Raw genomic sequence first — 115,343 nt, forward strand, 5'->3', positions numbered from 1 at the left:
CGCTGCCGGTACGGGCCACTTCGGCTTGCCGTGGGAAACCGTTCGGTTTACCCTGCTGGAAACCGAACGGTTTCCAGCTGTGTCATCCCAGGAGCAGGCGCAATGCCCGAGCAGACGTCGAGTCCGACGATCCACATTCCCGGCACCACCAGCCACACCCTCGCCGCCCGAGGACAGCACGAGGGGACGTTGCGCTACCTCAAGGCGGGCACCGGCGCTCCCGTGGTCCTGCTGCACACCGTGCGCACGCAGGCCGAGCACTTCCGCTACCTCATCCCCTCGATCGGGGACCAGCACACTGTCTACGCGCTCGACCTCCCGGGGATGGGGTACTCCGAGATCGTGCCCGGTGCGTCCTACGAAGAGCCGGCGATGCGTGCGGGCGTCGAACGGCTCTTCGCCGAACTCGACCTCGACGACGTGACGCTGCTGGGCGAGTCCATGGGCGCGGTGCTCGCCCTGACCACCGCGGCCGACCTGCCCGACCGGGTCCGGCGCGTCATCGCGGTCAACGCCTACGACTTCGCCGGCGGCATCGCCCGATCCGGCCTCCTCGCCCGGGTGGTCGTCGCCGGCGTCCTCGCGCCGGGCGTGGGCCCGGTGATCGCCGGGGTGGAACCGAAGGCCGCGATGCGCAGGATGCTGCGGGGCGGGCTCGGCGACAAGGGCGCTCTGCGGGAGGACTACCTGGACGAACTCCTCCAGGTGGGCAAGCGTCCCGGCTACGCCACCGTGGCCCGGGGCGTCTACCAGAACCTGCCCAGCCTCATCGCGGCCCGCTCGCGCTACCCCGAAATCAAGGCGCCGATCCACCTCGTCTACGGCGAGAAGGACTGGTCCCGGCCCTCGGACCGGCAGGCCAACAAGGACCTGCTGCCCGACGCCGCCTTCACCCAGGTGCCGGGAGCGGGCCACTTCATCGCCCTGGAACGGCCCGAGGTACTGGCCGCGTTGCTGAACGCGGGGGAGTGACCACTGCCGAGCTGCCCGGCGCCGGGGTATCCGGTGCCGGGCAGCTCGGCAGCGCAGCTCTCAGTGCCTTCGCGGGTCACATGCCGTGCGCTGGTGGGTGCTGGTCATGCTCGATGCGACCGTCGTGAACATCGCGCTGCCCGAGGCGCAGCAAGACCTCGGCTTCAGCGACGGCAGCCGCAGTGGGTCATCACGGGTTACGCCCTGGCGTTCGGCAGCCTGCTGCTGCTCGGCGGCCGACTCGGTGACCTGTTGGACCGACGTAGGTCGACGTCCTGCGCGAACAGACCCGGCTGCTCACGAAGCGGTAGTCAGCGCCCGGACGTGCCGGCGGCGAGGACTCCCGCGATCGTCGTGTGAATCTGTCCCCAGCGACGCCGTGGCGCGATCCGTCGTCGCTGCACCCGGGCGCCGCTCCTGCATGTGCATTGCAGGCGGCCTGCAGGCTGGACCGCTTAGAAAGGCGGACACCGATTCCGGTCGGAAAGGCGGCCGAATCCTCACCGATGGAGACACCATGTCGAACAACGACGATCTCGTGGCGCGTCTGGTGCACGATGCGGTGCGCGGCAACCCATCCAGTTGGCAGGAAATTGTGCGGCGCTACACCCCGCTGGTGCGGTCGGCATGCCGCCGTTACGGCATGGCCGCCGCGGATACCGACGACGTGGCCGGCGTGGTCTGGCTGCGGCTGGTGACCCACCTGGCCGACCTGCGCACGCCCGCCGCACTGCCCGGTTGGCTGTCCGTCATCACCCAACGGGAATGCCACGCCCTGCTGCGCCACCGCACTCGGCAGACCTGCCACGCCGAATGGGACGTCGCCGGTCGAACCCGCGGAATGATCAGGTCCGGCGAAAGCTTGTCGACGGCACGGAAGTCGTTCGCTTCGGGGCGATGAAGCGCGCCGTACCGCACGTCCCGGACGGGCCTTCGCACGCCGGCCAGCAGTAGTTGCCGCCCTTGGTGATCAGGCCGGTCTCGTCCATGATCGAATTGCCGAACTCCTGCTCCCACAACCGGCCCTGCTCCTCGACAGCGAGGACCTCGCTGATGGGTTGGCATGACGTGAGGTGCGGCATCGGCGTTTGCTTGAACCGGATGACTTCGCCTTGGTAGGTCGACGCGGACTTCAGGCCGGACAGATCGCCTTGTCGAGTGCAGACGAACGCACTTCTGCCGCGGCGCGACGTGGAGTCGATCACCGGCGGCTGGACGACGCCCGGCCGGAGCACCGCGCATCGGTACCGAATGCATCCGGTCGACGGATCGCCGGGCCGGGAGGCTGCTGCCGGTTCACGGTCCCGTTCATCTCCCCGGTTGCCGATCTTGGTATCGTCCCGCGTTCGTTGAGGTCAGGAGCGGGGGGTCACCGTGAACAAGGCCGATCGGCGACGCCGCAGACGCAGGCCGAACCTCCGCCGGCGACCCGTGTCCGCTGCACAACCCTCCGAGACGCCGAGTCCGCCTCCCCCGAGGAGACGCGCGCCTGTCCTGAAGGCGGGTTTCGCGCTTGCCGCGGCGGTGCTGGGCATGGGGATCGTGCTCCACGTGCTCGGGTGGACCGCGCTGAGCAGTGAGGCGGGTGGCAACTGCGGCCGGTTCAAGGGACCCTGCCCGCAGGGGCTGACCGGGGTGCTGTTGCTCGCCTTCGGGTGCACCTTCGCGGGGCTGGGCGGACTGGCATTCGTGCACAGCGCCCTCGAGAAGCGGGGGGCTCTGCCACGGCGCCGCCGCTGGAGCGCGATCATCGCCGTCGTCGGGGTGCTGGCCGGCGTCTGGCCGGGTGCGCTGGTCTACGACGGACTGCGCGGACAGTTCCTGGAGGTGCGGTGGTCCGCCCCGCTCGACCGGCCTGCCGACGTGATGGGTGCGGGCAGCTGGGTCGACGGCGACCTCGTGGTGCGGGCCCGTACCGACCGGCTGATCGGCTACACCACCACGGGGACCGCCTGGACGACGGAGGTCCCGGGCCGCCAGGCGCTGTGCACGATGAGCCGGGACGTCGAGGACGGCGTCGGCCTGGTCGCGTGGGCGGCCGACGGCCGGCCGTGCGCGACCGTCGTGGCGATGGACCTGCGCACGGGCAAGTCCCTGTGGCAGCTGGCCCGGACGGCGAGCGACCGCCCGTACGGCCCCGCAATGGCCGGCGACGAGCTGGCGGTCGCCTCGGGGCTCGCGGTCTTCACCGAACCCACCGGGCTGAGGGGCGTGGGGCTGCGAGAGCACGACGAACGATGGCGCCTCGACGTTGAACCGGGGTGCACACCTGCCGGGGTGGCGGCGAGTGCCGACCAGGTGGCCATGCTGGTTTCCTGCGAGAACGCGGGCCTGCACGTGGTCGTTGTGGACCCGGCGAGCGGGCGGGAACGCTGGCGGGCGGAGGTGCCGGTCGAACCGCCGATGGCCTCGGTGGCGCTGCTGGCGGCGCGCCCGGTCGTGGTGCGCGCGGTCGAGGAGGGCAGCCGGACCGAGGACGTCGTCATCTCCTTCAGCGACGAGGGACAGGTGCAGGCCCGCATCCCCCGCTCCGGTCCGGACTACGACATGCCGCCGGTCGAGCAGACCTACTGGCGGGCGCGACCGGTCCGCCCGCTGGTCGTCCGGGACGGCCTGTTGATCGCCCCCGTCAGCGCCCCTGGTGAGGACCGGCGCACTGCCGTGGCCGCGTTCTCGCTGAAGACCGGGACACAGGTGTGGCGCACCGCCATCGACGGTGACGTGGTCACGGTCGAGTCGACGACCGGCGGACTGGTGGTGGCGACCGACAGGCTCTACCTCAACGAGCTGTCACCGACCGACGGCGCCGTAACGGCGACGCTCCCGGTCCGCGGTGAGTGGTGGGTCCACGACGTCGATTTGCGCAAGGTGAGCGACAGGTACGCCGTCATCGCGTCCGACGGCACCAAGGAACCACCCGTCGTAATGGTCGGCTAGTGCCTCGGCAAGGAAGGTTGGTTGTACTCGTGTCGCGTGGAGTTCCGGGCTGGTGACCGCGAGGCTTGCCGGTGTCGGAGCCCGAAGAAGCGCAGCGACGTCGCCGACTGTGTCGAGCACTCTCGCCGGTGACGGTTCGGGTGCCGCCAACGTGGGGGGACGGGGGAGGTAGCTGGCCGGACCACAGGTGATCCGCCGTCGCCCGGTTGCTGGAGTCCGCCCCACGCGATGAGCCGGAACCGCTCTCGGTGAGCCGCGGCCTGAAAAGGTGCGGTTCCCGGGCCCGTCCTGGTCGGTTCGAAGGTCCGGCTGATCGCCACCCCGGCCGGCGTCACGGAGATCGAGGGCGGGTGCAGGTCACCGCCGCGGTGGTCGAGCGAGAAGGCTGCCCAGCAGTCACGCCGAATGCGAGTCGGCTTACAGCTGTTCCATCAACGAGTGCAGGTCCGATATACGCGTCCTACGCGCCCTAGCCGGGGAAGGCCGTTGGTGAGGTAGGACGCGTGTGATCGCTCACCGACCACATGGTCGAGGCCCCCTCAAGAGGCCAGGTCAGCGATGCGTTGCGCCCGATGACAGCCGATCATCACGGCGTCAGCTGAGGTTGGATGAGTGATCCCGGCAAGACGTGCCGTTGGCAGACGTCGGAGCGGGGCCGGTGATCGGTTGAACACCGGCCGCACCCTTCTGGAGCTTGGCACGCTATGACGGTGATGGGTCTGTCGGTGTGGCGGCCTCGACGAGACTGCTTCGCGTCTGACCAGCCAGTTCATCGAATAGCTGTTGCATCTCCTTATCGATGGCCGTGGGAGCGTTTTCCTCGAGCGCCTGCTTGGCCGACGTCAACAGAGCGCTTCGGATCTGTGGTTCCCGCATGCCGTCGAAGCGGGCTTCCGCCTCGTCCTGATTTGAAAACTCCGGAGCCATGTCTCCGGCCAAGCCGTGGCCGTCCCGCTCTTCGAGGATCGCCGCCCAGGCCAAGTCGAGGTGACGATGGGCGCGTCCTTGCAAGCTTTCCAGTAGGAGCGCGAGCTGCTTGTGAACGGTCGTGAAGCCGACGAGTGCTTCGCGTGCTCGTGTGATCAGTGCGTCGCGACGCACTTCGGTCTTGGTCATCAACCCGTGCACTCTCTTCTCGTTGTCCGCGGCGGGGTTGTGGTGGGCGATTTCCGCGACTATCGCCGTAATTGAGAACATGAGGAGAATGAGAACGAAGTAGACGGGGTTGATGGATACGCTGCCGGCCGTTTCGGCCTGGACGGCCCTGATGAGTGCCCATGCACCTACCGTGGAGAGAACAAGGAGAGTGAACGAAATTGCAATTCCCCATATTGGCCATGGCGTAGCTTTTTGGTCCCGGGTCTCAGTGACTTGACGCCAGGATAACAATCCCTTCCGGCGCCATCGTATCCGAAATTTCGACCGCTCCTCGATTGCTCTTTTTCGTGCAACCATGACGGCGAGTTGGTGGCCACTGATGAGCAAAGCCGCGGTGATAGTAAACCCTGGCAAGAACGAGATGGCCCACGGTACGGTCCATGCTTCATTGGAGACATCGGCCAGTTGCCGCCAAGTCGTGGAAAAGAACATCGTATCGTACAACCCATTGGCAACAAGAGTGATCCACAGCAAGTAAGGCAGCCAACGTGGCCGGAGAAGCCGCGTTTCGGCGCCGTCGCTGTCATGTGATTCCCGTAGCGCATCCAGCTCCCGTCGGCTCGTCGCGCATTCCCCGCCGGCCGCGAAGAACTTCAGGTCGGCTACGGCCTGCTCGGCTTGCCTTCGGGCGCACTCCAAGTTCTCGAGTTCGCCGGAGATCGCCGGTCGGGCCTCGTCGATCTCTGCGGTCGCGTCCACCACCGCGCGGGTCAGTCGCGCTCCTTCGAGATTGCTGAGCTCTTGGCGGTCGTAAGGTGCCCGGTCGGCAGTTCGCTCGATCGGTGGTGCGCCGCACGGCACCGATGGCGGGCATCCCTTGGCCGGAAAAAATGGCAGAGAGGCCGGCGCGATCACCCGACTCGAGCCGTTTTCCGTCATGCTTTGCCTTCCTCGGTCACTTCGTGGCGACGATGTCGACGCGTCGGTTGCATTGCCGTTCGGTGTCGTTCTGTGGCTTCGGGTGGCAGTTCGGTGCGGTTCCGGCACTGCCGTGTGCGGCTGTACCGGTGACTCCGTGTGCATTGAGCCAGTTCTTGACGGCGTTCGCCCGCCGGGTGGCAAGATCGAGGTTCAGCTGCTCATCGGCCTGCGCCTCGGTGTAACCATTGACGTCCACATGAGTGTCCTTGCGACCGGCGATCTGCTGGGCGATGCCGACCAGGCTGGCTTCAGCATCCCGTTTGATTCGGTCCGAGTTGGGCGAGAATAACGCGTCGGCGCTCAAAGTGAACGCCACGCCGCCATTCGCAGTTTTGTATCCCTCGTCGTCCGGCGGATACTTGACCACCGGGTCGGCAGACTTTTGTTCCGTGCCGCGTCGCCGATCCGTCCCGGATTTGATGGGTGCAGTCGACACGGAGCACGCTTCTTTTGTTTTGAGGACTTCGCAGAGCTTCGACCACAGGTCCTGTAGCCAACTGAGCTGAACATATGTTGGCTGGGAAAGATCGCTTGCCGATCGACCGATGCCGATCATTTCCAACGTGATTCCGTTGAGGTTCGGCCGGAGCCGCAGTGACGGCCGGCAGTTCTCGACGACCCGTTCGATGCTTGCCTGGTCGCCGATGGTGACGTGGGTCAGGTCGGCGCAGCCCGTTGTCGGGACACCGTCCGTTGCGATGACTATCGTCTTCGGCCCGGTGGACTTGGCGAGTTTTTCACGGGCCATGTCCACAGCGGCGAGGATGTCCGATCCGGAGCTTTTCGGTTCTTGTGCCAGCGCCGCTTTCAGGGCGTTTGCCAGACAAGTTCTCGCGGTTTGGGCGTCCTCGGTCTGGTGCCCCTCATTGTTCCGAGTGGATTTGGTGACGTAGTTCTCGGTGGGGAAGTCGACCGTGGACGGAGAGCCGTCGAAAGTACCCACCGTGACGAAATCGTTCCGCGCGACCGCGGCCGCGATCGCGTCTTTCAGGGCATCCGCGTAGTCGGGCGCGGTGCCCCCTTTGCCGTCTGCCCGGACCGAGTTCGAGGCGTCGATCAACACGACCGTCTGGCCGTCCGATGGGGTCGCCGTCACGGTGTTGTCCCCACAGGCAGCCTGTTTGGCGCTTACACACGCCGACAAGGTCGACGCCGCGACGGCAGCCGCGATCACCAACGCGATGATGCGCATCATGATTGGCTCCCGTTCACGTCGCCGTTGTTCGCCAGTGCGGTGAGTCCGGATTCCTTTTGGAAAGAGCGTAGTGCGTTGTCGTACGAAATCGCGAACTCGTACAGGCCGAGGTGAGCGTGTGCATCCCGAGCCGTTCGCAGGAGTCCGATGAGGTCCAGGCTGCGTTCCGTCCGCTCCTGGGACAAATCTCGTTGCACCTCGGCAAAGGGCGCGTCTACCAATCGTGATGCTTGGACGACGGCGGGCGTCGCCTCGAACTGTTCGATCAATTGGCACCATTCCGTGAGCAGTGTGCGGATCTGCTCGATCCTCCGCAGTTCCAAGCGTTCCCGCAGTTCCATTTCGACGTAGCGTTCCCACAGCGGCAGTTGCTTGTCCCGCACACGCTGATCCGCGTGGACGTACACGGTCGCCGTGCAGGACACCTGACCGTCCTCGTAACACCAAGTCCGCAAGTTCTTGTTGATCGCCGCCTCGGCCTCTTCCGGTCGGCTGGGGCTGATCGTGCGGCCGATCGGCCAGATGGCGTTGAACAAGCTCCTGGTCGCACTGTCCGTATAGGTGTTCACCCGGTCGGCGAGCGTGTCCTGGCTCAGCCCCCGCGCGGTCCACACGAATTCGTGGTCCACCATGAAGCTGAATACATCGCCGAGAGCGGGCACTTCCAGAGGCTTTTCGGACGTCCTGCGTTCGGAGAGTTCACGATCCGGAGTGGTGCTGACCGCAGTGTTCGGGCCGACCGCATCTGATTTCGACGGTCGTTTCCAGCTGAACCAGTTGCGTATGTGCCGCAAGAAGCCGGGACGTTCTTCGGACTCGTTCGTGCCCATCGTCATCCTTTCTTGATCTCGGCCGACAGCCGGTCCCAGATCGTCAAGTTCTGATAGTTTTCGCGCCAGACATTCCGGCACACCCAAAGCGCGCGGTTTCGCATGGGCGGTTCACTGAGGATCCTGCTCGCGAACGCCAAGGTCACGTCTTCGAGCTCGCCTCGGCCGTCGGCCCGGACCAGCCACTCGGCTATGGTCCGCCAGGCCGTGCGCGCGGTGACCGGGTCGGAGAGGGCAGTCCGCCAAATGTTCCGCAGGGGATCTTCGGATTGGTCCCCGTAGTGGTTCTGGTGCAGCAACGCGGGCCAAGTCTCGTCCTCCACGGCGTCGAACCGGGCCAGCAGCAGCATCGACCGGGCGGCCTGCACCTTGATCGCGCGCTGGTTGCTCTCCGCCCAGCTGCCGAGCTCGGCGAGAACGGCGTCCCGGGTCTCCGGCTGGTATATCTCCGCGATGGCGGCGGGGACCGCGAGGCTGCTTGTCTGCACAACGTTCTCCGCGATGAACCGGAGGTGCAGCAGCGCATCGGTGTGGAGCAACCGCCCCAAAGTCGTACCGTAGGCACGAGCGGCGGCGTCCCGCATCCGAGGGCTCTCACTGTAGGCCCAGTCCCGGACCTGACGCCGGACCCGGTCGGTCAGCTCGGGATCGTCCTTCGCGAACTCCATAGCGAGAGCCGCCGACTGCCGGTGGGCGAGCTTCGGTGACAACGCCCAGCCTCGGACCAGATTGCGGTAGACGTAGGTGAAGTCGTAGGTCAGCAGCCGGCCGGCGGTGTAGGCCGCGCGGATCCGGATCCGGTCTTGCGGACTTCCGCCCAAAAAGAGCAGCCAGGGCAGTAATCGGTCCCGCACTTGGTCGTAGTCGCTCCAGACCACTGACAGCACAGCCTCCGCCAACGCGGGATTGCCTCCAGCCGCACGGGACCTTCTGCCCTCCGAGCCGGTTTCGCCGGCCGGGGAAAGGACGGTGGTGCCGCCGAGCAGCGACTCCAACCCACCGTCGAACAGGGAACTCGTGGGCGCAGGCCGCCCCGGCGGTGACAGAGCGACGTAGAGACTGGACGCGACCTCGGATACGACGGTCAGCTGATTGCCGTGGAAGAGAACGTAGGCGATGCGGAAGGCGAGTTTGCGCAGGTGTGCGCGGACCTCAATGGCTTTGGCCGGTGCCTCCTTGGTGACACGCAGCAGGTCATCCGCATGTTTTCGCAGCCGGCTCGCAAGCTTGTCCAAGGCCTCCTCGGGTTTGGCGCCCTTGGCACGACCTTCGGCGAGCTGGACGGCGAGGTGCCTCACCTCGCCCGGTAAGGGCGAGGTGCCGAGGTATTCGGCTAGGGCAGGCGACTCGAGGCACTTTTTCGAGTAGGTGTCGTCGATCAGCTGTGTCAGGTGGCGTTCGAGGACGTCCCTGGCATCGGGCGTACTGTGCCCGACCGCGTAGTCGCCGAGGCCGCTGTCCACCATCCGCGCCGGCGGGCCGATGACGACCAGGTAGGCCTCGTGCGTCTTCAGCCGGCCGCCCACGGCCGCCAGTGCCTGTTTTGTGACCGACTCGGCCGAGGACAGCTCGAGGACGTGGCCGCAGCCGTCTTCGACGACACTTGGGGTATCGACGATCTCCGGCAACGAGGTACCCCCACCAGGCGCGATGGACAGCACCTTCCCCGCGCCGACCCGATTCGCCAGGGCCACGCACGCGGAGGTGAACCGCCCGGTGTCCTTACCTCCCATCACATAGGCGATCCGATGCTCGTCAAGAATGTCGAGAAGGCGTTCGAACTCCTCGGGCGGTGAATGCGTCGCCTGCTTCTGCTTCACGTACGGCTCCGGGAGCGAGCCGCTCGCCGCCTGGTTACCCCTCTCCAGCCCGTAGTAAGTGGTTTGATTGGTGATCTCGCGGGCGGTTTGGGTGAACTTCCCGACCGCGGTTCCGTGGTGACTCTGCGCGCGTACTCGTTCCTCGTCGTGGGTCGAGTGGTAGGCACGTCGCTCGTGCTCGCGGATGGTCCGCGCGGCCAAGGTGTCGGCGTCGGTTTCCGCCTGGCTTTCCTCCGTGTCTTCCACCGGCGCGGCTTTCGCGGTGCTCGGTGGAGCCGGCTCGTCGTGCTCTGGTTCGGGTTCTGTCGCACCCGGTTCGGGACCCGGCTCGGGATCGGGCACCGGATCCGGTTCAGGGTCGGTCGTCTCATCCACTGGTCGTCCGCATCGGTCAGAAGTCGTTGGTGATGGTCTCGCCGGTCTGCTCCAAGTGAGCGATTGCCGTGCCGTGCTCCGAGCGCGCCGAGTAGGTCGAACGGGGCTCGGCGTGGTGCGGGATCGGCGGGTTGCCGGGAACGCCTGCTTCGTGGGCCGCGGCTCCGCGGCGGATCCAGCCCCTCACCGCGTTTCCCTTGACCTCGAAGTCGGTCGGGTAGAACGTCCGGGCGTCGAGGTCCTGGGCCTCTTCACCGACCACCTCGTGGTAGAAGCGGTCGGACACGATCAGGGCCAAGTCGTCCTGGGGGGAGCGGCGGAGTTCATTGCGGAGATCTTCCGAGTCGATGAGCCGCGCGGTGGTGTGAACGGGAACGCCGGCGATGTTCTGGTCGCCGACGACCAGGTCCCCGTGGTCGACGGCGGCGCGCAGCCGCAGCCGGCCGTCGTCGTTGAAGTGCCGGTTCGCCTGCCGCAGTGCCACCTTCATCAGCCGGATCAGGTCGGCCGCGATCCAGGGCTTGGGCACCGCGGCAGGCAGGGCCAAGGTCGCGCTGTCGCCATCGATCCTGCGGAACCACGACGCTGCGGCGTACTCGTCGGGAACGTCGGCGAGCACCTTGTCCAACGTGGACTGGAGAGTCTCGTCCAGATGGGCGGATCTTGCTATCCGCCCTCGGCTCGATTCGGCGATGTCCAGCCTGAGGACGGTTCCGGGAAGCGGCTGTGAAGTCATGGCACCTCGTTGGTCTTCTTGAGAACGGATTGAGCCGTTCAGGGGAGTAGCGATCACTCTGAGCGATGACGATCGGTGCCACCACATCCCATGATGGGATTCTGCACGTTTTTTTCCTGCGGCTGCGTGAACCTGTCCAGGCACGGCATGCAGGGCACGATCAACGTCCGGTACTCGGTATTGATGATCTTGCTGTTCCGCAGTTCGCGGAACGCGCGTTGTACGGATACCTCTGCCGCGTTGATCAGCTGTGCCCACTCGTTCTGGCTCAAGGGTATCTTCGTGGGTTCGCCGACGTTCGCAAACAAGGGAGAAATCATCCTGATCATGCGCGCCAGTCGTGCGGTCACCTGGCTGGCGGTGAGCATGAGGCGCCTCTGGTCGGCATTGCGCAATCTCTTGCTGATCAGCGACGCAACTGCTATTGCCATTCTTGGACGCTTCTCGACGAATTCCAGAAAGGTGCTCGCGGCGATCTTGCGCGAGTGGACCGGGTTGAGAGAGATCACTGTCGCTGACCGTGCAACCCCTTCCATGCAAGCCATCTCTCCAATCAACTCGCCTGGGCCGACTACCGAGAGGAGAAGATCATTTCCGTGCCCGTCGCTGATCACCACCTTCGCCTGGCCGGCCAGGATGAACAGGACAAAGTCTGCCTCTTGGCCTTCCCGAATAAGCTGCGAGCCCGCCGGGTGACGAATTTCACGGCCGAGTTCGAGGAGTTCGGTCAATGCGACGGGCAGCAGCTTCTCGGCGAAACTTCCGGCGGGCCAGTTCCTTGTTTTGGGTTCGCGTGCGGTAGGTACGTTCTCCACTGAGACCCTCGTCGATAGAATTTGGATCGGGATACGTGGTGCACGATCTTCGTGTCGATGCGGAAGGCAGGATCACGGCGCAGAGAAGTGAATCGGCTCGAATGGTGGCGCGTGGCGTCTTTCTTCTGGCGAGAGGTCGACTACAGTGTCGCCTTATCCGGGACCGTTGTTACGCTCCCTTGTCGGCCGTTCTTCCTTCGTGGCTTACGCCGCGAAAGCTCGCTCTCGACCGAAGCGGCTGGGGTATTTCTTCGCGATGAGTTCAAGATCTTTGAGATCTTTTTCCCTGGCGAGATGGCTCTTCCAGTGGAAAGTATTCGCGAGCGACATGAAGCGGACGCCGCTGACGATCTCCGCGCGGTCGAACACGTCATGGTCGTCGAACAGCCAGGGGAACCACCCGTCGAAGATCTCGATCTCCAGCTCGGCCGGTCGCACCGCGTTCACCTGCCTGCCGCCCTGATAAGGGGCGAGCTCGGCGGCGCCCCAGTTTTGCGCCAGGGTCCATGCTTCCCCGCGGGCGACGACGTCCAAGTCGTTGATCCGCTTTCGGCACCCGTGTAGCAGCAGCGGGGCGCTCCCCGCGACGAGCAGGTCGCGCGCGGGGAGTCCCGAGTTGAGAAGGCGCCGGATCAGCGGATGGTGTTCGACGATGTCGCGCCGCGCCGGAGCTTTCTCATGACCGTTCATCGCTGCCTTCAGGGCCTGAGCACCGCCATGATCGTCGCAACAGCTCCGGCGAACGCCGCCAGGGCCGTCAGGCCGGTGGCGAGCTTGACCGGGGTTGCCTTGGCCATCTCGGCGAGTGTGAACCAGGCGAGCGCTACGACCGCCAGCGCGACCAATGCGGTCGTGACGACGAGAATTACTTGATGATCCATAGAGGCACCTTTCGCTCCGCCGAGCCTGTACTCGACCGGCCTGCGGGGCTCGTGCGCCTTGGTAGGGAGGCTGAACCACGCTGGTCGAGCTGGCATCAAGGGTAAGGCTTGAGAGCTTCGGCGCCAAGGACTGAACGTCAAAAATCTTGCCAGATGGCGTACTTGTACAAGGTTCTAGCGCGTACTGCCTGGTAGACGGACTGGCCGAGACTTACTACTTTTCTAAAGTCTAGTCGCGGTGTTCGACCTACTCTCCGGTATTGGAAGCCTTGTCTCTTCGCCGAGCCTGGCTGCCCCTGCGTGGCGGACTTTCGGGGGTGGTAGCCCGTCGGTCCGCCACGCCAGCTGCGGGGATCACTTGATCTGCAATGTCGGCCAACCTTGCCCGGTCCAGGATGTGCAACTGCCGGTACCCGGTTTTGATCACCCCGTCGTGGCGGAGTTGCTGGAGCGCCTTGTGGACTGCGGCATCGGATGAACCCACCAATGCGGCCAGTTCAGCCTGCGCGAGCGGTATACTGATCGTAATCATACTCTCACTCACGGTGCCATAAGAGTCGCCGAGTTCCCGGATGACCTGCGCCAGGCGTGCCGCCACCGGGTAGCCGCCTGTCGCGACTCGAACCCGGGTCGCGGACCGCAGCTTTTCCGAGATAACGCGCATCATCTCCAGGCTGACGATCGGGTGCCTGCCGAGGAAGCCGACAAACGTGTCACCAGTGATGACGACAGCGTGCACCTCCGTGGCGGCCGTCACTGTGGCGTTACGTGGCGCATCACCGATCGGCGCCAGTTCTCCGACGATGTCCCCCGCGACGCGTATCGAAAGCAGCGTCACGTGTCCTTCCGGCGTCGCTGCCGTCACCTTGGCCATGCCTTTGGTCAGAACCATTACGTAGGTCGACAAATCGCCTTCGTGAATGAGGTGCGCGCCGGGTCGGTAAACTCGCTTGGCGCCTTGGTCGAGGAGGTCGGATCGCACACTCGTGGCAAGGCGTGCCAAGAAGCTGCCCGTCGGCCAGGCGTGCTCCTGGACCTGAGTCTCGTCGGAGGGCGTTGGATGATCGTGCACGATGTCGTCCACGTGGTCCTGGGTCGTTCATTGATTGGGCCTTGATCCTCTCACGCCTGCCGGACCGGCTGGTAGCCCTGGCGTCGCCAGAGTGGCGGCCATGGACGCGACCAGATGGCTCATCGTTCTCCAGCACGCCAAGTCGGTCTGGTCGTACGACCCGCGGGGCCCCGAATGCCCCTCGCGCCTCGGGCATTCGGGACGCAAGCTCGGGCGGTGACTAGTCGAGAACGGGCGCGTCCCCGGGTTGGCAGTCCGCTCACTGCTCGGCGTACTGGGAGACTTGGCAGCCGGTCGGTCCGGAGCGAAAATCAAGTTCTGCGACGGCACCGTGAGGTGCCGTCGCCCCGCTCTTGAGTCCGAACTCATTCAGCGGCGCCCGGCTCAGCCGAACCCTGCTCGCCACCGGCGAGCAGGGTTCGGCTGAGCAGCGAAGGTCACCGACTCGTCGCCCGCCACCACGGCCGCGGACGGACCAGCTTCCTCCCCAGGGCCCGCATCGGCCGAGTCACGCTCTGGTCCAGGCTGTGCCGCCAAACCGGTTGCAGAGCGCCTGCGCGCCCCGGGCCGACGCGGCGCGGCTGATGCTGGCGACGCCGGCCATCATCTGGGCCTTCCTCAACTTGAAGCACACCGAGATGGCCACCGACGGGCCGCAGGGTGCCCACATCGGCTGACCCCGGACGCCACGACGACCCGGTCCGATCCATCGAGCCGGTCGTCGGACTGACCGCAGGTGAGCGACGGCGCGGGTCTCAGGTGAGTTCCAGCAGGCCCCGGCGGACGGCTTCGGAGACGGCGGCCGCGCGGTTGTCGGCTCCGAGCTTGCGGTAGATGCGGACGAGGTGGGTTTTGACGGTGGCTTCGCTGAGGAACAGGGCTTCGGCGATGGCCCGGTTGCTGCGGCCGCTCGCCAGCAATCGGATGACTTCGATCTCTCGTGTGGTCAGGTCCGGGTCGGGGCTCACGACCTGGCCGACCAGGCCGTCGACGATCTCCGGGGCGAGGCCCAGGCCGCCGGTCGCGGCGCTGCGAACGGCCCGGAACAGTTCCTCGGGCGGCCCCGCCTTCAGCACGTAGCCCCGGGCGCCTGCCCCCAAGGCGCGGACGGCGTCGGCGCGGCCGGCATAGCTGGTCAGCATCACCACGGGCACCCTCGGTGCCGCGATGGCCAGCCGGCGGATGGCCTCGACCCCGTCGATACCTTGGTTCGCCCCTGCGAACCGCAGGTCCATCAGGACGACGTCCGGCACCAGCTGCCCGGCGAGCCGCACGGCGTCTTCGCCGCTGCTCGCCTCGCCGGCCACTTCGAAGTCTTCCTCGCCCTCCAGCAAGGCGCGTAGCCCGGCCCTGACCACGGCGTGGTCGTCCGCGATCAGCAGGCGCAGCCGCGCCGTGGTCATCGAACGCCTGCCGGGATCGCCGGACCGACCTGCGCGGGCACCATGGCCGTCACCCGGGTGCCCCGGCCCGGGGTGCTGTCGACGTCGAGGGCACCGCCGTGCCGGTCGAGCCGGGTCCGGGCGGCAGGGAGGCCGAGTCCGCGGCCGGTCCGGGAAGTCCGCTCGGCCGGGTCGAAGCCGGCGCCGTCGTCGCTGATCTCCAGTTCGACGAGGTCCGGGTGCCGGCGGAGGGTGACCTGCACGTTCACCGCGTGCGCGTGTTCGCGTACGTTCGCAAGCACGCTCTGGGCCACGCGGAACAGGGTGGCGGCGGTCTGTTCGTCCAGGGGGCAGTCCGCCGTGCCGACCACCTGGAACCGCACCTGGGCGGCCGTGCCGTCCTGGTGGGCGCGAGCGCACAGCAGCCGCAGCGCTCCGTCCAACCCGGACTCGCCGAGAGCCGACGGGGCGAGGTCGCGGATGACCCGGCGCGTTTCGGCGAGCTCGTCCTGGAGCCGGTCCACGACCTCCCGGACCCGGGCGCGTGCCGCGTCTTCCCGATCCGGCCAGTTCCGCTCGGTCGCCTGCAGCATCAGCACGCTGCCGGAGAGCTCCTGCACGAGGGAGTCGTGCAGGTCACGGGCGATGCGGGCGCGTTCCTCCAGCATGCCGGCGCGGCGCTGCTCTTCGGCCAGCACGTCGCGCGTGCTACGCAGGTCGTCCACCAGACGCTGCCGCTCGGCGGCGTTTCGCTGCTGAGCCCGGTGGAGCGCCAGGGTGGTCCACAGGGCCACCACCGGGACCACTGCCGCCTCCAGCGCGAACGGGCCGGCGGCCGCGACCTGCCTCCCGACGAGCACGACGGTGATCACGGCGACCGTGATCGGGCCCGCCCGGTGATCGAGCACGTGCAGGCCGGCATACGCCACGGGGACGGCGCACCAGACGTACGCGTCGGTCAGCGGTGCGGGCGCGAGCACGATGATCAGGGCCCAGAGGACCACCAGCGCCGCGACCCAGGCCAGGCCCCAAGGCGTGCTCAGGCCGCCCCGCCACGTCTGTCCCACGACGTAGACGACCGCGAGCAGCCCGCTGAGCGTGACGATTGCCCAGCACAGCGCCCCGTAAGCGGTGTCGAGCCGAATCAGGGCCACCCCGACGAGCGCGAAGAACGCCAGGTGCGCTCCACTCGTCAGCGCGAACCGGCGGTGGCGCGGCGGAACTCCGGTGAGGCCGAATCCGAGCACGACGGGTCTCCCGGCGGCAGGTGGTCCAGACGGATGATCATCACCATCCTAACCGCCGCGCCGGGACCGGCGAGGTGAAGTTCATCTCGCCCTGCAGGTCACGGCCTCGCGGCCGGCTACGCCCCCGGGTGCAGGCCGAGCCAGCCGGGGGTCGGAGCGCCCTGGACCTCGCCGAAGTACAGCGCGAACGTCTGCCGCCGGCGCTCCAGCTCGGCCCGGTCCGCCATGAACCGGGGGAAGGCGTCCACGTGCGCGTTCGGGTACTCCCAGATCGGCTTCAGCCCTGCGGGCGGCGTGACGTCGGTGCGCACGGACCAGCCGTTGAACGAGGACTTCTGGTTGTCGAGCGACAGCGCGAAGTTCAGGTACAGCTTGGCCGCGGCCGGGTGTTTCGCCTGGTTCAGGATCGCGGCCCGCTGTCCCCAGGCCATGAACGGGTGGCCGTCGGCGATGACCCACTTCACCGGCGACGAGGACGCGACCGCCGAGCCGGAGCCGCCGACGCCGATCGCCTTCAGTCCGCTGTTGACCGCCTCACCCGGCGAGTTGGTGCCGCGGGCGAACCGCACGTCCTGGGCGGCCAGCTTCGCCACCCAGTCCCATCCGTACGTCTGCGCGTACAGGGAGTAGAGGAAGAGCACCGCGTCGTCGTCGTTGGGGTAGGAGGAGGCGATCTTGCCCTTCCAGGCCGGGTCGACCAGGTCGAGCGGGGTCTTCGGACCGTTCGATCCGAGCGCCGTGGTGCTGTAGGAGTAGCTGAACGCGATCACCGTGACCGAGACCCACGCGGCCTGTGGGTCCCGGAAGCCGTTGTACAGCTTCGAGAAGCCGGCGGGCTTGTAGTGCATGAGGCGTCCCAACGCCTTCCAGCGGTCGAAGTCCTGCAGCGTCTGCAGCTGGACGACGTCGGGGACGAGCGTGCCCGTGGCCAGCTGGTTGTCGACGCGGACGTCGTGGTACTTGCTGTAGTCCACGATGTAGTCGAAGTCGATGGCCGGGAAGCGGTTCTTGAAGGCCGCCCGGACGCCGTTGCCCTGGGCCGCGGTGTCGCCGCCGGCGTAGACGACCAGCTTGCCGCCCTCGGCGATGGCGTCCTGGTACAGCTCGTCGAGGGACTTGGTCTCCTCACCCGCGCTCCCGGCTGGGGAGGCCGAGGCAGGAGCCGAGGTGGCCGCGAGCACGCCGAGGCCGAGTGCGGCGCCGGCTCCGGTGGTGAGGACACGTCGTCGGCTGAGTGAGTTCGACACGATGAGACCTTTCTGCTGGCAGGGGAAGATCGCGCACCCGACACCACGGGCACTGTCCACTTTGGCGCTCCTGCCCCACCCGCCGCGTCACCCGGAAGCTGCGGTCGGGCGCGGCGACGGTCGAATTCACGTTCAACCGAACGGTTGAACGGCTCGTCTCGACGAGGGTCGCCGTGCCTTTCCCGGCCAGGTCACGACGATCTTGCGGTTGCTCGTGGGTTGACGAACGTGATCTCTGTGCCCACCGGGACTGTCAGGTTCTGCGGCGACATCGCCGTCTGCGCCACCGTGTTCTCCATCGCGCCGGGTCGCCCTTCGGGATGCCGGCGCAGGCAGGCCGCTGCCGACGGCGAACACCGCAAGGTACTGCTCGCCGCCGATCTCGTAGCTGATGCCGTTGCCGTTCAGGTCCGACGTGCCGGGTACTCGTGAACGCCTCCGCGCGCGTGGCGGTGAGGCGACGATGACACCGGGCTCGCCCACATCGCGCACGGACCTCGACGCGCTGTTGCTCCAGCCGGGCCGTCTCTCATCGCTCATGCTATGCCCGATTTGTCCGGTCGGGAGGGCGAAAACGTCCACTTCGCTCAAGAGCCGGCTTTGCCGGTGACGAGTCCTGGGAAGCGAATCGCGGCGCTTCCGCAGCCGTCTTTACTATGTGGCGGTGCACCGGGGGCAGATGGCGTTGGCCGAGATGCTGGCAGGGCTGCGGAGCAGCCGCGGTCTCTCGCAGGAGCAGTTGGCGGAGCTGAGCGGGATCAGCGTCCGGGCGATCGGGGAGATCGAGCGGGGCGCCACCCGGCGTCCGCAGCGCGAAACACTGCGTGCGCTCATCGGGGCGCTGGGCCTGACGCCGGAGGAGCAGGAGGCGTTCGCCCGGACCGCCCGGACGGCGCCGCCGCCGGACACCCGCCGCAGGCGGACGGCGGCCCGCCCGGCGTTGCCCGCACCGGTCACCTCGATCGTCGGCCGGGCCGACGATCTCGCCGCGGTGCTCCGGCTGGTCCAGGATCCGCCGGTGCGGCTGGTCACGATCACCGGCACGGGCGGGGTCGGCAAGACCCGCCTCGCTCTCGAGGCCGGCTGGCGGGCGGCGAGCCGGTTCGAATCCGTGCACGGCCTCGACCTGAGCGCCCTGCGGGACGCCGACGACGTCCCGCAGGCGCTGGCCGAGTCCCTGCGGACGCCCGACCCGGCCACGCTGATCGGCGACGGGCGATGGTTGCTGGTGCTCGACAGTTTCGAGCACGTGGCCGCGGCGGCCACCACCGTGGCCACGCTGCTGGCCGGGTGCCCGGGGCTGACCGTCCTGGTGACCAGCCGGTCGCCGTTGCGACTGCGGGGGGAACACCTCTGGCCATTGGGCCCATTGTCCACTCCGGACAGTGACGACCCGGCGGGCCTGGCCGGCAACGCGGCCGTCCAGCTGCTGGTCGAACGCACCGCCGCGGTCCGGCCCGGGTTCGCGCTCACCGGGGACAACGCCGTCGCGGTCGCGGCGCTGTGCCGCCGTCTCGACGGCCTGCCGCTCGCCCTGGAGCTGGCCGCCGCGCGGCTGCGCATCCAGGCACCGGCCCAGGTGCTCGCCCAGGTCCGCGACCTGCACGGCGACACGGTGGACCTGGCCGACCGGCATGTCAGCCTGCGCCGCACGGTCGAATGGAGCACGCGCGGGCTCACCGATCCCGACCGGCGGTTGTTCGGCCTGCTGGGCGCGTTCTCCGGCGGCGCTGACCCGGTCGACGTCGAGGCCGTGCTGGGCGCACCGCCGCATTCGCTGGCGACGCTGGCCGCGCACAGCCTGGTCACCGTCACCGAACGGGCCGGCTATCCGCGGATCGGCATGCTGGACACCATCCGAGAGGTCGTCGAGGACCAGCTCACCGGAGCGGGCGATCGCGACGCGCACGCCGGGCACTTCCTGCGCCTGGTCCGCGATGGCGATCCCCGGCTGGGCGATGAGCAGGACAACGTACGGGCCGCGATCCAGCAAGCCGTCGACGCCGCGCCGACCCTGTTGTGCGTGGAAACCGTGCGCGCACTGACCAAGCACTACGTGGCCCGGGGGCGGTTCGCCGAGGGACGGCGGATGCTCACGGGGGTGGCCGGTGCCGCGCTCACCGAGCAGGCCCGGGCGTGGGCGTGGCACGGCGCCGCGGTCACCGCCAACGAGAGCGGCGACCCGGAGGTGGCGCTGGCTCTGGCCGCATCCGCCGCCGAGGCGTTCGGCGCCGACCCGGACGGCCGGGCCGCGACGCTGACCCTGATCGGCAACGCCCACAAGTTCGCCGGCCGGTACGACGACGCCGCGGCCGCGTACACCGGCGTGCTGGACCAGGCGAGGACCATGGGCGACGCGCGCCGCGAGACGATCGCGCTGAACAACCTGGGTGCGCTGGCGCACGACCGCGGCGCGTTCGCCGAAGCGATCGGATATCACGCCGCTGCGCTGCGCCGTAAGCGCGAGCTGGGCGACCGGCGCGGCGTCGCGGTGGCTCAGCTCAACCTCGGCGCCGTGCGGAACGACACCGGCGACCACGCCGGCGCGGCCACCCTGCTGACCGAGGCCGCCGCCACGTTCGCCGCTCTCGGCGAACCGGGCTCGGAGGCCTTCGCGCTGGCCCTGCTGGCCCAATCCCAGGCAGGCCTGGCCCGCTGGGACGACGCCACCACCACTGCCCGGCGGGCGCTGGAACTGGCCCGGCGGGCCGAACACGCCCAGGCGACCGGGCTCGCGCTGCTCGCCCTCGGCGAGACGGCCGCCGCCGACGGCGACGCGGGTGGCGCCGCCCGGCTGTTCCGCGAGGCGCTGACGTTCCCCATCGGCCTGCCGGATCAGGCCCGCGTCCGCGCGCACCCGGCGATGGCCGCGGACCGCTGATCGGCGGGAAACAGTCCGGTTCTGCCGACTTTTCCGCCGGTTCCGCCTGGAGCCGGACGTGGGGTGATCCCTAGGGTTCGCGCATGCTTCAGCTACCTCGCGTGATCCGCACCGCCGTGCTCGTTCCGCTCGCGACCGCCGCACTCGTGCTGGCCGGTGCCGTGCCCGCGCATGCCGACCACACCATCTACCCGCCGGTGAGCGGCGACGTGCTGGCCTGGTGGACCAATGATGCCAGCTGGATCGGCGGCCTCAAGTGCCTGCAGGTCGACAAGGGACGTCTCGACGACTTCGCCCCGGTCGACCAGTTTTCGTGCCAGTACGGCAACAACCAGCGATGGCGGATGGGACAGGCCACCGACGATCCCGCCGTGTTCTGGCTCCAGAACGTGCGCACCGGCAAGTGCCTGGACGACTACGCCTACGGAATGAACCAGGGAAACCCCATCATCCAGTACACCTGCCTCGTCGGCACGAACCAGCAGTGGCGGATGCTCTGGGACAACTACTACGGCGTCGCGGAGTTCCAGAACGTGAACAGCGGCCTGTGCCTTTCGGTGGACGGCATCAACACCGACAACTACCGCCGGTTGGTGCAGAACCCCTGCTACGGCTTCGTCAACGAACGGTTCCAGCCGGTCCAGCCGACTCGGTGAACCTCGGTTTTCTTTTTGAGCAGAGAAAGGCAATGATGAGAAGTCACAGAACCGGCCGCGGCACAGTCGGACTCGCCCTCTGCGCGGCGACCATCGCGGCGCTGGTACCGGGTGGCACGGGTGGCACTGCGGACGCCGCCACCGTGGCCTCCACCACGTTGATCAGCGTCGCCGTCGACGGCAAGCCGGGCGCCGGGGCGAGCGGGGAGCCGTCGGTGTCCGCCGACGGACGGTATGTGGCCTTCAGGTCCTCGGCCCGGAACCTCGTCGGCGGCGACACCAACGGAGTCGACGACGTGTTCGTGCGGGACCGGGTGGCCGGGGTGACCACCCGCGTCAGCGTCGACCGCAACGGTGCCGAGGGGAACGGCGCCAGCTGGGCACCGTCCATTTCGGCCGACGGCCGTTACGTCGCGTTCGTGTCGGACTCGAGGAACCTGGTTCCGGGCGACACCAACGTGTTCCGGGACGTGTTCGTCCACGACCGGTTGATCGGGTGGACGAGCCGGGTCAGCGGCGGGTTGCTGGGCGCGCCCGGCAACGATGACAGTCTCCATCCGGCGATCTCGGCCGACGGGCGGTTCATCGCGTACGACTCGTTCGCCGGCAATCTCGTCGCCGGCGACACGAACCGCGTCCGGGACGTCTTCGAGTACGACCAGCAGTCGGACCGTACCGTCCGCGTCAGCGTCGATTCGAGCGGCATGGAGGTCAGGGGCGCGAGCCAGCTGCCGTCGATCGCGGCCGACGGCCGCTACGTCACGTTCGAATCCGACGCCACGACCCTGACCAGCTCCGACACGAACCAGGCGACCGACGTGTTCGTGCACGACAAGCTGACCGGGCTGACCGATCGGGTGAGCGTCAACGCCCACGGTGACCAAGGGCAAGGCGCCAGCAACTTCTCCACGATGTCGGTCGACGGGCGTTACGTCGCCTACCAGTCGGCTGCGGAGAACCTGCTGCCGAATCCGGGGGACACCAACGGCAAGGTCGACAACTTCCTGGTCGACCGGCAGACGTCGACGGTCACCCGGCTGAACGTCCTTTACACGGGCGGCCAGGACAGCGACGGCACCACCCAGGGCGTCCGGCCGTCCATCGCGGCCGACGGCCGGTACACGGCGTTCGACTCCTTCGCGTGGAGACTCGTGCCGTTCGACCGCAACAGCGTGGGGGACGTGTTCGTCCGTGACCGCGACACCGCGACCACGACCCGGGCCAGCGTCGCCGGGAACGGCGCGGAGGGCAACGGAAACTCCGCGACACCGTCGATCTCGGCCGACGGCAAGCACGTCGCGTTCCAGTCCGTCGCCACCAACTTCGCGACCGGCACCGACATGTGGACCCCCAACGTGTACCTGCGCGACCTCGGCTGATCCTCCGCCTGCCGGGGGAGGACTCGTGAGGGGCGATGCCGGTTCTCAACGGCGTTGCCCCTCACGAGAGCCGGGGATCAGGACGTCGTCGGCGGTGAGCCCGGACTTCACCTCTTCCGGCCACACGTCTCCGGGCACCGGTCCATCATCGTGCCGCCGATATGGACGGCCAATCGGATTTCCGCTACTCGACGAAGAACTCGATGAGAGCGCGGGCGATCTCGCCGGGGGCGTTCTCGGTGGGAATGTGTGTCGCTCTCGGCCTGCACCTCGTCCGTTCCGACCACGGCGCGGCCTACGCCGCCCAGATCGCCCGGAACATGGTGCTGCCGCCACACCGGGAGAGCAGCCGGCTCCAGTACGCCACCCAGCCGCCGAGCTGACCGGACCGCGGGCGCTCGACATGACCGACGTAGCCCAGGAGTTCTCCGAGGCACTCGACCGCACGGTGACCTATGTGGACGTCCCCATGGCCAAGCTGCACCGCGCGAACCGTTACGACAGGGCGACCGCCGACGTCGAACGCATCACCGGGAAGCGGCCCCTGACCGTCGAGGAGTTCGTCGCCGCCCGCAAGGACTTCTACCTCGGCTGACTGACACAGAAATCTCAGGCGGAGGCGGCATCACCGAAGTCGCGGCCGGGCACGTCGACCGGCGGCCCCGACCGCAACTGCATGGGCGACACGTCTCGAATCCCGCTGCGGCCAGGTGGGTGAGCCGGCGCGTCCGGAGAACGCGGCGAACCGCCCTACCGTCTGCGCGGCACGAGTCCGGCCTCGAAGGCGATGATCGCCAGGTGGACGCGGTCCCGAGCCTCGAGCTTGGCGAACAGGCGCGCGACATGAGTCTTCGCCGTCGCCGCGCTGATCACCAACCGCTCGGCTATCTCAGGATTCGACAGGCCCTGTCCGACCAGTGCCAGCACCTCGCGCTCCCGGCCGGTGATCTCCGCGATGAGACCTGTGTCCGCGGCGGGCTCGGTGTCCGGTTCGGGGGCCGCGGGGCCGGAGGTTCCGGCGAAGTCCGCGATCAGCCGTCGGGTCACGCTGGGCGCGATCAACGCGTCGCCGGCCGCCACCACGCGGATCGCGTCCAGGATCGCGTTCAGGGCCATGCTCTTGAGCAGGAATCCGCTGGCCCCGGCGCGCAGCGCGCCGTAGACGTACTCGTCGTCGTCGAAGGTCGTCAGCACCAGCACCTTGGGCGGGTCCGGCTCGGCGGTCGCCTGCCGGGTCGCCTCGATCCCGTCCATGCCCGGCATCCGGATGTCCATCACCACCACGTCCGGCCGCAGCTCACGCACCAGACGCATCGCCTCGCGGCCGTCGCCGGCCTCGCCGACGACCTCCAGATCGTCGGTGTCGCCGATCAGGATCGCGAGCCCGACCAGCATCAGCGGCTGGTCGTCGACCAGCAGCACCCGCACGCTCATGCCGGGAGCCTCGCCGCTACCCGGAATCCGCCCTCCGGACGCCGGCCGGCGCTGAACTGGCCGGACAGCAACTTCGCCCGCTCGCGCATGCCGAGCAGGCCGAAGCCGCTCCCGCCGGGCGCCGTCGAGTGCCTGGGACGGCCCGGCCCGCCGAGACCGTCGTCCACCACCTCGATCGTCACTCCCTCCGGCTCGTACCCGACCGCGACCCGGCACGTCCGCGCCCCGGAATGCCGCACCACGTTCGTCAGCGACTCCTGGATGATCCGGAACGCCGACAGTTCGATCTCCGGCGGCAGTGGACGCCGCTCGCCCTGCCAGGTCACGTGGACCCGCACCCCGGCGTCGGCCGTGTGTTCGGCGAGTTGCGGGACGTCGGCCAGGCTGCCGGCCGGCGCCAGCGGAGCGGCCTGCGGCATGGCGTCGTCCGGCTCCGCGCGGCGGAGCGCCCCGAGCATGCGCTGCAGCTCGAGCAGCGTCTGGCGGCTGGTGGTCTCGATGCCGGTCAGCGCCTGCCGCGCCTGCTGGGGCTTGGTGTCCACGACCCGCGCCGCCGCGCCCGACAGCACCGTGATGATCCCGATGCTGTGCGCGACGCTGTCGTGCAGTTCGCGGGCGATCCGCAGCCGCTCGGTGATGACGGTGCGGGCCGCGGTCTGCTCGTGCAGGGCTTCGAGGTATTCACGGCGTTTGCGATACACCCCGCCGAAGACCCACGCGACCGCGAACCACAACGCGTACTGCCCGGCCCACTGGGCCGTGTCGCCGATGTTCTCCCCGGGGTAGACGTGGGTGTTGTTGACGAAAACGGCCGCGACGGCCGCGACGGAGCCGACGGCGGCAGCCTTCGGCCGCCGGACGGCAAGGTGCCCGCCCAAGACGACGAGCACGACGAACACGGCCTCGGACCGCATGCCGAAGAGGTAGCCGAGGATCGATTCGCCCAGGATCGCCGCGAAGACCGCGGCCGGCAGACGGCGCATCAGCAGAACCGGAAGGGCGAGCACGACGCACAGAACCATCATCTGGAAGGGCCCGAGGCCGGGAAACCGGAACAGGCCGTCGTGGTCCGGAACCCGAGCGATCGACCAGCAAAGCGTCACCGCGTAGAAGCAGGCGGTGGCCAACACCACGGCTTGTGACATCAGCCATGTCACGCGCTTCGATGTCGAGAGACGCTGGAGAAGCTCTTCCATGCGGAGATCGTATTCAGTGGCGTCGGCTCCGCGCGTCGCCCCGGGGATGTACGCGCCGGTACACCCCCGGGCCGACGGCCGGGGGAACGGTGACATCCACCGGCCGACGCGACGGAGGGCATTCTGTTCGTAGGTTCGTGACCATGACGAACGCACCGATGACCGATCTTCGCGGCACGACGAAGAAATGCGACGGCGGCCCGCCCGCGCCGGCCGGTGTGACCTGGCTCTGCGACCCGCTCAAGCAGGTCTGGGCGCCGGTGGATGCCACCGCAACGAACCCGTCGCTCGAGCGCCCCGCACCTCACGTCCTGGCCGTGGCCTGTCCGGCATCGTGCGCCGCCACATCGGCGAGTTCTCCCCGGGCATGAAGCAGCGCCCGGAATGTCGGACCACCAACCCGATCGAAGCGCTCAGCAGCGCTGACCACGCGCGCTGGTCGGCGGTGCCGGACAGACCCGGTACCCGAAGCCCGCGACGTCTCGGCAGGGCCTTTGCCGTCGCAGGCCTGATCATGATCCCGTGGGTTCTCTACCTGTCGATGTCTTTGCCGAAGGAGGCGATGGACAGTCACTGGGCCCTGGGCTGGGTCGGTCTGGACAGTTGCGAGGCACTGGCCTTGTTCGCCACCGGTCGATTCCTGAGGCGGGCGGATAACCGCTGCACGCTGACCGCCACAGCGGCCGCTGCGCTTCTCCTGACAGACGCCTGGTTCGACGTTACCGCGGCGACACCCGGGGGCGAGCTGGCTATCGCGATCGCGATGGCAGTATGCGTGGAAATTCCCGTCGCCATCGTGTGCGCCGTCTTGGCCTTGCGGCTGATCCGCCACCCATTCCCGCAGTCCGAAACCGCTGAACAGGAATCACTGTGAACGCGGGAGCCTTGTTCCTGACCAAGACAGATTTGGACTCGATGCTCGCGTCCAGTTCGGCGATAGCCGGCCTCGGCAGCCGAGGTGGCTAGTTCGTGTGCACGGCGTCCTTGCCGTACAGGGGTTTGGTGAAACTGGAGATGTAGGTGTGTGCGTCGGCGGCGCCGAGGTTGTAGGTCAGGTACACGCCGTAGCCTTGGCTCACGGTTCGCTGGGCGAGGCTGGCGGCGGTGCTGGTGGATGTCGCTGCGATCTGGACTGCCGCAGGGGAGAGCCCGGATTTGGGGAGGGCGATGTTCGGTACGCCCAGGTGCCGTAGTAGGGGTTCCAGGCGTAGTTGAACTTCGAAGTGATGTCGGTGCCGCCGTAGGACGGCCTTGAGGCTGCCGGGCCGATGTTGTACAGCGAGATCAGCTTGGTGGGCATCGCCGCGCGCAGGGCCGTGACGAGGTGGACGAAGGAGCCGGCGTTGGGCTGGCCGGTGCCGTTGTTGCCGTATTCGGAGTATTCGTCGTCGAAGTCGATGCCGTCGAGCCCGTACTTGGTCACGGTGTCGGACAGCTGTTTGGCGAAGGCCGCGGCCGCTTGCTGGGAGGGGAAGTTGGCGAACCCGGCGCCCTGGTGGTTGCCGAGGATCGACAACATGACCTTGATGCCTTTGGCCTGCAGCGGGCGGACTTGGGTGCTCACGTTGTCGAGGACGTTCTGCACGTTCGGGTTGAAGTACAAGTACGCCGACTTCGTCGCGGTGTCGTAGTTGATGTTGGCGGCGAAGATGACGCCGATGTCGAACACGTTGCCGCCGCCCTGAGCGAGCGCGTACTTGCCCACGTTCAGCATGCTGTTGTTGTTCACCTCGACGTAGGCCACGGTGATCGGCCCGGTCTTGCGCGGCGCGGCGGACGTACTCGCCGCACTCGTGCCTGTCACCATGGCGGCCAAGAGGGCGGCGCCTGCCAGCGACGCGCTGATCCGACCAAGTTTGACCACGGTAGATCAACTCCCGTTGAGTGGTTTGAACCATTGTCCATGTAGGTGCTTTTCCGGCACGTTGTCAAGAGAGGTGATCGAGCAACGCGCTCGGTACCTCGATCGGCCTACGCGGTTCGTCGGACTCGGCGCCTCGACGTCGAGGGCCACCGCGGCACGCAACGCTTCGTCCGCGGCCGGCCGGCAGGCGAGCGCTCGCAGGCCGGCGCGCAACTCCGTCCGTTCGAAGGTGCACGTCCGGGTGGTCCGCGCATTAGGATCCGCCTCCATGATCGAGGACGACGCGCCGGCCGATCCGGTCGCCTTGCGCCGTCCGGCCTACCTGAAGGACCTGGCCGGCGGCGTGGATCGGTTCTTCGAGCCTCGCCGCACAAGCTGTCCGTGGTGTGGCTCCGATGCCCTTCGTGGCCGGTTGTGCACGACGGACTTGCTGCTGCACAAGCCGGGCCGGTTCGGGCTCGACGAATGCCGGGACTGCGGGCACGTCTTCCAGAACCCCCGGCTGAACCCGGCCGGGCTCGAGTTCTACTACCGGGACTGCTACGACGGGCTCGGCGAAAAGAACATGTCCGGGATGTTCGAAAGCAACCGGGCGGGTTATCGCTCCCGGGCCGAGCTGGTCCGGGACGTCGGCGCATCGGGTGAGTGGCTCGACGTCGGCATGGGACACGGGCATTTCTGCAAGGAAGCCGCCGCGGTGCTGCCCGGTGTCAAGTTCGACGGTCTCGATCTCGGCGACGGGGTGGAGCTGGCGCGTCGGCAGGGCTGGATCCGTACCGGCTATCGGGGCTTTTTCGTGGACTTGGCCGAGGAGCTCGCCGGGCGCTACGACGTGGTCAGCATGTACCACTACCTGGAACACACCGCGGAACCGAAGCGAGAGCTGGCGGCCGCGATGGCGGTGTTGCGGCCCGGCGGGCTGCTGGCGATCGAGCTGCCCGATCCGGAATGTCGCTGGGCGAAGCTGCTCGGCCGGTGGTGGATGCCCTGGCTGCAACCCCAGCATCTGAACCTGATGCCGATCGGCAACCTCCGCGCGGAGCTTGCGGACCGCGGATTCACGGTGGTCGCCGAGCAGCGTGCCGAGCCACATGACGCCATCGACGTGCTGGCCGCCTCGATCATGGCGGTCAACGCCCTGACCATCGCCGGGGAGGATCTTCCGTGGCGGGACGCGCCGCCGGCGCGGTGGCGGCGGATCCTGCGCAAGGCCACGTTCATCGTGTGCGTGCCGTTCTTCATCCTGGCCTCGGCGGCGGACCGGATCAGCGCACCGTTCGGCCGGCGGCGCGGGTGGTCCAACGCGTATCGGGTGGTGGCCCGCCGGGACGCCGCATAGCCGGTCGCGTACCTCGACCGCGGTGCCGGCCGACGGCGGGACAGCAACGCCGCTCCGGGGTCGTCCGTGGTCTGCGTGTCTCCAGGGGCACCATCGACACCCCCGATGGTCGGCGAAATGATCGCCAAGGGTGAGCTCGACCGCGCCGAAGCCGAGGCCGGGGGCCCGACTCCCGTACCGCCTGTTCGACTCGCGCGCGCGGAGCGGCCGCTGGAGCCTTGTCGACCCCGAAGGCGGACATCAGGACCACGTGCTCCGCCTGCGGGGCGGCCGCGATGAGGCGCGCGATCAGCAAGGCCGCGTCATCGAGGACGTCAAGCCCCTTGAGGAACAGGGCATCGGCGCCGGCGACCGAATCCGCCCACGTCGGCTCGTCGGCCCAGTCGAACAGCACCGGGTCGACGTTCGCTGTGGGCACCCCCGGATGCCGGCTCGCCGGACGCACCCGCAAGACCGGCCTCGGCGAGCGCGGCTGTCACGCGGTTGCCCGCCTTACCGGTCGCGGGAGTACGCGACCACCCCCGGTAGCTACCGAGCCAACGCCACCGGATGATCTTCCCACCTGATCCGCAGTTTCACGGCACACGGCCGGGCCCGGCCGGGAGCGAAACATACCGATCGAAGCCGCACGGCCTCGCGGGCGGCGTCATGGGTGCGTTCCCCGGCCGGCCTTGCCCGGTCGCCGATGGTGATCGTGTCTCAAACGCGAGACTCGGCCGTTGAGACGCGCCGCGGAGTCGACGCGATTTGCTCTTCCGCTCGGCCGGCACGTCCCTGCTCGGATGATCACTGGTGGATGTGCGAGAGTGCTCGGCCATGGACCATCTTGAACAGCTTCGGAGTACGGCGATCGAGCGTGGCATCCCGGCCGACGCGGTCGACCGGATCGGCCGCTTTCTCCGTGTGGCGATCTGGGTGTGCAATGCCAACCGGTACGGCATCGAATCGGCTGAGCGGCACGGTGGCGTGGTCGGACAGAACGGCGGGCTGCCACGCCTGCCGGCCGGCACGGAATGGCCGTACGCCGACATCAGCGGCCTGGGCCGGTTACCGCTGCCGTTCATCGCCTCGCTCGACTGCGCGAAGCTGCCGCGGGCCGACGGGCTCGAGCTCCCGGCGGACGGGTCGCTGCTGTTCTTCTTGGCGCACGAGCACGCTCTGCACGCGGCCGACGAGCAGGAGTTCGCACGCGTCGTCCACATTCCGGCCGGCACCGCCACCGTGCAGGTGGAACAGCCGCCGCCCCACGACGACGACTGGTTCGAATCGGGTTTCCTCCGGCCGCAGTCCGACCTTGCCGCTCTGGTCCAGCCGGAGATGCCGGGCTGGTTCGACGACCCGGAGAATCTCGAGTTCGAGTCGGACGTCGTCCAGCTGCAGGTTGGCGACACCGCTTACCTCGAAGACCTCCGTACCTTGTTCAAGGAGCTCTGGCCGCCGGTGACGACGGGCGCCGACCTCTACCTCGGCGGCTATTCAATGGAGCTGGGCATCGGCGAAAACGCCGAGTACGGCATGGCGGAGGAGTCGATCGCGCACGACGTGCCGAACCGCGACCGGCTCGTGGAGGAGGAGACCATCCGGCTGATGAGCGAGTGGATACCGCTGGCCCAGTTCCAGTTGGAGGACCAGGTACACGTCGGCCGCTTCCTGATCCGCCACGAAGACCTGGCCGCCCGACGCTTCGACCGGACCCGGTCGCTGACCATGTTCACGGAGTGAACGATGTCCACGCAGTGAGCCGACGGCGGAAGGGCGACGCGCCTCCCCCGTCCGCTTTGCGTGGTGGGCAGCCGAGGCCGCCATGGAGTTTCCGGCCACGACCTGCCCTGGGCCGGCTGAATCACACTGGCGGGTCGGTCTGCGTGGCTTCGAGCACAGCCGCCAGTAGGGGAGGTCGAGTCGTGACCGGTCGTCGCGGCCACGGTGGCGCGAGCTGTGGCCCGCTGCGACACACCCGGCGCCGCCCCTGGCTACTTGAGGTAGCCGGCGAGGCCGATCTTCTGATCGCGCAGTGCCTTGGCCACGACCCGCGCGATCTGGTCCGCGCCCGCGGCCTCGAAGTGCGTGTGGTCGTTGCAGAAGAACGCGCCCACGGCGCCTTTGGTGTAGTCGCCGTTGTTGGGACACAGCTTGAGGGTGTTGTAGAGGGTGTAGCTCAGCTTGTGCAGGTCGATCACGGGCGCTCCGGTGGCGGTGCCGGCTGCCGTTGTCGGGGAAAGGAATCCCCGGTTGCCGACCGCCGTGCTTCCGCTGCAGGTGATGGCCGCGACCGGGGTCAGCAGCACCGGGTGGGCGCCTCGGCTCTTCGCCGCGTTCGTCATTGTGGTGAGCAGGCTCTGGTAGCGGGCGGTGCCGACGTGTCGTGGGCAGTTCGGATCGCTGTCGTTGATGCCGAACTGGATGAACAGGTAGTCGCCCGAGTGCATCCCGTTCGCGGGATCGAGCATGTCCAGCCAGCGTTGGGCGTAGGTGTTCGGGTTCACCACGCATTCACCGGCGGAGTTCTTGGCGCCGGTCACGTTCGATTCGTAGAGCCACGTTTGGATGCTGCGACCCGACACGGCTTTGTTGACCACGGTCACCTGGTCGTTGAACAGCGCGTCGAACCTGCTGCCCCAGCCGACCGGGCAGGAGGACTTCGGATCCGCCATGGTCGAGTCGCCGGCGAGCCACACCTTGACCATGGCAGCTGCTGTGGCGTTCGACCCCGCCGGGCGGGCCACGCAACTCGGTGCGGCGGTGTCGTGGAGCGAAGCGACTGCCGGAACAGTGCCCGTCGACACCAGCGCCGCGATCACCGTCACGAGCGTGAGAATGAGCTTTCGCAAAGCGGTCTCCGTTCTCCATTCGTTCCCGGGAAGGTCTCGCCAGGGGTTACCGGAAGCCGTCCATGATGGCGGTGGGCTTGCGGGTGGCGGAGTCCCAGGCGACGTTGGCGTAGCCGGTGAAGGGCGAGTAGCCCTCCGGCTCCCAGTAGAAGAGGCCCCGGCCACCCGTGCTCTTGAGGGCGTCGAGGTAGGCCACCAGCGAAGCTTTGGTGGCGGACACCTTGCTCACCGGGCCGCCGAACTCGCTTTGCAGGAACGGTTTCCCGTACTGGTCGGAGATCTTCTTCATGTTCGCCACGATGCCGGAGGCCAGACTGGCGCTGCCGTAGGAGGAGAAGACGGACATGTCCCACTTGCCGCCGTTGCCGGAATATCGGCTGAAGAACGTCTGCATCGAGTCGTACTTCTGGGGCTGGGCGAGGTGGATGCACACCGTGGTGCTCGGTGACACCTGCTTGACCTGGTTGTAGGCGGCGTTGAGCAGGCCCGTCATCTGGGCGCCGTTGGAGACGCTGCCGACCGGGTGGCAGATGCCGCTGTTGATCTCGTTGCCGATCTGCACCCAGGTGGGCAGGACGTCGTTGCTCTTCATGACGTTCATGGTCTGGTTGACGTAGGAGTTCATGGCGCTCAGCAGCTGGCTGTAGCTCAGGTTCTTCCACGCCGCGGGCGGGTTCTGCACGCCGACGGAGTTCCAGGTGTCGCCGAACATGTAGTCCAGCATGATGGCCATGCCGGCCGCCTTGACGCGTTTGGCCAGCGCGGCGACCTCGGTGATGCTGCAGTGGCCGTCGGTGGCGCTGCCGGAGGGGTTGACGAAGGTGCGCAGCCGGATGGCGTTGATGCCGTAGCCCTTGAGGATGGTCAGCAGGTCCTGGCTCTGTCCGCTGGAATTCTTCCAGGTGTAGCCGTGGGCTTCCATTTGTGGTGCCCAGCTGATGTCGGCGCCTTTGAAGAAGGCGGCCGCGGCGGGCTGCGCCGGGAACACGGCGGCCATCGCCTGCGTCGCGGCACTCGCGCCCAACGCGAGCGCGCCCACACCCGCGGCGGCGCCGAGCAGCACGCTGCGGCGTCCCAGCGGAGGCGATCCGATTTCCGGCCCTGCGTTCATGGGGAACTCTGTTCCGTGCGTGGTCATCCGATCTCCCTTGATCGACGACTAAGCCGCAAGACTGACGCTCCGCTGGTTCGAAGCTCGACCATGATAGCGCTTTCTCGGGGAAGGGCGACAACACTTCGACGAATTCGAAGTCGGCGCGGTGAACGTTCACGGAAACCGGCCGTGAAAGTCTTGCGACGTTCTCCGTTGTGCGCTTCTATTTCCAGGAACCATGCGCCGCCGAGCCGCCATGGGGAAGGGACACTCCCGTGATCGCCAAGCCGCCGGGGCAACCGGATGACGACGCGTTCGTGCCATCCCGCCGGTCGTTCCTGCGGGGGCTGGCCGCCGTGGGGGCGCTGCCGCTGACCCCGGCCTTGCTCGCCGCCGAGCCGGCCGCCGCCGCGGGTGACGGCTTTCCCCTCGTTGCGGGCGGCGTCGCCGCTGACGTGTTCGTGGACGCGGGCGACGACGTGGCCGTCCGCCGCGTGGCCGGTGACCTGCAGGCGGACATCGAGCGGGTCAGCGGGGTGCTGCCCATCCTGACGAACCGCACCGCCGGGCTGTCCCGTGCGGCGGTGCTGATCGGCACGATCGGCCACAGCCCGGTCATCGACAAGCTCGTCGCGTCCGGCCGCCTCGACGTGTCCGAGGTCGCCGGGCGCTGGGAGGCCTCGGTGACCCAGGTCGTCGAGGCGCCGATCGCCGGGGTCGACCGCGCGCTGGTCATCGCCGGCAGCGACCGGCGCGGCACCGTCTACGGCGTCTACGACCTGTCCGAGCGCATCGGCGTCTCCCCGTGGTACTGGTGGGCCGACGTGCCGGTGCCGCACCGGGACACGGTGACCCTGCCGCCGGCCACGGAGAAGCGGCGCGAGCCGGCGATCCGGTACCGCGGCATCTTCCTCAACGACGAGGACAACCTGTCGCAGTGGGCGTACCGGACGGCGGAGCCCGGCAAGCACATCGGGCCGGTGACCTACACCCGGGTCTTCGAGCTGATGCTGCGGCTCAAGGCGAACTACCTGTGGCCGGCCATGCACCCCGAGTCGGACCACTTCAACAAGTACCCCGACAACGCACGCCTGGCCGACGAGTACGGCGTCGTCGTCGGTTCCAGCCACCCGGAGGCGTTGCTGCGCAACAACGTGCACGAGTGGCAGCCGTGGGCGGAGGCGCACCGCAACCCGGACGGCAGCCTCCCGGAGTACGACTACACGGTCAACCCGCAGACGATCCTCGACTACTGGCGGGCCCGCGCGAAAGCCAACGCCCGGTACGAAAGCGTCTGGACCATCGGCATGCGCGGCATCCACGATTCGGGCCTGGTCACCAAGAACGCCAAGACCACGGCCGAGCGGGTCGCGGTGATGAACGACATCATCACCCAGCAGCGCCGGATCCTGGCGGAAGAGGTCGGCCCGGCGGCCGGCGGCGTGCCGCAGATCTTCATCCCGTACAAGGAGGTGCTCGACCTCTACAACGCCGGGGTGCAGGTCCCCGGCGACGTGACGCTGATCTGGCCGGACGACAACCACGGGAACATGCGGCAGCTGCCCACGGCGGCCGAGCGGCAGCGTTCCGGCGGCAACGGCCTGTACTACCACCTCTCCTACTGGGGAGCGCCGAAGAGCTACCTGTGGCTGGACACCACGGCGCCCGCCAAGATCTGGCAGGAGCTGCGCCGGGCGTACGACAACGGGGTCCGCCACACCTGGATCGTCAACGTGGGCGACCTGAAGTCGCAGGAGACCGGGCTGTCGTTCGCGATGGCGCTCGCCTGGGACATCGACCGGTGGCGCGCGGAGGACGGGCAACCCCGGCTGGCCGAATGGGCCGGTCGGCAGTTCGGCGCCGCGTACGCCCGGGAGATCGCCGAGATCCGGCAGGGCTACTACGAACTGGCCGCGGCGCTGCGCCCCGAGTTCATCCAGAGCGGGGTCTTCTCCCTTGTCCACCACGGCGACGAGGCGGATCGGCGGATGGCGGCGTACCAGAACCTGATCAGCCGAGCCGAAGCCGTGGGCCGGCAGCTGCCGGCGGCCTACCAGGACGCCTTCTTCGAGCTGCTGCAGTACCCGCTGACCGGCGCGTACCTGATGAACCTGAAGTTCGTGTGCGCCGACCGCAACGCACTCGCCGTCAAGCAGGGCCGCGGCGCCGGGGTGAACGTCTTCGCCGACCTCGCCGAGCGGGCCCAGGCCGACGAGGAGGCGCTGACCCGCCGCTACAACACCGCGATCGCCGGGGGCAAGTGGAAGGAGATCATCAACCCCTACCCGGCCAACGTCCCCAAGGCACCGCGGGTGCCCGCCGTGACGAGGCGTACGCCGACGAGTGCCGTGGGGCTCGGCGTGGCCGCCGAGGGCAACGAAGCCGGCGTCGCCCGGCCCTTGACGTTCTCTTCGTACACCCGGAACCGGCGGTTCATCGACGTCTTCAACACCGGTTTCGCCCCGCTGACCTGGCAGGCGTCCCCCAGCCACTCCTGGGTGCAGGTCAGCACCACGACCGGGACCACCCCGGACCAGGCGCGGATCTGGGTCAGCGTCGACTGGGCCGCGGCCCAGTCGGGCGTCAGCAGCCCCCAGGTGCGCATCACCGGCGCCGGCGCGACCGTGACCGTGCCGCTGCAGGTCGTCAACGACGGCGAGCAGGGCCGGGCCACGGCAATCGGTTTCGTCGAGGCACACGGCTACGTGTCGATCGAGGCCGAGCACTACGACCGGCTGGCGCCACGGTCCGGGGCGACCTGGCAGACCATTCCCGGCCTCGGCCGGTCCGGCGCTGCAGTTATCGGTGCGCCGTTCGACGCGGCGCGCCTCGACGGCGACAGCCGCACCGTGGCGCCCGAACTCCAGTACAACGTCCGCTTCGCCACGGCCGGCACCTTCCCGCTCACGGTGTACCGGCTGCCCTCGCTGGACGAACGCGGCACCCGCCGGCTCGCCATCGGCCTCGATGCCGGCACCCCGATCCTGCTCAAGGGCACGGGGGTCACGTCCGCCACCGCCGCGTGGTCGCGCAACGTGGTCGAGGGCATCGAGAAGCTGACCACGAGCATCACCGTGGACCGGCCGGGCGAGCACGTCCTCAAGCTGTGGATGGTCGACCCGGCGAACGCCGTCGACCAGATCGTCATCGACACCGGCGGGCTGCCGACGAGCTACCTCGCCCCACCGGAGAGCTTCCACCCCGCCTTCAACCCGAACCCCGGGCGGCGATGGTGAGCGTGACCGTATCCGCCCCGTTCCCGTGCGCCTCGCGTCCGCTCGCTTCGAGACTCCACGGACCTGGAGCGTTCTCGGTGCTTGCCAGGACAGGCGGCCACCCAGCAGGTCAACGCCCTCTTCGCACGGTAGGCGACGCGGCGCTGACCCGTGCCGCGCTGGAACCGGCTCCGACGAGTCAGGCGGCCTTCGCCTGGATGACGTCCTTGTCCTTCAGCACGACGGGATCGGGGATGGCGTCGGGCAGTTCGTCCTCGAGCAGTCGCAGGCGCCGGTACCGCCACGCGCCCGCCGCCAAGGCCAGCGACGCGATGCCCGCCCCCATCGCCAGCCAGCCCATGCCGCGCCCGGGCATCCCCGTGGCGGCGGCGAGCGGCTCGAACACCCCATCGGTCAGCGGCCCGGCGAGCGCGAACCCGGCGGGCACCATCAGCCAGCTGACCATCAGGTTGGCGGCGAACACCCGGCCCTGCAGCTCCAGGCCCACCTTCGCCTGCACGATCGACCCCCAGTGCGCGTTGAGCACCGCGGACGCGAGGCCGATGCCGAAGAGACCCACGGCCGGGAACACCGGGTTCGGCGCCAGGCCCAGCACGACCATGAACGCGCCGATCACCGCGAAGGACCCGAGGATGCCGGTGGTGCGCCGCCGGAACCCGCCCCACAGGCTGGTCAGCACGCTTCCGCCGAGCAGGCCCAGGCCACCGGCGGACATCACCAGGCCCAGGGTCGACACGGCGCCCATCGACAGGGTCAGCGGCGTGGCGATCACCTCGACCATCGCCAGGGTGAAGTTGAGCGCGCTCGTGGCGAGGATGATCGCGAGCAGCCCCGGCCGCCGCACGAGGTAGCGCCACCCCCCGGTCAGCTCCCGGGTGAACGGCTCTTCGAGCCGGTTGAACATCCGGTCCGGGAACCGCACGAGCAGCAGCGTCAGCAACGCGAACCCGAACGTCACCACGTCGATCACCACGACGCCGGTCAGGCCGACCAGCACCGCGAGCCCGCCACCGAGCAGCGGCGAGAGCACCGTGCCCGCCGCGCTGCCGAGCTGCGCCAGCCCGTTCGCCCGGCCGTAGTAGCGCTTGGGCACCAGCTGCGTCACCGCGGCGCGGTACGCGGGTTGCTGGAACGCGACCGCGATCGCACCCAGTGCCACCAACGGGTACACCTGCCACAGGTGCAGCGATCCGGTCCACAGCAACATGATCAGGCCGATCGAGCTGACCGCGGACAACACATCCGCGCCGATCATGATCTTGCGCCGGTCCCACCGGTCGGCGATCGCGCCGGTGACCGGGGCGAGCGCCACTGCGGGCAGTAGCGTCATCACGCTGATCAACCCGAAGAGCGACACCGACCCGGTGCGCTGGTACACGAACACGCCGAGGGTGAACGTCGTGAGCCCCGACCCGATCAGCGACACCAGCTGCCCGAGCGCGACCAGCAGGAACGCGCGCATGTCCGCGGGCGGTGGCGGTGTCACCGGCGCACCTTCCCCGGCGACGATCAACGACGCGAGCTGGTCGGCCTGGTGCTTGTGGAAGTAGTGCCCGGCCCGCGGGATCACGTGCAGGGAGACCGAATCGGAGAAGTGCGTCCACTCGGCCACCCGCTCCTGGTACAGCTCGGTGACCCGGTCGCCGTCGCCGACCACGCACACGACCGGCGCGGCCAGCTTGCGGAACCCGTCGCCGTGGAAGGCGTCGGTGTAGAAGTCCTCGCCCTGCTGGGTGTCGTCGAGGAAGATCCGCATCAGGAAGTCCTGCTCGGCGGCGTCCGTCACCTCGTTGAACAACCCGGTGGCGCGCAGGAACTCCAGCGCGCGGCGCTTGGACGTGGTGCGCCGCAACGGCATCATCGCGCGCAGCGCCCGGGAGAAGCGGCCGGGCATCCGCGGCGCGGGGAAGTGCCCGCCGATCACGACCCGCAGCAGGTCGGCCCCGTCGTCCTCGAGCTTGCGGGCGAGCGCGACGGTCTGCGCCCCGCCCATGCAGTGTCCATACAGGACGACGGGACCGGCCAGCGCCTCGACCTCGGCGGCGCACCGTTCGACGAGCTCGTCGAAGCCCAGCGCGGGCTCGCCGGGGTTGCTGACGTCGTGGCCCGGCGGCTGGATGGCGTAGAGCGCGATGTGGTCCGGGACCGCGGCGGCCAGCTCCCGGTAGGTGAGGGCACCGCCCGCGGCCAGCGGCACGCAGACCAGGTTCACCGTGGTGGGCCGCGCCGGGGTGAGCCGCAGCAGCAGCTTCTGCTCGGTGGTGGTGCCGGTGCCGGGCCCGGCGACGTGCTCGGCGAACTGCCGGATGGTCGGGTGGGTGAAGAGGTCCATCACGGTCGCGGGCACGCCGAGGTCCCGCACCGCGCGCACCGCCTTGAACGAGTCGCCGCCCATGGCGAAGAAGTCGTCGTCGATGCCGATGCCCGGCAACCCGAGCAGCTCGCACCAGCGCGTGGCGAGGTCCGCCTCGAACGCGGTGCGCGGTGCCGCCTGAGTCTCGGCCACCGTGCGCTGCGGCGCGGGCAGCGCGTTGCGGTCGACCTTCCCGTTGGGCGTCAACGGGAACGCCTCGAGCACGACGAACGCCGACGGCAGCATGTAGTCGGGGAGCACGGTGCGCAGGTGCGCGCGCCAGTCGGTGGTGCTGGGCGCCGCGGCGCCGTCGTGCAGCGTCACGTAGCCCACGATCGCCTTGTCGCCGCCGTCCTCACGGACCACGGCGACGGCGTCGCGGACCGCGTCGTGCCCGCCGAGCACGGTCTCGATCTCACCGAGCTCGATGCGGTGGCCGCGGACCTTCACCTGGGTGTCGTTGCGGCCGAGGAACTCGATGGTGCCGTCCGCGCGGTGGCGGGCGAGGTCGCCGGTCTTGTACAGGCGCGCGTCCGGGTCGTCGGCGAACGGGTCGGGCACGAACCGCTCGGCCGTGATCTCGGGGCGGCCCAGGTAGTCGCGGGCGAGACAGGCGCCGCCGAGGTGCAGTTCGCCGGGCACGCCGACCGGCACGGGCTGCCCGCCCGGGTCGAGCAGGTGCGCGGTGACGCCCGGCAACGGCTTGCCGATGGTGATCGGCGCGCCGGGCACCACCTCGGCGGCGGTGGCCCAGATGGTCGCCTCGGTCGGTCCGTACATGTTGTGCAGCACCCGGACCCGCTCGGTCAGCTGCCCGGCGAGGGCGACCGGCAGCGCTTCACCACCGCACAACGCGGTCAGGCCGGGCCGGCCGGTCCAGCCGTCGGTCACCAGCAGTTGCCACGTGGCCGGGGTCGCCTGCATGACCGTGGCGTTCTCCCGCTCCAGCAACGCGGCGAGGTCGGCCGGGTCGTGCGCGACGTCCCGGCTCGCGAGCACCACGCGCCCGCCGCTGATCAGTGGCAGGAAGAGCTCCAGCACCGAGATGTCGAAGGCATAGGTGGTGACCGCGACCAGCGTGTCGGCCGGGCCGGTGCCGAGCCGCTCGCGCATGCCCCGCAGGAAGTTGACCACCGAGCCGTGCTCGACCCGCACGCCCTTGGGCCGTCCGGTGGATCCGGACGTGTACAGGACGTAGGCCAGGTTGTGCGGCGAGGCCGGGGTTACGGCCGCGGCCGCGGGCCGGTGCCCGGCCGGCTCGTCGGCGAGCAGCACGGTCAGGTCCTGCCCGGCGTAGCGGTCGGCGAGGGCGCGCTCGGTGAGCAGCACCGCGGCGCCGGAGTCGTCGAGGATGAACTGCTGCCGCTGCCGCGGGTAGGCCGCGTCGAGCGGCACGTACGCACCGCCCGCCCGCAACACCGCGAGGAGCGCCACCGGCAGCAGCTCGGAGCGTTCCACGGCGACGGCGACCAGGGTGTCCGGCCCGACGCCCTGGTCACGCAACCGGGCCGCGAGGGCGTCGGCGCGGGTGAGAAGTTCTCGGTAGGTCAGGGAAGTGTCGCCGAACGTGACCGCGAGAGCGTCCGGGGTGCGGGCTGCCTGCGCCGCGACGAGGTCGTGGATGCCGCCGGCCGGCGGTGCCACGGGAGTGCCGACGCCGGACCAGCCGGCGAGCTGGGCCTGCTCGGCCGCCGTGAGCAGCGGCGCGGCGCCGATGGCGGTGCCGGGGTCGGCGGTGACCGCGTGCAACAGCTGTTCGAAGTGCCCGAGGGTTCGCTCGGCGACGGCCGCGTCGAACAGGTCGGTGTTGTACTCCAGTTCGCAGACCAGTTCGCCGTCGCGCTGGTGCACGGTGAGCCCGAGGTCGACCTGCGCGCCGCCGGGGTGCACGGGGTGCTCGGTCACGGTGAGCCCGCTGAGCGCCAGGTCGGCGCCCCTGGTGTTGAGCAGGTTGAACATCACCTGGAACAGCGGGTTGCGGCTGGGGTCCTTCGGCAGCTTCAGCGCCTCGACCACCTGCTGGAACGGCGCGCCCTGGTGGGCGAACGCACCCAGCGCGGTGCTCCGAACCCGGGTCAGCAGGTCGGCGAACGACAGCTCGCGGTCCAGTGAGGTGCGCAGCACCACCGTGTTGAGCAGGCAGCCGACCACCCGTTCCTGTTCGGCCTTGGTGCGCCCCGCGACCGGCGAGCCGACGCAGATGTCCTGCTGGCCGCTGTAGCGGTGCAGCAACGCCTGCAACGCGGCGAGCAACACCATGTAGAGCGTCGCGTCGTGCTCACGGGCCACGGCGTTGACGCGTCCGGTCAGGTCGGCGCCGAGCACGCGGCGGGCCAGCCGGCCGTCGAAGGTCTGCACGGGCGGGCGCGGCCCGGTGGTCGGCAGGTCGATGGTGCCGGGCGCCCCGGCGAGGTTTTCCCGCCAGTACTCTAGGTCGGCCTCGGCCGCCACGTCGGTGACCACATCGGCGTACTGCACCGCGGGGCCGGTCAGCGGCGACGGTTCTCCCGCGCGCAGCGCGCTGTAGCACGCGCCGAGCTCGTCGAACAGCACGCCGAACGACCAGCTGTCGGCGACGATGTGGTGCACGCAGATGCTCAACACGTGGTGCTCGGCGGCGAGCCGGAACAGCGAGAACCGGAAGAGCGGGCCTTCGGCCGGATCGAACGGCGTGCGTGCCGCGGCCTGGAGGAGGTCGTCGAGGTCGGCCGGGTGTGCCTCGGTCACCGGTAGCGCCACCGGGACCTCGGCCCGGATCACCTGCAGCGGCCGGCCTTCGGGCGCGTGGAAGACCGTGCGCAATGACTCGTGCCGGGCGACGACCTCGGCGAACGCGGTGCGCAGGGCGTCCACGTCCAGCGGTCCGTGCAGGTCCGCCGCGGTCGCGATGACGTACGCGGCCGGGTGGTCGTGGGCGTGGTCGAGGAACCACATGCGCCGCTGCACGGCCGTGGCGGGCAGCTCCGACGGCCGCACGGGCGCGGATTCCGCGGCGGGGCCGGCCGCCGTCCCGGTCGCCGCGTCGGTCAGGCCGCGCAGGGTGGGCGTGGCGAACACGGCGTCGAGCGGGACCGTGAGCCCGAACCGGCTGCTCAGCCGGGCGACGAGCTGGGTCGCGAGCAGGGAATCGCCGCCGAGGCCGAAGAAGTCGTCGCTCGCGTCGATGTCGTCGACGCCCAGCAGCTCGGCCCAGACCGCCGCGATGCGCGCCTGGTCGTCGGTGAGCGTCTCCTCGGCCGCCGGCTTGCTGTCCACTGTGGAGTGTGAGCGGCCTGCCTCGATCCAGTAGCGCTGCCGCTGGAACGGGTAGCCGGGCAGGGACACCATCGGGTGCCGATCGCTGCCGGTGAACCGGGCGAGGTCCACCCGCCCGCCGTGCGCCCACACCTGGCCGACGCCGGAAAGCAGCGTCGGCAGGTCGTCGGTCGCGTCGGCGGCCCGCCGCATCAAGGGCACGGCCGTGCCCTCGCTGCGCCGCACCAGCGTCGTCAGCGTGCGCCCCGGCCCGGCCTCGGCCACCACCAGCCCGGCGCGCGCGAGCTCGGCCGCGGAGTCGGCGAACCGCACCGGTTCGCGCAGGTGCCTTGCCCAGTAGTGCGGGTCGGTGGCCTGCTTCGCGGTCACCCAGGTGCCGGTGACGTTGGACAGGTAGCGCAGGCCCGGTTCGGCGAGCGGGACCGCCGCGACCGCCTCGGTGAACTCGGCGAGCACCGGGTCGAGCATCCCCGAGTGGAACGCGTGCGAGGTGCGCAGCACGCGGCAGGCGACGTCCCGCGCGCGCAGGTCCGCCTCGATCTCCCGCACGGCCGCCGGCGGGCCGGAGAGCACGCAGGACCGCGGCCCGTTGACCGCGGCGATCGACACGCCGGGCCGGAGCAGCTCGATGGTGTCCTTTTCCGCGAGTTCGACCGCGAGCATCGCGCCGGGCGGGAGCGACTGCACGAGCCGGCCGCGCGTCGCGACCAGGCCGAGCGCGTCCGGCAGCGTGAACACCCCGGCCAGGCACGCGGCCACGTACTCGCCGATGCTGTGCCCGGCCATGGCGATCGGGGTGAGGCCGCGGTCCATCAGCGTGCGGGCCAGCGCGTACTCGGTGACGAACAACGCCGGCTGGGTCAGCGCGGTCCGGTCGAGCGCGCCGCCGTCCCCACCCTCCGCGCTGTCCGCGCCGTGCAGCACGTCCCGCAGGTCGAGCCCGAGGTGCGGGCGCAGCGCGGCCGCGCACTCGTCCACCACGTCCCGGAACACCGGTTCGTCGCGGTACAGCCCGGCGCCCATCCCGGCGTACTGGCTGCCCTGACCGGGGAACACGAACGCGACCGGCTGGTCGGTGCCCTCGACCGGCGGTGCGGGTTTGCGCAGCGCGGCAACGAGTTCGGCGTGGTCGGCGCCGGTCACGACCCGCCGGTGGGTGAGCCGGGCGCGGCCGCGGTGCAGGGTCGCCTCGACCCCGGCGAGGTCACCCGGGTGCCGCTCCAGGTGGGTCGCCAGCGACTCCGCCAGGTCGGTCAGCGCGCGTGGCGTCGCGGCGGACAAGGCCAGCAGCGCGGGCCCGGTCCGGTCCGCGTCCGGCTGCCGTGGCGGCGCTTCTTCCAGGACCACGTGGGCGTTGGTGCCGCCCATGCCGAACGAGCTGACGCCCGCGCGGCGCGGGCTGCCGTCCGTCGTCCAGTCCACTGTGGAGGTATTGAGCCGGAACGGGCTCTTCGCCAGGCGGATCCGGGGGCTGGGCTCGTCCAGGTTGGGGCCGGCAGGCAGCATCCCGTGCTCCAACGCGAGCACGGCCTTGATCAACCCGGCGACACCGGCCGCCGCGTCGGCGTGGCCGAAGGTGCCCTTGACCGAGCCGAGTACGCAGAACCCGGTGTCCTCGGTGCCGGTGCGGAACGCCTTGGTCAGCGCGGACACCTCGATCGGGTCGCCGAGCGGGGTGCCGGTGCCGTGCGCCTCCACGTAACCGATCGACCGGGGCGGCACGCGAGCGTCGGCCAGCGCCCGGGTGATCACGTCGACCTGCCCGTCCACGCCCGGCGCGGTGAACCCGACCTTGGCGGCGCCGTCGTTGTTGATCGCCGAACCCCGGATCACGGCGCGCACCGGGTCGCCGTCGCGCAGCGCGTCGGCCAGCCGCTTGAGCACCACGACGCCGACCCCGCTGGCCGCGATCGTGCCCCGGGCGTTCTTGTCGAACGGACGGCAGTGCCCGTCCGGCGACAACGTGCCGCCCTCGACGTACGGGTAGCCGCGCCGCTGCGCGGGCTCGATCGCGGCCCCACCGGCCAGCGCCACGTCGCATTCGCCGAGCACCAGGCTCTGCTTCGCCATGTGCACCGCCACCAGCGAGGTGGAGCACGCCGTGTTCACGGAGACGGCGGGCCCGCGCAGGTCCAGCTTGTACGCGACCCGCCCGGCCAGGTAGTCCTTGTCGGTCGACAACGCCACCTGGTAGTCGCCGACGGCGCGCAGCAGTTCGGGCGCGGACGAGAGGTTCTCCGTCAGGTAGACGCTGGAGCGTGCCCCGGCGAACACCCCGGTCCGGCGGCCCGCGGAACCGGGCGCCTGCCCGGCGTCTTCCATGGCGTGCCAACAGCATTCGAGGAACAGCCGGTGCTGGGGGTCGAGCACCTCGGCCTCGCGACGGGACATGCCGAAGAACTCCGCGTCGAACTCGGCGATCCCGTCGAGCACGACGCCCGACCGGACGTAGCCGGGGTCGGCGATGCTCGCCGGGTCGGCGCCGTCGTCGAGCAGTTCGTCGTCGGTGAACGACCGGACCACGTCGGTGCCGGAGGTGACCGTGGCCCAGAACTGCTCGGGGCCGTCCGCCGCCGGGTAGCGGCAGGCGATGCCGATGACGGCGATGTCGCGATCGCTTCGCTGCATGGCTTCCTTCGTCGAGTCAGTCTTCGTCTGTCAGCGGGCCGTGGCGGCGGCCATGGCACGCAGCCGGGGCCGGTCTGCCTTGCCGTTGGCGTTGAGCGGGATGCTCGGCAGTGGCGTCAGCCGGCGCGGCACCATGTACACGGGCAGCGCGCGGCGTAGTTCCCGCCGCACCCGCGCCGCGGGCAGGTCACCGGTGTAGAAGGCGGCGAGCTCGGTCCGCCCGCCGTGCGCGGTGGCGACCACCACGGCGGTGCCGATCCCGTCCGTGCGCCGCAACGCGGCCTCCACCTCACCGAGCTCGACCCGGTAGCCGTTGACCTGCACCTGCTGGTCGAGCCGCCCGACGTGCACCCACTGCCCGCCCTCGCGGCGCACCACGTCGCCGGTGCGGTAGTGCCGCCCCTCGGTGAACCGGCCTGCGTCGTCGGCCGGGTCGAGGTAGCCGTCGAAGCGCTGCGGGCCACGCACGCACAGCTCGCCCTCGGCCGCGGGGCGGCCGTCGGCGTCGAGCACGACGGCGTCCAGGTGCGGGTACGGCTGTCCGATGGGGACGGTGTCGTTGCCGGTGCCCGGCCAGTCCGCCGGGTCGGCGGGCAGCTGGTAGTCCGCGCACGCGATCGTGAGCTCGGTCGGGCCGTACGCGTTGACGATCGCCGACCGGGGCGCGACCGCGTGCCACGCCTGCGCCTGGCGGAGGGTGAACTGCTCACCGCAGAAGATGCTGTAGCGCAGCGCCGCCGAACCGGGCACGTCCGTGGTCAGCGTGCCCAGTTCGGCGGCGACGGTGATCGCGGCGGGCACGGAGAACCAGTGGGTGAGCTCGCGCTCGGCGAGGTAGCGCACGGGCTGGGTCAGCTCCGTGCGGCCCGGGCACACCAGGGTCGCGCCGCCCGCCCAGCTGACGAACAGGTCGAACACCGCGAGGTCGAAGGTCAGGTCGAAGGTGTGCGACAGCCGGCAGCCGGGTTCGACCGCGAACCGGGACACGTTGTGCGCCAGGAACGCGTCGACGTTGCGGTGGCGCACCGGCACCCCCTTCGGCCTGCCGGTGGAGCCGGAGGTGAAGAGGATGTAGGCGACCGCGTCCGGGTCGGGGCGCGCGTCCGGCGGCCGGGCCGGCGGAAGGTCCGCAAGAGACGGTTCGACGAGGGCGTTCGGCACCGGCCCGGCCAGCTCACCCGCCTGCGCGGCGCCACCCGCGTCGGCGAGCAGCAGGTCCGGCCGCGCCGCACGGCAAACGGCCCGGTTGCGTTCGACGGGATGCCCGGCGTTCAGCGGCACCACCGTCGCGCCGAGCCGGGTCGCCGCCAGGTATCCGGCGAACGCGAGCAGGCTGCGGGAGGCGAGCAGGCCGACCCGGCGGGGGAGTTCGCCGCACTCGGCGGCGATGCGGGCGGCCAGCCGCGCGGACAGGTCGTCGAGTGCGCGGTAGGTCACGGCAGCGCCGTCCACCTCGACCGCGACCGCGTCGGGCACGCGCGCCACCGACGCCGCGAACCACTGGTACAACGTCCGCGCGGCGGGCTGGATCGGGTCAGGCATGCGGCTGGGCACCCTGCTCGACCTCGGCCAGCAGCCCGGCCTGCGCCCGCACCGTGCTGTGCTGGAACAACTCCACGGGGTCCAGCGGGGTGCCCGCGGTGTCGCCGAGCACGTCGCCGAGCAGCACCAGCAGCATGGAGTTGCCGCCCGCCTCGAAGAAGTTGGTCTCCAGCGGCACGGCGTCCTCGTCGGTGTCGAGAACCTCGGCCCACGCCTGGCGCACCAGCGCCACCAGTTCGGGCCGGGGAACAGGGTCCGGGTGGCTCATGGTGTCTCCTCGGCCAGTGGCGATCGGGGGTCGTCGGCCAGCGCGGTGGCGCAGGCCAGCAGGGTGTCGGCCACCGCGCCGGCGGTGGCCGCGTCGAACAGACTCCTCAGGTAGGTCAGGTCGAACTCGAGCCCGTCACCGCTGTCGACGGCGGCGAACTCCATCTCGTACTTGGCTTTCAGCGCGGGCAGCGGCCACAGCCGCGCAGTAACGCCGAGGTCCGGCGGGCGGGGCGGGGTGCCGGTGGCGTCCACGTACACCGGGGTGACCGGTGGCCTGCTGAGGTCGCGTGCCGGGTGCAGGGCCGCCGCGACCTCGTCGAACGGCACGTCGGCACCCCGGTAACCGATGGCACCCGCGGCCGCCGCCCGCTCCAGCGCGTCCCGCCAGGTGCGCGCGCCGGTCAGGTCCACCCGGATCGGCACGGTGTTGACGAACATCCCGACGACGTCCGTGGCGGCGCCCGGCCGCTGCGACCACGGGAACACGAACACGAAGTCGCGTTGCGCGGTGTGCCGGGCGAGCGTGCCGGCGACCAGCGCGGCCGTGGCGAGGAACAGGCTGCACCCGGCGTCGGCGGCGGCCTTGCGCAGCAGCGCGGTGCGGGCCGGGCCGAGGCGGCGCCGGACCGAGTCCGCCTCGATCGACTGCCGGGCGCCGCGCGGCCGGTCGTGCGGCAGCGCGATGTCGGTGGGCGCCCCGGCGAGCGCGGTGATCAGCTCCGCCGCGTCGGCCGGTGGTGCGGGTGGCGCGGGCGCATCCGCGGCGGGCAGGGTGTCACCGCGGTAGGCGGCGCCGATCTGGTCGAACACGACCTGGCGAGACGCGCCGTCGAGCACGAGGTGGTGCGCGCAGAACACGAGCACGCACTGGTCGTCGTCCACGAGGATTTCAGCCCGTGCGGGCGCCTCGTCGGCCAGCGCGAACGGCGTCCAGCACGCGATCGTGACGTGGTCGGCGAGCTTGTCGCGGGGCCAACCGGTGATGTCGGTGACGGTGGCGCGGGCCGCGGAGCCCTCGGCGCGGACCACGCGCTTGGCCGCCCGGTCGAGGCGGAACCGCGACCGCAGCGCCGGGTGGTGGGCGAGGACCCGGTCGACCGCGGCGGCGAGCCTGCCGGGGTCGACGCCCGGGCCGAACTCGACGATCGACGGCACCAGGTAGGCCGCGCGCAGGTGCCGCATCCGGTCCTGCAACCACATCCGTTCCTGCGCCGAGGTGAGCGGCCGGCCGGCGGCGACGGTTGTCTCGCGCGCAGCGGGCGCCGGTTCCCGCGTGAGCAGCCGGGCGAGCCCGGTCACGGTGGGGTCGGCGAGGAACTCGCGGGGCGCCACCCGGGCGTCGCCGAGCATGGTGATCGCGAGCAGAGAGTTGCCGCCCAGCGCGAAGAAGTTGTCGTCGTCGCCGATCCGCTCCACGGCTAGGCCGTCCACTGTGGACAAGGCGGTGCGGAACAGGTTCGCGGCCGTGCGCCGCACGTCGGCGGGCGGTGGCGCACCGCGGCCCGCGAGCACCGGCTCGGCCGGAGGTCGCGGTGCGGCGAGCGGTCCGTTCGGCACCCGGACGTCCGCCAACGGCCGGTCGGGGTCGGCGAGCACCGCGTCGAGCACCGCGAGGTAGTCGGCGACGAAGCGGAGGCCGAGCTGCTCCGGGTACCGGTCGGTGGCGAACTCGAGCGTGCCGCGGGCGCCCGTGGCCGTCATCTCGACGATCAGCAGCAGGTCGGCCTTCGCGGTGCCGGTCGGCAGCAGCTCGGTCGTCCACAGCGGCTCGTCGATGCCAGGCGCGGGGAAGTTCTGGTAGGCGAACGCGATGTCGGCGAGGCCGCGCCGGCCCGTGTCGCGCGCCCCGACCTCGGCCACCAGCTGATCGAACGGCAGCCGCTGGTGGCGAAGCGACGCGAACGCCTCCGCCCGGTTCGCGGCGACGAGGTCACGGAACGTGCCGCCGTCCGGGCAGCGCAAGATCATCGGCACGGTGTTGACGAAGAAGCCCGCCATGCGCTCCAGCGCCGGGTGCGGCCGGTTGACCGTCATCGTCCCGATGACGAACTCGGTGCGATCGGCCCAGTGCCGCAGGGTTTCCAGGTACGCGGCCAGGAACACCACGAACGGGGTGCCCCGGGTCTGCTTCGCCACCCGTTCGGCGGCGGACACCAGCTCCGCGTCGAGGTCGAAGCCGGCCTGACTGCCCGGCCGCGCGCCTTCCGGTGCCGCGGCGACCGGCCGGGCGCCGCCGAGGCGGGCCGGTCCGGGTGCCGCGACCAGCGCGTCGGCTCGGCGCCGGAGTTCCTCGCGGACAACGGGATCGGCGGAGACCTGCCGGTCCCATTGCGCGTAGTCGACGTACCGCAGTTCGTCCACCGGCGCCGCGGCGCGCCCGGTGCGGTACAGCTGCGCCAGGTCCTCGAAGAGCGGCACGAGCGACCAGCCGTCCACCGCGATGTGGTGGATCAGCAGCAGGACCCTGCCGGTCGCGCGCCACACGACGCACCGCGCGGGTGGCGTCCGGGCGAGGTCGAACCCGATCCGGCAGCGGCGCAACGCGTCCTGGCGGACCTCGTCCGGCGACAGCGGGTCGTCGACGACCTCCACCGGCATCGGGTGCTGCCCCGCGACGACCTGCACCACCCGGTCGCCGCGGCGCTCGTAGGTGGTGCGCAGCACGTCGTGCCGCGCGACCAGCCCGTCGAGCGCCACGCGCAACGCCGCCACGTCGACCGGTTCGGTCCACCGCAGGAACAACGGCACCGAGTACAGGGGTGAGCCGGGCGCCGACTGCTCGATCAGCCACAGCCGTTCCTGGGCGCTCGACAACGCCGCGACCTGCACGCCGGTCGGCACGAGCTCAGCGGTCATGCGCTGCGCACCGCCGTGCCCGGCAAAGTGGCGGCGAACTCGGCCAGTGTCTCGGCCAGCAGCAGCTCGGCGGGGTCGACCGTCACGGCGAGCCGCGCCCCGAGCCGCGAGGCGACCTGCACCGCCAGGATCGAATTGCCGCCGAGGTCGAGGAAGTTGTCGGTGGCGGCGACGTCGACGCCGCCGAGCACCTCGGCGACGACCGCGCCGACCAGATCCGGCCCGGCGGGGTCCCCGGCCGTCCGCTGTGGACTGATCGTGGCCAGCATCGCGGTGCGGTCGGCCTTGCCGGTCGGCCCGAGCGGCACCACGTCGAGCACCACCCACCGGCCCGGGATCATGTAGCCGGGCAGCCGTTCGGTGAGCCGGTCGCGCAGCAGGCCGGGCAGGTCCGCCGGGACGACGCCGGGCGCCGGAAGCGCGAACCCGACCAGGGTGGCCTGCGCGCCGTCGCCGACCTTCTCGACGAACACGTGCTCGGCGAGCCGGGTGGCGACCGCCGCGTGCTCGATCTCCTCCAGCTCGATGCGGAAGCCCCGCAGCTTGACCTGCCGGTCCCGCCTGCCGAGCAGTTCCAGCTCGCCGTCCGCCAGCTCCCGCACGATGTCCCCGGTGCGGTAGAGGGTCTTGCCGGTGCGCGGGTCGGCGACGAACTTGCTCGCGGTCAGCTCGGGCCGCCCGAGGTAGCCGAGGGCCACCCCGGGCCCGCCGACGCACAGTTCGCCCTGCTCGCCCGGCGCCACCGGGGTCAGGTCGTCGTCCAGGACGTGCAGTTCGGTGCGCTGCAACGCGAAGCCGATCGGAACCCTGGCCCGGTCACGCAGGCTCTCCTGGGTGCAGTGGTAAGCGGTGGCGAAGGTGGTGGTCTCGGTCGGGCCGTAGCCGTTGACCAGCCGGCCCGGGGGACCGGCGTCGAGGACGCGCCGGGTGAGCTCGAGATCCAGCTGTTCGCCGCCGACCACGAGCGTGCGCAGCCCCGCGAACGCGTCCGGCCGCTCGCGGGCGATGGTGTGGAACATCGACGTCGTCAGGAACATCGTGTCGACGCCCGTGTCGGCGACCAGGCCGAGCCACTGCTCGACGGGCAGTTCCGCCGGGGTCGGCAGCACCACGACGGTGGCGCCCGCGGTGAGCGCGCCCCAGAGCTCGAACGTGGTCGCGTCGAACGCCGGGTTCGCCATGCCGGCCACCCGGTCGCCGGGTTCCACCGTGCAGTAGTTCGGCGAGACCACGAGGCGCGCGATCGCCCGGTGCGGAACCATCACGCCCTTGGGCTCGCCCGTCGACCCGGAGGTGAACGATACGTAGGCCACGGCTTCGTCGTCGTCGGCCGGTGGGAGGCCGAGGTCGTGCGCCGCCGGGCGGTCGGGGACGGGGAGCACGGGGTGCCCGGCGGGCAGGCGGCCGGCCGCGCCGCCTCCCGCGACCACCGGCGGATCGCCGCAGTCACGCAGGATCGTGGCCACCCGGGCGGCCGGCGCGTGCGGGTCCAGCGGCACGTAGGCGGCGCCCGCCCGCAGCACGCCGGTCAGCGCCACGACCAGGTCGATCGACGGCCCGGCGGCCACCGCGACCAGGGAGCCCGGCCGGACACCGCGATCGGCGAGGTCCGCCGCCAGCGCCCCGGCGCGCTGCCACAGCTCGCCATAGGTCAGGCTGCCGCCGGTCCGGCGGTCGAGCACCGCGCAGGCAGAAGGTGAGCGCCGAACCTGGTGCCCGACCAATTCGGGCACGGTCGGCTGCTGTTGCGACAACATCAACCCCCACGTTTCGCCGCGTGGATGTCATCCGGCCCCAGAACCCACGCGGTGAAGAAAGTTAAGCAACGAACGCAGACGGCACGTATCGCCCATTCGGACGGCTCCCCGGGTCTGATCAGCCCAAGCCGATACTCCCAGCGAGCAATCGGTCACCAGGGTGGACGTCGATGTCACGCGCTGCTACGGCTCGGCCCGTCAGGGTGAGCGCCGAGCTGTCTACTGTGGAGCGTCACCTTCGGCCTGCCCGGAGGCGTCGTGTACACCGCGTTGAACCCGAACAAAGTACGATCCGCCGACCGCGACGACCGGCTGGAGCTCGGAGCGATTCCCGATATCCTCTCGGAAACCGCAAAAGGGGGAGTTCCATGACTACCGTCGAGCGCACGCTCAGACCGATCGTCGTCCTGCTGTACATCAACGTGGGGATCAGCGTCCTGCTCACGGTGCTGACCTTCGTGTTCAAGAGTTCCGTCCTCGATTACCAGGTCCAGCACATGGTCGAGGCCGGGAAGGTCGCACCGGGCCGGGAGGCGGCCACGCGTGGTGTGCTGGAGGGCACGCTCTGGATCCGGCCGCTGTCGATCCTGGTCGTCTCGGTCGTTTACGTCCGTTTCGTCGCGCGGCTGAAACTGGGCCTGCGACGCACTTACTACCGGCTCCTGGCCGTCGCGATCATCGGCGCGGGTGCGCTCGCCTATCTGATCGTCATCTCCCAGTTCCCGGTCTGGTACCGCGTCATCCAGGGCGTGCAGGGACTCGTGCTGCTGAGTTTGCTGCCGATATTGGCCACGAAGAACATCCGAAACCACTTCGCGCCGGAGCCGGAGGCGATGAAGATCTGGGACGACGCGTAGTCAGCAGCGGAAGACTCGAGGGTTCTGCGAGGCATCCAAGGGGTGGAGCGGACCGTACTGCGCTGCCTGCCGGACGGCCGGCAGCGCAGTGCCCGCCGCACACCCGGACTTGATTGCCCGATCGGTCGTCGTCCGGCATGCTGCCGGCATGGCGTACGGCACCGTCAAGTTCTTCAAACCCGAGAAGGGCTGGGGAGCGATCACCTCGCCGGACCTGCCGGCGGGCTGCGACGTATGGGTCCACTTCAGCGCGATCGAGATGGACGGCTTCCGCGTCCTGGAAGCCGGCGACCAGGTTGAGTTCGACTATGAAGCCGCCCAGCAGGACAGCTTCCGCTTCCGCGTGACTCGCGTCCGCAAAGTCTGACCCCTCGATCCACGATCGAGCTTGAAGGTGCTCCTGGCACTCCGAGCCGGCGACGCCGAAACCGCCACAGCGGTACCCGCGTCAGCTCCTCGTCGGCGGCGACACGAAACCCGATTGGTGCGGCTTCCCGAACGACGTCGCCTCTTCGTACACCGCTTCAAGCTGCGTTGATTCGACAACCTCGGACAGCCGTTGTGCCGAGTCCGGGTGAACGAGTCCGGGCAGCGCGTCGGCAAGGTGTTCGGCCGGGATGTCGACTTCGAAGACCGAGATGACCTGCCGTTCATCGGTGAGGCTGTGACTGATGCTGACCCGTGCCGGGTACGAGTCGAGGGTGGTCCCGGGTGGCATCCACGCCTCGATGAACTGTTCGTCGGTCACGCCGGGCTTGAGGGTGCGGACGTAGACGGCGCGGAGCACGTCGGATCTCCTTGCGTGTCGACCGGCGGTGCCGAGTCGGTCGGCTGGGCACCTTTCATGTAAGGCACGTTACATGAAAGGCTGGTGTCGTGGCACGCACCGTTGATTCAGCCCATCGCGACGAGCTCCTCGAGGCCGTCGCGCGTGACCTTCTCCGCAACGGCCTCGTGGGTGCCTCGCTGGACCGGCTCGCCACCGCGGCCGGGACGAGCGGGCGCATGCTCGTGCATCATTTCGGCTCCAGGCGGGAACTCATCGACAGAGCGCTCGAACGGTGCCGGGAGTGGGAACTCGCCCGCGCGCGCGTTGAGCTGCCACCCAGACCCGACTTCCCCGACGTTCTGTCGCGGGCGTGGACATGGTTCGGGGGCGAGGAGGCTGGTCAGTTCTTCAGGCTATTCGGTCAGCTGGCGGCGGCGAGCCGGCTCGGCGCGGACCGCGCTCCGGTGTCCCGATCCCGGCTCAGCACCGAATGGCTCGCCATCGTCAGCGACGGATTTGCAGCGTGCGGCTGCGGTCCGGCCGCGGCGCAACGACTCGCCACGGTCTATGTCGCCCAAGTGCGCGGTCTGCTTCTCGACCTCGACGCGACCGGTGACAGCCTGCGCGTCGAACGCGCCTATCACCATTTCATGGCCGTTCTCGCCCGAAGTCCCGATCTGCCGGAAACCCAGCCACGCCCTTGACAAACAAGGCGGACAAGCGGAACTGCCCCATGGGCTGCTGATCCGGCTCGACGTGCGGCTGTTCGAGCGCGCCGGCTCGTCAGAATCGTTCCGGCGTGCCCTTCGTCGTGGGCGGGTTCGCAAGGAAGTTCTGCGTGGAGGTACACGGATCGTGCGGGCCAGCAGTCTTCATAGTGATGGCTGACTACGAGGACTTCGTCCGGGCGCACCTGCCGCGGTTGCTGCGTTACGCGACGATGCTGACCGGGGAGCGGGAGCAGGCCGCTGACCTGGTGCAGGACGTGCTGGTCAAGGCGTACCGACGATGGTCGCGGGTCAGCGATGCCGAGCATCCCGACCGTTACGTCCTGCGGATGGTGACCAACGACTACCTGTCCTGGCGGCGCAGCCGGTCGGCGCGGCTGATCGCCGTGGGCGACCCGCCGGACGAGGCGCGGCCGGACGACTTCGCGTCGGACCACGCCGCACGCGAGGACATGTGGCAGCGGCTGGCGCGGTTGCCCCGGCGCCAGCGCGCGGTCGTGGTGCTCCGGTACTACGAGCAGCTCGCCGACGCCGACATCGCCGACCTGCTCGGCTGCGCCCAGGCCACCGTGCGGGCCCACGCCCGCAAAGCCCTGACGACCCTGCGACACGGCCTGAGCATCGACCGGATGGCTCAGGCGAAGGAGAGCTGATGGACATCGAGAACCTGATCAAGGACACCTTCACCGCCCACGAGCCCGACGCCCCCGACAGCGACCAGGTGCTGGCGGCCACGCGTCAGCGCCTCGACCGCCGGCGCGCCGTGGTGAGCCCTCCGCTCGCGGCCGCCGCCGGGGTGGTCCTGCTCGCCCTGGCCGCGGTCGCCGTCGTCGCGCTGAACCGGCCCGCGCACGACAGCCAGGTAGCCACGGGCACCAGCCAGACCAGCGGTCCAGCCGCCGTCGATGCACCGGCCAAGGCGGCCATCGCGAATCTGACCATGCCCTTCTCGCTCGGCTGGCTGCCGCCGGGCAAGGCCGACTACCTCGCGCACCGGATCAACATCGGTGGCAGCGCGGCGAACCCCGACAAGCCGGTGTACGGCGGCGAGTACATGCTGACCGTCACGTCCGGGCGTCAGGTCCTGCTCGTGGACGTGCAGGAAATGCGGATGGTGCCGGTCGAGCAGGCCGCCTTCAAGTCCGGTCCGGGCCAGCCCGTCACCATCGGCGGGCGGGCCGGCGTGGAGAGCTCGCACTCCGGCGGCCCGGGCGGCTACGAGGTGTACCTGACCCACCCCGATGGCGGCTCGCTGTACGTCAACGTGGCCGCGCAGCCGGGCAGCACGGCGTCGGCGCAGCAACTGATCGACGCCGGCCGCCGCGTCGCGGAGAACATCACCTTCCCGGGCACGACCACCGTCACCCCGGGGTTCGGCCTCGGCAAGCTGCCCGACGGCCAGCGGATGTGCGCGTTCGACGTCGAGAAGGGCCCGGACGGTCCGCGCACGAGCTACTCGGTGGGCACGTGCAGCACCCTGCCGCCGGTCCAGGTGCGCATCGGCGAGGCCGGCCAGGTGCGCGGCACCGCGGGGGAACCGGTCCAGGGACACGCGACGCGCTACCTGGACGAGAACGGTTACCACACGCTCTGGATCCTCAAGGCCGTCCACGACGCGCCGATCGCCGTCGCGGGCCACGGCGCCCAGGCGGAGCTGTACGCCATCGCCGACCACCTCGTCCTGCCGCACTGAGGGTGTCGTGGGTCCTCTCCGGACGCGACCGAGGAGGACCCACGGTCGGCGGCCCGCTCGCAGACGCCGCTCCCCGCGCAACACCCGTACGAGTTCGTGTTCCCGATCCGTGGTGCGCCATGACATCGCTGCTGTCCACGCGTTCACCCGGGAGCGTCCGATGGCGTGTGCGGAGGGGGCGGCTTCGCCGGCCTCTGGTCTGGACCGGCGAAGCCTGGTCCCGGGGCTCCTGCGCGCCGAAACCCCAGAACTGGACATCTGACTACCCAGCCGTCGGAAAATCACACCGATCGGGGGATCCGCGCTGCGCCACACGGACGAATCCGTCGCTGGGCGTCGCGGACAAGAAGTTTCCTGTGACGGGCTCGACGCAGTACCGGGCGCGGCGGTGACCAGTTCCTGAGGCGGATCTTCCCCCGCGATCGCCGTCCATCCGCCGAGCGCGGCCCGGCCGTCCGCTGCCTGCCGGAGTGAGCGTCCCGCTGGGCGTGGGGTTGTGGCGAGTCCGCCCAGCATCCGCAACGTCGCCATGAACCCTGGCCCCGGTCCGCGCACCGCCCCCGCCCTACTCGACCATGGCTACCGCATCTCCTCTCCGCCGATACCGTGCGTCGCGGATCCGAGGTCAGGCGCCGAGGCGGCTGTAGAGCCGGCTGGCCAGGGTCCCGGCCAGCCGGTTCAACGCGGCGTGCGGATCGAGCTGCGCGAACTGTCCGAGCAGCTCCGCGGCCGCGTAGGCCTCGGCCTGCGACAACACCGCCACGCACCGCTCCCGCCGTCCCCGCTCCAGCAACCGCGTCAGCGCCTCGGCGTACTCGCCGAGGTCAGCGACCCCGGTCAGGCCGTAACGCTCCTCAAGTGGATCCTGGACGGCTTCGTCACTCACGGTGGTACCCCTCTTCCTCGGTGTCAGTCCGACACGCGGCAGAAAATCTATGTCGGCTGAAGTAGACATTAGATGGCGGGTGTGTGTAGTGTTCTGCTCGTAGCGAGAGAGACAACGTCAAGCAGGCGCGGGAGAGGACGTAACTACCCGCGAGGTGAGACAAGACGGTCAGGCAGTGCGGAGCCGATCACGGAACAAGGTTTCGGCTGGTGACCGGGAGCAGTAGCCCGGGGCCGGGTTGTGAAGAAGGTTCGATCAGGTAGTACCGGCCCCCGGGGCGCAGTAGTTGCAGGACGCGGGCGGAGCGCGTGCGCCCGTGAAGATCAGCGGTATCCGTAGTTGTTTGTGCAAGTGCAGTGGCAGGACCGGTCAGGTGGCCGGAGCCGATCAGTGAACGGGGCTCCGGGCAGTGACCAGCGACGTCAGCGTGCTGGGACCGATCAGTGGAAGGGTTCCGGCAGTGATGTCCGCAGCAGCAAGTGAAGTGGCAGTACCCGAAGTAACAGCAGTACCCAGTAAGTGGAAAACACAGGAGAGAAGGGATAGGGAGCATCATTGGATCGCCCGCAGCGGCTGGGTAACAGGGCCGCGCGGGTGCCGTAGTCCCATCGAGTTCGGAGGTGGTGCTCGGTCACGCATGAGCGATCCCCGCGAGTTCCGGTTTTCGGCCGGTCGCGGGTGCAGGAAGCCGGCGGTCGCGTCGGTTGACAATGGTGAAACCCAACCCTTTGAGGACCCCGGGTGCCGCGCGGCACCCGGGGTCCTTTGTGATGTGGAGGTGGAATGATTCCTGACCAAGCAGGACCGGCCGCACCGGATGCGGCCGACAAGTTCGACGACGAGCGGTACCCCGCCTACACGATGGGCAGGGCCGCGGACATGCTCGGCACCACGCAAGGTTTTCTGCGCAGCCTCGACGAAGCCGGGCTGATCACCCCGCAGCGCTCCGCCGGCGGGCACCGCCGCTACTCACGCCAGCAGCTGCGGCTGGCCGCCCGCGTCCGGGAACTGGTCGACCAGGGCACCGCCGTCGACGCCGCCTGCCGCATCGTCACCCTCGAAGATCAGCTCCACGAAGCCCAGCGCCTCAACACCGAACTCCGCACCCACGACTGAACCCTCCTCCCCAGCCGGCCCCGGCGGCGGACGTCGTAGTCGTTCGTGGGGCGGAGGAAACGGGAGCGTCATCGCCGAGGTTTCCCGACCGGATGGCATCGACCACGGCACCCGCTATCGACCGGCAATGCCGGCGGGAGCCACGACTGTCATCGGCGACCTGTCCAATGTGGAGCAGATCCTGTCACGTACGGGTCCATTTTGCTGTTCGCATGAGCAAATAGCTCGGTGTCGTTTCGGCAGGTCCGGACGTAGCCTCGGGCCATGGCGAACGAACTGACCATTCCGCTCCTGCCCTGTCCTTCCATCGACGAGATCGCGTCGTTCTACGAGATGCTCGGCTTCGAGATCACCTATCGGCAGACGCGGCCGAACCCGCACGTCGCGGTGCGACGGGAAGACATCAATCTGCACTTCTTCGGGATGGACGGCTACGACCCGGCGCAGTCGTACAGCACGTGCCTGGTCATCGTGGCGGACACCAGCGAACTGTTCGAGGCCTTCGCGGCGGGGATGCGGTCCGTGCACGGAAAACTGCTCGTCTCCGGCATCCCGCGCATGACACGGCCGCGGCTGCGCAACGACCGGTACACCGGATTCACCGTCGTCGATCCGGGCGGCAACTGGATCCGGATCACCAAGGCCGCCAAGGAACCCGAGGCGGCGACCAAGCTCGCCAAAGCCATGGAGAACGCCGCGAGGCAGGCGGATGCGCGCGGCGACGAACGCCAGGGGCTGAAGATCCTGGAAGGCGCGTTGAAGCGGGCGACCGGCGACGAACCGGAGTTTCAGGCGGTGCAGGAGTACCGCGACGAGCTCATCGAACGGATCAAGGGGGCTGAGCCGCGTCCAAGCGCTTGAGCGCGGCACGCACCACTTCGGGTCGCGCGCCGGTACACCGAGGGCTCAGCAGCCCTTGAAGTGGTCGTCCGCGGACCAGCCGGTGTTGGCCCAGGACTGCGCCGGTGCCGGTGTGAAGCCGGGGAACAGCTTCGCCAGTTCGGCGAGCAGCCAGCTGGTGAAGCGGGCGGCGCCCTGGGGGCAGGTGTGGATCCCGTCGGCGCTGCGGTCCGCCTTGCCGTCTTTGACCTGCTGGTAGGTGCTGCCCCACACCGCCCCCGCGTCGAGGACCGTGGCCTTGCCCGCGGAAGCGACCTCGCGCGCGACGTCGGGAGCGCGGTTCAGGTCGGCCATGTGCGGCTGGTAAAACTCGTCGGGCTTGATCGGGGGTGTGGTGACGAAGACCAGTTTCGCGCCGGCGCCGGTGACCGTCGTCACCAGCTTGCCGTAGGCGGCCCGCTGTTCTTCCCGGCTGCCCCAGTCGTAGGTGGTCAGCTGGTAGACGACCACCGCGGGGTGGGCCGCGGTGATCTGCCCGGGCAGCTTCCCCCAGTTCTCCTCGGAGAACGGTCCGACGACGTTTCCGCCGCCGTCGGCGGCGATCGACTGGAAGCCGGCGCCGCTCGCCTTGAACGCGGCAGCCAGGGGCAGTGCCTCGCCCACGGCGACGGAGTCGCCGAGGAAAAGCACCTTGCCCGGTCCGGAGCCGGACACCGGTTCGGGCGCGCCGGTCGTCGTGGCCCCGCCGGAGCAGGCAGTGGTCAGCAGGAGCAGGCCGGCCACGCCGAGGAGGGGAATTCGCGTTTTGCTCATGGCTCCGACGGTGCCGCCGCTGTGTCCGCGCGCTTCCGCCGTTCTGTCGCGGTCGTGTCGCAAGAAAACCGCCGAGCCGACTCGCGTGTCCATACTGGACGGGTGGCGGCGATTCTGCTGATCGAAGACGACCCCTTGGTCCGGCGCGGATTCGAGCTCGCGCTGGCCAGACACGGCCACGACATCCGCACGGCGGAAACCGGCGAGGACGGGCTGCGTCAGTTCCGCTCGGCCCCGCCGGACCTGGTGGTGCTCGACCTGATGCTGCCGGGCATCGACGGGTTCGAAGTCTGCCGCGGCATCCGGGCCGCCGGCTCGGTACCGGTGATCATGCTGACCGCGCGCGGCGACGACTTCGACGTCGTCGGCGGCTTGGCGGCGGGCGCGGACGACTACGTCGTCAAGCCGGCGCGGCCCACCGTGCTGGACGCGCGGATCCGCGCGGTGCTGCGCCGCGGCACGAGCTCCCCGGACGGCGTGCGGGTGCACCGCGACCTGCGCATCGACACCACGTCGCTGACGGTGTCGTCGCGCGGTGAGCCGGTTTCCCTGACGCCGACCGAGCTGCGGCTGCTGCTGACGTTGTCGCGGGCTCCCGGCCGGGTGTTCAGCCGGCAGCAGCTGCTGGAAGAGGTGTGGGAGCACGACTACCTCGGCGACTCCCGGCTGGTCGACAACTGCGTGCAACGGCTGCGGGCGAAGATCGAGGCCGATCCGGCGACGCCGGAGTACGTGCAGACCGTGCGCGGGTTCGGCTACCGGTTCGGACCGGTGTGAGGTTCCGGCCGCGGGGCCTGCGCGCCCGGCTGCTCGTCGCGTTCGTGCTGGTGACCGTGCTCGGCGCCGCCGCGGCGGCCTGGTCGAGCGCCGGCTCGGCGAGCACCGCGCTGGTCACCTCGACGCAGCAGCGGATCACCGAGGGCATCGCCGGCCGGCTCGGCGCGATCACTCCGCAGCTGACCTATCCGCCGGACCAGGACGCGCTCGACCGGCTGCGCACGGCCGCCGGGGGCGACACCGTGGTGACCTACCGGGATCTGCGGTCCTCGGCCGGGACCGGCACCGATCTGGTCCCCGACACGGTGCGCGTCGCCGTGCGCGGCCGGAACCGGCTCGTCACCCAGCGGATCACGGCCGGGGGCAGGCCGTGGCTGGTGGTCGGCACGCCCATCACGATCACCGCGCCGGACGGGGCACGCACCCCGTCCGGCATCGAGGTGTACTCCGTGCACGACCTCACCGATGTCGAGCAGCAGATCGACGGCCTCACCCGGTCCGCGACCATCACCGCCGCACTCGCGCTGCCGCTGGCGGTGGTGCTGGCGCTGCTGGCCGCGGGCAGCGTGCTGCGCCCGGTGCGCGAGCTCCGTGACACGGCCCGTCGGCTGGCCGGCGGCGACCTCGGCGCCCGGTCATCGCCGCAGGGCGCCGACGAGCTGGCCGAACTGACCGTCACGGTCAACGAAATGGCCGAGTCGGTGCAGACGTCGATGCTGGCGATGACCCGGATGCAGGCGGACGCTCGGCGGTTCGCCGCCGACGTCTCGCACGAGCTGCGCACCCCGCTGAGCACGCTGACGGCGGTGGTGGAGGTCCTGGCGACCACGGCGGACGGGATGGAGGCCGACGCCAGGGAGTCCGCGCAGCTGGCGATCGTCGAGACGCACCGGCTGGTCCGGCTCGTCGAGGACCTGATGGAGGTGGCCCGCTTGGACGCCGGTACCGCGCGGCTGCGGGTGGAGGAGGTCGACGTGGCCGGTGCCGTGCGGGACTGCCTGCGCGCCCGCGGCTGGCTGGACCGGGTCGACGTGGTGGCACCGGACGGGATCTCGCTGCGGCTGGATCGGCGCCGGCTGGACGTCATCGTGGCCAACCTGGTCGGCAACGCGCTGCGGCACGGAGAGCCGCCGGCTCGAGTCGCCGTCTCGGAGTCCCCCGAGGACGTGCGGATCGAAGTCACCGACCGCGGGCCGGGGCTGCCCGCGCACGTGGTGCCGCACGTGTTCGACCGCTTCTACAAGGCTGACGCCGCGCGCACCCGAACCCCGGGCAGCGGGCTCGGGCTGGCGATCGCGCTGGAGAACGCCCGCCTGCACGGCGGCGACCTCACCGCGGGCAACGCCGACGGCGGCGGTGCGCGGTTCGTGCTGTCCCTGCCGCGGAACCGGGAGGACTCGTGAAGCGGATCTGTTCAGCGGCAACGGTTTTCCTGCTCGCGGGCTGCGGGGTCCAGTCCTCCGAGGTGGCCGACGGGGGCGAGGCCCCGACCGGCGTGGCGCCGGGGATGACGCTGTACCTCGTCGACGCGCACGAGCAGCTCCGGCCGGAACTGCGGCAAACCGGTCACCTCGGCTCGATTTCCGATGCGCTGGCGCTGCTGCTGAGCGTGCCCAGCGGCTCGGATCTGCACACGGAGATCGCGCCGACGCCGGTGACGAGGGTCTCCGTGACGCCGACGACCGGCGTGCTTCAGCTGTCGGTGCCGCTGACGATCCACGACGTGACCCCGCTGGGCATCGACCAGATCGTGTGCACCGCGCTGGGTGTCCACGTCCAGGCCGGCGGGGACCGGCACACGAAGGTGCAGGTCCGCTTCGTCCAGCCCACCCCGGAGTCGGACCCGGCGCGGACCTGCCCGCTGATCACAGCCCGGTGATGTCGACGACGGCCGGGGCCGGGGCGGGCAGCACCACCCACAGCACGGCGAGCGCGGCCGTGACCGCGGTGAACGCCGCCAGCCCGCGCCGGCCCCGAGCCCACCGGGCCCGGAACCGGATCGGATCCTCGACCACGTACTTCGACAGCGTGGCCAAGCCGAGGGACAGGGCGAGGACCGCCAGTGTCCGGGGCAGACCGTCGATCTCCGGGGAAAGCAGCACGAACACGGGCCAGTGCCACAGGTACAGGCTGTAGGAGATGAGCCCGAGCCACCGCAGTGGCGGCCAAGCCAGGAACTTCGCCACCCACGTTCGCGGCGCTTGCACGCACAGCCCGATCAGCAGCGCGGCGGCCAGCGAGTGCGCGAACAGTCCGCCGGTGAACAGCCACCGCGAGGTCGTCCCGTCCGTCAGCGACCACGAGATCCCGATGCCGGCGGCGAGCAACGCCGTCACGGCGCCCGCCCACCGGACGGCCGCGCGGGCCAGCGCCGCCCGCACCGGCCCGGTGGCGACCACGGCGCCCAGCAGCAGGGAAAACGCCCGGGTGTCGGTGCCGGTGTAGACCCGGCTCGGATCGCCCGCGCCGACGAGCGTGACCATCAGCGCCAGTGAGCCGATCGAGGCCGTGGCCGCGACCACCGCCACCCGGATTTCCGGCCGTTTCGCGGATCGGGCGATGATCAGCAGGACCGGCGGCCACAGCAGGTAGAACTGTTCCTCGACGGCGATGCTCCACAGGTGTTCGAAGACCCGCTGCGACCCGAAGCGGTCCCAGTAGCCGGCCGACTCCGCGAGCAGGTGCCAGTTGACCAGGTTCAGCTGCACCCACGGGCCGTCCGCGAGTGTCGTCCGCACCAGGTCCGGCGGTCCCACCGCCCATACCAGCACGGTCACCCCGGCGAGCATCATCACCAACGCGGGCAGCAGCCTGCGGATCCGGCGGCCCCAGAAGGCGATCAGCGACACAGTTCGGGTCGCCTCGATCTCCCGCAGCAGCAGATCGGTGATGAGGTACCCGGACAGGGTGAAGAACAGGTCCACGCCGAGGAAACCCCCGGGCAGGTGGCCGGTGTGGAACAACAGCACACCGAGGATCGCGACCCCGCGCAGCCCGTCCAACGCGGGCAGCTGCGGCTTGCGTCCCCTGGTGAACGGAACGGCCTCGGCGGGGTGGGCTTGGTTCATGACGCCGACGGTGCCGGGCCCGTGTCGGTGTGCGGTCCCGGCACCGTCGCAGTCCGGTCGCAGCCGGTGCCGCCGAGCGGAGATCGGAAGTTCGCGCGCTCAGAGGCCGGCCGGACGGGGCGGGGTGCGCTGGTGGTCGTCGAACTGCCGGTCTGACCGGTCAAGCGCGGTCGTGGTGCGGCAGAACGCGGAATTCCGCTCCACGAGGAGAGGCCGAGGTCGGAACGCTGCGCTGCTCGGCCCAGTCGTTGTCGAGCGGCAGGTCGATGCCGAGGGTGAGCCGCCCGCGCGGCGGCCAGCACGACGGCTTTCGAGCGGTCGACCGTACCCGGCGGGTCCAGAGTCGCGGAGGGAGTCGTACGGGGCCGCTGGCCGCGGTCGACCGCCGCGGCCGCACTCGCGCCGAATGCGCGTTGTTGCCGTTCCCCGTGACCCGACGTCCACGCGAGTACGGCTTGGCCGGCACCCGGTGAGGAGACTCCTGGTGGCAGTCATGCCCGGCAATGCTGCGGCGAGTTTCAATCATCCAAAAAGGACGGACCGGTTCAGACGCAGCTCGGCGCGTACACCATCGTGATCGTGTCCGACGTCGGGCGGCCCGCGAACGCGTCCTCCTCGAGCACCCTCAGCGCGCCGTCGCGCAGCGCGTAGATCGTGCGAGTACCCGTGTACGTGATCTCGTCGGCCGGGAGGGCGACGTCGTCCGCCGAGGACACGACCGTCACGAACAGCCGGTCACCCCCGGGAGCCATGCACATGTAGCCCAGGTGCGCGGCTGTCCCGCCCCCTTCGGCGACCGAGAACGGCCTGTGGTCGGCGCCGACGACCCGGCTCAGCTTCCGGCCGTCGAAGTGCAGCACCGAAAAGGTGGTCGTGTCGGCCCCGAAGGACGTGGCGACGAGCAACTCGGCCCGGCCGTCGCCGTTGAGGTCGGCCACCCGCGGGGGCAGGATGCCGACCCGGCCGTCGGCCGGCAGGTGAATCGACGTGCGCCGGCCGTTCACGATCGCCGAGACCACCTGGTCGCCGCGACCGGCCTGCCAGGAAACCACGTCCTCCGGCGTACCGTCGCCGTTCAGATCGGCGGTGGTGTGGATCGGCGTGCCGGCCGACGCGGCCAGTGCCGGCGCGGTACCGGCGAACCCCAGTGCGACGGCGAATGCGGTCAGCGTGGCCTTACGAACGATTCCTTTGCGATTCATGAGAAATCCTCCACCCCGTGGGCGATCTCTTCGCCGAACGTTTCGGCATAGGGCAGCCCGGATGGCCGGTCTAGCCGGGGTGAAGGGCGCGGTTCAGCAGGGTGGTGAGCTGCCGTAGTTCGCTGTTGCTCAGTGCCGCCAGCGGGGTTTTTCCGAGGGTGGTCTGGAGCACCTCGTCGCGGACCCGGCGGCCCTTGGCGGTCAGGACCAGGACGCGGGAGCGACGGTCGGCCGGGTCCACGGTGCGCTCCACCAGGCCACGGTCGACGAGCTGGTTGGTCATGAAGGTCAGGTTCGAGGCGTTGCAGTAGAGGCGCTCGGCCATCACCTTCATCGAGGGTGGCGGCTCGGCGGGGTCGATCACCCACAGGGCCTGGAACGTCGCCGCGGTCAGGCGGTGCTCGGCCAGTGCCGGCCCGGTCAGGTCGACGGTCCGCATCCAGATGTCGTAGGTCGCGGCGACCGCCGCGTGGAGATCGGGCGCGGTCATGCCGCCATCCTACCGATGCTTCAAGACTTGAAAGATCATGCTAGCGTTGCTTCGAGACTTGAACTATTGGGAGGTCCTGTGAAAGACGGCTACCACGGCATCACCGCGCTCGTGACCGGTGCGTCCAAAGGGTTGGGGCGGGCGTACGCGGTGGAGCTGGCCCGCCGGGGAGCGCGGGTGATCCTGCTGGCCCGCTCGGAAAGCGACCTGCGCGAGCTGGCCGCGCACATCCGGGAACAGCACGGCGGGCCGGACGCCGAGGTGATCGTCGCCGACCTCGCCGCCGCGGACGGCCCGGAGCGGATCCTGCGGGAACTGCGCGACCGCGGCCTGACCGTCGACCTGCTGCTCAACAACGCCGGCATGGGCAGCGCGGGCCCGTTCCTGGGCCGTCCGCTCCAGCCGCAGCTGGGTTCGGTCGCGCTCAACGTCGGCGGCCTGCTCGCGCTGACCCACGCGATCGGGGCCGAACTGGTCGCCCGCGGTTCCGGCGGCATCGTCAACGTCTCCTCCACCGCGGCTTTCCAGCCGATGCCCTACCAGGCCAGCTATGCCGCGACCAAGGCGTTCGTGCTCTCCTTCACCGAAGCGCTGGCCGAGGAACTGCGCGGCACCGGTGTCCACGTCATGGCCGCGCACCCCGGCCCGATCGCGACCGGCTTCTTCGACGGAACCTCCGCCACGATCCACTCGGTCGCCGACGCGCCGGCCACCGTCGCGGCCCGCACACTCGACGACTACGCCCGGCGGCGTGCGGTGTCCTACCCGGGCCGTCCCGTGATGCGGGCCTTGAACCGGGCCATGACCTGGACCGCGCGCCTGCTGCCGCGCAGGACGGTCACCCGGGTGACCGGCGCGATGAATCGCCGGCAGGGCATGCACGAGGTCGTCGACCTCGCCTGACGCGCCTGGATCGGCCAAGCCCGCGAGGCGTGGGTGGTCGCGAGCCCGACGTGGCCTCGGCCCAGGACGGCAAGCGTGTCCTGGGCGTACTGGCCGACGAGTACGGGCCGCCGGCCGGTCGGGTGGTCCGGATCCGCTGCGCGGCGGCGAGGTCCCGCTCGAGATGGCAGTCGGCTCTTCGGCGACGGCTCGGTGCGGTGTCAGCGGGCGCGCGTTACCGCCACCAGGGACGATGGCGCTGGGCGGCCACCACGCCGGCCGGATCGACGAGTTCGGCGAGACGGGCGGAGATGTGCTTGATGTGCTCGTTGACCCACAGCGCGCAGGCGAGGTCGCGCACCGAGGCGCCGGGCTGCTGGAGGAGGTCCGGGAAGGCGGGCGGGGCGAGCATGGGGACGTCGCCGTGGTCGGTGCGGTCCAGGCGGGAGGCCAGGTGGTCGTACCAGGCGGCGAGCTGGCCCGCCTGGTCGCCGAGGAGCCGGCGGAACGGGTCCGGCTCGACGTGGGGGTTCGGGAGCCCGGCCAGTGAGTGCGCGGTGAGCCGCGAGCGGACGGTCCCCATGACCAGCCGCCACAGGTCGGGCTTGGGGACGTGCTTGGTGCCTTGCTCGCTGAGGAACCCGCGGAGTGCGTCGTCGAGGCGTGCTCCGGCCGCGGTCGCCGCGACGGGGGAGGGCGGGTCGTGCCGGAGGCCGAGCGCCCAGTTCGCGGCCGCCGACAGGTACGCGCCGCCGGCGCGGAACGCGTCGGCGAGGTCGTCGGCGACCACGGCCCTGGCACCGCGGGGCCAGAACAGCGCGCCCACCACCAGGCACACCGCGCAGCCGATCGCGACGTCCTCGATCCGCACGACACCGATCTGCCAGCCGGCCGGTGCGAGCAGGTTGAACAGCACCGAGACCGTCACGGTGAAGGCCGCCTGGCCGGCGGTGAAGGGCAGCGCGCCCGGCGCGTAGCCGGCCACCAGCACCGCGATCGGCAGGGCGATCCACAGCGCGGGCGCGCTGGTGCCGATGACCAGCAGCAGCAACGCACCGACGACGACGCCGAGTGCGGTGCCGATCAGCGCCCGCAGCGCGGTCGACCCGGTCGCCGCCGCGTTGCCGCGCAGCACGGACAACGTGCCCAGCACCACCCAGAACCCGTGCTCGACACCGCTCGCCCCGGCGACGACGACCGCCGCGGTCAGGGCCACCGCGCCGCGCAGGCTGTTGACGAACCACACCGACCGCAGGCTCGTGTGCGGCGAAGCGACCCGGGCCAGCGAGGCCATGGAGAGCCGGCCGGGAAAGCGCGTCCGCCGTCCGCCGGGCACCGCGGCGCGGGCTTCGGTCACCGCTTCGCGGACGGCGAACGCGCCGGTGCGGGCGTGGAAGGAAAGGTGCACCGCGTCGACGTAGCCGGGATCGCCGGATCCCAGCGCGCGCAGCCGTTCCACGCTCGCCTGGATCCTGCGGTCCAGTTCGCCGGCGTCGAAGGAGCCGGGCCGACCGGCCATCAGCCGGGAAACCTCGCGCAGGCCGGCGCTGGTCTCGGTGAGGAGCTCCCGTTCGACCTCGGGTGCTCCGCTCAGGTCGGGGTATTCGCTCATGGTGTCGGCGATGACCGAAGCGCACCACTCGAGCAGGCCGACCAGGTTGTCGAGGGCCTGGTCTTCGGCGGCCAGCCCGGTGGGGCGGTAGGGCGTCGCGGTGAATTCGTCGATCAGGTGGTGCTTGGCTTCGACCGCCGCCTCGTGCGCCGTGGCCACGTCCGCGCTGCCGCGCAGGGCCGCGTCCAGGTGGTCGGCCAGCGCGGCGGCCGCTCGCGACGCCGCGTCCCGCAGGGCCGTGGCGGGCGACCGGGGCGACAGCAGCAGGACGGCCGCGGTGCCGACCACCGAGGCCAGCCACCAGCCGCCGAGGCGGGCCGGCACCATGCTCATCGTGCCGGGGGAGGCGGCCGGGAGGACGTAGGCGAGCAGCGCGGCGACGCCGCCGGCCGCCGCGTTCGGTCCCGCGACTCCGCCGAAGAGCACCAGGAAGGTGACGACGAGCGTCACGACCGCCGCCAGGGGCAGCGACGCGCTGGCGGCGGTGCCGATGATCAGCAGGACGCTGCCCGTGACAGCGAGTCCGAAGTGGGCGCGCAGCTTGTCCCGCCGACCTCCGCCGAACGACGCCATGACCAGTGTGGCGAACCCGCCGAAGGCGGCGAACGTCGCCACCTGCAGGTCGCCGATCACCGTGATGCTGAACGCGAAGAGGACGGGAACCACCAGAGTGGCGCGGACGGCGCGCAGGGCGGCGGTCGACGACCATCGCGGGATCCAGTCCCGGGGCGCTGCCCGGCGGGTCTTCAGAGCGGGGGAGTCGATCGCCACCCGCCGAGCATAGACGGCGACGACGTCGCGAACGCCCTGTTGGCGAGACCGCGGCTGATCAGACGGTGAAGCGGTCGGGATCGGCCGCGGCCCAGTCTTCCGCCCAGTCCCGCGGGGGTTCGGCCAGCAGCTGCTCAGGTGCGAGCCAGTCGTAGAGCTCCGCGTAGGACAACACCTGGTGGGGATCGACGCGGCGACGGAGCATGTGCGGCCGCAGCTCGGCGGGGAACCGGACGCCCATCGACGCCATGATCTGCTGCGCGCCGGTCACCGTGGCGCGCTGGAACCGTTCCACCCGCAGGGATTTGTCTTCGACGTCCAGTGCGCGGGCGCGGCGGGCGTCCTGAGTGGTGACGCCGGTCGGGCAGCGGTTGGTGTGGCAGCGCTGGGCCTGGATGCAGCCGACCGCGAACATCATCGCCCGCGCCGCGTTGGTGTAGTCGGCGCCCTGCAGGAGGCGCTTGACGATGTCGGAGCCGGTGGCGACCTTGCCGCTGGCGCCGAGCTTGATCCGGTCGCGCAGGCCGGTGCCGACCAGTGCGTTGTGGACGGTGATGAGGCCTTCGGTCAGCGGGGTCCCGATGTGGTCGGCGAACTCCAGCGGCGCGGCGCCGGTCCCGCCTTCGGCGCCGTCGACGATGATGAAGTCCGGCGTGACGCCCTCGGCGAGCATGGCCTTGCAGACGGCGAGGAACTGGCGTCGCGACCCGAGGCAGAGCTTGAACCCGGTCGGCTTGCCGCCCGCCAGCTCGCGCATCCCGGCGATGAACCGGACCAGCTCCCGCGGTGTGGAGAACACCCGGTGGTAGGGCGGGGAGATGACGCTCTTGCCTTGGGGGACATCGCGGACGCGGGCGATCTCCGCGTTCACCTTGCCGCCGGGCAGCACGCCGCCGATGCCGGGTTTCGCGCCCTGGGACAGCTTCAGCGACACGCACTTCACGGCGTCGTGCGCGGCTTTGCCGGCGAATTCCGCTCGGTCGAAATCGCCGTCGGAGGTCCGGCAGCCGAAGTAGCCGGTGCCGATTTCCCAGACGAGGTCGCCGCCGTGCCGCAGGTGGTACTCCGACAGCCCGCCTTCGCCGGTGTCGTGGGCGAACCCGCCGAGCGCGGCGCCCTTGTTGAGGGCCAGGATCGCGTTCGCGGACAGGGAGCCGAAACTCATCGCCGACACGTTCAGCAGCGCCATGTCGTAGGGCTTCGTGCAGTCGGGTCCGCCGATCCGGACCTTCGGCGGATCGTCGGGCGGCGCCACCGGGGCCATCGAGTGCACCAGCGACTCGTACCCGTCGGCGTAGACGTCCCGTTCGGTCCCGAACGGCTCTTCGGCGTCGGTGCCCTTGGCGCGTTCGTAGACGATGCTGCGGATGTCCCGGTCGTACGGGCGGCCGTCGAAGTTGCGTTCGACGAAGTACTGCTGCAGCTCGGGCCGCACGGCTTCGAGCAGGAACCGCAGGTGCCCGAGGATCGGGTAGTTCCGCAGGACCGAGTGCCGGCGCTGCGCGAGATCCCAGCACCCCACGACGGCGAGCAGGAGCAGCGGTACGGCGAGCAGCCACCACCACGGCCCGGCGACCATGGCCAGCGCGGCGACGCCGAGCGAGAGCAGCGACAACACGGCCACCACACCGAATCTGAGCACGGAACCGAAGCTAACGGCGGCACCGGCAGGGCGCAGGGTGAGCACGGCGATCACGCCACTGATGGGGCATTCGTCCCGTGCGCTGGCTGTTTCACCGCCGCGGTGTGTGCGGGCCGGGCGGCCGGGGTATCCGGCCGGCATGACGTCGATCGGCTACTTCCTTTCGTGCGAGCAGTACGGTCCCCGCGAGCTCGTCGCCCAGGCCCGCGCGGCCGAGCGCGCCGGGTTCCGGCGACTGTGGATCTCGGACCACTTCCACCCCTGGAACGACGCCCAGGGCCAGAGCCCGTTCGTCTGGTCGGTGATCGGTGCCCTGTCGGAGGCCGTTTCGCTGCCGATCACGACGGCGGTCACCTGCCCGACCGTGCGGATCCACCCGGCGGTGCTCGCCCAGGCCGCCACCACCGCCGCGGTCCAGCTGGACGGCCGGTTCGTGCTGGGCGTGGGCTCGGGGGAGGCGCTGAACGAGCACATCCTCGGCGACCCCTGGCCCTCGGCCGGGCAGCGGCTGGAGATGCTCGAGGAAGCCGTGGACGTCATCCGCAAGCTCCACGCGGCGGGGGCGCGCGGCGAAGCGGTGAGTCACCACGGGACGCACTACGAGGTGCAGGACGCGCGGATCTACACCGTGCCGGCCGAGCCGGTGCCGATCTACGTGTCCGGGTTCGGGCCGCAGGCCACGAAGCTCGCCGGCCGGATCGGCGACGGGTACTGCACGGTCGTGCCGGACGCCGACCTGGTCCGGGCCTTCCGCGAAGCCGGTGGCGGCGACAAGCCGGTGCAGGCCGGCATGAAGGTCTGCTGGGACGCCGACGCCGGAGCGGCGCTGGACCGGGCGCACCGGCTGTGGCCCAACGACGTCCTGCCCGGGCAGCTCGCCCAGATCCTGCCGCGGCCGGAGGACTTCGAAGCCGCGACGTCGTTCGTGCCGCGCGACGACGTCGGGGAGGCGATCGTGTGCGGCGACGACCCGAAGGCCCACGCGGAACGCGTCCGCCAGTACGTCGACGCCGGGGTGGACGAGATCTACGTGCAGCAGGTCGGCGCCGACCACGAGGGTTTCTTCCGCGGCTGGCAGGAGCACGTCCTGCCCGAGTTCCACTGACGGCCGCGTCAAGCCTTGAGGTCGAAGCCCGTTACGTACCAAGCTCCTCCGCGTTTCTCCACCTTGAGGCTGAGGCTGAACGAGCCGGTGTCGCCGGTGGCGCCGACGAGTTCGAGACTGCGCAAGGTGCGGCCGTCGAGCGTGACCGCCGTGTCAGGCACGGTGACCCGGTCGCCTTTCGCCGTCACGTCGGCCACCTCGACCGTTCCCTTTGGGGGCAATTCGACGCCCGGCTTCGCCCATGCGTCGTGCAACGACTTGGCGCCCGCCAAGGCCGCCGGCTTCTTGCACAGGGACTCGGGGTCTTGACCCGCGGGCAGCGCGGGAGCACTGGACAGGCACGCCTCCGTGTACTGCTCGGTCAAGATCTGGGTGACCCACCGCTCGACGGCCGCAGCAGGCGTCTTGGCGGGCGGCACCGGGGACGACGTGGTCGGGTCACTCGCCGCCGAAGCGACCGGGCCGGTCGTGGCCGGGGCCGCCGATCCGGCCACGCGGACCGAACCGCACGCCGCCACCAGCACGATCGTCGGCAGCACCAAGGACATAAGCCACCGCACCGCCGGGATGCTCGTCCTGCCAGTCACGAAAATTCCTCCTCGCCCGGCCGGTTCCACCTCCGAGCTTCGTCGGGCCGGATCTTCGGACCGGCGACCGGGACCGTCAACACGAGCCGGGGAAGTCTGCCTCTTCGGACATGCCGTCGGTTCCTCTGAGTCCTTCCTCGCCGCGGGCGAGGGTCAGCTCGGGCCGGTGCTGAAGTCGAGGGCCGGGGTGATCATCGCGAAAGCCTGGTCGACCAGCTCGTCCATGGTCTGGGTGCCGTCGCTGTCCCCCCAGCGGCGCAGCCCGGTCTGGAACGCGGCGAGGGCGATTCCGGCGGCAAGACCCGGGCGCAGGGCGGTGTCGGGATCCAGCCCGGTGCGCCTGGAGAGGAGGCCGGCCATCTCGGCCTGCCACGGGGCGCCTGGATCCGCAAGGCACCACTCGTCTGGAACGCACGCGGCGGCGAATAGCCGCGGTCGCGGTCGGACCGCCTCGAGTGAGCGGCCTTGAAGGGGCCTGTCGCTTTCCGAGGTGGGTACATTGACAGGGTACAGACGTGCTGTCTAACGTACCCTCATTCGAACCCGCCGTTCAGCTCGTCGAGGAGCGCCGAATGCCGCACGTATACGACATAGATGTCCGGATTCCGATGCGTGACGGCGTCGCCCTGGCGGCCAACGTGTGGCGCTTGGCCGAGGGCGAGGGGCCGACACTGCTGGTGCGTCTCCCGTACGGCAAGGACGTCATGGGCATCACCCAATCGGTCATGCCCGACTTCCTCGCTTTCCTGGAGGCCGGCTACGCGGTGGTGGTGCAGGACTGCCGGGGTACCCATCGCTCGGAAGGTGAGTTCGTTCCGCACATGGCCGATCGCACCGACGGCGAGGACACTCTCGCCTGGATCGCCGGTCAGTCGTGGTCGGATGGCACGGTGGGCATGTACGGGGCGTCCTACCTGGGGATGGTCCAGTGGGAAGCCGCCGCGACCGGCTCTTCCGCCCTGAAAGCGATTGCGCCGTCGGTCACCTCGATCGACAACTACGAGGCTCCCTGGTACTCCGCGGGCGGTGCGCTCTCGCTGAGCCTGGTCACGTTGTGGAACGCCATGATGTACACGGCCGACGCACAGCGGTCGCTGGCGCTCGGCGAAGGCTCGTTGCCCCAGGTGCAGGAGCTGGTTCAGGCGTTGCTGACCCAGGAGTCCCTCAACGATGTGCTGCCGACGGCGGAGGTCCCGGTCTTGGCGGCGTACGGGAAGTGGTGGGACGACTGGATGGCCCACCCGTCCCACGACGAGTACTGGGACGCGATGGAGCTCACGCCCGAGCTCAAGAACGTCACCGCCCCGGCGCTGAACATCGGCGGCTGGTACGACCTCTACATCGGACAGACCGTCCGCACCTTCACCGCCGCTCGCCGGAACGCCGGCAGCGAGCAGGCGCGCGAGGGACAGCGGCTCATCATCGGTCCGTGGGATCACCTCTCCGTGGATGGCGTCTATCCCGACCGGTCGTTCGGCCCGATGGCCACGGCCCAGCTCCTGGGCTTGACCGACCTGCACGTGAAGTTCTTCGACCACTGGGTCAAGGGCGACACCACCGCGTTGGACGGCGTGGCCCCGGTGAAGATCTTCGTGATGGGCATCGACCAGTGGCGCGACGAGCAGGACTGGCCGCTGCCCGACACGCAGTGGACCGACTTCCACCTCGGCAGCGCCGGTCACGCCAACACCGCCGGCGGCGACGGCGTGCTGACCACCGAGCCGGCGGCCGTCGCCGAGCACGACACCTACCTCTACGACCCGCGCCGCCCGGTGCCCACGGCCGGCGGGGCGTGCCTGCCGATGACCCCGGGGTTCGGCGGCCCGGTCGACCAGCGGACCGTCGCCGCTCGCGAGGACGTCCTGTGTTTCACCGGTCCCGTGCTGGAGGAGCCCGTCGAGGTCACCGGACCGGTCTCCTTGAAGTTGTTCGTGTCGTCGTCGGCGGTGGACACCGACTTCACCGCCAAGCTGGTCGACGTCTTCCCCGACGGCAAGGCGATCAACCTGTGTGACGGGATCCTGCGGGCCCGCTACCGCAACGGCCTCGCCACGGAAGAACCGATGGATCCCGGCACGGTCTACGAAATCACCGTCGACCTGACCGCCACGTCCAATGTTTTCCTGCCCGGGCACCGCGTCCGCCTCGACGTCTCCAGCAGCAACTTCCCGCGCTACGACCGCAACACCAACACCGGCGGCGTCATCGCCCGCGAGACGGAAGCGCAGATGGTGCCCGCGATCAACCGCATCCATCACGGGCCGGAGCACCCCAGCCGCCTCGTCCTGCCGATCATCGACCGGAAGGGGCAGCAGTGAGCGCCGCCGGCCGGGTCGCCGAGCTGACCGCGGAATTCGGCGCACCCCTCCTCGACGTGGCGTGGCTGCTGTGCGACCGGCACCCCGCCGACCGCGTCGCGTTCACCGTCGTCGACGGCGAGCCTTTCACGCTGTCCTACGGAGAACTGGCAGCACGCTCACACCACTACGCACGGGCGTTGCAAGGGCTCGGCGTCGGACCCGGCGACCGGGTGGCGACCCTGATGGGCAAGAGCACCGACCTGGTCACGCTCGTCCTCGCCATCTGGCGGCTCGGCGCGGTCTACGTCCCGCTGTTCACCGCGTTCGCGCCCCAGGCCATCGCCCTGCGGCTGGACGGCTCGGGCGCGCACGTCGTGGTCGTCGACCCCGACCAGCGCCACAAGCTCGACCCGGGCCCCGACCTGCCGCACGACCCTCACCGCCGCGTCGTCACCCGCGCGGAGCTGGCGGACCTGGCCGCCGCCGCGTCCCCGGAGCCGGTGCCCCGGGTCACGACGAGCGGGGACGGGCCGCTGGTGCACATGTTCACCTCCGGCACCACCGGCAAGCCCAAGGGAGTGATCCACCCCGTCTCCTACATCGCCGGCTGGCAGATCTACCTCGAGTACGCCTTGGGTGTCACCCCGGAGAGCAGCTACTGGTGCGCTGCCGACCCGGGGTGGGCCTACGGGCTGTACTCCGCCATCGTCGCTCCGCTGGCCGCCGGCGTCCCGAGCCTGTTGCTGGCGGGCGGATTTTCCGTCGAGACGATGTGGCGCACGCTCCTCGAGCACTCGGTCACCGACTTCACCGCCGCCCCGACGGTGTACCGGGGGCTGCGCTCCTCCTCGGTGCCCGTGCCGCGGGGGCTGAGCCTGGAACGGGCGTCCAGCGCGGGGGAGCCGCTGACTCCCGAGGTCAACGACTGGGCGCGCGCCGCGCTCGGTCTCGCCGTGCACGACCACTTCGGCCAGACCGAGGTCGGCATGCCGCTGGCCAACCACCACCATCCGGAACTCGCCCGTCCCCTGAAGGCCGGGTCGATGGGCCGGCCGGTGCCCGGCTGGAGCCTGACCGTCCTCGCCGACGACAAGGACGAGCCCGTCGACCCGGGCGTGCTCGGCCGGGTCGCCATCGACGTCGCCGCGAGCCCGCTGATGACCTTCCGCGGCTACCAGATCCCCGGGCAGAGCGACGCCAAGTTCACCGCCGACGGGCGTTGGTACCTCACCGGCGACGCCGGGCGGTTCGACGCCGACGGCGACTTCTTCTTCTCCTCGCGTGACGACGACGTCATCATCATGTCCGGCTACCGCATCGGGCCGTTCGAAATCGAGAGCGTCCTCGCCCAGCACCCCGCCGTCGCCGAGTGCAGCGTCGTCGGCGCACCCGACGACGTCCGCGGGGAGGTCATCGAGGCCTACGTCGTCCTCCGCGACGGCCACGACGCCTCGCCGGCGCTGGCCACGGAACTCCAGCAGTTCGTCAAGACCCGCTACGCCGCCCACGCCTACCCGCGCACCGTCCACTTCATCGACGCCCTGCCCAAGACACCCAGTGGCAAGACGCAGCGGTACCTGTTGCGCCGGCGGCGAGCCGAACTGACCGCGGGGACACGGTGACCGAACCGCTGCTCGTCGAGCAACGCGGCGCTGTCCGGTGGTTGTCGCTCAACCGGCCCGAGCGGCGCAACGCCCTCGACGTCACCCTGATCGAAGCCCTGGACAAGCAGATCGCCAGCGCCGAGGCCGATCCCGCCACCGCGGTCGTCGCGGTGGCGGGCACCGGGCCGAGCTTCTGCGCCGGCGGCGACTTCCACCAGTTCCTGGACCTGCACGACCGGGGTGAGAACCCCGTCGGCTTCCTGACCGACGTCTCGGCCTGCTTCAGCCGCATCGCGGCCGCCACCAAACCGTGGGTCGCCGTGCTGCACGGCCACGCTGTCGCCGGTGGTCTCGAACTCGCCTTGGCCTGCGATGTCGTGGTCGCCGCCGACACCACGCTCATCGGCGACGGTCACCTCGCCCGCCGGCTCGTCCCGGCGGGCGGATCCAGCGTCCGGCTGCCCGCTGCGGTCGGGCGCGGGCTGTCGCGCTGGCTCCTGCTCACCGGCGAGCTGCTGCCCGCGACCGCGTTCGCCGGCACCGGCTGGATCCGCGCGATCGTGCCCGAAGCGGATCTGCACGACACGGCCGACCGGATCTGCCGTCAGCTGGCCGAGCGTGCCAGTCCGGCCCAGCAGCGGCTCAAGACGCTGCTGCACCGCATCGACGGCGTCGCGCCCGAACCCGCCCTGCGCGAGGAACTCGCCACCTTCGCCGACAACTGGCCGGCCAGCTCGGTGGCCGACGCCCTGCGAGACTTTCTCGAGACCGGAGACAACCGATGAACCGCTACCACGGACGCGTCGTCGCCATCACCGGTGGCGCCCAGGGCCTCGGCCTCGCCATGGCGACCCGGTTCGCCGCCGAAGGCGCCACTGTCGCGGTGGCCGACGTCAACGCCGAAGCCCTGGCCGGTCCACTCCGCGCCGACGTGGTCGACGTGACCGACTCCGTCCAGGTGAACGCCTGGATCGCCGCCGTCGTCGAGGACTTCGGCCGCCTCGACGTCCTGGTCAACAACGCCGGCATCATCCGCGACAACCGGGCCGAGGACATCACCGACGAGGACTGGCACGCGGTGCTCGACGTGAGCCTCACCGGCAGCTTCCACTGCGCGCGCGCCGCGTTCGGGCCCATGAAGCGCCAGGGCTACGGCCGCATCGTCAGCTTCTCGTCCATGTCGTGGCGCGGGAACTTCGGGCAGGCCAACTACGTGGCCGCCAAGGCCGGCATCGTCGGCCTGACCCGCACCCTCGCCCTCGAAGGCGCCCGCCACGGCATCACCGCCAACGCCATCGCCCCCGGCCTCATCGAGACCCCCATGCTCGCCTCGATGAACGGCCCCGCCCGCGACAAGCTCACCGGCAAGATCCCGATGCGCCACACCGGCAAGCCGGAGGACATCGCCGAGGCCGCGGCGTTCCTGGCCGCCGAAGCCGCCGGCTACATCACCGGCGTCGTCCTGGACGTGGACGGCGGCATCTCCATCGGATCGTCGATCCGCTGACCCTCAAGCCGCTGACCCTCAAGCCGGTGGTGCGCTGAGCCCGTGCAGCAGGAGATCGGCCATTTCGGTGTACGCCTCACCAGCGCTCAGGCCGCCCTGCAGGAGCACGCCGGACTGGACGCCTTCGATGGCCAGCGCCACGAGCTGCCCGGCGAAGTTCCCGTCGATCGACCGCAGCGCGCCTTCCTTGACGCCCTCGGCGATCAGCTCCTGAACGCGCCGGGCCGCGGCCGCGGAGTTCGTCCGGTAGATGCTCGCGGTCGACCGGAGCCCGATCATGTCGGCGTAGAACTGGGTCGAGCACCGGCTCATCGCCCGGCCGACCCCCGACAGGTAGGCCGGGATGCGCAGCCGCGGGTCGGCCACCTCGGCCACGGCGTGCTCGATCTGTTCGGTCGCCTGCCGGAAGAACCCCTTCGTCAGGGCCACCACCAGCTGTTCCTTGTTCCCGGCCACGCTGTAGAGCGTCGCTTTCGAGCAGTGGAGCCGGTGCGCCAGATCGTCCATGCTCAGCGCGAGGAAACCCTCGGCGAGCACGAGTTCTTCGAGGTCCTTGAGCAGCTGGGCCCGGCGTTCGGGATCGACCCGGCGGCGCCGCGCCGAACCGTTGCCGGTGTCGTCCACTCCGGTGATCAGAGGCCCCGTCGTCACGGACCCAGTATGACCCGGCGGGGAGATCCTGTCCGGCCCAGGCGCGCCGGCCGAGTCCGCTTGACACAGAAACGACGTGGTAAGGATGGCCGATGTCCTTTCCGACTGGTGCCGAGCGCACGCCGGGGAAGGGTTCGGCCGGACCGGTGCGTGAGGAATACGTGGCGGCGCTGGAAGAGGCTCTCGGCCAGGCCCTGCCGCCGGTGCTGCGCGCACGACCCGCCGGTGGTTGTGCTGCAGGCCCGTAGCCTTGGCGATTTCTCGTCCAATGGTTCGAAACCGGCCTCGACCCTGACGAGGACAACCCCCTCGACGCCGTCCATGAGGCCGCGAACGAGGTGTGGCGCCGTCCGCCGGAGCAGTGGGACGCACGTACTGCCGAACCAGGCACTGGCGTCGCCTGGGCGGGCCCGCACGCGGCCGTCCGGCAGGGAACGGCTTGGCGGGCGGTACCGGCTCACATCCGGCCGTAGGTGGGTGTGGGCTCCGGTTTCGCCGGGGCCCGCGATCTTCCCAGCTTGACCGGCAGGTGCTCGAGGTCGCCGCGCTCGACGGTGCGTCCGGCCTGCGGCTTCGGCTCGTCGCTGAACGCAGGCAGGCCAAGCCGGCGACCTGTTGCCGGCCGGGCGCGCCGCAGTCGTACTTTCGGGCGATCTGGGCCGGCCGGTCGTTTCGTACCATCAGCGGGTGAACGCTGTGCTCCGCTCGCTGTGGGACGAACCCCGGCCGCCCGATCCGCCGTCGCGGGTGTGGCGTGACTGGGCGCTGCTCGGCGTGCTCGGGCTCGCCGTGGCGCTCGAGGGCCTGTTCCGGCCCGACATGCCCTGGCGGGTCCTGTCCGTGATCGTCGTCGCCGCACTCGTGCCGACCTTGCTGTGGCGCCGGACCAGGCCGTTCCCGATGTTCCTGGCCTCGTTCGGCACCACCGCCGTGGTCATGCTGCTGACCGGCGGTGCCGCCCCGTCGGCGTACGCGATGGCTGGGCTGCTGCTCCTGCCGTATTCGTTGGCTCGGTGGGGGTCCGGGCGCGAGATCGTGCTCGGGCTGGGGATCGTGCTGCCCGAGACCGGCCTGTCGGTCGCCCTCGGGCAGAAGAGCGTCGCCGATGCGGTGGGCGGGCTGGTCGTGCTGTTCGCGACCGTCACGCTGGCCGCGGCGTTGCGGTACCGGGCCCGGGCGCGGCTGCGGGAGCTGGACCAGGCCAAGCTGCTCGAGCGGGAACGGCTGGCCCGGGACCTGCACGACACGGTCGCCCACCACGTCTCGGCGATGGCGATCCGGGCGCAGGCCGGCCTCGCGATGATGCCGTCGCAGCCGGAAGCCGCGGCCGAAGCGCTGCACCTGATCGAAGCCGAGGCGGCGCGCGCCCTCGACGAGATGCGCACCATGGTCCGCGTGCTGCGCCGCGACGAGCCGGCCGACCTCGCCCCGAACCCGCGGATCGACGACCTGGAGAAGCTCGCGAGTCGGACCCGCCCGTCCGTCGACGTGACGGTCTCCGGTGACCTCGGCGACCTCCCGCCGCAGATCGGGAGCGCGATCTACCGCCTCGCCCAGGAATCGGTCACGAACGCCCGGCGCCACGCCCGGCACGTGACCCGGATCGAGGTCCGGGTCACCGCCGACGACACGTCGGTGCGGCTGCGGGTGAGCGATGACGGGGAGCCCGGCCTCGTGCGCCCGGCGGCGTCACCCGGCTACGGGGTCGCCGGGATGATCGAGCGGGCCGGCCTGCTCGGCGGGACCTGCGAAGCGGGCCCGAACCCGGGCCGGGGCTGGACCGTGACCGCCGTTCTGCCCCGTCGCGGGGCGGCGGCATGAGCATCCGCGTGCTCGTCGCCGACGACCAGGAGATCGTCCGCACCGGCCTGACGATGATTCTCAACGCCCAGCCGGAGATCGAGGTCGTCGGCGAGGCCGCCGACGGGGAGGCGGCCGTCGAGCTGGCGCGGCGCCTGCGCCCCGACGTGTGCCTCTTCGACATCCGCATGCCCGGCACCGACGGCATCGAGGCCACCCGCCGCCTGGCCGGCCCCGGTGTCGAGGACCCCCTCGCCGTCGTCGTCATCACCACGTTCGATCTCGACGAGTACGTCTACGCGGCGTTGCGGGCGGGCGCACGTGGGTTCCTGCTCAAGAACGCGGGCGCGCAGCTGCTCGCCCAGGCCGTCCACGCCGCCGCGACCGGCGACGCCCTGATCGCGCCCAGCGTCACCGCGCGGCTGCTCGACGCCTTCGCGGGGACCGGATCCGGCGCGCCGATCCAGCCCGTCGAACCCCTCACCGACCGCGAAGAACAGGTCCTGCTCAGCGTGGCGCGCGGGCGGACCAACCGCGAGATCACCGAGGAGCTCTACATCACGCTGAGCACGGTCAAGACCCACATCGCGAGCCTGATGGCGAAGCTCGGCGCCCGCAACCGCGTCGAGATCGCCATCTGGGCCTACGAAACCCGCCGCGTCCGCAATGCGGCGCCCGCGCCGCGCCGAAAGTACTAGAGCCGGGCCGTACTTCGGACTGGTTGAGGTGCGGCCCTAATGCCGATGAGCCGCGACCCGCCGGCCGTCATGCTGGTCGAAGACGTCCGCGCATGACCTCCGAGAGGGGTTTTCCCTTGCTATCCAAGAAAAGACCGGAGTGGCTCGTCCCGGCGGGACTGCTTTTGCTCAGTGCGGTCCCGGTGGCCGCCGGGACCGCGCGCGTGGCCGAGCTGGCGGGCGGCGCGCGTGTCACCGCGGACAACGCGCGGTTCTTCGCCATGCCGCTGCCCGTCGTGCTGCACATCTTCGGCGCGAGCATCTTCTGTGTCCTGGGAGCGTTCCAGTTCGTGCCGGCGCTGCGCCGGCGCCGGCCTCGCTGGCACCGGGTCGCCGGGCGGCTGCTGGTGCCCTGCGGGCTCGTCGCGGCCCTGTCCGGCCTGTGGATGACGCTGTTCTCCGAACTTCCGCCGGGCGACGGCGACCTCCTCACCGTGTTCCGGTTGTTCTTCGGCACGGCGATGGCCGTGTCGATCGTCCTGGCCACGTTCGCGATCCGCCGGCGCGACGTTCGCCGCCACCGGGTCTGGATGACCCGCGGGTACGCGATCGGGCTGGGCGCGGGCACGCAGGTGCTGACGCACGTCCCGTGGGCTCTGCTGGTGGGTGTGCCCGGCGAGTTCACCCGGGCGATGCTGATGGCGGCGGGCTGGGTGATCAACCTCGTCGTGGCCGAGTGGGCCCTGCGGCGGCGGGCGCCGGTCCGCGGGGCCGCCGAGCCGGCGGTGTCGCTCGGCTGAGGTCCCCTGCTGCCCCACCCGGACAGCTCGCTCTGCTGCGGTCCTGTCCCGACCTGATGCCCGGCGCCGTCGAGGGCGGTCCGGGCAGGAGAGCCGGTGTTGTTGGCCAAGCACGCCGCCAACCGCGACCGGCGCAGGTACCCCGACCCCGACCGGCTCGACATCACCCGTGACGCCCAGGTTCAGCTCGGCTTCGGGCACGGCGCCCACCACTGCCTCGGCTCCCCACTGGCCCGAATGGACATCCAGACCGCACTCACCGCGCTGCTGACCCGCTTCCCCGAGCTCCAGCTGGCGGTTCCCGAGGCCGAACTGATCTGGAAGAGCGGCATGGCGGTACGCGGGCCCGTCGCACTCCCCATTGCCTGGTGACCACTCGACACCGCCGTGGTCACGCTTTGCCCGCCACCTCAGCGGCCGGCTCACCGGCGCGGCCAAGCCGGTGGCCGGCGTGACCGTCGGCATCGCCTACTGCACCGACGGCTTCTGCGGCGAATTCGACGCGCAGCCGGTGACCGACGCCAACGGGCGTTACCGCGCCACGGTGACTCCATCCGCTCGGGCCACTCCGAACCCGGGCGCGCAAGCGTCGTCAGTCGGCACATCGGCGAGTTCTCGACGGTCCGGCCGGGGCGAGGCTGTCCGCCGGATGACACGACCACCGCAGCAGCACGACCAGCGTGCAGAGCTCCACGAGAACGGCGATGCGCTCGGTGGCGCCGACCAGCTGCGGGCTGACACCGAAGAACGTCACGAGGAACACCGTGACCGCGACGAAGCCCACCACACCGAGGATTCGGACGAGCGCCGCCGGCCGCCAGAACTCGGGATGCCGCCGGTAGTGCCGGCCGGCGATGAGGGCCACCGTCGGCAGCGAGAGGAAGGCGATCACCGAAGCGAGGTTGTGCACCGTTCCCACCGGACTCGGACGGCCCGCGTCGATCGGACATGCGGCGGCGGTCGCGAGGCCGGCGGTCCAGAGCGCGAGCAGCGGCCGGGTGCAGGGCCCGCGGAGCGACCGGCCGCGCACGGTTCGGATGAGCGCCACCGCCGAACCGAATACCAGGAGCAGCAGGGCGCCGAGGAAGGACCACTTCCTCGGCTGGTGGATGTACTCGCTCAGCGTGTGGGCGTTGGCGAAGACCGGATCGGCCACGTACAGCACGGACATCGCCCCGGCCGCGGCCAGAATGGCGGCCAGGCCCCACCAGTACGACCGATGTGGCGGCGGGCCGATGCGGAAAGCCATGGCCCGGACGCTACAAGGCGTGCAGGCCGCGGATATCCGGGGGATTCCCGGATATCCGCCTGATGCCGGACCACGCCGAGCGACTCGTCACGCAGGCCCCGAGGCCCTCGACGGCCAGGCTCTCGCTCCTGCGGTCGCCGCTCTGGCGGCTGACAGCCAGGGCCTGCTCGAAGCACTGCCGGGCGCGTTCCCGCTCGCCGCCGGCCAGGTGCACCGCTCCCAAGCCGGCGCCGGAGAACGCCTCGCCCCACCGGTCTCCGGTCTGACGGCTGATCGACAGCGCCCGCTCGAAGTAGCGACGGGCCGGATCCGTGAGGCCGTCGTCGAGGCGGAGGAAGCCGAGTGCCGTGCTCGCGAGGGTCTCGCCCCAGCGGTCGTGGCATTCGGCGCTGAGCGACAGCGCCTCCGCCAGCAGCGGCAGCGCGTCCGTCCGCTCGGCCATCTGCCGCATCGAGTCCCCCTGGCCGGCGAGCCCGCGGCCGATCCCGGTCAGATCGCCCAGCTGCCGGTAGAGCAGCACGGAACGGCTGAACCGCTCCACGGCGCGTGGGTGATCGCCCGTCCGGTTGTGGATGAAACCCAGATGGGACAACGTCTTCGCCTCACCGCACGGGTCGTCGAGCTCACGGTCGATCGCCAGTGCCCGTTCGTGCTGCGCGATGGCCGTCTCGGTATCGCCGCTCAGCCACGTCGCGATACCGAGGTTTTTCAAGGTTTCCGCCTCGGCCATGCGGTCGCCGGTGTGTCGCGCGGCCACGAGCGCGAGCGAGTGGGTGTGCAGCCAGTCCTCGATGTGGCCGCGCAGGAGGAAGAAGTGCCACAGCGCCCGCGCGAGTTGCCAGCAGTGCCGGTGGTGTCCGGTCCGCTGCGCCAGTTCGACCGTGGCCACGAGAGTCGTCCGCTCGAGATCCAGCCAGTCGAGCGCCTCCTGCCGATCGCCGAGAGTCGGGGCGTACCTGGGCTCACGGGCCGGCGCCAGTCGTTCCGGGCGTCTGCTGGGCTCCAGCAGCGTCGCGGCGCGGTCGGCCGCGCGGAGCAGGTGGTCGAGCAGCCGCCGGATGGCGGCCTCCCGCTCCGGCTCTCGGGTAGCGGCCAGGGAGCGAGCATGGGCCCGGACGAGATCGTGGTACCGGTAGCGGTCGGCGCCGATCTGGTGCAGCATGTGCGCGTCGACGAGCTCCTCCAACAGATGATCCGCCTGTTCCAGCCGCACGTCGGCCAGTTCCGCGGCGCCCGCTGCGTCGATTTCGGCGCCGGGGTGGAGGCCGACCAGCCGGAACATGCGTTGCTGCCGCGAGGTCAACTTGCCGTAGGACAGGCCGAATGCCGCCTGGACACTGCGCCCGCCCGACTGCAGTTCCGACAGCCGCCGGTGCTCGGTGCGCAGGCCGCGGTTCAGCCGGTCGATGGTCCAGGCCGGGTGGTGCCGCAGTCGTGCGGCCGCGATCCGGATCGCCAGCGGAAGGTGGCCGCACAGCCGGACGGTCTCCGCCACCGCGAGGTGGTCGCGGAGGCCCGCGGCCGGACCGATGACCCGGTCGAACAGGTCGACGGCGTCGCCGGTCTCCAGCACGTCGAGGGTGAGCGTGCCGACGGCGTCCAGATCGGTCAGCCGGCTCCGGCTCGTGATCAGGGTGAGGCAGCTGGGCTCGCCGGGGAGCAGCGGCGTCACCTGCGCGGTGTCCGCGGCGTTGTCGAGCACGACCAGTGCGCGCCGTCCGGCCAAAGTGGACCGCCAGAGCGACACCCGCTGTTCCAACGGCGCGGGGATCGACTCGTCCGGCACCTCGGCTGCCCGCAGCAGCGCCGCCAACGCGTCCGCGATGCTCATCGGCGGCATGCCGGCCGTGTGGCCGCGCAAGTCGAGGAACAGCCGCCCGTCCGGGTAACGGTCGGCCAGCCGGTGCGCGGCGTGGACGACGAGCGCGGTCTTGCCCACGCCCGCCATTCCGTCGATGGCCTTCACGTTCGCCGGGCCGTCCGACTCGAGGCCGTCGAACAGCCAGCACAGTTCCCCCTGCCGGGCGACGAAGTCGCTCACGTCCCGCGGAAGGTCGTTGCGCCAAGGGTTGACCGGGACGTGTTCCCTGCCGCCGTCAGTGGCCGCCGGGGTTTGCCGTACCGCGTCGGCCAGGTGCCAGGCGCGGACCAGTGTCCTCATCTCGGCCTCGCTCGCGCCGCACACCCGGGCCAGCCGCGTCACGATCCGTACGTCCGGCGGCAGCTTCCGGCCGGTGCAGTACCGGTGGAGCGTCGACTGACTGAGGTCGAGCCGCCCGGCCAGCGCGTGGTAACTGCGTCCCGACCGCGCTTTCAGCGCTTCGAGCAGTGTGGCGAAATCACGGCCTGAATCATGCTCCGACATCCATCCCCCCACGGAATGTTTCCGTCCCGATGTCCAGAATGCCACGACCTGCTCCCGTGGGGGTGTTTCCGGCCGGTTCGCCGCCGCTGTCCCGCGTTCCACCGCCGTGGGACGCCGCGCCGATCCAGCGAGGTCAGCGCGGCCCTCCGTATTCGGCCGTCCCACGCCCATGGCGGCATCGCCGCAGTTCACGGCAGCCTTCGGCGGGGCCGGAGAACGGCCGGCACGGCAGGGAAAGGACTCGGAACGATATGGAAAGTCTCGAACCGCTGCCCGGTGTGGGCGTGCTGGCGGCGCGCATCGTCCTGGCGACGTTGTTCGCGCTCGGCGGACTGAGCAAGCTGTCCGGGCCGCACGGCATCGCCGTCGCCGCCGTCCGCTACCGGGTGCTCAAGAAGCCCCATCGAGCGTTCGGCTATGCGCTGGGCGTGGCGGAGCTGGCCACCACGGTCCTGCTGTTGCTGCCGGCGCCGTTCGCCACGGCCGGATGCGTCGTGGCGGGACTGCTGTCGGTGAGCTTCGTCCTCGTCTCCGTCCCGGCGCTGCGGCGGGGTGACCGCTTCGCCTGCGGCTGCCTGTTCGGGCAGTCGCAGCTCTCGTGGGCGACACCGTTCCGGGCCGTGGGGATGGTGACGGCTGCGACCATCGGCCTGCTCGCCACACCCGTCGCGCCGGGCGTCGAGCCGGTCATGGGTGCGGTCGGGCTCGCCACGATCGTGCTCGGACTTCCGTTCGCGACCAACATCTTCCAGCGCATGCAGGCATTCAGCCGGAAGGAGGGCCACGCGTGAACACCTTGCTGCTCTGCGGGATCGGGGTGTGGCTGTTGCTGCTGACCTTCCTCGTGTCCCGGCTGCTCGTCATGCTTGTCGACTTCCGGAAGTTGATCCCGGTCGAGCACGACGGCAAGCCGCTTCGCCGGATCAACGGCCCGCTCCCGGCGGAGGCCGCGGCGGTGTTCGGCCGGATCGGCGCCGGTCCCGAGCTGAGCGCGGCCGCGTTCGCCGAGGGAGACGCGTCCTCGCTGCGGCAGGCCCGGCTGATCGAGCCGGCCGACGTCACGCCCGGCCGGACGGTGTTCCTGGTGACTGGCGGTGACGACGGCGACCCCGTTCACCAGGCGCTCGCCGGCACCGGCGCCCGGGTGCTCCGCGATCCCGAGGCCGACGCGATCCTGCGCGCCCTGGACGTGGACGCCCCGCTGGCCTTCGAGATTTCCGGTGGCGAGGTGGTCGCGCAGTTCCACCTCGGCCGGGATGGCAGCTTCGGCCGGTTCTCCACTCTGATCCGGCAGCATCGCGGCCGCATCGGAGCGCGCTGATCGTCCCTGTCCGCCAACGGAATCGAGGAAAGGAGGTGAGCAAGCCATGCGGAGCTACGAGCGTCCGACGATCACGCTGATCGGTGGATTCCACGTGCACACGAACTCGAACTGCGGCCGTACCTGGGAATGGGTCTTCTGTGGGGAATCGAGGTGCTGACCACAGCGGAGGTTGATCACAGATGCGTGTCTACGAACGTCCGACGGCGACCCTGATCGGGGGATTCCACGCCACCACCAACGGCCCCTGCGGCAACCAGTGGGAGTGGATCGCCTGCGGCACGGAGTGCTGACCACAACAGGAAGGAGAACATCCGATGCGAACCTACGAACGTCCGATGGCCACCCTCGTCGGGGGGTTCCACGGCCTGACCCACGGTGGTCAGGGCTGCAACTGGGAGTGGATCGGCTGCGGCTGGTGCTGATCCCTCCGGCCGGTGCTCACCGGCCGAGCTGAACGTCCGAATCCGGTGGGCGGCCGGGTCACCCGGCCCGGCTGCCCACCGCTTCCACCGTCGGAAAGGAATCCCACGTTGTTTTCGCCACCGGCTGCCTGGTTCGTGGTTCTTCCGGACATCGAGGACAGCATCGCCGTTGCCCGCCTGGTGCGGGAAACACTGGGGCCGGCCACCGAGGTCGCTCACCCGTCGGGGCGGCCGTGGCTGGTCGGCACCTGGTTGCCCGGCCTGCTGGTGTCAGGTCGCCGCCGGGACGCGGTGGTCGCGGTCTGTGGCGAGCACGCGGCCACCGAGGCGAGCTTGGCCGAACACGCAGGAAGGATGCGCGCGATCGGCGATGCCGACGCCATCCGGGTCGCCGGCAGCGCGTTCGTTCTGGCATCCGTCCGCGGTGCGGTGCACACACGCGGCACGGCGTCCGGCGTGCGCCGGATGTACCGCGCCACCGTGAACGGCGTTTCCGTGGTCAGCGACCGCGCGATCGTGCTCGCCGCGCTCACCCGATCGAGCCTGATCCCGGCCCGGATCGCCACCCGGCTGCTGTTTCCCGTGGCGCCATGGCCGCTGGGCTGGTCGGCTCCCTGGGACGGGGTGGCCGCGGTCCGACCCGCGTACTGCGTCGAACTGGATCCTCACGGCCGTGCCACGGAGCGGCGCTGGTGGCGGCTGCCGGCGGCCGAGCGCCCCCGTGCCGAGAGCGTGGCCGCGCTGCGCTCGGCCCTCGTGGAGGCCGTGGCGGTGCGGGCCCCGGCCGGCAGCAGGGTGGTGTCGCACCTGAGCGGCCTCGACTCGTCGTCGCTGTGCTCCCTCGCGGTGCGCAACGGCGCCGACGTCATGGCGATCACCTCGGCGCAGCCGGACCCGATGGACGACGACGTGCTGTGGGCCGGCCGCACGGTCGCGGCGCTGACCGAGGACGGGCACAGCCTGCGGCACGAGGTCATCACCGCGGACGAGTGCCCGTTGGTCTACCACGGCATTCTGACCGCGCCGGAGCCGTTCGACGATCCGTTCCTCGCCCTGCACAACCGGAGCCGGATGCGGCACATCATCGACCGGGGCGAGGCCCACTCACCGGCCGTGCACCTCACCGGGCTCGGCGGCGACGAGATGTGCACGGCCATGCCGAGCCTGCTGCGTTCCGTGGTGAGAAGGTCGCCCGCCCGCGGCGCTCGGCTGCTGCGCGCGGCGGCAACCCGGAATCGCTGGCCGTTGCGGCAGGTCGTCCGCGAGCTGCGATCGGGGTCGACCTACGGCTCGTGGTTGCGCGAGATCGCCGACGGGCTCGACCGCAACGGGGCCGGGATCCACGCTCCGCTGGTCGGCTGGGACATGCACCCGACGCTGCCGACGTGGGCCACCCGCGAGGCGCTGGACATGGCCGTCGACGAAATCCGCCGGGCAGCCGACGCGGAGCCGGCGCTCGCGGCGGAGGGCGGCGTGCACCACAACCTCACGCAGGTCCACATGGGCAGCCAGGCGACGAGGGGCTTCCAGCAGCTCGCCGCCGAGCAGGGCGTCATCCTGGCCGCGCCGTTCTTCGACGACCGGGTGATGGAGGCGGCCTTGTCGGCGCGGGCCGTCGACCGGTACGACCCGGCCCGGTACAAGCCACTGCTGGTCGACGCCATGCGGGGTGTCGTGCCGGAGGTGACGCTGCGCCGCACCACGAAAGCGGAAACGGCGGCGAGCGCGGTGCTGGGGAGCAGGGAACACCGGGATCAGATCGTCGGGCTGGCGGAGGACAGCGTGCTCGGCCGGCTGGGGCTGATCGATCCCGTGCGGTTCCTGGCGGCCTGCCAGGGGCCCATCGACGTCGTGGTCGAGCACCGCCGGGTCGAGCCGACGCTGTGCTGCGAGGCCTGGCTACGCACCAGCAAGGAGGTCATCGATGTACCACTTGGCGCCTGACATCTCAATGGCGGAGACGGAGTACGGCATCGCCCTGCTGAACCAGGCCAGTGGCCAGTACTGGAACCTGAATCCCACCGGCGCGATCGTGCTGCGGGCGGCGCTGGAGTCCGAGGACCTGGGCCCGGCGGCGGACCGGCTGGCGAGCGAATTCACGGTGAGCCGGGAGGACGCCGAGCGGGACATCCACGACATGATCGTCCGGCTGCTGGACGGACGCATCCTGGTCGCGGGGGAGCCGGCATGAGCTACGACCCGACGATGGCGATGACGCCGGCGGCCTTCCGCCGCCGCGATCGGCTCGCCGCCCGCGCCGCGGTGGCCGCGGCGATGATCCTGGCCCGGCGGTCGCCGAAACGGATCGCCGCCGTGCTGGCGAAGCTCAGCGAGGGGGCCCGGCCCGCGACGTACACGGAGGCGAGCCACGCGCGAGCGGTGGTCACCAACACGAGCCTGACCTGTGCCGCGCCGAAGGGCTGCCTGCCGCGGTCGATCGCCACGGCACTGCTGTGCCGGACCCACGGCAGCTGGCCCACCTGGTGCGTCGGGGTTCGGGTGCTGCCGCCCTTCGGCGCGCACGCGTGGGTGGTCGCCGAGGGCCGCGAGGTCGACGAGCCGAGCCCGCCCGGGTATCACCGGCCGCTGCTGCAGGTCCCGGCATGAGCGCCCCGGAGCTGCCGATGCCGCGGGCTTGTCCCTTCCAGCCACCCGACGGCTATGCGGCCCTGCGGGCCGAGGGGCCGCTGGCCCGGGCTCGGCTGCGTGACGGCAGCCCGGTGTGGGCGGTCACCGGGTACGAGCAGGTGCGGGCGCTGCTGGCGCATCCCGCGGTCTCCTCCGACGTCCTGAACCCCCACCATCCCGAGCTCTCGCTGCCGCCGGGTGCTTCTCGGCCGGATCCCGAGCAGCGGCGGCCGGTACTGACGTTCGTGGAGATGGACGATCCGGAGCACGCGCGCCTGCGGCGCATGGTCATCCCGTACTTCAGCGTGCGCCGGACGCGGGCGCTCCGCCCGCACATCCAGTCCACTGTGGACAATCTGCTCGATGCCGTGATCGCGAACGGCCCGGAAACCGATCTCATGGCCGGGCTGGCGGTTCCGCTGCCGGCACTGGCGCTGTGCGAGGTGTTCGGCGTCCCGGCCGCCGACCGCGCCTTCTTCGCGGCGAACATGACGTGGCCGATGCAGGACATCGACCAGGTCGGCGCCAGTTTCAAGGTGCTGCGGAACCGGATCGAGCAGCTGCTGCGGGACAAGCGGGACGCCCCGGCCGACGACCTGCTCAGCGGTCTCGCCCGGCAGGTGGCGGCCGGCGCGCTGACCGAGCGGCAGGCGCTGGGCACGGTATTCATGCTGATCATCGCCGGGCACGAGACCACCGCGAACACCCTCGCCCTGGCCGTCCTCACACTGCTCAGCCATCCGGACGAGGTGGCCCGGCTGCACACGGATCCGACGGCGGCCGTCGACGAGCTGCTGCGGTACGTGACGGTCGCGGATCCCGTCTGCCGGGTGGCGACCGCGGACGTCGAGATCGGGGGCCGCAGCGTCAAGGCCGGCGACGGGATCGTCGTGCTGCTCGCCGCCGCGAACCGGGACCGGGAGGCGATGGCCGACGCCGACCGCCTCGACCTTCGTCGCCGGCCGAACCGTCACCTCGCCTTCGGCCACGGCGTGCACCAGTGCCTCGGCCACCTGCTGGCCCGTACCGAGATCGAGGTCGCGCTCACGAGCCTGTTCACGCGGCTGCCCACACTGCGGCTCGCCGGGCCTGCCGACGGGCTCCCGGTCAAGCCGGCGCTGTCGCTGCAGGGCGTGACCCGATTGCCGATCACATGGTGATCCAGGGGAAGGAGCCGAATTGACCGGGAACAAAGCGCCGTGGCGGCATCTGCTGGCCCACCTCCGGCCGCACTGGCGGACGGTGCTGGCGGGCGGTGTGCTGGGCCTGCTGGGCGGGGCGAGTGGACTCGTGCTGCCGCTCGCGGCGAAGGTGGTGGTCGACTCGCTGCTCGGGAAGCGAGCGTTGCTCGGCCCGGTGCTTCTGCTGGCCGGCGCGGCCATCGTGGGTGCCGTGCTCACGGCCGGGAGCCGCTATCTGCTCGAACGCACCGGCGAGAACGTCGTCCGCCGCATCCGGGACCAGCTCAGCGGGTGGATCCTGAGCCTGAAGGTGGGTGCGATGGACCGCCTCCAGCCCGGCGACCTGATGTCCCGGCTGACCTCCGACGTCACCCTGCTGCGGTCGGTCACGGCGAACGCGGTCGTCAACGCCGTCACCGGGCTGGTTATGGGTGTGGGCGCGATCGCGCTGCTGGCCTCGACCGACCTCGTGCTGGTCGGCGTGACCGCCGGCGTGCTCCTGTTGTCCTGTCTGGTGTTCGCGGCGACCATGCCCCGGATCGCCGCCGCCAACCAGCGGATGCAGGTGGCGATCGGCCGGCTGGCCGCGGTCACGGAGCGGGCGCTGGGCGCCTTCCGGACCGTCAAGGCCAACGGCACCGAACGCCGTGAGCTGACCCGGGCCGTCGACGCCTCGGCCGAGGCGTGGCGGCACGGCCTGCGGGTGGCCGGGTTGCAGGCGGTCGTCGGCGTCGCCGGCACGCTGTCCACGCAGGTCACGTTCATCGCGGTGCTCGGCATCGGCGCCGCCCGTGTCGGCGCCGGGGCACTGACCCTGTCCTCGCTCATCGCGTTCCTGCTGTGCCTGACGTACCTCTCGGGGCCGATCGGCCAGGTCGTGTCGTCGGTGGCGCAGTGGCAGGCCGGGCTGGCCGCGGTCCGGCGCCTGACCGAGGTCGAGGCGATGCCCCGCGAACCCGCCGGCCGCGATGACGTGGCGCCGGGTGCCGACCACCGGCCGGTCGCGGTTGCCTTCACCGGCGTGACCTTCGGCTACCTGCCCGAGACGCCGGTCCTGCACGACGTGACGGTCCAGGTGCCCGCCGGTGGCATGACCGCGATCGTGGGGCCGTCGGGATCGGGCAAGAGCACGTTCTTCGCCTTGCTGCAACGCTTCTACGAAGCACAGCGCGGCCACGTCTCGGTGGAGGGGCGGGATGTCCGGCAATGGCCGCTGGACGAGCTGCGGGCCGCCATCGGCTACGTGGAACAGGACGCTCCGGTGCTGGCCGGCACGCTGCGGGACAACCTTCGCTACGGCGCGCCTGCGGCCACCGACGAGCAGATCCGCGCCGTACTGCGCCGGGCCCGGCTGACCACGCTGCTCGATCAGCTGCCCGACGGCCTCGACACCGTCGTCGGGCACCGCGGCACCACGCTTTCCGGTGGGCAGCGGCAGCGGGTGGCGATCGCCCGGGCGCTGCTCCGCCGGCCACGGCTGCTGCTGCTCGACGAGATCACCTCGCAGCTCGACGCCACGAACGAGGCGGCGCTCCGGGAAGCGATCGAGGACATCGCGGCCGGCACCACCGTGATCGTGGTCGCGCACCGGCTGTCGACGGTTGTCAACTCCGACCGGATCGTCGTCCTGGACGCCGGCCGGATCCGGGCCGTCGGCACTCATCGCGGATTGGTCGAATCCGACGAGCTGTACCGGGAACTGGCCGCGGGCCAGCTGATCACCGCCGGGAAAGGAGCACGGTCGTGAACCGCGTTTACGTGGCCGGGATGGACACCGGCGCCGTGTCGGTCATCGGCGCCGGACCCGCTGTCCTGGCCGAAATCGAGGTGGGCACGAGACCGTTCGCCTTGGCGGTGGGGCCGGACGGCGCCCGCGCCTACGTCACGAACTTCGACGACAACACGGTGTCGGTCATCGACACGGCGAACGACGCCGTCGTGGGGGAGATCCCCGTCGGCGGCAGGCCCGGCGGAATCGCCATCGCTCCCGGCGGCGAGCGGGCCTACGTCAGCAACTACGTGGGCGACGACGTCTCCGTGGTCGACCTGCGTGCCGGACGAGTCGTCCGCGCGGTCCGGGTCGGATCGAATCCCGCCTCGGCAGCCGTGTCTCCGGACGGCTCCCTGGTCTACGTGACCAACTACGAAAGCCACGACGTCTCCGTGATCGACGCGCGGGTGAACGAGGTCGTGGCCAGGCTCGATGTCGGCCGGCAGCCGAACGGCGTGGCCTTCGGCCACCGCGGCGACCGGGTGTACGTGACGAACACCGGCGACGACGACAGCGCGGTGACGATCATCGATCCGGCCGTCCACGCCGTCGTCGCGACGATTCCGGTCGAACGGGGACCGTACGGGCTTTCCGTCGCACCGAAGGAGGATCTGCTCTACGTCACGCAGTACTACTCCGACAGCGTCGTCGCCCTCGACCCTGTCGAGAGGCGGGTCGTGCTGAGGACGCCGGTCGGGCACTGCCCGGAAAGCATCGCGGTGTCGCCGGACGCCGGCCGGGTGTACGTCAGCAACCGGCACAGTCACGAGGTGTCCGTCATCGACGCGGTGAGCGGCGCTGTCGTCGCGACCGTCGCGGTACGCAATCCCGGCGGTATCGCTGTCGTTTCCCGTTGATCAGACGCGAGACCGGCCGACGCCCGGAGGAGCCGCGGATGGCATGCTCTGCGGGTGCTTACGGATCAGCAGATCGACGACGCGATGCGGGCCGTCGCCCGCACGAAGGTGCCGTTCGAGGGCACGTGGACCAACGCGCCCTATCCGGAGCGTTCCCACGACGGCCGGACCTTGGCGGTGCTGGTCGACGACCCGGAGGTCGAAGCGCTGGTGGTCGACCGGGCGACCGGCGAGGTGCTCGTCCTGGACGGATCGGTCGGCCTGGTCAACCGGTCGTTGAGCCAGTTCGCCGAGTCCGCGGCGGCGTACGTGGCCGCGCGCAAACGGGCGAAGTCCATCGACGAGGACGACGACGAAGCCCTCGAAGCCAACGGCGAAGAGGCATTGAAGGCCATCCGCGCGGTCGACGCGGACGCCGTCGCGGACGAGAACCAGTTCTGGGCCGTCGCCACCGAGGAACTCGGCTACGGCATGTGAGGCCCCAGCGAACTGCTGCGTCTCAAAGGCGGACCGCGGGGTGCCGGTGGTCCGCTCCCGCGGTCTACTCGCCGTAGCACGGTTGCGACATCCGGGGTAATTCCCGCCGGATCGGTCACATCCGGCCGCGGGCCGTCGATGTGCCCGGCGGGGATTCCCACCGCGTGCGTGGGGACGGAACACACCTCTGGGGGGACTACTCGTGCTGCTGTTTTCGCGATCGCGCGGCAGGATCGCCTTGGCCGCCGCGCTCACCGCGGCCTTCGCGCTGCTCGTACCGGGTGTCGCGCACGCCGCGCCACCGTCCAATGACGACTTCGACCAGGCGGCGGCCGTCACCGCCCTGCCGTTCGCCGCGCAGCTGGACACCGGGGAGGCCACCAAGGCCACCGACGACCCGTCCTGGTGCCAGTCCTACGACGTCCAGGGCAGCGTCTGGTTCCGCTACACCGCCACCGCGGACGGGTACCTGCGCGCCACCACCCAGGGCAGCGACCGCTCGATGATCCTGGCGGTCCACTCGGGCACCCGCGGCGATCTCAAGGGCATCGCCTGTGACACCGGGACGGCCGCGACCACGACGTTCCGGGCGACCGCCGGCACGACGTACTCCTTCATGGTCTCCGGCTACGACGCCCCGGGCGGCGCGCTCTCGTTCGCGCTGGACTCCGTCGCGCCCGCGGCCAACGACGACTTCGCCGCCGCGCAGCCCGTGCCCGCGCTGCCGTTCTCGGTGCAGCCGGACTTCTCGGTGGCCTCCTTCGAGGCCGACGAGCCCGGGTCGACCTGCCAGTCCGAAGGCAACACCGTCCCCTCGGTCTGGTACGCCTACACGAACTCCGGGCAGACGAGGTCGCTCACCGCGCGCACCGTCGGGAACGGCTCGGCCGTCTCGGTGTACACCGGGGCGAGCCTGCCGGAGCTGAAGCAGGTCGCCTGCAAGTCGGACTCCTACGGGCAGCCGACCGCGTTCCGGGCCGCCGCCGGCACGACCTACTACGTCCGCGTCACCGGGCCCGCCGACGCCCGCGAGCCCATCACGCTGACCCTCGACGACGCGCCGGCGCTGGACCCGTCGGTCTACCAGTCGCCGTCGTACCCGTCGGTCTACGACAACGTTTCGTTCTCCGCCGAGTCCTGGAACGACATCGACAAGCCGATGACCGTGGCCTGGGACTTCGGGGACGGCGCCACGGCCCCGGCCACCACCCAGTCCGTCTCCCACCGCTACGCCAAGGACGGCACGTACACCGCCACCATGCACGCGACGTCGCCGGACGGCCGGACGGCCACCAAGCCGGTCCAGGTCGTGGTGACCACGCACGACGTCGGGATCGCCAAGTTCTCCGTGCCCGCCTCGGCGCGGGAGGGCGACAGCAAGCCGATCTCGGTCGACGTGTCCAACACGCGGTACACCGAAACGGCGACCGTCGTGCTGTCCAAGCACGACGGCACGTTCTGGCGGGAGGTCGGCCGGCTCACCATCGAGGTGCCCGCGCGGCCGACCCGCACGGTGCGGTTCCCGTTTTCCTACACCTTCAGCCCCGACGACGCGGCCATGGGCAAGGTCGCCTTCCGCGCCGAGGTGCGGCTGGACTACCCGGTGAACGATGCCCGGCCGGTGGACAACGAAGTGATCGCCATCGCCACGACCGTGAATCCGCGCGCCACGCGCATCGTTGCCGTCTGAGCCAGGGGGAACTTCAATGAAGCAGCACGCTTTCCGGCGCTTGCTCGTCGCCGGCCTCGCCGTCGCGGCCGCGTTGGCGACGCCGGCGACCGCGAACGCCGCAGCGCCGTCCAACGACGACTTCGGCACCGCCACCGCCGTCACCGCCCTGCCGTTCAAGGCGACCCAGGACATCGGGGAAGCCACAGCGAGCGCCGACGACCCGACGTCGTGCAACTCCTACGTCGCGTGGAGCGTCTGGTACGACTACACCGCGGCCTCGGACGGGTTCGTCCGGGCACTGCCGTCGAGCACCGGCACCCTGCCGTTCGTCGCCGTGTACACCGGTGAGCGCGGGGCGCTGACCCAGGTCCCCGGTGCCTGCGCGGCGTGGAACACCGGGCCGTCGACGACCTTCCCGGTCACCGCCGGGCAGACGTACCACATCATGCTGTTCCAGCAGTACTCCGGCGCCGGCCAGCAGGCCACGCTGGATCTCGCCACCGTCCCGCGGGAGCCCAACGACGACTTCGCGGCGGCCACGCCGGCCACGCTGCCCGGGACGTACTCGGGCGACCTGACGCGGTCTTCGGCCGAGCCGGGCGAGGCCGCGCCGACCTGCGACCCCGGCGCGGACCACTCCGTGTGGTACCGGTACACCCCGGACCGCACCCGGTCGATCAGCGTGGAGGCGCGCTCGCGCTGGTCGCCGTCGGTCACCGTCTACCGGGGCGCCACCCGCGACGCACTGTCCGAAGTGGACTGCGTGTCGGCGGGGGGCGGCAACAAGCGGCCGGTGTTCACCGCCACCGCCGGGCAGCAGTACTGGATCCGGGTGGCCGACGACGCGGAAGGCGCGTCCTGGTACGAGATCCGCCTGACGACCGCGCCGGCGCTGACGCCGAACGCGAACACCTGGCCCAATACCCCGTCGGTGTTCGACGACGTCTCCTTTTCGGTGAACCCCGGTGACCGCCTCGGTCGTCCTCTGGTCAGCGGTGAGCTGCGGTTCGGTGACGGCACTTCGGTGACCCTGACCGGGAACAACACCCAGGTGACCCACCGGTACGCCGCCGACGGCGACTACCGCGTCGAGATCAGCGCGACGACCGACGACGGCCGGTCGGGCACCGGTTCCCAGACGCTGCACGTCGAGACGCACGACGTGACACTGACGGGGTTGTCGATGCCCGCACAGGCACGGGTGGGCCAGACCAAGCCGGTCAAGGTGTCGGTGGTGAACAACCGCTACGACGAGAAGGTCGTCGTCTCGCTGAGGAGGAAGACCGACAGCGGCTACTACCAGGAAGTGGGCACGCTGACCCAGTGGGTGCCCGCCGGTGGCCGGGTGGACTTCCCGTTCGCCTACACCTACACCGCGGCCGACGCGGCGGCGGGCCAGGCGGAGTTCGAGGTGGTGGCGAACATCGACGGCCGTTACGACGGTGACAACCACGCGGCGGACAACCGCCTGACCGCGGTCACCGTGGTCCGTGCGCAGTCGGGCGTCCGGGCGAGCTGACGCTCTTCCGCCGGGGCGGGTCACCCCGCCCCGGCGGAGCCTTGCCGGGTGAAGGCGCCGGTGCGTGTGGCTGCCGGCGTCCACGTGCCGCCAGGAGGCGGCCCGTCCGTCAGCGGCGCGGCGCGGCCGGGCGCTTCACCGGGGACCGTCCTCCGTCATGTGCCGGATGGAGTCCCCGCCCTTGCGGTGGTCCGTCCGCCCGGACTTGGTCTCGAGCACGCTCTCGAGCTTGCGGATGGCGCCGTGGCAGGCCTCGTCCACCGAGCCCGCGTGGTGGGTGACCGCGACCGCCGGCCTGCCCTCCGGGCGTGCCTCGATCACGCAGCGCCGGTCCACGCTGCCCGCACCGGTTGAAACTTCGTCGCTCAAGTGGACTTCCAGGCGGGTGATGTGGTCGCTGAAGCGCGACAGCGTCGACTGGAGTTCGGCCTCGAGCCGCTGGATCAGTTCGTCGCTGCCGTGGACGTTCTTGTCCGTGCTGATCTGGATCTGCATGTGCTGTTCCCTTCGAAAGCCGGTCTGGTTCGCCGACGGCGAAGGGATCGGCTCCGGCCGGCGAGGACGCGCGGGCGGCGGCACTCAACCGGGCGTGTTCCCCCTGAGCCTACGTGCCCGGAGCCGGGAGAGCGCCGGACGACACGCTCCCGCGGCGGCGTCAGACCGTCGTGACCTTGCTCTTGTCGTAAAACTTCACTTCGCCGGTGTCCGGGAAGTGGACTCCGACGCAATAGACGTGGGCGTTGCCGGAGCCGAAGCTCTTGCCTTCGTCGACGACGAAGCCGACATCTTCACGGTCGAGCACTTTCACTCGCCGCGGCCCCTGGTGTTCTTCGTTCGCGAAGTGCATGTCGTCTCCTGTCCAGAGGGTCGTGCAGGGCGATAGCACACTACGTGATCCCCGCCCTCCCGTGGAGCGCGAAACAGGGACCGACGGCCGCTCGCCGTCCGAGGTGCGGCGCAGCGCTCCCGAGGCCCTCAGCGGGCCGCCAGCACCCGGCGCACCTCGTCCGCGCCCAGCACCACGGGGGAGCGCAGCGACCCGACCTCCCCGATCTCGATCTCGACCACGTCGCCCGGCCGCAGCCCCTGATCGAGCCCCGGCACGACGGACGTGCCCGTCGAGAGCACGGCGCCGTCGGGGAAGTCGTTGTCCCGCCACAGGTACTCGACCAGCCCGGCCGGCTTGCGGTTCAGCTGGGCGGTACTGGATTCGCCCGCGAACACCTCGTGACCGCCGCGCAGGATGCGCATGCGCAGGCCGAGCGACAGCGGGTCCGGCACCTCCCACGCCGGCCGCACCCGCGCCGACACCGCGCACGAACCGGTGTAGATCTTGGCCTGCGGGAGGTACAGCGGGTTCTCGCCTTCGATGCTGCGGGAGCTGACGTCGTCGACCACCACGTATCCGGCGATCTCCCCGCCACTCGTCAGCAGCAGGCCGAGTTCCGGCTCCGGCACGTTGTTGGCGGAATCGGCGCGGATGGCGATGGGCTCGCCGTCGGTGACCACGCGCCACGCGGCCGATTTGAAGAACAGCTCCGGCCGCTGCGCGCGGTAGACCCGCGCGTAGACGTCCTCGTCGGCGCTCTCTTCGCGGCGGGCCTCCTCGGACCGCAGGTAGGTCACCCCGGCGGCCCACACCTCCATCCGCCCGTCCAGCGGCGGCAGCAGGCGCGCCCCGGCCGCGGACACCGGCTCCCCGGCGGCGGCGGCGAGTTCGCGGATCTCCGCCACGGGGTGGCGCAGCAGGTCGCTCATCGATTCGACCGCGAGCGGCCGCAGTTGCTCATCGGTGAGCAGGCCGACCCGGATGGTGCCGGTTCCGTCGGCGAATCGCACCAGGTGACTCATCCCGGACCTCCTCGTTCGGTATCGAACCTACGGAGTGCGCCCCGCGGTGGTCAACGAGCGCCGCGGCGCCCGGAACACCGGCCGGGCTGCCCCGCGTGCCCCGGAGGCTGGGACATTCCTCTAAAATCTTCGTAAAGTTGTTACGTGGCAGGGGGTTCAGGTGGTTCCATCTGTTAGGCAACTTTCCTAACTAACGATGGAGGGTTCTCGCCATGTCATCCCGCAGGCGCTTCTCCGCGGTAGCCGCCGCTCTGGCGCTCACCGCGCCGCTCGCTGTCAACGCCGCCGACGCCGCCACGGCTGCCACGTCGGACGCGGCCGCCCCGAAGTACACGGCCGCCCAGGTGCTGGCCGGTGTCAAGAAGAACAGCACGACCGCGAAGAAGGTCAACTCCAAGCCCCACATCAACACCATGACGCGCGCCAAGAACGTGAACGTGTACCAGGTGACGCCGGGCGTCTACGCCTACAGTTCGAGCTTGGCCGTCGACGACGACGGCAGCGATCCCGATCCCGATCCCGACCACCAGGGCCAGACGACTTTCCAGGACAGCAACGGCAAGCAGTTGGCCGCGCACCACGTGCCGTTCTACGTGCTGGGCGACGACTGTTACGACCGTAAATCCCCCTGCCCGCACTTCTTCTACAAGGAACACGGCATCAAGGGCAGGCAGTTCGCGCTGATGTTCTACAAGAGCAAGGTCATCGGCGCGATCTTCGGCGACACGCAGACCGGGAACGACCAGACCACCTCGGACAACGACTCCCGCGAACTGGGCGAGGCGTCGGTGAAGTCCGCCTCGCTGCTCGGCATCCCCAGCAGCGGCACCACCGGTGGCGTCGACAACGGCGTGACCGTGGTGATCCTCTCCGGTCCGTCCTGGGTCGTGAACGGCACCAACGCCAACCTGAACGCCAATGCCCAGGCCCTGGTCAGCAAGGCGCTGGACACCCTCGGCGCCGGCATGGGTCTCTAGGCCCCGCTGCGAAGTCAAGCCGAACGCGATCACCGCCACGGCGGTGATCGCGTTCGGTGGCGCCGGTTCCGGGAAGGCGACTGGGCCCCTTGACCCTCGAGCCACTCGAGATCCCATAGTGGCCGGCGGCCGCCCTGCGCCGGGAGACCACCTGACGGTGGCCGCGTGCTGCCGATGGCTCGGGCGAGGATCTCGCAGAGGGGCTGTCGCAGCGTCTCGGCGGCCCCTTGACGGGTGAACGGCGGGGCTGCATACTCCCGTAACCTCCCGTTAATCGATTAACGCCGCGGAGGTGGGAAGGAGGGCGCCGCGATGGCCCGGGTCCGGATGTCCGACGTGGCTGCCCGTGCGGGGGTGTCCACGGCGACCGTGTCGATGGTGCTCAGCGGGCGGGACGCGGCGCGCGTGTCGCCGCAGACCCAGCGGCGGGTGCGCGAGGCGGCCGAGGAGGTCGGCTACGAGCTGAACTCGGTGGCGCGGAGCCTGCGGACGCAGCGGACCCGCATGGTCGGCCTGATCTCGGACACGATCGCCAGCACGCCGTTCGCCGGGCGGATGCTGGCCGGGGCCAACGACGTGGCCCGTGAGCAGGGGAACCTCGTCGTCCTGGTCGACACCGAGGGGGATGCCGATGCCGAGCGGCAGGCGCTCAACGCGCTGAGCGGCCAGCAGGTCGACGCCATGATCTACGCGAGCATGTGGCACCGGGTGGTCGAGGTGCCGGACGGCCTGCCGGGGGACGCCGTCCTGCTCGACTGCGCCCCGGCCGCGGGAGGCCGGGCCGCGGTCGTCCCGGACGAACGGGCGGGCGGGGTGGCCGCGGTGCGGGAACTGGTGGCCGCCGGGCACCGCCGGATCGCCTTCCTGGATGCCGAGGAGCGGTTCCAGCTGGTCGCCTCGCCGCTGCGGTACGAGGGGTATCTGCAGGTGCTGGCGGAGGCGGGGATCGAGGCGGACCCCGTCCTGCACGCCCGTGCCGAGCCGGTGGCCGGTGGTGGACGGGAAGCCGCCGGGCGGTTGCTGGATCTGCCGGCGGAAGAACGGCCCACCGCGATGTTCTGCTTCAACGACCGCATGGCGATGGGCGCCTACGCGGCCACACACCACCGGGGTCTTTCGGTGCCCGATGATCTGTCGATCGTCGGCTACGACGATCAGCAGCTGGTCGCGGCCGAGCTCGATCCGCCGCTGACGACGATCGCGCTCCCGCACTACGAAATGGGCCGGTGGGCGATGGAGGTGGCGCTCGGGCTGCGGCCGGCCGACCCGGCGGAACCGCACCTCATGCCGTGCCCGGTCATCCGCCGGGCTTCGGTGGGCCCGCCGCCGGCCGCGTTCGGCGGCTGACGGCGGACCGCACTTCTCACTGCATCCCACATGGCAGTTGGCGCTGCCATCCGGCACGGAGGCGACGGCCGGTCGCGCTCCGCAACAGAGAAAGAGATTGTACGGTGAAACGCAAATCCCTCCCCATCATGGTAGCGGCAGGCCTTTCCGCGGTGCTCGCGCTGGGCGGTTGTGCCCGCGCGAGCCAGGACGCTTCGGCGTCCGGCGGACCCGGTGAAATCACCATGTGGACGCACTCGGCGGGCAACCCCGGCGAGCTGGCGGTCTACCAGCGGATCATTTCCGACTTCAACAGTTCCCAGACCCAGTACAAGATCGTCCAGCAGAACTTCCCGCAGGGTTCCTACAACGACGCGATCACCGCGGCCGCCGCGGCGCGGAAGCTGCCCTGCCTGCTGGACATGGACGGCCCGGTGATGCCGAACTGGGCCTGGGCCGGCTACCTCCAGCCGCTGGGACTGCCGGACGACCTGATCAAGACGCTGCTGCCCACGACCGTCGGCCGCTACAAGGACACCGTCTATTCGGCGGGCTACTGGGACGCCGCGCTGTCGATCTTCGCGCGGAAGTCGGTGCTCGACAAGAACCAGATCCGGATCCCGACCGCCGAGAAGCCGTGGACGCTCGACGAGTTCGACGCGGCCGTCACCAAGCTGAAGGCGAACGGCTACGCCACGCCGCTGGACCTGGGCGCCGCCGACAAGGGCGAGTGGTGGTCGTACGCGTACTCGCCGATGCTGCAGAGCACCGGCGGCGACCTGATCAACCGCGCCACCATGAAATCCGCCGACGGCGTGCTGAACGGTCCGGACGCGGTCAAGTTCTTCACCTGGTTCCAGCAGGCGTTCAAGAACGGCTGGGCGGACAACGCGGGCCCGGTCGGCAACCAGCGGTTCATCGACAACAAGGTCGCCCTCAGCTACACCGGCGTGTGGAACGCCAAGGACGCGCTCGAAAGCGTCGGCAACGACCTGCTGATCCTGCCGCCGGTGGACTTCGGGAAGGGCCCGAAGATCGGCGGCGGTTCCTGGCAGTGGGGCATTTCCGCCGGCTGCAAGAGCACCGACGGCGCCCGCGCGTACCTGAAGTTCAGCTTCCAGGACAAGTACCTCACCGCCTTCGCCGACAGCCAGGTGGTCATCCCGAGCACCACGGCGGCCGCGGCCGCGTCGAAGTACTTCGGCGACAGCGCTCCGCTGCACCCGTTCGCCGTGCTGTCGCAGAAGTTCGCCCTCGCCCGGCCGGCCACCCCCGGCTACCCGGTGATCTCCTCGACCTTCGAGAAGGCGGCCAAGGACATCATGAGCGGCGCCGACGTCAAGCCGGCGCTCGACACCGCCGTGCAGGCGATCGACACCGACATCAAGTCCCAGAACGGCTACGGCTTCTAGCTCGTCGCACCCCGCCCGGCGGCACCCGCCGGGCGGGCCGAGAGGGAAGGCTCCTCCCATGACGGCGACCATCTCGCCGGACACCCGCGCCGTGAGCGCGGCTCCCCAGCCCGTCACCGGACGGAAGATCAGCCACGAACGGCGCTCCCAGCGCCGCGCGGGCTTGGCCATGGCCGCCCCGGCCGTGCTGTTGCTGCTGGCGTTCCTGATCGTCCCGGTGATCCTCGGGTTCGTCCTGTCGTTCACCAACGCCCGGCTCGTCTCGCCCGAGCCGACCACCTTCACCGGCCTCGACAACTTCGTCAGGGCCTTCACCGCCGATCCGACGTTCCTCCGCTCGCTGGTGAACACGTTCTGCTTCGCCGCGGTCGTGGTGCCGGTGCAGGCCGGGTTCGGGCTGCTGCTGGCCATTCTGGTGAACCGGAAGATCCGGGGCGCGGTGGCGTTCCGGGTCATCTTCTTCATCCCGGTCGTGACCTCGATCGTCGTGGTCTCGATCCTGTGGAAGTTCATGTACCAGCCCGACGGGCTGATCAACTCCTTCATCGACTCGATCACCTTCGGCGCCTGGCAGGGCACCGCGTGGCTGAACAATCCCAGCACCGCGCTGACCGCGATCATCGTGCTGTCCATCTGGCAGGCGGTCGGCTTCCACATGCTGATCTGGCTGTCCGGGCTGCAGACCATCCCGCAGGAGCTGTACGAGGCCGCGCGGATCGACGGCGCGGGCACCTGGCAGCAGTTCCGCAACGTGACCTGGCCGTGCCTGCGCCCGACCCGGGTGTTCGTGCTGATCACGATCACCATCGCCGCGCTCGGGCTGTTCGTGCAGATCGACGTGATGACCCAGGGCGGCCCGGTGGACTCCACCTCGACGCTCGTCTACCACGCCGTCCGCATGGGCTACCACCAGCAGCAGATCGGCTACGGCTCGGCCCTGTCACTGGTGTTCTTCGTGCTGGTGCTCATCGTCGCGCTGGTCCAGCGCTTCCTGACCCGGGACAAGGACTGAGCCATGATCATCCACAAAGGACATGTCGACGAGCGCGTGCTGCGCCGTCGCCGGCGCGTCTGGACCTACCTGGTCCTCATCGGACTCGCCGTCTTCTTCCTGTTCCCGCTGGTGTTCATGTTCGTCTCCAGCCTGAAGCCCGACGGCCAGATCCTGTCCGACGTCGGCGGGTGGCGGGCGTTCCTGCCGCTGGGCGACATCGGCTTCGGCAACTACTCCGCGGTGTTCGACCGGGTGCCGGTCGGGCGGTTCCTGCTCAACTCGGTCCTGGTCACGGTGGTGATCGTGGGGGCGGGGCTGGTGGTGAACTCGATGGCCGGGTTCGCGATCTCCCGGCTGCGCTGGACCGGCCGCGGGGTCGTGCTCAGCGTCATCATCGCCACGCTGATCGTGCCGTTCGAGACCATCGCGGTGCCGATGGTCTACTGGGTCTCGCAGCTGCCGACCCTGCTGTTCCAAAATGGCCGGATCGTGTACGACTTCGGCTGGCTGGACACCTACCAGGTGCAGATCATCCCGTTCATCGCCAACGGCTTCTCGATCTTCCTGTTCACCCAGTACTTCTCGACCATCCCCACCGCACTCGACGAGGCGGCCCGGATCGACGGCGCGGGCTGGTTCACCATCTACCGCAGGATCGCCGTGCCGCTGTCGGGACCGGCGTTCGCCACCGTCGCGATCCTGACGTTCCTGCCGGCCTGGAACCAGTACCTGTGGCCCAGCATGGTCGTCCAGGACGAGAAGCTGCGGCCGGTGATGGTCGGCATGCAGTACTTCTTCCAGGACAACACCGCCTGGGGCGAGGTCATGGCCTACACGTCGATGATCACGCTGCCGGTGCTCGTGGTGTTCCTCGCCTTCCAGCGCGCGTTCGTCAGCAGTGTCGCGGCCAGCGGTGTCAAGGAATGACGGCTCTTCGAAAGGATTCCATGTTTTCGCTGCCCGACTCCTGGGTCTGGGACTTCTGGTTCGCCGACGACGGCGACCGCTACCACCTCTTCTTCCTCTACGCCTCCCGCGCCCTGCACGACCCCGAAGCCCGCCACTACCGCGCCTCGATCGGCCACGCCGTCTCGGCCGACCTGGTGCACTGGACCCGGATCGAGGACGCGCTGGTCCGCGCGGACGCCCCGGCGTTCGACGACCTGGCGACCTGGACCGGTTCGGTGGTGCGGCACCCGGACGGCACGTGGTTCCTGTTCTACACCGGCGCCACCCGCGCCCCCGGCGGCAAGAACGTCCAGCGGATCGGTTACGCCACCTCACCGGATCTTGTTACGTGGCAACGGTCTCCGGAGAACCCGGTCCTGGCCGCCGACCCCCGCTGGTACGAGACCCTGGACGCCGCCTGGCACGACGAGGCGTTCCGCGACCCGTGGGTCTTCGCCGACCCGGACGGCGACGGCTGGCACATGCTCATCACCGCCCGCACCGGTACCGGCGAGCCGTTCGAACGCGGCGTCGTCGGCCACGCCGTCTCCGCGGACCTGCGGCACTGGCAGCTGCGCCCGCCGCTGACCACGCCCGGGCCGCGCGGGTTCGGGCAGCTGGAGGTGCTGCAGGCCGAGGTGGTGGACGGCCGCCCCGTGCTGCTGTTCTCCTGCCTGGCCGAGCACGCCTCGGCCGACCGCCGGGCCACCGGCACGACCGGCGGGATCTGGGCCGCCCCGGCCGGCGGCCCGCTCGGGCCGTTCGACATCGCGGCCGCCGAACCCGTCACCGACGACCGCTTCTACAGCGGCCGCCTCATCCGCCGCCGGTCCGACGGACGCTGGGTGCTGCTCGCGTTCCACAACCGCGGCGAAACCGGCTTCGTCGGCGCCATCAGTGATCCCATGCCGGTGGCGTGGGACGGAAAACGTCTCAGCGTTCTCGATTCCTGAACACCTGGAGGTTCCATGCGCTCAACGACGAGCCGCATTCGCCTGCTGTCCGCCACCGCACTCCTGGCGGCGACCGCGGCTGTGGGACTGACCGGCGGCGGTGCCGCCGCGCAGGCCGCGGCCACCTACCGCGCGCAGTACCACTTCACGGTGCCCGACCACTGGAAGAACGACCCCCAGCGGCCGGTGTACGTCAACGGCAAGTTCAACTACTACTACCTCTACGACGCCGACTACCCGACCGAAGTCGGCACCGCCTGGCGGCTGGCGACCACCACGGACGGTGTCGCCTTCGCCGACCAGGGGATCGCGGCGCCGAAGAAGACGAACGCGAACTACGACCTGTGGTCGGGTTCCGCGGTCGTCGACACCGCGAACACGGCCGGTTTCGGTGCGGGCGCGGTGGTCCAGCTGGTCACGCAGATGGACCACCCGGTCAACGCGTCCGGGCCGCAGGCACAGTTCCTGTGGTACTCGATCGACGGCGGCCGGACGTTCCGGCCGTACGGCGACACACCGGTGATCCCGAACGGCGGCCGCCGCGACTTCCGTGACCCCAAGGTCAGCTGGGACGCCGCGCGCGGCCGGTGGGTCGCGGCGATCACCGAAGGCGACCGGATCGGGTTCTTCACCTCACCGGACCTGAAGACGTGGACGTGGCGATCGGACTTCGTGGGCGGAATGGGCATCCTCGAGTGCCCGGACCTCTACCCGATCCGCGCCGACGACGGCACCACGCACTGGGTGCTGGGCGTGAGCGCCGGCGGGACACCGGGCACCTACGCGTACTGGACCGGAGCCTTCGACGGCGCCGCGTTCACCGCCGACGCGGCCACCCCGCAATGGCTGGACCACGGCTTCGACTGGTATGCCGGAGTCACCTGGGAAGACCCGGCCGCACCGGCGGACCGGCGGTTCGGCATGGCCTGGATGAACAACTGGGCCTACGCGGACACCACGCCGACCTGGGCCTCCGATGGCTTCAACGGCACCGACTCGATCGTCCGCCAGATCACGCTCAAGCACTACGCGGACGGCTATGCCCTGGCCTCGCAGCCGACCCCGGCGCTGGCTTCCCACGCCAGCTCGGTGACGAACCTCGGCACCATCCAGGTCGACGACGGCCTGGTGCCGCTGGCCTACCACGGAACGGCCTACCAGCTCGACACCGACGTCAGCTGGACCCAGCTGGACAACATCGGCCTGCAGCTGCGGGTGTCGGCCGACGGGACCCGGCACGCGGACGCCGGGATCTACCACGACTACAGCTACCTCAACCGCCGCCAGACCGGCCAGCCCGACACCACGGGGACCCGTGGCGAGAGCCACGCACCGTGGAACCCGGCGAAGACCAGCGCGCACCTGCGGATCCTGGTCGACCGGACCACGATCGAAGTGTTCGTCGACGACGGCCGGTACGTGCACTCCAGCGAGGTGTTCGCCGATCCCGCCGACACCGGCGTCAACCTCTACGCCACCGGCGGCAGCGCCACCTTCGCCAACACGACCATCACCCAATTCCCCGACCTGTCCCAGCGCCCGGCCCACGTCGTCTCCGGGTTCGAAGGCAGCTCCTACGACCCCGGCTGGACCACCACCGGCAGCTTCACCGGCACCGGCCCGTCGTTCGAGTACCTGCCCGGCATGGTCGGCAACGCGGTCCTGGACACCTTCGCCGGCGGCGGCGACCCCGCCACCGGCACGATCACCTCGCCGTCGTTCACCCTCGACCGCAACCACCTGCACTTCCTCCTCGCGGGCGGCCACCACCCCGCGGAGACTTCGATCAACCTGCTCGTGAACGGCCAGGTCGTGCGCACGGCCACCGGAGACGACACCGGTGTGCTCAAACCGATCGACTGGGATGTCAGCGCCCTGCAGGGGCAGAGCGCCCAGGTGCGGGTCGTCGACCAGGCGACCGGCGCGTGGGGGCACATCATGGCCGACCAGTTGCTGCTCAGCGACTGACTGGTCCGGCGGCCGATCGCGTGGGGCGGACGACGCCGACGGCCATTGCGAGCAGAAGGGCTGCGGCGCCGACGACGAGGAGGGCGAGGGAGAGGCCGGAAGCAGCACCGGCCAGGGCGAGCACGATGAGCGGGCCGGCGAACTGGCCGATGAACAGGGCCGAGGTCCAGATGCCCGTGCCCCGGCCGCGCTGGGCGAACGTCAGGCTGCCCAGCGCCCAGGTGAGCAGGGCGGGCAGCATCAGCCCGTTGCCGAGGCCGGTCACGACGGCGCCGAGCAGCACGACCGGGACCGAGGAGGCCAGCGCGAGGACGAGGATGCCGAGTCCGCACAGGGCGAACGCCGCGGGGATGGTGGCGGCGGGACCCAGCTTGGCGAGCCGGGGGAACAGGTACGCCGCGACGGCGGTGGCCAGTGAGCCGGCCGCGCTGACCAGTCCGACGGTCGCGGTGGCGGTGACACCGATGCCGTCGAGCACATAGGACAGTTCGACGATGAGGACGTAGAACACGAGACCGCCGGCCAAGGTGACTCCGACCGGTGCCAGGAAGGCGCGCCACGGCAAGGGCGGAAGCTTTTCGCGGGTCCGGGTCTGCGGCGGCTGCCGGATGACCCGCGCGGCGATGAACGCGAGCGGCAGGCTGACCGCGTAGAGCCAGAACGGCGTGCGCCAGCCCCAGGAACCCAGCAGCCCACCGACGGCGAAGAAAACCGTTGCGGCGACGGTGGTGTACACCGTCTGCAGGCCGAAGTACCGTTCCCGCTCGGCGCCGTGGAAGTAGTCGGCGAGCAAGGTCGTGCAGCACGTCATGATCGCGGCCTCGGTGAGCCCGACGAGGACGCGGCTCGCGACGATCAGCGGCAGGGACGACAGCCACAGCGGCGCGGTCCCGACGAAGGCGTAGACGACGAGCGCGCCCACCAGCAGCCGCTTGCGGCCGATCCGGTCGACGACGCGGCCGGCGATCGACGCGGTGAGCCCGATGACCAGCGCCGGAACGGTGAGCACGATCGGGGTGAGGGTGGCGACGCCGGGCGTGCCGGCGAACGCGTCCTGGATGCGGGGCAGGACCGGGGCGAGCAGCACCGCGCCGAGCACCGAAAGGCAGCTGGCGAGCAGCAGCACCACCGCTTGGGCAGGGCCGGCCTGGCGGCCGGTGGCAGGATCGGCGGCGAGTGGGGCAGCGGAGACGGACTGATCGGCCTGATCGAACACGGGCAGCTCCGGGGAGGCACGAGCCGGTCCTCGGCGACCGGCGTGTGCGTCGAAGTGTCAGGCCCGGACCGGGGATGCGGAAATCACTTCTGCCGAAGCGGCGCATCGACGCCGTCGATGCCGATCACCGCCGCCACCGTCCGCGCGACGACGTCCCGCAGGTAGCGGTGCTCGGGGTCGGCTTCGTACATCGGGTGCCACCACATGGCTTCCACCAGCGGGGTCGCTTCGAACGGGCACGGCAGGGCACGCACCCCGAGCGCGTCCGGGATCCCGTCGGCCAAGCGCCGCTGGAGCAGCGCGACGCGGTTCGTGCCGGCGACGAGTCCCGGCACGGTCAGGAACGTCTCGGTGACCACCTGGACGTGCGGTTCGATCCCGAGCATGCGCATCTGCCGCGCGGCGGGCGTGGACGCGGTGGGACCGTGGTAGGTGACGACCCACGGCATCGTCTCCAGCTGCCCGACGGTCAGCGACTCCCCGACGTCGGTGTTGCCGGCGGCGACCAGGCACACCCATTCGTCGCGGTAGAGGTCCGCGTGGGGCAGGTCGTCGACGAACCCGTGCGGGATGACCAGCAGGTCGGTGTGGACGAGTTCGTGCACGGCCGCGTCGACCATCTTCGGGGTGTTCGCGGGGAACCGCAGCCGCGTGCCCGGCGCTTCGTCGGCGAGCCGGGCGGCGATCCCCGGCCCGAGCACGGCGATCCCGTAGTCGCTCATCAACATCGAAAACTCCCGGGTGGACGACGCGGGATCGAAATCGGGTTCCGCGGCGAACACCCGCTCGGCGCCGGACAGGGCGACCCGCACCCGTTCCTTGAGCTGAACGGCCAGCGGCGTCAGCCGGTACTGGTTGCCGGCGCGGGTCAGCAGGTCGTCGTGGAAGTGCCGGCGCAGCCGGCCCAGCTGGGCGGACACCGCCGGCTGACCGAGTCCCATCCGCTCGGCCGCCCGCGTCACGCTGCGCTCCTGCAGCAGCGCGTCCAGTGCCACCAGCAGGTTCAGGTCCAGCCGTGCGAGGTTCACCGGGACACGGTATCAACGGCGCTGATACCGCACATTAACGATTTCGCCTTCCCTGATACCGTCCGGGCACCGACAGTGAAGGCGTGGACCGAACCGATCCCGAGGGCGCGATCGCAGCGGCGGCCAAGCGGTGCTCCAACTGGGGCCGCTGGGGTGCCGGCGACGTCCTCGGCACCCTGAACTTCCTCGACGACGCCAAACGCCGTGAAGGCGCCGCGCTCGTCCGGCGCGGCGCGAGTTTCTCGCTCGCGCAACGCTTCGACGCCGACGGGCCGCAGAAAGGCTGGCGGCGGCGCACCAACCCGGTGCACACCATGCTCGACACCGGCACGGACGCCGAACGCGGTACGCAGGGCTTCCCGCACGGCATCGGCGGCGCCGACGACGTGGTGTCCATGCCGCTGCAGGCCTCGACGCAGTGGGACGGCCTCGGGCACATCTTCGACCACGGCCTCGCCTACAACGGCCGCCGCGCCGGGGACGTCGTGACCAGCGAAGGCGACCGCGTCACCGGCATCGAAACCACGGCCGGGCTGATCGCGGGCCGCGGGGTGCTCCTCGACGTGGGCCGGGTGTTCGGCACCGATGACGAGCTGCCCGACGGCTTCGCGATCACCGCGGACCACCTGGAGGCGACGATCGCCGCGCACGGCGACACCGCGCGCGTCGGCCGTGGCGACCTCCTGCTGGTGCGGACCGGACGGCTCACCCGCGCCCGGCGGGAGGGCTGGGGCGACTACGCCGGCGGCGACTCGCCCGGCCTGTCCTTCTCCACAGTGGACTGGCTGTACGGCGCGGAGATCGCCGGGATCGCGACCGACACCTGGGGTGTCGAGGTCCGGCCCAACGAGTTCGACGACGCCTTCCAGCCCCTGCACCAGGTGGCGATCCCGCACCTCGGCCTGTTCCTCGGCGAGATGTGGGACCTCGACGCCCTCGCCGCCGACTGCGCGGCCGACGGCGTCCACGAGTTCTGGCTGACCGCCGCCCCGCTGCCGGTGACCGGCGCGGTCGGCGCGCCCGTCGCGCCCATCGCCGTCAAATAAGGAGTCCCATGCCCGCGGTCAACAAGGTGCTGGTGGTCGGCGGCGGTCTCGCCGGGGCCGCCACGGCCATCCTGCTCGCGCAGGACGGCGTCGCCGTCGACCTCGTCGAGATCAAGCCGGACGTCGCGGCCATCGGGTCGGGCATCACGTTGCAGGGCAACGCCTTGCGCGAGCTGCGCCGGCTGGGAGTGTGGCCGCGCGCCGAGGCGGCCGGGTACCCCTTCGACTGCCTCGGCCTGCGTGCCCCGGACGGGACCCTGCTGGCCGAGATCCCCGACGTCCGCAGCGGCGGGGCCGACCTGCCCGCCTCGATGGGCATGCCCCGGCCGGTGCTGGCCCGGATCCTGCTGGACCGCGCCCGCGAGACCGGCGTGAAGATCCGCTTCGGCGACACCGTGACCCGGCTCGGCCAGGACGGTTCCGGCGTCGAGGTCACGCTCGCCTCGGGGCCGGTCGAACGGTACGACCTCGTGGTCGCCGCCGACGGCATCCGCTCGGCGGTCCGCGAGCTGATCGGCATCGACGTGACGCCCCGGCCGACCGGGATGGGGATCTGGCGCGCGTTCGGGCCGCGCCCGGCGTCGGTCACCCACACCGACCTCTGCTACGGCGGCCCGTCCTACATCGCCGGGTACACCCCGACCGGTGCGGACTCCCTCTACGCGTTCGTCGTCGAGGACTTCCGGGACCACAGTGGACTGACGCCGGCGGAGCGGCTCGCCACCATGTGCGGGCTTGCCGCCGCCTACCACGGGCCGTGGGACGAGATCCGGTCCACACTGGACGATCCGAGCCGGGTGAACTACACGCGCTTCGAAACGCATGTCGTGCCGGCGCCCTGGCACCGCGGGCGAGTCGTGCTCGTCGGCGACGCCGCGCACTCCTGCCCGCCCACCCTCGCCCAAGGCGGCGCCCAAGCCCTCGAAGACGCGGCTGTGCTGGCCGAGCTGCTGCTCACCCGCGACGGCGTCGACGACGACCTCTGGGCGGCGTTCACGGCCCGCCGCCACGACCGCGCGAGAACCGTCGTCGAGGCCTCCAACCAGCTCGGACAGTGGCTGCTCGACCACGAGCAGGGCGACGTGCCCGGCCTCGTTCGCCGCATCGGCGACCTCGTGTCCCAGCCCGCCTGAAAGGGAAGAAACCGTGACCGACCGCCTGATCACCCACCTGCGGCACGTCGACCTCGCCGTGCCCGACCTCGCGCGACAGCAGGACTTCTACCTCGGCGCCTGGGGCCTCGCCGAGGAGCACGCCGACAGCGGAATCACCTTCCTCGCCGCCGAAGGCTCGCCGGAGCAGTACGTCGTCCGGCTGCGGCAGGCCGCGGACAAGCGGATCGACCTGATCGCCTTCGGCGCCGCGACGTCCGCCGACGTCGACACGCTGGCCGGCCGGCTGGCCACGGCCGGGATCACGCTCGTGCACGAGCCCTGCGCCCTGGACACCCCGGGCGGCGGATACGGGTTCCGGTTCTTCGACAACGAGGGCCGCACGATCGAGATCAGCTCGGACGTCGCGACCCGGGCCCACCGCCGGATCGAGGAGGGCGAGTCCGTCCCGGTGCGGCTGTCCCATGTGGTCGTCAACTCCGCCGATCCCGAAGGCACCCGTGCCTTCTACGAACGCCACCTCGGGTTCCGCCTGTCCGACACGCTGATGCACCCGCGGATGGGCGAGATGATGTACTTCCTGCGGATCAACGCCTGGCACCACAGCCTGGCGATCGCCCGCGGCCCGCACCCGTCGCTGCACCACGCGTCGTTCGAGCTGCGCGGCCTCGACGAGTACATGCGCGGCACCGGGCGGCTGCTGCGCGCCGGTGTCGAAAAGATCTGGGGACCCGGCCGCCACCTGGCCGGTCACAACACCTTCAGCTACTTCCTCGACCCGCACGGCAACACCGTCGAGTACACCACCGAGCTGGAGCTGGTCGACGAGGACAGCTGGCACCCGCAGCTGCACGACTTCTCGAAGCCCGAGGTGTCCGACCAGTGGGGCACCGCGAACGCGATGAACGAGTTCGTCGCGCAGAAGTCGTTCAACGACCCCGACAAGGGCCTCTTCGTGGCCCCGCCGGTCTGATGCGGCTCGCCACCTACGAACACCGCGGAGCCGTGCGCGCGGGAGTGGTCTCCGATGACGGCGTCCGCGCCTTCCCGGCCGGGGTGACGGTCCTGGACCTGGTGCGGTCCGGCCTGCCCGTCGGTGCCCGTGTCCTCGGTGTCGATGTCCTCGGCGGACCGGCGGTGCCGCTGAGCGAGGTGCGGCTGCTGCCGCCGCTCGAGCCGCCGTCCGTCCGGGACTTCGTCGCCTTCGAGGAGCACGTCGAGGGCATGGTCGCCCCCGGCTCGGTACCGCCGGAGTGGTACGAGGCGCCGACGTTCTACTTCACCAACCCGTGCGCGCTGGCCGGTGCGCACGACGACGTCCCGATCCCGCCCGGTTCGCGGCTGTTCGACTTCGAACTGGAGGTCGCGGCCGTGCTGGGCCCGGACGGGATCTTCGGCTACACCATCTTCAACGACTGGTCGGCCCGCGACCTCCAGCGCCGCGAGATGAAAGTGGGGCTGGGGCCCGCGAAGGGCAAGGACTCGGTCACCACGCTCGGGCCGTGGCTCGTGACCGCGGACGAGTTCACCCCGGACGCCGACGGGTTCCTCGATCTGGACATGCGGGTGTCGGTCAACGGCGTCGAGGTCGGGCACGACCGGCTGGCCAACATGGGCTGGCCGTTCGAGGAGCTCGTCGCCTACGCCGCCCGCGGCACCCGGGTCCGGCCCGGCGACGTGCTCGGCTCCGGCACCTGCGGCAACGGCGGCTGCCTCGCCGAGCTGTGGGGCCGCCGCGGCACCCAGGACCCGCCGCCGCTGAAGCCCGGTGACGTGGTCGAGATGACCGTCGAAGGCATCGGCACGATCCGCAACACGGTCGTCGCCGGGAACGACCTGCCGCCGGTCCGCGCGGCCCGCACCCGGGACCGGTCGCGGTGAGGGGCAAGGTCGTGCTGGTCACCGGCGCCGGGCAAGGCCTCGGCGCGGCGGTGGCCCGGCGCCTGGCCGCGGACGGCGCCACGGTCATCGGGGCCGACCTCGCCGAAACCGCGGACCTGCCCGGCATCGACTACCGGCAGCTCGACGTGACGGACTCCGCCGGCTGGGCCCGGCTCGCGGCCGGTCTGGGCCGGGTCGACGGCCTGGTCGCGAACGCGGGCGTCACCTGGCGGGCCCGGCTCGACGAGCTGGACCCGGCCGATCTGGCCCGGGTGCTGGACGTCAACGTCGGCGGCGTCCAGCGGGCGGTGCGGGCGGTCCTGCCGGTGATGCCGTCCGGCGGCTCGATCGTCGTGGTGGGCTCGGCCGCCGCACTGACCGGCCACTACCCGGTCGCCTACACCGCGAGCAAATGGGCGCTGCGCGGCTTCACCAAGGCGGCCTGCCTCGAACTGGGCGGGCGCGGCATCCGCGTCAACGCCGTGCACCCCGGCTACCTCGAAACGCCGATGACCGCCTCGGCGTCACCCGGGTTCCGCGCGGCGAACGTCGCCGAGACCCCGCTCGGCCGGACCGGCACCGCCGCCGAGGTCGCCGCGCTCGTGGCGTTCCTGCTCGGCGACGAGGCCTCCTACATCTCCGGCGCCGACATCCCCGTGGACGGCGGGATGACCGCGCACGGCGGCGTGAAGTCGATCAGCGAAGCAGCACGAACCTGAGAGGAACCCCGTGTTCGAGTACTTCCCCGGCAACTACGTCTGGAACCTCGGCGTCGTCGCCACCCTCAACAGCGGGGGCCTCGTCGACGAGGTCGACCGCGCCTGCCGTCCCATCCGCGAGGCCGCGGCCCAGGGCGAGGACGCGGGCACTCGAGAGTTCCTGCGGGCGTGGACGGCGCTGACCGACCAGCTCGTCGGCCAGGCCGAGGAGGCCGAGAAAGCCGGCCACACCCGCACCGCCGGGCAGCTCTACGCCCGTGCGACCAACTACCTGTGCCAGGCCGAACGCCTGCAGAGCCCGTCCGCGCCCGGCCGGCTCGGCACCTACCGTCGTGTCTTGGAGCTGCAGCAGAAGGCTTTCGACCTCGTGTCGCCGACAGTGACCCGCGTGGCGGTTCCCTTCGAGGGGTCGACGTTGCCCGCGTACTTCAGCTCGGCGGGTCCCGGGGCACCGGTGATGGTCATGTGGAACGGCCTGGACTCGACGAAGGAGCACATGTACTCGTCCGGGCACTGGGCGGAGCTCGCCGCCCGCGGCATCTCGTGCCTCATGGTCGACTGCCCCGGCTCGGGCGAGGCACTGCGTCTGCAAGGACTCACCGCCCGCGTCGAGACGGAAGGCTGGGCCACCGCGTGCGTGGACTACCTGGAAACCCGCGGCGACGTCGATCCCACCCGGATCGGGCTCGTCGGCTGGTCCCTGGGCGGTTACTACGCCCCGCGCGCGGCGGCGTTCGAGAAGCGCCTCGCGCTCGTGGTCGCGTGGGGCGCCAACCACGACTGGGGTGCGGTGCAACGCCGGCGTCTCGAGCGGGAAGGGGAGCGCCCGGTGCCGCACTACTGGGAGCACGTGCTGTGGGTCTGGGGCCACGACGACCTCGAGACGTTCCCCGCCTTCGCCGACGCGGTCCACCTCGACGGCGTCGTCGAGCACATCACCGTGCCGTTCCTGATCTGCCACGGCGAGAACGACCGCCAGATCCCCGTGTCCTACGCCCACCGCTCGTACGAACAGGCGGTCGACAGCCCGAGCCGCCACCTGCGCCTGTTCACCGCGGAGGAGGGCGCGACCGAGCACATCGGCCTCGACCACCTGCCCCACACCAGCACGTACATCGCCGACTGGGTCGCCGACGTCCTGGGGCAGTGACTGCGCACGCGCGCTGACGGCCTCACGCGCTGGTGTGAACGGGCTCTTCCGGCAGGACTTCCGCGCAGTTTTCGCGTTGTTCACCCCCGGTTGGCGGCGAAGACTCGCTAAGGTCACCCCGGTGGGGGAACGACGCTGCCCTGGTCGCGGCGGTCATCGAGGGCCAGCGAACCGCGAGAAGGAACAGACGCCATGGCGAACCCGCTGGTAGCTCAGCGCGAAGATTCCACCACGGCCATTTCCGGGGTCCCGCTGCTGGAGTCCGCGAACGATCTCAAAGAGGGGATCGAAAAGGGCGACTGGGCCTCGGTCGCGATGGGCGCCGTCGGGGTCGCGCTCGACACGCTGTCGATGGCCCTGGATCCCTTCGGAGCGATCCTCGCCGCGGGGGTCGGGTGGCTGCTGGAACACGTCGGCCCGCTGTCCGCGGCGCTGGACGCCCTGACCGGGGACGCCGACCAGATCAAGGCCCAGTCCAAGACGTGGTCGAACATCGCCGCGGAGCTCGGGGCCGTCGGCGGGGACCTGGCCGACATGGTCAAGGCCGACCTGCAGACGTGGAGCGGGAACGCCTCCGACCAGTACCGCCAGCGGGCCGCCGACACGGTCGACATCCTCACCGCCGCCCAGAAGGGCTGCGAAGGGGCCTCCAGCGGGGTCAAGACCGCCGGCGAGGTCGTCGCCGCCGTCCGGATGCTCGTCCGCGACATCATCGCCGAGCTCGTCGGCCACCTCATCAGCTGGGCCCTGCAGGTGGTGTTCACCCTCGGCATCGGCCTGACCTGGGTGGTACCGCAGGTCGTGGCCGCGGTCGCCAAGACCGCGTCGAAGATCGCCGACATCACGAAGAAGCTCGTCAAGGCGCTCAAGGCCCTCGTGCCGCTGCTCAAGAAGGCCGGGACGCTGTTCGACGACGCCGCCAAGGCGCTGCGCAAGATCAAGCCCGGCAAGACCGGCAAGGTCGACCCGCCGCCCCCGATCAAGGAGAGGGGCGGCCCCGGCGGCAAGAAGGGCGACGGCGGACCCGACGGCAAGAAGGACAAACCGCACGACGACGACAGTACTTCCACCTCGAGCGCCGGCCACGGCGACGGCAAGGGCGGCGGCGACGGTCACAAGAGCGGCGACAACGGCGCGGACAAGAACGGCCCGAAGAACGACACCGGCGAGACGAACCCCAGCGGCGCCGGAAGCGGCGGCGGCAAGGCCGGCAAGGGCGGCGGCAACGACACCAAGCCGAAGGACAAACCCGACCGTTCGACGGCCGACAAGTCGAAGAACTACTGCGGTGACCCGATCGACGTCGCGACGGGTGAGGTCGTGATGACCCAGGTAGACGTCACCCTGCCCGGCGAAGTCGCGGACCTGGAGATCTCCCGTACGCACCTGTCGTCCTACCGGGCCGGCCGGTGGTTCGGTCCGTCGTGGACGTCCACTTGGGACCAGCGGCTGGAGTTCGGCGCGAACCGGGTCCGGTTCTACGCCGAAGACGGCATGGTGCTGGAGTACCCCGTCCCGGGCGACGAACCCGTGCTGCCGGCGCAGGGGCCGCGGCACCGGCTGCGCCGCGTGCCGCAGGGTTTCCGGCTCTCGGCCGGCGATCGCGAGCTGCATTTCTCCGGCACCGGCGGCGTTCTGCCGGTCACGGCCATCGAGCAGGACGGCGAGCGCACCGAAATCGACTACGCCGCCGATGGTTCACCCACGAGGCTCCGCCGGCCCGGCGGCGTCGAGATCCTGGTCAGCACCGCGCGGGGGCGGATCGTCGCGCTGGGGGCACCGGGGCAGCCGCCGGTGGTGCGGTTCTCGTACAACCGGCACACCCAGCTGAGCACGGTGACGGACTTCGCGGGCCGCTCGATGGCGCTCGACTACGACTTCGACCACCGGCTCGTCGGCTGGCAGGACCGGGTCGGCACCTGGTACCGCTACGTCTACGACAACGCGGGCCGCTGTGTCCGC

The 115,343-nt window shown here is 70.5% G+C and carries 99 protein-coding genes and 3 pseudogenes (1 of these 102 running past the window's edge); 61 read left to right on the plus strand and 41 right to left on the minus strand.

The annotated features are described in order from the left end of the window. Positions 1-102 precede the first annotated feature (102 nt). The 3 genes and pseudogenes from CF165_RS26880 to CF165_RS26890 all read left to right on the plus strand — a co-directional run bounded on the left by CF165_RS26880 (position 103) and on the right by CF165_RS26890 (position 1,873). Entirely contained in the window at positions 103-972 is an 870-nt protein-coding gene (locus tag CF165_RS26880) for an alpha/beta fold hydrolase (RefSeq protein WP_093950358.1), read from the plus strand. 106 nt (positions 973-1,078) lie between these two features. Next, positions 1,079-1,242: pseudogene (locus CF165_RS52800) on the plus strand (MFS transporter); the annotation flags it as partial. A 247-nt stretch (positions 1,243-1,489) separates the two neighbouring features. Then, complete coding sequence (locus CF165_RS26890) at positions 1,490-1,873, plus strand: RNA polymerase sigma factor (RefSeq protein WP_158226835.1); 384 nt, start codon at positions 1,490-1,492, stop codon at positions 1,871-1,873. Here the strand turns inward: CF165_RS26890 and CF165_RS50405 are convergent. Further along, a pseudogene (locus CF165_RS50405) lies at positions 1,833-2,015 on the minus strand (PQQ-dependent sugar dehydrogenase); the annotation flags it as partial. The gene CF165_RS26890 and the pseudogene CF165_RS50405 sit on opposite strands and share 41 nt — an antisense overlap. Positions 2,016-2,505: 490 nt before the next feature. On the opposite strand from CF165_RS50405, the gene CF165_RS26900 reads away from it, so the two are divergent. Then, positions 2,506-3,909 (plus strand): outer membrane protein assembly factor BamB family protein, encoded by a 1,404-nt coding sequence (locus tag CF165_RS26900; RefSeq protein ID WP_093950361.1) that lies wholly within the window; start codon positions 2,506-2,508, stop codon positions 3,907-3,909. A gap of 702 nt (positions 3,910-4,611) precedes the next feature. Here CF165_RS26900 and CF165_RS26905 read toward each other — a convergent pair. The 9 genes from CF165_RS26905 to CF165_RS26940 all read right to left on the minus strand — a co-directional run bounded on the left by CF165_RS26905 (position 4,612) and on the right by CF165_RS26940 (position 13,724). Next, positions 4,612-5,946 (minus strand): hypothetical protein, encoded by a 1,335-nt coding sequence (locus tag CF165_RS26905; protein WP_143268679.1) that lies wholly within the window; start codon positions 5,944-5,946, stop codon positions 4,612-4,614. Positions 5,947-5,962: 16 nt separating this feature from the next. Continuing rightward, on the minus strand, positions 5,963-7,183 hold the full coding sequence (locus CF165_RS26910) for an OmpA family protein (RefSeq protein ID WP_158226836.1): 1,221 nt from the start codon (positions 7,181-7,183) through the stop codon (positions 5,963-5,965). Next, positions 7,180-8,013 (minus strand): hypothetical protein, encoded by an 834-nt coding sequence (locus tag CF165_RS51295; RefSeq protein WP_158226837.1) that lies wholly within the window; start codon positions 8,011-8,013, stop codon positions 7,180-7,182. Before CF165_RS51295 ends, CF165_RS26910 begins: the two co-directional genes overlap by 4 nt. A gap of 2 nt (positions 8,014-8,015) precedes the next feature. Next, positions 8,016-10,208 (minus strand): hypothetical protein, encoded by a 2,193-nt coding sequence (locus CF165_RS26915; protein ID WP_143268680.1) that lies wholly within the window; start codon positions 10,206-10,208, stop codon positions 8,016-8,018. 16 nt (positions 10,209-10,224) lie between these two features. Next, positions 10,225-10,944: a hypothetical protein gene (locus CF165_RS26920; RefSeq protein ID WP_143268681.1), complete on the minus strand. Its 720-nt coding sequence runs from the start codon at positions 10,942-10,944 to the stop codon at positions 10,225-10,227. A gap of 53 nt (positions 10,945-10,997) precedes the next feature. After that, positions 10,998-11,759, minus strand: a complete 762-nt coding sequence (locus CF165_RS26925; protein ID WP_093950366.1) for a Crp/Fnr family transcriptional regulator — start codon at positions 11,757-11,759, stop codon at positions 10,998-11,000. A gap of 204 nt (positions 11,760-11,963) precedes the next feature. After that, positions 11,964-12,449, minus strand: a complete 486-nt coding sequence (locus tag CF165_RS26930) for a hypothetical protein (RefSeq protein ID WP_093950367.1) — start codon at positions 12,447-12,449, stop codon at positions 11,964-11,966. A gap of 8 nt (positions 12,450-12,457) precedes the next feature. Further along, complete coding sequence (locus CF165_RS26935; protein WP_093950368.1) at positions 12,458-12,640, minus strand: hypothetical protein; 183 nt, start codon at positions 12,638-12,640, stop codon at positions 12,458-12,460. Between the two features lie 247 nt (positions 12,641-12,887). Next, positions 12,888-13,724 carry a Crp/Fnr family transcriptional regulator gene (locus tag CF165_RS26940; protein ID WP_093950369.1) on the minus strand — a complete coding sequence of 279 codons (837 nt, stop codon included), beginning with the start codon at positions 13,722-13,724 and terminating at the stop codon, positions 12,888-12,890. A gap of 530 nt (positions 13,725-14,254) precedes the next feature. Here CF165_RS26940 and CF165_RS53470 point away from each other — a divergent pair. After that, on the plus strand, positions 14,255-14,389 hold the full coding sequence (locus CF165_RS53470) for a hypothetical protein (RefSeq protein ID WP_276209743.1): 135 nt from the start codon (positions 14,255-14,257) through the stop codon (positions 14,387-14,389). A gap of 78 nt (positions 14,390-14,467) precedes the next feature. Here the strand turns inward: CF165_RS53470 and CF165_RS26945 are convergent, their stop codons facing one another. From CF165_RS26945 to CF165_RS26955, 3 genes are all read right to left on the minus strand, one after another. Continuing rightward, positions 14,468-15,115 carry a response regulator gene (locus tag CF165_RS26945; RefSeq protein WP_093950370.1) on the minus strand — a complete coding sequence of 216 codons (648 nt, stop codon included), beginning with the start codon at positions 15,113-15,115 and terminating at the stop codon, positions 14,468-14,470. Next, complete coding sequence (locus tag CF165_RS26950) at positions 15,112-16,341, minus strand: sensor histidine kinase (RefSeq protein ID WP_093950371.1); 1,230 nt, start codon at positions 16,339-16,341, stop codon at positions 15,112-15,114. The genes CF165_RS26945 and CF165_RS26950 overlap by 4 nt, the downstream gene beginning before the upstream one ends. Before the next feature lie 116 nt (positions 16,342-16,457). Beyond that, entirely contained in the window at positions 16,458-17,588 is a 1,131-nt protein-coding gene (locus CF165_RS26955; protein ID WP_093950614.1) for an ABC transporter substrate-binding protein, read from the minus strand. Between the two features lie 664 nt (positions 17,589-18,252). On the opposite strand from CF165_RS26955, the gene CF165_RS26960 reads away from it, so the two are divergent. The 5 genes from CF165_RS26960 (at position 18,253) to CF165_RS26980 (ending at position 23,099) form a co-directional block, all read left to right on the plus strand. Next, positions 18,253-20,469, plus strand: coding sequence for an ATP-binding protein (locus CF165_RS26960; protein WP_240521802.1), 2,217 nt, complete (start codon positions 18,253-18,255; stop codon positions 20,467-20,469). Between the two features lie 83 nt (positions 20,470-20,552). Further along, positions 20,553-21,125 carry an RICIN domain-containing protein gene (locus tag CF165_RS26965; RefSeq protein WP_240521803.1) on the plus strand — a complete coding sequence of 191 codons (573 nt, stop codon included), beginning with the start codon at positions 20,553-20,555 and terminating at the stop codon, positions 21,123-21,125. 35 nt (positions 21,126-21,160) lie between these two features. Beyond that, positions 21,161-22,504 carry a TolB family protein gene (locus CF165_RS26970; RefSeq protein WP_240521804.1) on the plus strand — a complete coding sequence of 448 codons (1,344 nt, stop codon included), beginning with the start codon at positions 21,161-21,163 and terminating at the stop codon, positions 22,502-22,504. A 161-nt stretch (positions 22,505-22,665) separates the two neighbouring features. Next, a complete protein-coding gene (locus CF165_RS53660; protein ID WP_093950375.1) occupies positions 22,666-22,887 on the plus strand; it encodes a hypothetical protein in 222 nt (73 codons plus the stop codon). A 20-nt stretch (positions 22,888-22,907) separates the two neighbouring features. Continuing rightward, positions 22,908-23,099, plus strand: coding sequence for a hypothetical protein (locus CF165_RS26980; protein ID WP_205660989.1), 192 nt, complete (start codon positions 22,908-22,910; stop codon positions 23,097-23,099). 155 nt (positions 23,100-23,254) lie between these two features. Here CF165_RS26980 and CF165_RS26985 read toward each other — a convergent pair whose 3' ends face one another. Beyond that, positions 23,255-23,938: a response regulator gene (locus CF165_RS26985; protein ID WP_093950376.1), complete on the minus strand. Its 684-nt coding sequence runs from the start codon at positions 23,936-23,938 to the stop codon at positions 23,255-23,257. Beyond that, on the minus strand, positions 23,935-25,134 hold the full coding sequence (locus CF165_RS26990) for a sensor histidine kinase (protein ID WP_240521805.1): 1,200 nt from the start codon (positions 25,132-25,134) through the stop codon (positions 23,935-23,937). Before CF165_RS26990 ends, CF165_RS26985 begins: the two co-directional genes overlap by 4 nt. 143 nt (positions 25,135-25,277) lie before the next feature. Between CF165_RS26990 and CF165_RS52115 the strand changes: the two genes are divergently transcribed. Beyond that, positions 25,278-25,505, plus strand: a complete 228-nt coding sequence (locus CF165_RS52115) for a hypothetical protein (protein ID WP_205660990.1) — start codon at positions 25,278-25,280, stop codon at positions 25,503-25,505. Then, positions 25,502-26,008, plus strand: coding sequence for a hypothetical protein (locus CF165_RS26995; RefSeq protein ID WP_240521806.1), 507 nt, complete (start codon positions 25,502-25,504; stop codon positions 26,006-26,008). The genes CF165_RS52115 and CF165_RS26995 overlap by 4 nt, the downstream gene beginning before the upstream one ends. A gap of 201 nt (positions 26,009-26,209) precedes the next feature. On the opposite strand, the gene CF165_RS27000 is transcribed toward CF165_RS26995, so the two are convergent. Further along, the gene (locus CF165_RS27000) at positions 26,210-26,998 is read right to left on the minus strand and encodes an endo-beta-N-acetylglucosaminidase H (protein WP_240521807.1); all 789 of its coding nucleotides are present in this window, start codon (positions 26,996-26,998) and stop codon (positions 26,210-26,212) included. A 229-nt stretch (positions 26,999-27,227) separates the two neighbouring features. Here CF165_RS27000 and CF165_RS27005 point away from each other — a divergent pair, with 229 nt between their 5' ends. Both CF165_RS27005 and CF165_RS27010 read left to right on the plus strand, forming a co-directional pair. After that, a complete protein-coding gene (locus CF165_RS27005) occupies positions 27,228-28,337 on the plus strand; it encodes a class I SAM-dependent methyltransferase (RefSeq protein WP_240521808.1) in 1,110 nt (369 codons plus the stop codon). Positions 28,338-29,153: 816 nt separating this feature from the next. After that, positions 29,154-30,059, plus strand: a complete 906-nt coding sequence (locus CF165_RS27010; RefSeq protein WP_093950379.1) for a DUF1963 domain-containing protein — start codon at positions 29,154-29,156, stop codon at positions 30,057-30,059. A 251-nt stretch (positions 30,060-30,310) separates the two neighbouring features. Here CF165_RS27010 and CF165_RS52805 read toward each other — a convergent pair whose 3' ends face one another. Further along, positions 30,311-31,168, minus strand: coding sequence for an SGNH/GDSL hydrolase family protein (locus tag CF165_RS52805; protein WP_240521809.1), 858 nt, complete (start codon positions 31,166-31,168; stop codon positions 30,311-30,313). Positions 31,169-31,214: 46 nt separating this feature from the next. Further along, a complete protein-coding gene (locus tag CF165_RS27020) occupies positions 31,215-32,279 on the minus strand; it encodes a glycosyl hydrolase 53 family protein (protein ID WP_240521810.1) in 1,065 nt (354 codons plus the stop codon). A 257-nt stretch (positions 32,280-32,536) separates the two neighbouring features. Between CF165_RS27020 and CF165_RS27025 the strand changes: the two genes are divergently transcribed. After that, the gene (locus CF165_RS27025) at positions 32,537-35,497 is read left to right on the plus strand and encodes a glycosyl hydrolase 115 family protein (protein ID WP_093950381.1); all 2,961 of its coding nucleotides are present in this window, start codon (positions 32,537-32,539) and stop codon (positions 35,495-35,497) included. Positions 35,498-35,675: 178 nt separating this feature from the next. Here the strand turns inward: CF165_RS27025 and CF165_RS27030 are convergent, their stop codons facing one another. From CF165_RS27030 to CF165_RS27050, 5 genes are read right to left on the minus strand one after another with little or no spacing between them, the layout of a single operon-like run. After that, positions 35,676-43,733 carry a hybrid non-ribosomal peptide synthetase/type I polyketide synthase gene (locus tag CF165_RS27030; protein WP_093950382.1) on the minus strand — a complete coding sequence of 2,686 codons (8,058 nt, stop codon included), beginning with the start codon at positions 43,731-43,733 and terminating at the stop codon, positions 35,676-35,678. Positions 43,734-43,763: 30 nt separating this feature from the next. Continuing rightward, entirely contained in the window at positions 43,764-45,275 is a 1,512-nt protein-coding gene (locus tag CF165_RS27035) for a D-alanine--poly(phosphoribitol) ligase (protein ID WP_093950383.1), read from the minus strand. After that, on the minus strand, positions 45,268-45,543 hold the full coding sequence (locus CF165_RS27040; RefSeq protein ID WP_093950384.1) for an acyl carrier protein: 276 nt from the start codon (positions 45,541-45,543) through the stop codon (positions 45,268-45,270). The genes CF165_RS27035 and CF165_RS27040 overlap by 8 nt, the downstream gene beginning before the upstream one ends. Next, complete coding sequence (locus CF165_RS27045) at positions 45,540-48,401, minus strand: condensation domain-containing protein (RefSeq protein ID WP_093950385.1); 2,862 nt, start codon at positions 48,399-48,401, stop codon at positions 45,540-45,542. The genes CF165_RS27040 and CF165_RS27045 overlap by 4 nt, the downstream gene beginning before the upstream one ends. Continuing rightward, positions 48,398-50,134, minus strand: coding sequence for a non-ribosomal peptide synthetase (locus tag CF165_RS27050; RefSeq protein ID WP_240521811.1), 1,737 nt, complete (start codon positions 50,132-50,134; stop codon positions 48,398-48,400). Before CF165_RS27050 ends, CF165_RS27045 begins: the two co-directional genes overlap by 4 nt. A gap of 392 nt (positions 50,135-50,526) precedes the next feature. On the opposite strand from CF165_RS27050, the gene CF165_RS27055 reads away from it, so the two are divergent. Beyond that, entirely contained in the window at positions 50,527-51,015 is a 489-nt protein-coding gene (locus CF165_RS27055; RefSeq protein WP_093950386.1) for a hypothetical protein, read from the plus strand. Between the two features lie 148 nt (positions 51,016-51,163). Continuing rightward, positions 51,164-51,382, plus strand: a complete 219-nt coding sequence (locus tag CF165_RS27060) for a cold-shock protein (RefSeq protein ID WP_093950387.1) — start codon at positions 51,164-51,166, stop codon at positions 51,380-51,382. 81 nt (positions 51,383-51,463) lie between these two features. On the opposite strand, the gene CF165_RS27065 is transcribed toward CF165_RS27060, so the two are convergent. Next, on the minus strand, positions 51,464-51,802 hold the full coding sequence (locus tag CF165_RS27065; protein ID WP_093950388.1) for a hypothetical protein: 339 nt from the start codon (positions 51,800-51,802) through the stop codon (positions 51,464-51,466). Positions 51,803-51,891: 89 nt separating this feature from the next. On the opposite strand from CF165_RS27065, the gene CF165_RS27070 reads away from it, so the two are divergent. The 3 genes from CF165_RS27070 (at position 51,892) to CF165_RS27080 (ending at position 54,205) form a co-directional block, all read left to right on the plus strand. Further along, on the plus strand, positions 51,892-52,488 hold the full coding sequence (locus CF165_RS27070; RefSeq protein ID WP_093950389.1) for a TetR/AcrR family transcriptional regulator: 597 nt from the start codon (positions 51,892-51,894) through the stop codon (positions 52,486-52,488). Positions 52,489-52,664: 176 nt separating this feature from the next. After that, positions 52,665-53,165, plus strand: coding sequence for a SigE family RNA polymerase sigma factor (locus tag CF165_RS27075; RefSeq protein ID WP_167441576.1), 501 nt, complete (start codon positions 52,665-52,667; stop codon positions 53,163-53,165). After that, positions 53,165-54,205 carry a hypothetical protein gene (locus tag CF165_RS27080; RefSeq protein ID WP_093950391.1) on the plus strand — a complete coding sequence of 347 codons (1,041 nt, stop codon included), beginning with the start codon at positions 53,165-53,167 and terminating at the stop codon, positions 54,203-54,205. The genes CF165_RS27075 and CF165_RS27080 overlap by 1 nt, the downstream gene beginning before the upstream one ends. 625 nt (positions 54,206-54,830) lie before the next feature. Here the strand turns inward: CF165_RS27080 and CF165_RS27085 are convergent. Next, positions 54,831-55,091, minus strand: a complete 261-nt coding sequence (locus CF165_RS27085) for a hypothetical protein (protein ID WP_093950392.1) — start codon at positions 55,089-55,091, stop codon at positions 54,831-54,833. A 783-nt stretch (positions 55,092-55,874) separates the two neighbouring features. On the opposite strand from CF165_RS27085, the gene CF165_RS27090 reads away from it, so the two are divergent. Both CF165_RS27090 and CF165_RS27095 read left to right on the plus strand, forming a co-directional pair. After that, positions 55,875-56,207: a helix-turn-helix domain-containing protein gene (locus tag CF165_RS27090; RefSeq protein WP_093950393.1), complete on the plus strand. Its 333-nt coding sequence runs from the start codon at positions 55,875-55,877 to the stop codon at positions 56,205-56,207. A 264-nt stretch (positions 56,208-56,471) separates the two neighbouring features. Further along, on the plus strand, positions 56,472-57,068 hold the full coding sequence (locus tag CF165_RS27095) for a DUF8817 family protein (protein WP_093950394.1): 597 nt from the start codon (positions 56,472-56,474) through the stop codon (positions 57,066-57,068). Between the two features lie 45 nt (positions 57,069-57,113). Here the strand turns inward: CF165_RS27095 and CF165_RS27100 are convergent, their stop codons facing one another. Further along, positions 57,114-57,860 (minus strand): SGNH/GDSL hydrolase family protein, encoded by a 747-nt coding sequence (locus CF165_RS27100; protein WP_240521812.1) that lies wholly within the window; start codon positions 57,858-57,860, stop codon positions 57,114-57,116. A gap of 102 nt (positions 57,861-57,962) precedes the next feature. Between CF165_RS27100 and CF165_RS27105 the strand changes: the two genes are divergently transcribed. From CF165_RS27105 to CF165_RS27115, 3 genes are read left to right on the plus strand one after another with little or no spacing between them, the layout of a single operon-like run. Beyond that, positions 57,963-58,637 carry a winged helix-turn-helix domain-containing protein gene (locus tag CF165_RS27105; RefSeq protein WP_093950396.1) on the plus strand — a complete coding sequence of 225 codons (675 nt, stop codon included), beginning with the start codon at positions 57,963-57,965 and terminating at the stop codon, positions 58,635-58,637. Continuing rightward, the gene (locus CF165_RS27110; protein ID WP_093950397.1) at positions 58,634-60,040 is read left to right on the plus strand and encodes an ATP-binding protein; all 1,407 of its coding nucleotides are present in this window, start codon (positions 58,634-58,636) and stop codon (positions 60,038-60,040) included. Before CF165_RS27105 ends, CF165_RS27110 begins: the two co-directional genes overlap by 4 nt. Further along, entirely contained in the window at positions 60,037-60,516 is a 480-nt protein-coding gene (locus CF165_RS27115; RefSeq protein ID WP_093950398.1) for a hypothetical protein, read from the plus strand. Before CF165_RS27110 ends, CF165_RS27115 begins: the two co-directional genes overlap by 4 nt. Here CF165_RS27115 and CF165_RS27120 read toward each other — a convergent pair. The 3 genes from CF165_RS27120 to CF165_RS27130 form a co-directional block, all read right to left on the minus strand. Further along, entirely contained in the window at positions 60,503-61,705 is a 1,203-nt protein-coding gene (locus CF165_RS27120) for an acyltransferase family protein (protein WP_093950399.1), read from the minus strand. The two genes, CF165_RS27115 and CF165_RS27120, sit on opposite strands and share 14 nt — an antisense overlap. Before the next feature lie 545 nt (positions 61,706-62,250). Continuing rightward, on the minus strand, positions 62,251-62,907 hold the full coding sequence (locus CF165_RS27125; protein ID WP_093950400.1) for an FG-GAP repeat domain-containing protein: 657 nt from the start codon (positions 62,905-62,907) through the stop codon (positions 62,251-62,253). A gap of 70 nt (positions 62,908-62,977) precedes the next feature. Further along, on the minus strand, positions 62,978-63,397 hold the full coding sequence (locus CF165_RS27130) for a MarR family winged helix-turn-helix transcriptional regulator (RefSeq protein ID WP_093950401.1): 420 nt from the start codon (positions 63,395-63,397) through the stop codon (positions 62,978-62,980). A 78-nt stretch (positions 63,398-63,475) separates the two neighbouring features. On the opposite strand from CF165_RS27130, the gene CF165_RS27135 reads away from it, so the two are divergent. Beyond that, complete coding sequence (locus tag CF165_RS27135; protein WP_205660991.1) at positions 63,476-64,300, plus strand: SDR family NAD(P)-dependent oxidoreductase; 825 nt, start codon at positions 63,476-63,478, stop codon at positions 64,298-64,300. A 214-nt stretch (positions 64,301-64,514) separates the two neighbouring features. On the opposite strand, the gene CF165_RS53475 is transcribed toward CF165_RS27135, so the two are convergent. Continuing rightward, the gene (locus CF165_RS53475) at positions 64,515-66,662 is read right to left on the minus strand and encodes an FUSC family protein (protein ID WP_093950403.1); all 2,148 of its coding nucleotides are present in this window, start codon (positions 66,660-66,662) and stop codon (positions 64,515-64,517) included. 58 nt (positions 66,663-66,720) lie between these two features. Next, positions 66,721-68,358, minus strand: coding sequence for an FMN-binding glutamate synthase family protein (locus tag CF165_RS27145; protein WP_093950618.1), 1,638 nt, complete (start codon positions 68,356-68,358; stop codon positions 66,721-66,723). 85 nt (positions 68,359-68,443) lie between these two features. Here CF165_RS27145 and CF165_RS27150 point away from each other — a divergent pair, with 85 nt between their 5' ends. Continuing rightward, on the plus strand, positions 68,444-69,409 hold the full coding sequence (locus CF165_RS27150; RefSeq protein WP_093950619.1) for a TIGR03557 family F420-dependent LLM class oxidoreductase: 966 nt from the start codon (positions 68,444-68,446) through the stop codon (positions 69,407-69,409). Between the two features lie 8 nt (positions 69,410-69,417). On the opposite strand, the gene CF165_RS52815 is transcribed toward CF165_RS27150, so the two are convergent. Together CF165_RS52815 and CF165_RS53480 are read right to left on the minus strand one after the other, a co-directional pair. After that, the gene (locus CF165_RS52815; RefSeq protein ID WP_240521813.1) at positions 69,418-69,996 is read right to left on the minus strand and encodes a hypothetical protein; all 579 of its coding nucleotides are present in this window, start codon (positions 69,994-69,996) and stop codon (positions 69,418-69,420) included. Between the two features lie 153 nt (positions 69,997-70,149). Beyond that, entirely contained in the window at positions 70,150-70,509 is a 360-nt protein-coding gene (locus tag CF165_RS53480; RefSeq protein WP_276209744.1) for an acyl-CoA-like ligand-binding transcription factor, read from the minus strand. A gap of 59 nt (positions 70,510-70,568) precedes the next feature. Between CF165_RS53480 and CF165_RS27165 the strand changes: the two genes are divergently transcribed. The 4 genes from CF165_RS27165 to CF165_RS27180 are packed head-to-tail and all read left to right on the plus strand — an operon-like array spanning position 70,569 to position 75,407. Continuing rightward, positions 70,569-72,314, plus strand: a complete 1,746-nt coding sequence (locus CF165_RS27165) for a CocE/NonD family hydrolase (protein ID WP_205660992.1) — start codon at positions 70,569-70,571, stop codon at positions 72,312-72,314. Further along, positions 72,311-73,918: an AMP-binding protein gene (locus CF165_RS27170; RefSeq protein WP_093950405.1), complete on the plus strand. Its 1,608-nt coding sequence runs from the start codon at positions 72,311-72,313 to the stop codon at positions 73,916-73,918. Before CF165_RS27165 ends, CF165_RS27170 begins: the two co-directional genes overlap by 4 nt. Next, complete coding sequence (locus CF165_RS27175; protein ID WP_093950406.1) at positions 73,915-74,685, plus strand: enoyl-CoA hydratase/isomerase family protein; 771 nt, start codon at positions 73,915-73,917, stop codon at positions 74,683-74,685. The genes CF165_RS27170 and CF165_RS27175 overlap by 4 nt, the downstream gene beginning before the upstream one ends. Next, a complete protein-coding gene (locus CF165_RS27180; protein ID WP_093950407.1) occupies positions 74,682-75,407 on the plus strand; it encodes an SDR family oxidoreductase in 726 nt (241 codons plus the stop codon). Before CF165_RS27175 ends, CF165_RS27180 begins: the two co-directional genes overlap by 4 nt. 18 nt (positions 75,408-75,425) lie before the next feature. Here the strand turns inward: CF165_RS27180 and CF165_RS27185 are convergent, their stop codons facing one another. Next, positions 75,426-76,058 (minus strand): TetR/AcrR family transcriptional regulator, encoded by a 633-nt coding sequence (locus tag CF165_RS27185; protein ID WP_093950408.1) that lies wholly within the window; start codon positions 76,056-76,058, stop codon positions 75,426-75,428. Positions 76,059-76,150: 92 nt separating this feature from the next. Here CF165_RS27185 and CF165_RS51300 point away from each other — a divergent pair, with 92 nt between their 5' ends. From CF165_RS51300 to CF165_RS27205, 5 genes and pseudogenes are all read left to right on the plus strand, one after another. Continuing rightward, positions 76,151-76,306 (plus strand): hypothetical protein, encoded by a 156-nt coding sequence (locus CF165_RS51300; protein WP_158226839.1) that lies wholly within the window; start codon positions 76,151-76,153, stop codon positions 76,304-76,306. Between the two features lie 439 nt (positions 76,307-76,745). Further along, positions 76,746-77,879, plus strand: coding sequence for a sensor histidine kinase (locus CF165_RS27190; RefSeq protein WP_093950621.1), 1,134 nt, complete (start codon positions 76,746-76,748; stop codon positions 77,877-77,879). Continuing rightward, entirely contained in the window at positions 77,876-78,556 is a 681-nt protein-coding gene (locus tag CF165_RS27195) for a response regulator (protein ID WP_093950409.1), read from the plus strand. The genes CF165_RS27190 and CF165_RS27195 overlap by 4 nt, the downstream gene beginning before the upstream one ends. A gap of 164 nt (positions 78,557-78,720) precedes the next feature. Next, the gene (locus tag CF165_RS27200) at positions 78,721-79,335 is read left to right on the plus strand and encodes a DUF2306 domain-containing protein (RefSeq protein WP_240521814.1); all 615 of its coding nucleotides are present in this window, start codon (positions 78,721-78,723) and stop codon (positions 79,333-79,335) included. Positions 79,336-79,422: 87 nt separating this feature from the next. Next, a pseudogene (locus tag CF165_RS27205) lies at positions 79,423-79,707 on the plus strand (cytochrome P450); the annotation flags it as partial. 220 nt (positions 79,708-79,927) lie between these two features. Here CF165_RS27205 and CF165_RS27210 read toward each other — a convergent pair. Together CF165_RS27210 and CF165_RS27215 are read right to left on the minus strand one after the other, a co-directional pair. After that, positions 79,928-80,584, minus strand: a complete 657-nt coding sequence (locus CF165_RS27210; protein ID WP_093950412.1) for a DUF998 domain-containing protein — start codon at positions 80,582-80,584, stop codon at positions 79,928-79,930. A 10-nt stretch (positions 80,585-80,594) separates the two neighbouring features. After that, positions 80,595-82,949, minus strand: coding sequence for an ATP-binding protein (locus CF165_RS27215; RefSeq protein WP_158226840.1), 2,355 nt, complete (start codon positions 82,947-82,949; stop codon positions 80,595-80,597). A gap of 251 nt (positions 82,950-83,200) precedes the next feature. Here CF165_RS27215 and CF165_RS27220 point away from each other — a divergent pair, with 251 nt between their 5' ends. From CF165_RS27220 to CF165_RS27270, 11 genes are all read left to right on the plus strand, one after another. After that, positions 83,201-83,740 (plus strand): MauE/DoxX family redox-associated membrane protein, encoded by a 540-nt coding sequence (locus tag CF165_RS27220; protein ID WP_158226841.1) that lies wholly within the window; start codon positions 83,201-83,203, stop codon positions 83,738-83,740. Further along, positions 83,737-84,270, plus strand: a complete 534-nt coding sequence (locus tag CF165_RS27225; RefSeq protein ID WP_093950414.1) for a hypothetical protein — start codon at positions 83,737-83,739, stop codon at positions 84,268-84,270. The genes CF165_RS27220 and CF165_RS27225 overlap by 4 nt, the downstream gene beginning before the upstream one ends. A gap of 533 nt (positions 84,271-84,803) precedes the next feature. Continuing rightward, positions 84,804-86,639, plus strand: coding sequence for an asparagine synthase-related protein (locus CF165_RS27230; protein ID WP_143268682.1), 1,836 nt, complete (start codon positions 84,804-84,806; stop codon positions 86,637-86,639). Beyond that, positions 86,620-86,886 (plus strand): lasso peptide biosynthesis PqqD family chaperone, encoded by a 267-nt coding sequence (locus CF165_RS27235; RefSeq protein ID WP_093950416.1) that lies wholly within the window; start codon positions 86,620-86,622, stop codon positions 86,884-86,886. Before CF165_RS27230 ends, CF165_RS27235 begins: the two co-directional genes overlap by 20 nt. Then, positions 86,883-87,302 (plus strand): lasso peptide biosynthesis B2 protein, encoded by a 420-nt coding sequence (locus CF165_RS27240; RefSeq protein ID WP_093950417.1) that lies wholly within the window; start codon positions 86,883-86,885, stop codon positions 87,300-87,302. Before CF165_RS27235 ends, CF165_RS27240 begins: the two co-directional genes overlap by 4 nt. Beyond that, complete coding sequence (locus tag CF165_RS27245) at positions 87,299-88,483, plus strand: cytochrome P450 (protein ID WP_093950418.1); 1,185 nt, start codon at positions 87,299-87,301, stop codon at positions 88,481-88,483. Before CF165_RS27240 ends, CF165_RS27245 begins: the two co-directional genes overlap by 4 nt. A 19-nt stretch (positions 88,484-88,502) precedes the next feature. After that, positions 88,503-90,251: an ABC transporter ATP-binding protein gene (locus CF165_RS27250; protein WP_093950419.1), complete on the plus strand. Its 1,749-nt coding sequence runs from the start codon at positions 88,503-88,505 to the stop codon at positions 90,249-90,251. Continuing rightward, positions 90,248-91,132 carry a YVTN family beta-propeller repeat protein gene (locus CF165_RS27255; RefSeq protein ID WP_093950420.1) on the plus strand — a complete coding sequence of 295 codons (885 nt, stop codon included), beginning with the start codon at positions 90,248-90,250 and terminating at the stop codon, positions 91,130-91,132. The genes CF165_RS27250 and CF165_RS27255 overlap by 4 nt, the downstream gene beginning before the upstream one ends. 54 nt (positions 91,133-91,186) lie before the next feature. Then, the gene (locus CF165_RS27260; protein WP_240521815.1) at positions 91,187-91,609 is read left to right on the plus strand and encodes an SUKH-4 family immunity protein; all 423 of its coding nucleotides are present in this window, start codon (positions 91,187-91,189) and stop codon (positions 91,607-91,609) included. Between the two features lie 202 nt (positions 91,610-91,811). Beyond that, positions 91,812-93,299: a PKD domain-containing protein gene (locus CF165_RS27265; protein WP_093950421.1), complete on the plus strand. Its 1,488-nt coding sequence runs from the start codon at positions 91,812-91,814 to the stop codon at positions 93,297-93,299. A 16-nt stretch (positions 93,300-93,315) separates the two neighbouring features. Beyond that, entirely contained in the window at positions 93,316-94,800 is a 1,485-nt protein-coding gene (locus tag CF165_RS27270) for a PKD domain-containing protein (RefSeq protein WP_093950422.1), read from the plus strand. Between the two features lie 135 nt (positions 94,801-94,935). Here the strand turns inward: CF165_RS27270 and CF165_RS27275 are convergent, their stop codons facing one another. From CF165_RS27275 to CF165_RS27285, 3 genes are all read right to left on the minus strand, one after another. Next, positions 94,936-95,295: an HPF/RaiA family ribosome-associated protein gene (locus CF165_RS27275; RefSeq protein WP_093950423.1), complete on the minus strand. Its 360-nt coding sequence runs from the start codon at positions 95,293-95,295 to the stop codon at positions 94,936-94,938. Between the two features lie 160 nt (positions 95,296-95,455). Beyond that, positions 95,456-95,647 (minus strand): hypothetical protein, encoded by a 192-nt coding sequence (locus CF165_RS27280; RefSeq protein WP_093950424.1) that lies wholly within the window; start codon positions 95,645-95,647, stop codon positions 95,456-95,458. A 128-nt stretch (positions 95,648-95,775) separates the two neighbouring features. After that, the gene (locus tag CF165_RS27285; RefSeq protein ID WP_093950425.1) at positions 95,776-96,651 is read right to left on the minus strand and encodes a fumarylacetoacetate hydrolase family protein; all 876 of its coding nucleotides are present in this window, start codon (positions 96,649-96,651) and stop codon (positions 95,776-95,778) included. Between the two features lie 212 nt (positions 96,652-96,863). Between CF165_RS27285 and CF165_RS27290 the strand changes: the two genes are divergently transcribed. The 7 genes from CF165_RS27290 (at position 96,864) to CF165_RS27320 (ending at position 105,229) form a co-directional block, all read left to right on the plus strand. Next, the gene (locus CF165_RS27290) at positions 96,864-97,628 is read left to right on the plus strand and encodes a glycoside hydrolase family 75 protein (protein WP_093950426.1); all 765 of its coding nucleotides are present in this window, start codon (positions 96,864-96,866) and stop codon (positions 97,626-97,628) included. 312 nt (positions 97,629-97,940) lie between these two features. Continuing rightward, positions 97,941-98,975: a LacI family DNA-binding transcriptional regulator gene (locus CF165_RS27295; RefSeq protein WP_167441578.1), complete on the plus strand. Its 1,035-nt coding sequence runs from the start codon at positions 97,941-97,943 to the stop codon at positions 98,973-98,975. A gap of 104 nt (positions 98,976-99,079) precedes the next feature. After that, positions 99,080-100,366: a sugar ABC transporter substrate-binding protein gene (locus CF165_RS27300; protein ID WP_240521816.1), complete on the plus strand. Its 1,287-nt coding sequence runs from the start codon at positions 99,080-99,082 to the stop codon at positions 100,364-100,366. Positions 100,367-100,424: 58 nt separating this feature from the next. Beyond that, the gene (locus CF165_RS27305; RefSeq protein WP_093950427.1) at positions 100,425-101,378 is read left to right on the plus strand and encodes a carbohydrate ABC transporter permease; all 954 of its coding nucleotides are present in this window, start codon (positions 100,425-100,427) and stop codon (positions 101,376-101,378) included. Positions 101,379-101,381: 3 nt separating this feature from the next. Then, complete coding sequence (locus CF165_RS27310; RefSeq protein ID WP_093950428.1) at positions 101,382-102,287, plus strand: carbohydrate ABC transporter permease; 906 nt, start codon at positions 101,382-101,384, stop codon at positions 102,285-102,287. A 20-nt stretch (positions 102,288-102,307) separates the two neighbouring features. Beyond that, positions 102,308-103,261, plus strand: a complete 954-nt coding sequence (locus CF165_RS27315; protein ID WP_093950429.1) for a glycoside hydrolase family protein — start codon at positions 102,308-102,310, stop codon at positions 103,259-103,261. A gap of 15 nt (positions 103,262-103,276) precedes the next feature. Further along, a complete protein-coding gene (locus CF165_RS27320; protein WP_093950430.1) occupies positions 103,277-105,229 on the plus strand; it encodes a glycoside hydrolase family 32 protein in 1,953 nt (650 codons plus the stop codon). Here CF165_RS27320 and CF165_RS27325 read toward each other — a convergent pair. Further along, positions 105,219-106,445, minus strand: coding sequence for an MFS transporter (locus tag CF165_RS27325; RefSeq protein WP_093950431.1), 1,227 nt, complete (start codon positions 106,443-106,445; stop codon positions 105,219-105,221). The two genes, CF165_RS27320 and CF165_RS27325, sit on opposite strands and share 11 nt — an antisense overlap. 83 nt (positions 106,446-106,528) lie before the next feature. Further along, a complete protein-coding gene (locus CF165_RS27330) occupies positions 106,529-107,473 on the minus strand; it encodes a LysR family transcriptional regulator (protein WP_093950432.1) in 945 nt (314 codons plus the stop codon). Between the two features lie 83 nt (positions 107,474-107,556). Here CF165_RS27330 and CF165_RS27335 point away from each other — a divergent pair, with 83 nt between their 5' ends. The 7 genes from CF165_RS27335 to CF165_RS27365 all read left to right on the plus strand — a co-directional run. Continuing rightward, positions 107,557-108,519 (plus strand): cyclase family protein, encoded by a 963-nt coding sequence (locus tag CF165_RS27335; protein WP_093950433.1) that lies wholly within the window; start codon positions 107,557-107,559, stop codon positions 108,517-108,519. A gap of 8 nt (positions 108,520-108,527) precedes the next feature. Then, entirely contained in the window at positions 108,528-109,652 is a 1,125-nt protein-coding gene (locus CF165_RS27340; protein WP_093950434.1) for an FAD-dependent oxidoreductase, read from the plus strand. A 13-nt stretch (positions 109,653-109,665) separates the two neighbouring features. Beyond that, entirely contained in the window at positions 109,666-110,604 is a 939-nt protein-coding gene (locus CF165_RS27345) for a VOC family protein (RefSeq protein WP_093950435.1), read from the plus strand. Continuing rightward, entirely contained in the window at positions 110,604-111,512 is a 909-nt protein-coding gene (locus CF165_RS27350) for a fumarylacetoacetate hydrolase family protein (RefSeq protein WP_093950436.1), read from the plus strand. The genes CF165_RS27345 and CF165_RS27350 overlap by 1 nt, the downstream gene beginning before the upstream one ends. Then, positions 111,509-112,231: an SDR family NAD(P)-dependent oxidoreductase gene (locus tag CF165_RS27355; RefSeq protein WP_240521817.1), complete on the plus strand. Its 723-nt coding sequence runs from the start codon at positions 111,509-111,511 to the stop codon at positions 112,229-112,231. The genes CF165_RS27350 and CF165_RS27355 overlap by 4 nt, the downstream gene beginning before the upstream one ends. Positions 112,232-112,241: 10 nt before the next feature. Continuing rightward, a complete protein-coding gene (locus tag CF165_RS27360) occupies positions 112,242-113,381 on the plus strand; it encodes an alpha/beta hydrolase family protein (protein WP_093950437.1) in 1,140 nt (379 codons plus the stop codon). Positions 113,382-113,573: 192 nt separating this feature from the next. Beyond that, a protein-coding gene (locus CF165_RS27365; protein WP_093950438.1) for a DUF6531 domain-containing protein crosses the window boundary here: on the plus strand, positions 113,574-115,343 show its beginning. Its footprint extends 2,844 nt past the window's final position; only the first 1,770 of its 4,614 coding nucleotides appear in the window; its start codon is at positions 113,574-113,576; the stop codon falls past the right edge of the window.

Origin of the sequence: Amycolatopsis vastitatis (assembly GCF_002234595.1) — a bacterium.
In the GTDB taxonomy this organism is placed as follows: Bacteria; Actinomycetota; Actinomycetes; order Mycobacteriales; family Pseudonocardiaceae; genus Amycolatopsis; species Amycolatopsis vastitatis.

Excerpts from the sequence above, each read along its gene's own strand:
- CF165_RS27210 (WP_093950412.1), bottom strand. The coding sequence starts at position 80,584 with ATGGCTTTCCGCATCGGCCCGCCGCCACATCGGTCGTACTGGTGGGGC.
- CF165_RS27285 (WP_093950425.1), bottom strand. The coding sequence starts at position 96,651 with ATGAGTCACCTGGTGCGATTCGCCGACGGAACCGGCACCATCCGGGTC.
- CF165_RS27305 (WP_093950427.1), top strand. The coding sequence starts at position 100,425 with ATGACGGCGACCATCTCGCCGGACACCCGCGCCGTGAGCGCGGCTCCC.
- CF165_RS27060 (WP_093950387.1), top strand. The coding sequence starts at position 51,164 with ATGGCGTACGGCACCGTCAAGTTCTTCAAACCCGAGAAGGGCTGGGGA.
- CF165_RS27290 (WP_093950426.1), top strand. The coding sequence starts at position 96,864 with ATGTCATCCCGCAGGCGCTTCTCCGCGGTAGCCGCCGCTCTGGCGCTC.
- CF165_RS27320 (WP_093950430.1), top strand. The coding sequence starts at position 103,277 with ATGCGCTCAACGACGAGCCGCATTCGCCTGCTGTCCGCCACCGCACTC.
- CF165_RS27295 (WP_167441578.1), top strand. The coding sequence starts at position 97,941 with ATGGCCCGGGTCCGGATGTCCGACGTGGCTGCCCGTGCGGGGGTGTCC.
- CF165_RS27080 (WP_093950391.1), top strand. The coding sequence starts at position 53,165 with ATGGACATCGAGAACCTGATCAAGGACACCTTCACCGCCCACGAGCCC.
- CF165_RS27020 (WP_240521810.1), bottom strand. The coding sequence starts at position 32,279 with ATGAACGCAGGGCCGGAAATCGGATCGCCTCCGCTGGGACGCCGCAGC.
- CF165_RS26990 (WP_240521805.1), bottom strand. The coding sequence starts at position 25,134 with ATGGAAGAGCTTCTCCAGCGTCTCTCGACATCGAAGCGCGTGACATGG.
- CF165_RS52115 (WP_205660990.1), top strand. The coding sequence starts at position 25,278 with ATGACGAACGCACCGATGACCGATCTTCGCGGCACGACGAAGAAATGC.
- CF165_RS26880 (WP_093950358.1), top strand. The coding sequence starts at position 103 with ATGCCCGAGCAGACGTCGAGTCCGACGATCCACATTCCCGGCACCACC.
- CF165_RS27195 (WP_093950409.1), top strand. The coding sequence starts at position 77,876 with ATGAGCATCCGCGTGCTCGTCGCCGACGACCAGGAGATCGTCCGCACC.
- CF165_RS51300 (WP_158226839.1), top strand. The coding sequence starts at position 76,151 with ATGTCCTTTCCGACTGGTGCCGAGCGCACGCCGGGGAAGGGTTCGGCC.
- CF165_RS27180 (WP_093950407.1), top strand. The coding sequence starts at position 74,682 with ATGAACCGCTACCACGGACGCGTCGTCGCCATCACCGGTGGCGCCCAG.
- CF165_RS27100 (WP_240521812.1), bottom strand. The coding sequence starts at position 57,860 with ATGAGCAAAACGCGAATTCCCCTCCTCGGCGTGGCCGGCCTGCTCCTG.
- CF165_RS26970 (WP_240521804.1), top strand. The coding sequence starts at position 21,161 with ATGAGAAGTCACAGAACCGGCCGCGGCACAGTCGGACTCGCCCTCTGC.
- CF165_RS27165 (WP_205660992.1), top strand. The coding sequence starts at position 70,569 with ATGCCGCACGTATACGACATAGATGTCCGGATTCCGATGCGTGACGGC.
- CF165_RS27150 (WP_093950619.1), top strand. The coding sequence starts at position 68,444 with ATGACGTCGATCGGCTACTTCCTTTCGTGCGAGCAGTACGGTCCCCGC.
- CF165_RS27045 (WP_093950385.1), bottom strand. The coding sequence starts at position 48,401 with ATGACCGCTGAGCTCGTGCCGACCGGCGTGCAGGTCGCGGCGTTGTCG.
- CF165_RS27240 (WP_093950417.1), top strand. The coding sequence starts at position 86,883 with ATGAGCTACGACCCGACGATGGCGATGACGCCGGCGGCCTTCCGCCGC.
- CF165_RS51295 (WP_158226837.1), bottom strand. The coding sequence starts at position 8,013 with ATGGGCACGAACGAGTCCGAAGAACGTCCCGGCTTCTTGCGGCACATA.
- CF165_RS27275 (WP_093950423.1), bottom strand. The coding sequence starts at position 95,295 with ATGCAGATCCAGATCAGCACGGACAAGAACGTCCACGGCAGCGACGAA.
- CF165_RS26965 (WP_240521803.1), top strand. The coding sequence starts at position 20,553 with ATGCTTCAGCTACCTCGCGTGATCCGCACCGCCGTGCTCGTTCCGCTC.
- CF165_RS26890 (WP_158226835.1), top strand. The coding sequence starts at position 1,490 with ATGTCGAACAACGACGATCTCGTGGCGCGTCTGGTGCACGATGCGGTG.
- CF165_RS27095 (WP_093950394.1), top strand. The coding sequence starts at position 56,472 with ATGGCGAACGAACTGACCATTCCGCTCCTGCCCTGTCCTTCCATCGAC.
- CF165_RS27075 (WP_167441576.1), top strand. The coding sequence starts at position 52,665 with ATGGCTGACTACGAGGACTTCGTCCGGGCGCACCTGCCGCGGTTGCTG.
- CF165_RS27120 (WP_093950399.1), bottom strand. The coding sequence starts at position 61,705 with ATGAACCAAGCCCACCCCGCCGAGGCCGTTCCGTTCACCAGGGGACGC.
- CF165_RS27130 (WP_093950401.1), bottom strand. The coding sequence starts at position 63,397 with ATGACCGCGCCCGATCTCCACGCGGCGGTCGCCGCGACCTACGACATC.
- CF165_RS26910 (WP_158226836.1), bottom strand. The coding sequence starts at position 7,183 with ATGATGCGCATCATCGCGTTGGTGATCGCGGCTGCCGTCGCGGCGTCG.
- CF165_RS27010 (WP_093950379.1), top strand. The coding sequence starts at position 29,154 with ATGGACCATCTTGAACAGCTTCGGAGTACGGCGATCGAGCGTGGCATC.
- CF165_RS27280 (WP_093950424.1), bottom strand. The coding sequence starts at position 95,647 with ATGCACTTCGCGAACGAAGAACACCAGGGGCCGCGGCGAGTGAAAGTG.
- CF165_RS26985 (WP_093950376.1), bottom strand. The coding sequence starts at position 23,938 with ATGAGCGTGCGGGTGCTGCTGGTCGACGACCAGCCGCTGATGCTGGTC.
- CF165_RS27125 (WP_093950400.1), bottom strand. The coding sequence starts at position 62,907 with ATGAATCGCAAAGGAATCGTTCGTAAGGCCACGCTGACCGCATTCGCC.
- CF165_RS26995 (WP_240521806.1), top strand. The coding sequence starts at position 25,502 with ATGAAGCAGCGCCCGGAATGTCGGACCACCAACCCGATCGAAGCGCTC.
- CF165_RS26930 (WP_093950367.1), bottom strand. The coding sequence starts at position 12,449 with ATGAACGGTCATGAGAAAGCTCCGGCGCGGCGCGACATCGTCGAACAC.
- CF165_RS26980 (WP_205660989.1), top strand. The coding sequence starts at position 22,908 with ATGACCGACGTAGCCCAGGAGTTCTCCGAGGCACTCGACCGCACGGTG.
- CF165_RS26905 (WP_143268679.1), bottom strand. The coding sequence starts at position 5,946 with ATGACGGAAAACGGCTCGAGTCGGGTGATCGCGCCGGCCTCTCTGCCA.
- CF165_RS27040 (WP_093950384.1), bottom strand. The coding sequence starts at position 45,543 with ATGAGCCACCCGGACCCTGTTCCCCGGCCCGAACTGGTGGCGCTGGTG.
- CF165_RS27270 (WP_093950422.1), top strand. The coding sequence starts at position 93,316 with ATGAAGCAGCACGCTTTCCGGCGCTTGCTCGTCGCCGGCCTCGCCGTC.
- CF165_RS27035 (WP_093950383.1), bottom strand. The coding sequence starts at position 45,275 with ATGCCTGACCCGATCCAGCCCGCCGCGCGGACGTTGTACCAGTGGTTC.
- CF165_RS26945 (WP_093950370.1), bottom strand. The coding sequence starts at position 15,115 with ATGACCACGGCGCGGCTGCGCCTGCTGATCGCGGACGACCACGCCGTG.
- CF165_RS27310 (WP_093950428.1), top strand. The coding sequence starts at position 101,382 with ATGATCATCCACAAAGGACATGTCGACGAGCGCGTGCTGCGCCGTCGC.
- CF165_RS27350 (WP_093950436.1), top strand. The coding sequence starts at position 110,604 with ATGCGGCTCGCCACCTACGAACACCGCGGAGCCGTGCGCGCGGGAGTG.
- CF165_RS27315 (WP_093950429.1), top strand. The coding sequence starts at position 102,308 with ATGTTTTCGCTGCCCGACTCCTGGGTCTGGGACTTCTGGTTCGCCGAC.
- CF165_RS27245 (WP_093950418.1), top strand. The coding sequence starts at position 87,299 with ATGAGCGCCCCGGAGCTGCCGATGCCGCGGGCTTGTCCCTTCCAGCCA.
- CF165_RS26920 (WP_143268681.1), bottom strand. The coding sequence starts at position 10,944 with ATGACTTCACAGCCGCTTCCCGGAACCGTCCTCAGGCTGGACATCGCC.
- CF165_RS27055 (WP_093950386.1), top strand. The coding sequence starts at position 50,527 with ATGACTACCGTCGAGCGCACGCTCAGACCGATCGTCGTCCTGCTGTAC.
- CF165_RS26900 (WP_093950361.1), top strand. The coding sequence starts at position 2,506 with ATGGGGATCGTGCTCCACGTGCTCGGGTGGACCGCGCTGAGCAGTGAG.
- CF165_RS53660 (WP_093950375.1), top strand. The coding sequence starts at position 22,666 with ATGGACGGCCAATCGGATTTCCGCTACTCGACGAAGAACTCGATGAGA.
- CF165_RS27235 (WP_093950416.1), top strand. The coding sequence starts at position 86,620 with ATGTACCACTTGGCGCCTGACATCTCAATGGCGGAGACGGAGTACGGC.
- CF165_RS27215 (WP_158226840.1), bottom strand. The coding sequence starts at position 82,949 with ATGTCGGAGCATGATTCAGGCCGTGATTTCGCCACACTGCTCGAAGCG.
- CF165_RS27220 (WP_158226841.1), top strand. The coding sequence starts at position 83,201 with ATGGAAAGTCTCGAACCGCTGCCCGGTGTGGGCGTGCTGGCGGCGCGC.
- CF165_RS27340 (WP_093950434.1), top strand. The coding sequence starts at position 108,528 with ATGCCCGCGGTCAACAAGGTGCTGGTGGTCGGCGGCGGTCTCGCCGGG.
- CF165_RS26935 (WP_093950368.1), bottom strand. The coding sequence starts at position 12,640 with ATGGATCATCAAGTAATTCTCGTCGTCACGACCGCATTGGTCGCGCTG.
- CF165_RS27090 (WP_093950393.1), top strand. The coding sequence starts at position 55,875 with ATGATTCCTGACCAAGCAGGACCGGCCGCACCGGATGCGGCCGACAAG.
- CF165_RS27030 (WP_093950382.1), bottom strand. The coding sequence starts at position 43,733 with ATGCAGCGAAGCGATCGCGACATCGCCGTCATCGGCATCGCCTGCCGC.